General features: G+C 44.8%; 100 protein-coding genes (1 of these 100 cut by a window edge). 42 read left to right on the top strand and 58 right to left on the bottom strand.

Going from position 1 to position 115,343, the window contains the following annotated elements; genetic code table 11:
- Window positions 1–305, bottom strand: partial view of a GNAT family N-acetyltransferase gene (locus SHAL_RS04760; RefSeq protein WP_012276059.1) — the 5' portion only. It extends 232 nt beyond the left edge of the window; the window shows 305 of its 537 coding nt (coding positions 1–305); the start codon lies at window positions 303–305; the stop codon falls past the left edge of the window.
- 249 nt (window positions 306–554) lie between these two features.
- Here SHAL_RS04760 and SHAL_RS04755 point away from each other — a divergent pair, with 249 nt between their 5' ends.
- From SHAL_RS04755 to SHAL_RS04740, 4 genes are read left to right on the top strand one after another with little or no spacing between them, the layout of a single operon-like run.
- Window positions 555–1,430, top strand: a complete 876-nt coding sequence (locus SHAL_RS04755; protein WP_012276058.1) for a MipA/OmpV family protein — start codon at window positions 555–557, stop codon at window positions 1,428–1,430.
- A gap of 56 nt (window positions 1,431–1,486) precedes the next feature.
- Window positions 1,487–1,852, top strand: a complete 366-nt coding sequence (locus tag SHAL_RS04750) for a DUF3019 domain-containing protein (RefSeq protein WP_012276057.1) — start codon at window positions 1,487–1,489, stop codon at window positions 1,850–1,852.
- Window positions 1,852–2,565 carry a response regulator gene (locus SHAL_RS04745; protein WP_012276056.1) on the top strand — a complete coding sequence of 238 codons (714 nt, stop codon included), beginning with the start codon at window positions 1,852–1,854 and terminating at the stop codon, window positions 2,563–2,565. The genes SHAL_RS04750 and SHAL_RS04745 overlap by 1 nt, the downstream gene beginning before the upstream one ends.
- A gap of 18 nt (window positions 2,566–2,583) precedes the next feature.
- The gene (locus SHAL_RS04740; protein WP_012276055.1) at window positions 2,584–3,852 is read left to right on the top strand and encodes an ATP-binding protein; all 1,269 of its coding nucleotides are present in this window, start codon (window positions 2,584–2,586) and stop codon (window positions 3,850–3,852) included.
- Here the strand turns inward: SHAL_RS04740 and SHAL_RS04735 are convergent.
- Window positions 3,839–4,150, bottom strand: a complete 312-nt coding sequence (locus tag SHAL_RS04735; RefSeq protein WP_012276054.1) for a DUF1289 domain-containing protein — start codon at window positions 4,148–4,150, stop codon at window positions 3,839–3,841. The genes SHAL_RS04740 and SHAL_RS04735 overlap by 14 nt on opposite strands.
- Window positions 4,151–4,267: 117 nt before the next feature.
- Between SHAL_RS04735 and SHAL_RS04730 the strand changes: the two genes are divergently transcribed.
- Window positions 4,268–4,825, top strand: a complete 558-nt coding sequence (locus SHAL_RS04730) for a DUF4136 domain-containing protein (protein ID WP_012276053.1) — start codon at window positions 4,268–4,270, stop codon at window positions 4,823–4,825.
- An 83-nt stretch (window positions 4,826–4,908) separates the two neighbouring features.
- On the opposite strand, the gene SHAL_RS04725 is transcribed toward SHAL_RS04730, so the two are convergent.
- The 3 genes from SHAL_RS04725 to SHAL_RS04715 all read right to left on the bottom strand — a co-directional run bounded on the left by SHAL_RS04725 (window position 4,909) and on the right by SHAL_RS04715 (window position 8,043).
- Window positions 4,909–6,378, bottom strand: coding sequence for an AAA family ATPase (locus tag SHAL_RS04725; RefSeq protein ID WP_012276052.1), 1,470 nt, complete (start codon window positions 6,376–6,378; stop codon window positions 4,909–4,911).
- Window positions 6,379–6,518: 140 nt separating this feature from the next.
- Window positions 6,519–7,655: an HlyD family secretion protein gene (locus tag SHAL_RS04720; protein ID WP_012276051.1), complete on the bottom strand. Its 1,137-nt coding sequence runs from the start codon at window positions 7,653–7,655 to the stop codon at window positions 6,519–6,521.
- Window position 7,656: 1 nt separating this feature from the next.
- Window positions 7,657–8,043 (bottom strand): DUF3302 domain-containing protein, encoded by a 387-nt coding sequence (locus SHAL_RS04715; RefSeq protein ID WP_012276050.1) that lies wholly within the window; start codon window positions 8,041–8,043, stop codon window positions 7,657–7,659.
- A 304-nt stretch (window positions 8,044–8,347) separates the two neighbouring features.
- Between SHAL_RS04715 and purT the strand changes: the two genes are divergently transcribed.
- Window positions 8,348–9,523: a formate-dependent phosphoribosylglycinamide formyltransferase gene (purT, locus tag SHAL_RS04710; RefSeq protein ID WP_012276049.1), complete on the top strand. Its 1,176-nt coding sequence runs from the start codon at window positions 8,348–8,350 to the stop codon at window positions 9,521–9,523.
- Between the two features lie 121 nt (window positions 9,524–9,644).
- Here purT and SHAL_RS04705 read toward each other — a convergent pair whose 3' ends face one another.
- The 5 genes from SHAL_RS04705 to SHAL_RS04685 all read right to left on the bottom strand — a co-directional run bounded on the left by SHAL_RS04705 (window position 9,645) and on the right by SHAL_RS04685 (window position 13,771).
- A complete protein-coding gene (locus tag SHAL_RS04705) occupies window positions 9,645–10,598 on the bottom strand; it encodes a D-2-hydroxyacid dehydrogenase (RefSeq protein WP_012276048.1) in 954 nt (317 codons plus the stop codon).
- A 70-nt stretch (window positions 10,599–10,668) separates the two neighbouring features.
- Entirely contained in the window at window positions 10,669–11,280 is a 612-nt protein-coding gene (locus SHAL_RS04700) for an outer membrane beta-barrel protein (protein WP_012276047.1), read from the bottom strand.
- Between the two features lie 32 nt (window positions 11,281–11,312).
- Window positions 11,313–12,092: a co-chaperone DjlA gene (gene djlA, locus SHAL_RS04695; RefSeq protein ID WP_012276046.1), complete on the bottom strand. Its 780-nt coding sequence runs from the start codon at window positions 12,090–12,092 to the stop codon at window positions 11,313–11,315.
- Window positions 12,092–12,760, bottom strand: coding sequence for an N-acetylmuramate alpha-1-phosphate uridylyltransferase MurU (gene murU, locus SHAL_RS04690; protein ID WP_012276045.1), 669 nt, complete (start codon window positions 12,758–12,760; stop codon window positions 12,092–12,094). Before murU ends, djlA begins: the two co-directional genes overlap by 1 nt.
- Window positions 12,761–13,771: an aminoglycoside phosphotransferase family protein gene (locus tag SHAL_RS04685; RefSeq protein WP_012276044.1), complete on the bottom strand. Its 1,011-nt coding sequence runs from the start codon at window positions 13,769–13,771 to the stop codon at window positions 12,761–12,763.
- Window positions 13,772–13,926: 155 nt separating this feature from the next.
- Between SHAL_RS04685 and lptD the strand changes: the two genes are divergently transcribed.
- The 7 genes from lptD to SHAL_RS04650 all read left to right on the top strand — a co-directional run bounded on the left by lptD (window position 13,927) and on the right by SHAL_RS04650 (window position 23,021).
- Window positions 13,927–16,251: an LPS assembly protein LptD gene (gene lptD, locus SHAL_RS04680; protein ID WP_012276043.1), complete on the top strand. Its 2,325-nt coding sequence runs from the start codon at window positions 13,927–13,929 to the stop codon at window positions 16,249–16,251.
- Between the two features lie 127 nt (window positions 16,252–16,378).
- Window positions 16,379–17,683, top strand: coding sequence for a peptidylprolyl isomerase SurA (gene surA, locus SHAL_RS04675; RefSeq protein WP_012276042.1), 1,305 nt, complete (start codon window positions 16,379–16,381; stop codon window positions 17,681–17,683).
- A gap of 5 nt (window positions 17,684–17,688) precedes the next feature.
- Entirely contained in the window at window positions 17,689–18,672 is a 984-nt protein-coding gene (gene pdxA / locus SHAL_RS04670; protein WP_012276041.1) for a 4-hydroxythreonine-4-phosphate dehydrogenase PdxA, read from the top strand.
- A 16-nt stretch (window positions 18,673–18,688) separates the two neighbouring features.
- Window positions 18,689–19,492 (top strand): 16S rRNA (adenine(1518)-N(6)/adenine(1519)-N(6))-dimethyltransferase RsmA, encoded by an 804-nt coding sequence (gene rsmA, locus SHAL_RS04665; protein WP_012276040.1) that lies wholly within the window; start codon window positions 18,689–18,691, stop codon window positions 19,490–19,492.
- 159 nt (window positions 19,493–19,651) lie between these two features.
- Window positions 19,652–20,032, top strand: coding sequence for a Co2+/Mg2+ efflux facilitator ApaG/CorD (apaG, locus tag SHAL_RS04660; RefSeq protein WP_012276039.1), 381 nt, complete (start codon window positions 19,652–19,654; stop codon window positions 20,030–20,032).
- Window positions 20,033–20,065: 33 nt separating this feature from the next.
- Window positions 20,066–20,899 carry a symmetrical bis(5'-nucleosyl)-tetraphosphatase gene (locus tag SHAL_RS04655; protein ID WP_012276038.1) on the top strand — a complete coding sequence of 278 codons (834 nt, stop codon included), beginning with the start codon at window positions 20,066–20,068 and terminating at the stop codon, window positions 20,897–20,899.
- Window positions 20,900–20,999: 100 nt separating this feature from the next.
- Window positions 21,000–23,021, top strand: coding sequence for a methyl-accepting chemotaxis protein (locus SHAL_RS04650; protein WP_012276037.1), 2,022 nt, complete (start codon window positions 21,000–21,002; stop codon window positions 23,019–23,021).
- Window positions 23,022–23,190: 169 nt separating this feature from the next.
- Here the strand turns inward: SHAL_RS04650 and SHAL_RS04645 are convergent, their stop codons facing one another.
- From SHAL_RS04645 to rplU, 7 genes are all read right to left on the bottom strand, one after another.
- Window positions 23,191–23,586 (bottom strand): DUF3718 domain-containing protein, encoded by a 396-nt coding sequence (locus SHAL_RS04645; protein WP_012276036.1) that lies wholly within the window; start codon window positions 23,584–23,586, stop codon window positions 23,191–23,193.
- A 99-nt stretch (window positions 23,587–23,685) separates the two neighbouring features.
- Window positions 23,686–24,168: a type 3 dihydrofolate reductase gene (gene folA / locus SHAL_RS04640; protein WP_012276035.1), complete on the bottom strand. Its 483-nt coding sequence runs from the start codon at window positions 24,166–24,168 to the stop codon at window positions 23,686–23,688.
- Between the two features lie 104 nt (window positions 24,169–24,272).
- On the bottom strand, window positions 24,273–24,746 hold the full coding sequence (locus SHAL_RS04635; protein ID WP_012276034.1) for a threonine/serine exporter family protein: 474 nt from the start codon (window positions 24,744–24,746) through the stop codon (window positions 24,273–24,275).
- Window positions 24,746–25,504 (bottom strand): threonine/serine exporter family protein, encoded by a 759-nt coding sequence (locus SHAL_RS04630; protein WP_012276033.1) that lies wholly within the window; start codon window positions 25,502–25,504, stop codon window positions 24,746–24,748. Before SHAL_RS04630 ends, SHAL_RS04635 begins: the two co-directional genes overlap by 1 nt.
- A gap of 29 nt (window positions 25,505–25,533) precedes the next feature.
- Entirely contained in the window at window positions 25,534–26,697 is a 1,164-nt protein-coding gene (cgtA, locus tag SHAL_RS04625) for an Obg family GTPase CgtA (RefSeq protein WP_012276032.1), read from the bottom strand.
- Window positions 26,698–26,834: 137 nt separating this feature from the next.
- Window positions 26,835–27,089: a 50S ribosomal protein L27 gene (gene rpmA / locus SHAL_RS04620; RefSeq protein WP_012154114.1), complete on the bottom strand. Its 255-nt coding sequence runs from the start codon at window positions 27,087–27,089 to the stop codon at window positions 26,835–26,837.
- A 15-nt stretch (window positions 27,090–27,104) separates the two neighbouring features.
- Window positions 27,105–27,416: a 50S ribosomal protein L21 gene (gene rplU / locus SHAL_RS04615; protein WP_012154113.1), complete on the bottom strand. Its 312-nt coding sequence runs from the start codon at window positions 27,414–27,416 to the stop codon at window positions 27,105–27,107.
- A 283-nt stretch (window positions 27,417–27,699) separates the two neighbouring features.
- Between rplU and ispB the strand changes: the two genes are divergently transcribed.
- The gene (gene ispB, locus SHAL_RS04610; RefSeq protein WP_012276031.1) at window positions 27,700–28,671 is read left to right on the top strand and encodes an octaprenyl diphosphate synthase; all 972 of its coding nucleotides are present in this window, start codon (window positions 27,700–27,702) and stop codon (window positions 28,669–28,671) included.
- Between the two features lie 109 nt (window positions 28,672–28,780).
- Here ispB and mdh read toward each other — a convergent pair whose 3' ends face one another.
- A complete protein-coding gene (gene mdh / locus SHAL_RS04605; RefSeq protein WP_012276030.1) occupies window positions 28,781–29,716 on the bottom strand; it encodes a malate dehydrogenase in 936 nt (311 codons plus the stop codon).
- A 352-nt stretch (window positions 29,717–30,068) separates the two neighbouring features.
- Here mdh and argR point away from each other — a divergent pair, with 352 nt between their 5' ends.
- The gene (gene argR, locus SHAL_RS04600) at window positions 30,069–30,539 is read left to right on the top strand and encodes a transcriptional regulator ArgR (protein WP_012276029.1); all 471 of its coding nucleotides are present in this window, start codon (window positions 30,069–30,071) and stop codon (window positions 30,537–30,539) included.
- Between the two features lie 261 nt (window positions 30,540–30,800).
- On the top strand, window positions 30,801–31,274 hold the full coding sequence (locus tag SHAL_RS04595) for a cupin domain-containing protein (protein ID WP_223296241.1): 474 nt from the start codon (window positions 30,801–30,803) through the stop codon (window positions 31,272–31,274).
- Window positions 31,275–31,342: 68 nt separating this feature from the next.
- On the opposite strand, the gene SHAL_RS04590 is transcribed toward SHAL_RS04595, so the two are convergent.
- From SHAL_RS04590 to SHAL_RS04570, 5 genes are all read right to left on the bottom strand, one after another.
- Window positions 31,343–32,275 carry a Dyp-type peroxidase gene (locus SHAL_RS04590; protein ID WP_012276027.1) on the bottom strand — a complete coding sequence of 311 codons (933 nt, stop codon included), beginning with the start codon at window positions 32,273–32,275 and terminating at the stop codon, window positions 31,343–31,345.
- Between the two features lie 214 nt (window positions 32,276–32,489).
- On the bottom strand, window positions 32,490–33,518 hold the full coding sequence (locus SHAL_RS04585; protein WP_012276026.1) for an ABC transporter ATP-binding protein: 1,029 nt from the start codon (window positions 33,516–33,518) through the stop codon (window positions 32,490–32,492).
- 1 nt (window position 33,519) lies between these two features.
- The gene (locus SHAL_RS04580; protein ID WP_012276025.1) at window positions 33,520–35,151 is read right to left on the bottom strand and encodes an ABC transporter permease; all 1,632 of its coding nucleotides are present in this window, start codon (window positions 35,149–35,151) and stop codon (window positions 33,520–33,522) included.
- A 167-nt stretch (window positions 35,152–35,318) separates the two neighbouring features.
- Entirely contained in the window at window positions 35,319–36,326 is a 1,008-nt protein-coding gene (locus tag SHAL_RS04575) for a Fe(3+) ABC transporter substrate-binding protein (RefSeq protein WP_012276024.1), read from the bottom strand.
- A gap of 208 nt (window positions 36,327–36,534) precedes the next feature.
- A complete protein-coding gene (locus tag SHAL_RS04570; RefSeq protein WP_012276023.1) occupies window positions 36,535–37,284 on the bottom strand; it encodes a ferredoxin--NADP reductase in 750 nt (249 codons plus the stop codon).
- A 545-nt stretch (window positions 37,285–37,829) separates the two neighbouring features.
- Between SHAL_RS04570 and SHAL_RS22505 the strand changes: the two genes are divergently transcribed.
- Window positions 37,830–38,027 (top strand): hypothetical protein, encoded by a 198-nt coding sequence (locus SHAL_RS22505; RefSeq protein WP_083758307.1) that lies wholly within the window; start codon window positions 37,830–37,832, stop codon window positions 38,025–38,027.
- Here SHAL_RS22505 and SHAL_RS04565 read toward each other — a convergent pair.
- Window positions 38,024–38,287, bottom strand: coding sequence for a hypothetical protein (locus tag SHAL_RS04565; protein WP_041416257.1), 264 nt, complete (start codon window positions 38,285–38,287; stop codon window positions 38,024–38,026). The two genes, SHAL_RS22505 and SHAL_RS04565, sit on opposite strands and share 4 nt — an antisense overlap.
- A gap of 105 nt (window positions 38,288–38,392) precedes the next feature.
- Window positions 38,393–40,174 carry an ABCB family ABC transporter ATP-binding protein/permease gene (locus SHAL_RS04560; protein WP_012276021.1) on the bottom strand — a complete coding sequence of 594 codons (1,782 nt, stop codon included), beginning with the start codon at window positions 40,172–40,174 and terminating at the stop codon, window positions 38,393–38,395.
- 341 nt (window positions 40,175–40,515) lie between these two features.
- On the opposite strand from SHAL_RS04560, the gene SHAL_RS23200 reads away from it, so the two are divergent.
- On the top strand, window positions 40,516–40,692 hold the full coding sequence (locus SHAL_RS23200) for a hypothetical protein (protein WP_086020032.1): 177 nt from the start codon (window positions 40,516–40,518) through the stop codon (window positions 40,690–40,692).
- A 64-nt stretch (window positions 40,693–40,756) separates the two neighbouring features.
- Here the strand turns inward: SHAL_RS23200 and aroG are convergent, their stop codons facing one another.
- The 5 genes from aroG to SHAL_RS04535 all read right to left on the bottom strand — a co-directional run bounded on the left by aroG (window position 40,757) and on the right by SHAL_RS04535 (window position 45,746).
- The gene (gene aroG, locus SHAL_RS04555; RefSeq protein WP_012276019.1) at window positions 40,757–41,812 is read right to left on the bottom strand and encodes a 3-deoxy-7-phosphoheptulonate synthase AroG; all 1,056 of its coding nucleotides are present in this window, start codon (window positions 41,810–41,812) and stop codon (window positions 40,757–40,759) included.
- A 479-nt stretch (window positions 41,813–42,291) separates the two neighbouring features.
- Window positions 42,292–43,458: a tetratricopeptide repeat protein gene (locus SHAL_RS04550; protein ID WP_041416256.1), complete on the bottom strand. Its 1,167-nt coding sequence runs from the start codon at window positions 43,456–43,458 to the stop codon at window positions 42,292–42,294.
- Between the two features lie 119 nt (window positions 43,459–43,577).
- On the bottom strand, window positions 43,578–43,916 hold the full coding sequence (locus SHAL_RS04545) for a hypothetical protein (RefSeq protein ID WP_041415848.1): 339 nt from the start codon (window positions 43,914–43,916) through the stop codon (window positions 43,578–43,580).
- Window positions 43,917–44,144: 228 nt separating this feature from the next.
- Entirely contained in the window at window positions 44,145–45,395 is a 1,251-nt protein-coding gene (locus SHAL_RS04540) for an ammonium transporter AmtB (RefSeq protein WP_012276016.1), read from the bottom strand.
- 12 nt (window positions 45,396–45,407) lie between these two features.
- On the bottom strand, window positions 45,408–45,746 hold the full coding sequence (locus SHAL_RS04535; RefSeq protein ID WP_012276015.1) for a P-II family nitrogen regulator: 339 nt from the start codon (window positions 45,744–45,746) through the stop codon (window positions 45,408–45,410).
- Window positions 45,747–46,009: 263 nt separating this feature from the next.
- Here SHAL_RS04535 and SHAL_RS04530 point away from each other — a divergent pair, with 263 nt between their 5' ends.
- The gene (locus SHAL_RS04530) at window positions 46,010–46,552 is read left to right on the top strand and encodes an isochorismatase family protein (protein WP_012276014.1); all 543 of its coding nucleotides are present in this window, start codon (window positions 46,010–46,012) and stop codon (window positions 46,550–46,552) included.
- A gap of 90 nt (window positions 46,553–46,642) precedes the next feature.
- Here SHAL_RS04530 and nrfA read toward each other — a convergent pair whose 3' ends face one another.
- A complete protein-coding gene (gene nrfA, locus SHAL_RS04525; RefSeq protein ID WP_012276013.1) occupies window positions 46,643–48,046 on the bottom strand; it encodes an ammonia-forming nitrite reductase cytochrome c552 subunit in 1,404 nt (467 codons plus the stop codon).
- A 241-nt stretch (window positions 48,047–48,287) separates the two neighbouring features.
- On the opposite strand from nrfA, the gene narQ reads away from it, so the two are divergent.
- The gene (gene narQ, locus SHAL_RS04520; protein WP_012276012.1) at window positions 48,288–50,000 is read left to right on the top strand and encodes a nitrate/nitrite two-component system sensor histidine kinase NarQ; all 1,713 of its coding nucleotides are present in this window, start codon (window positions 48,288–48,290) and stop codon (window positions 49,998–50,000) included.
- Between the two features lie 92 nt (window positions 50,001–50,092).
- Window positions 50,093–50,728 (top strand): response regulator, encoded by a 636-nt coding sequence (locus SHAL_RS04515; protein WP_012276011.1) that lies wholly within the window; start codon window positions 50,093–50,095, stop codon window positions 50,726–50,728.
- Between the two features lie 91 nt (window positions 50,729–50,819).
- On the opposite strand, the gene SHAL_RS04510 is transcribed toward SHAL_RS04515, so the two are convergent.
- Window positions 50,820–51,191 carry a YacL family protein gene (locus tag SHAL_RS04510; RefSeq protein ID WP_012276010.1) on the bottom strand — a complete coding sequence of 124 codons (372 nt, stop codon included), beginning with the start codon at window positions 51,189–51,191 and terminating at the stop codon, window positions 50,820–50,822.
- A gap of 178 nt (window positions 51,192–51,369) precedes the next feature.
- Here SHAL_RS04510 and SHAL_RS04505 point away from each other — a divergent pair, with 178 nt between their 5' ends.
- The gene (locus SHAL_RS04505; RefSeq protein ID WP_012276009.1) at window positions 51,370–52,695 is read left to right on the top strand and encodes a phosphatase PAP2 family protein; all 1,326 of its coding nucleotides are present in this window, start codon (window positions 51,370–51,372) and stop codon (window positions 52,693–52,695) included.
- 69 nt (window positions 52,696–52,764) lie between these two features.
- Here SHAL_RS04505 and fkpA read toward each other — a convergent pair whose 3' ends face one another.
- The gene (gene fkpA, locus SHAL_RS04500; protein ID WP_012276008.1) at window positions 52,765–53,535 is read right to left on the bottom strand and encodes an FKBP-type peptidyl-prolyl cis-trans isomerase; all 771 of its coding nucleotides are present in this window, start codon (window positions 53,533–53,535) and stop codon (window positions 52,765–52,767) included.
- A 457-nt stretch (window positions 53,536–53,992) separates the two neighbouring features.
- On the opposite strand from fkpA, the gene SHAL_RS04495 reads away from it, so the two are divergent.
- The 5 genes from SHAL_RS04495 (at window position 53,993) to SHAL_RS04475 (ending at window position 59,910) form a co-directional block, all read left to right on the top strand.
- On the top strand, window positions 53,993–54,235 hold the full coding sequence (locus SHAL_RS04495) for a SlyX family protein (protein ID WP_012276007.1): 243 nt from the start codon (window positions 53,993–53,995) through the stop codon (window positions 54,233–54,235).
- Between the two features lie 294 nt (window positions 54,236–54,529).
- Window positions 54,530–55,897 (top strand): COG3014 family protein, encoded by a 1,368-nt coding sequence (locus SHAL_RS04490; RefSeq protein WP_012276006.1) that lies wholly within the window; start codon window positions 54,530–54,532, stop codon window positions 55,895–55,897.
- 23 nt (window positions 55,898–55,920) lie between these two features.
- Window positions 55,921–56,514, top strand: a complete 594-nt coding sequence (gene lpoB, locus SHAL_RS04485) for a penicillin-binding protein activator LpoB (protein ID WP_190273622.1) — start codon at window positions 55,921–55,923, stop codon at window positions 56,512–56,514.
- A 269-nt stretch (window positions 56,515–56,783) separates the two neighbouring features.
- Window positions 56,784–59,453 carry an aminopeptidase N gene (gene pepN / locus SHAL_RS04480; RefSeq protein WP_012276004.1) on the top strand — a complete coding sequence of 890 codons (2,670 nt, stop codon included), beginning with the start codon at window positions 56,784–56,786 and terminating at the stop codon, window positions 59,451–59,453.
- 244 nt (window positions 59,454–59,697) lie between these two features.
- Window positions 59,698–59,910 carry a hypothetical protein gene (locus SHAL_RS04475; protein ID WP_012276003.1) on the top strand — a complete coding sequence of 71 codons (213 nt, stop codon included), beginning with the start codon at window positions 59,698–59,700 and terminating at the stop codon, window positions 59,908–59,910.
- Window positions 59,911–60,266: 356 nt separating this feature from the next.
- On the opposite strand, the gene SHAL_RS04470 is transcribed toward SHAL_RS04475, so the two are convergent.
- Window positions 60,267–60,827 carry a phosphoribosyltransferase gene (locus SHAL_RS04470; protein ID WP_012276002.1) on the bottom strand — a complete coding sequence of 187 codons (561 nt, stop codon included), beginning with the start codon at window positions 60,825–60,827 and terminating at the stop codon, window positions 60,267–60,269.
- A 446-nt stretch (window positions 60,828–61,273) separates the two neighbouring features.
- A complete protein-coding gene (locus SHAL_RS04465) occupies window positions 61,274–63,040 on the bottom strand; it encodes an alkaline phosphatase D family protein (protein ID WP_012276001.1) in 1,767 nt (588 codons plus the stop codon).
- Window positions 63,041–63,247: 207 nt separating this feature from the next.
- On the opposite strand from SHAL_RS04465, the gene SHAL_RS04460 reads away from it, so the two are divergent.
- Window positions 63,248–63,748, top strand: a complete 501-nt coding sequence (locus tag SHAL_RS04460; RefSeq protein ID WP_012276000.1) for a toxin-antitoxin system YwqK family antitoxin — start codon at window positions 63,248–63,250, stop codon at window positions 63,746–63,748.
- A gap of 292 nt (window positions 63,749–64,040) precedes the next feature.
- Here the strand turns inward: SHAL_RS04460 and SHAL_RS04455 are convergent, their stop codons facing one another.
- On the bottom strand, window positions 64,041–65,150 hold the full coding sequence (locus tag SHAL_RS04455; RefSeq protein WP_150102058.1) for an endonuclease/exonuclease/phosphatase family protein: 1,110 nt from the start codon (window positions 65,148–65,150) through the stop codon (window positions 64,041–64,043).
- 67 nt (window positions 65,151–65,217) lie between these two features.
- Window positions 65,218–66,162, bottom strand: coding sequence for a DUF808 domain-containing protein (locus tag SHAL_RS04450; protein ID WP_012275998.1), 945 nt, complete (start codon window positions 66,160–66,162; stop codon window positions 65,218–65,220).
- Between the two features lie 283 nt (window positions 66,163–66,445).
- Between SHAL_RS04450 and rpiA the strand changes: the two genes are divergently transcribed.
- Complete coding sequence (rpiA, locus tag SHAL_RS04445) at window positions 66,446–67,105, top strand: ribose-5-phosphate isomerase RpiA (RefSeq protein ID WP_041415846.1); 660 nt, start codon at window positions 66,446–66,448, stop codon at window positions 67,103–67,105.
- 282 nt (window positions 67,106–67,387) lie between these two features.
- Here the strand turns inward: rpiA and SHAL_RS04440 are convergent, their stop codons facing one another.
- Entirely contained in the window at window positions 67,388–68,002 is a 615-nt protein-coding gene (locus SHAL_RS04440) for a LysE family translocator (protein ID WP_012275996.1), read from the bottom strand.
- A 127-nt stretch (window positions 68,003–68,129) separates the two neighbouring features.
- On the opposite strand from SHAL_RS04440, the gene SHAL_RS04435 reads away from it, so the two are divergent.
- Both SHAL_RS04435 and SHAL_RS04430 read left to right on the top strand, forming a co-directional pair.
- Entirely contained in the window at window positions 68,130–69,167 is a 1,038-nt protein-coding gene (locus SHAL_RS04435; RefSeq protein ID WP_012275995.1) for a GlxA family transcriptional regulator, read from the top strand.
- A gap of 410 nt (window positions 69,168–69,577) precedes the next feature.
- A complete protein-coding gene (locus SHAL_RS04430) occupies window positions 69,578–70,888 on the top strand; it encodes an NAD(P)/FAD-dependent oxidoreductase (protein WP_012275994.1) in 1,311 nt (436 codons plus the stop codon).
- 704 nt (window positions 70,889–71,592) lie between these two features.
- On the opposite strand, the gene SHAL_RS04425 is transcribed toward SHAL_RS04430, so the two are convergent.
- The 3 genes from SHAL_RS04425 to SHAL_RS04415 all read right to left on the bottom strand — a co-directional run bounded on the left by SHAL_RS04425 (window position 71,593) and on the right by SHAL_RS04415 (window position 76,235).
- Complete coding sequence (locus SHAL_RS04425) at window positions 71,593–72,090, bottom strand: outer membrane beta-barrel protein (protein ID WP_012275993.1); 498 nt, start codon at window positions 72,088–72,090, stop codon at window positions 71,593–71,595.
- A gap of 698 nt (window positions 72,091–72,788) precedes the next feature.
- Entirely contained in the window at window positions 72,789–74,048 is a 1,260-nt protein-coding gene (locus SHAL_RS04420) for an SLC5/6 family protein (RefSeq protein WP_086020046.1), read from the bottom strand.
- 873 nt (window positions 74,049–74,921) lie between these two features.
- Window positions 74,922–76,235, bottom strand: coding sequence for an L-cysteine desulfidase family protein (locus SHAL_RS04415; protein WP_012275991.1), 1,314 nt, complete (start codon window positions 76,233–76,235; stop codon window positions 74,922–74,924).
- A 227-nt stretch (window positions 76,236–76,462) separates the two neighbouring features.
- On the opposite strand from SHAL_RS04415, the gene SHAL_RS04410 reads away from it, so the two are divergent.
- The gene (locus tag SHAL_RS04410; protein WP_012275990.1) at window positions 76,463–76,942 is read left to right on the top strand and encodes an Lrp/AsnC family transcriptional regulator; all 480 of its coding nucleotides are present in this window, start codon (window positions 76,463–76,465) and stop codon (window positions 76,940–76,942) included.
- A gap of 199 nt (window positions 76,943–77,141) precedes the next feature.
- On the opposite strand, the gene recJ is transcribed toward SHAL_RS04410, so the two are convergent.
- From recJ to brnQ, 4 genes are all read right to left on the bottom strand, one after another.
- Complete coding sequence (gene recJ, locus SHAL_RS04405) at window positions 77,142–78,866, bottom strand: single-stranded-DNA-specific exonuclease RecJ (RefSeq protein WP_012275989.1); 1,725 nt, start codon at window positions 78,864–78,866, stop codon at window positions 77,142–77,144.
- Window positions 78,867–79,000: 134 nt separating this feature from the next.
- Window positions 79,001–79,729 (bottom strand): bifunctional protein-disulfide isomerase/oxidoreductase DsbC, encoded by a 729-nt coding sequence (gene dsbC / locus SHAL_RS04400; protein WP_012275988.1) that lies wholly within the window; start codon window positions 79,727–79,729, stop codon window positions 79,001–79,003.
- 296 nt (window positions 79,730–80,025) lie between these two features.
- Window positions 80,026–80,928, bottom strand: a complete 903-nt coding sequence (gene xerD, locus SHAL_RS04395; RefSeq protein ID WP_012275987.1) for a site-specific tyrosine recombinase XerD — start codon at window positions 80,926–80,928, stop codon at window positions 80,026–80,028.
- Window positions 80,929–81,405: 477 nt separating this feature from the next.
- Window positions 81,406–82,749 (bottom strand): branched-chain amino acid transport system II carrier protein, encoded by a 1,344-nt coding sequence (brnQ, locus tag SHAL_RS04390; RefSeq protein WP_012275986.1) that lies wholly within the window; start codon window positions 82,747–82,749, stop codon window positions 81,406–81,408.
- Window positions 82,750–83,270: 521 nt separating this feature from the next.
- Between brnQ and SHAL_RS04385 the strand changes: the two genes are divergently transcribed.
- Window positions 83,271–84,011 (top strand): tRNA1(Val) (adenine(37)-N6)-methyltransferase, encoded by a 741-nt coding sequence (locus tag SHAL_RS04385; RefSeq protein ID WP_012275985.1) that lies wholly within the window; start codon window positions 83,271–83,273, stop codon window positions 84,009–84,011.
- 78 nt (window positions 84,012–84,089) lie between these two features.
- Window positions 84,090–85,316, top strand: coding sequence for an ATP-dependent RNA helicase SrmB (gene srmB / locus SHAL_RS04380; RefSeq protein WP_041415845.1), 1,227 nt, complete (start codon window positions 84,090–84,092; stop codon window positions 85,314–85,316).
- Window positions 85,317–85,381: 65 nt separating this feature from the next.
- On the opposite strand, the gene SHAL_RS04375 is transcribed toward srmB, so the two are convergent.
- On the bottom strand, window positions 85,382–85,972 hold the full coding sequence (locus SHAL_RS04375) for a hypothetical protein (protein ID WP_012275983.1): 591 nt from the start codon (window positions 85,970–85,972) through the stop codon (window positions 85,382–85,384).
- A 298-nt stretch (window positions 85,973–86,270) separates the two neighbouring features.
- Here SHAL_RS04375 and SHAL_RS04370 point away from each other — a divergent pair, with 298 nt between their 5' ends.
- From SHAL_RS04370 to SHAL_RS04355, 4 genes are all read left to right on the top strand, one after another.
- Window positions 86,271–87,500: an efflux RND transporter periplasmic adaptor subunit gene (locus SHAL_RS04370; protein ID WP_012275982.1), complete on the top strand. Its 1,230-nt coding sequence runs from the start codon at window positions 86,271–86,273 to the stop codon at window positions 87,498–87,500.
- On the top strand, window positions 87,500–90,652 hold the full coding sequence (locus SHAL_RS04365) for an efflux RND transporter permease subunit (RefSeq protein WP_012275981.1): 3,153 nt from the start codon (window positions 87,500–87,502) through the stop codon (window positions 90,650–90,652). Before SHAL_RS04370 ends, SHAL_RS04365 begins: the two co-directional genes overlap by 1 nt.
- Before the next feature lie 193 nt (window positions 90,653–90,845).
- A complete protein-coding gene (locus tag SHAL_RS04360) occupies window positions 90,846–91,454 on the top strand; it encodes a TatD family nuclease-associated radical SAM protein (RefSeq protein WP_012275980.1) in 609 nt (202 codons plus the stop codon).
- Window positions 91,455–91,749: 295 nt separating this feature from the next.
- Window positions 91,750–93,969: a PAS domain-containing protein gene (locus SHAL_RS04355; RefSeq protein ID WP_012275979.1), complete on the top strand. Its 2,220-nt coding sequence runs from the start codon at window positions 91,750–91,752 to the stop codon at window positions 93,967–93,969.
- A 32-nt stretch (window positions 93,970–94,001) separates the two neighbouring features.
- Here SHAL_RS04355 and SHAL_RS04350 read toward each other — a convergent pair whose 3' ends face one another.
- From SHAL_RS04350 to tkt, 8 genes are all read right to left on the bottom strand, one after another.
- On the bottom strand, window positions 94,002–95,435 hold the full coding sequence (locus SHAL_RS04350; protein WP_041415844.1) for a hypothetical protein: 1,434 nt from the start codon (window positions 95,433–95,435) through the stop codon (window positions 94,002–94,004).
- Between the two features lie 116 nt (window positions 95,436–95,551).
- Window positions 95,552–96,082, bottom strand: coding sequence for a hypothetical protein (locus SHAL_RS04345; RefSeq protein WP_012275977.1), 531 nt, complete (start codon window positions 96,080–96,082; stop codon window positions 95,552–95,554).
- 4 nt (window positions 96,083–96,086) lie between these two features.
- The gene (locus SHAL_RS04340) at window positions 96,087–96,824 is read right to left on the bottom strand and encodes a winged helix-turn-helix domain-containing protein (protein WP_012275976.1); all 738 of its coding nucleotides are present in this window, start codon (window positions 96,822–96,824) and stop codon (window positions 96,087–96,089) included.
- Between the two features lie 331 nt (window positions 96,825–97,155).
- On the bottom strand, window positions 97,156–97,896 hold the full coding sequence (locus SHAL_RS04335) for a DUF481 domain-containing protein (protein ID WP_012275975.1): 741 nt from the start codon (window positions 97,894–97,896) through the stop codon (window positions 97,156–97,158).
- A 210-nt stretch (window positions 97,897–98,106) separates the two neighbouring features.
- Window positions 98,107–99,171, bottom strand: coding sequence for a class II fructose-bisphosphate aldolase (fba, locus tag SHAL_RS04330; RefSeq protein WP_012275974.1), 1,065 nt, complete (start codon window positions 99,169–99,171; stop codon window positions 98,107–98,109).
- A gap of 357 nt (window positions 99,172–99,528) precedes the next feature.
- Window positions 99,529–100,704 (bottom strand): phosphoglycerate kinase, encoded by a 1,176-nt coding sequence (locus SHAL_RS04325; RefSeq protein WP_012275973.1) that lies wholly within the window; start codon window positions 100,702–100,704, stop codon window positions 99,529–99,531.
- Between the two features lie 490 nt (window positions 100,705–101,194).
- The gene (epd, locus tag SHAL_RS04320; protein WP_012275972.1) at window positions 101,195–102,214 is read right to left on the bottom strand and encodes an erythrose-4-phosphate dehydrogenase; all 1,020 of its coding nucleotides are present in this window, start codon (window positions 102,212–102,214) and stop codon (window positions 101,195–101,197) included.
- 97 nt (window positions 102,215–102,311) lie between these two features.
- Window positions 102,312–104,303: a transketolase gene (tkt, locus tag SHAL_RS04315; protein WP_012275971.1), complete on the bottom strand. Its 1,992-nt coding sequence runs from the start codon at window positions 104,301–104,303 to the stop codon at window positions 102,312–102,314.
- A 515-nt stretch (window positions 104,304–104,818) separates the two neighbouring features.
- On the opposite strand from tkt, the gene metK reads away from it, so the two are divergent.
- Complete coding sequence (gene metK / locus SHAL_RS04310) at window positions 104,819–105,973, top strand: methionine adenosyltransferase (protein ID WP_012275970.1); 1,155 nt, start codon at window positions 104,819–104,821, stop codon at window positions 105,971–105,973.
- Between the two features lie 108 nt (window positions 105,974–106,081).
- Here the strand turns inward: metK and SHAL_RS04305 are convergent, their stop codons facing one another.
- Window positions 106,082–107,812: a thiamine pyrophosphate-binding protein gene (locus SHAL_RS04305; RefSeq protein WP_012275969.1), complete on the bottom strand. Its 1,731-nt coding sequence runs from the start codon at window positions 107,810–107,812 to the stop codon at window positions 106,082–106,084.
- A 44-nt stretch (window positions 107,813–107,856) separates the two neighbouring features.
- Window positions 107,857–109,485 carry an FAD-dependent oxidoreductase gene (locus tag SHAL_RS04300; protein ID WP_041416251.1) on the bottom strand — a complete coding sequence of 543 codons (1,629 nt, stop codon included), beginning with the start codon at window positions 109,483–109,485 and terminating at the stop codon, window positions 107,857–107,859.
- Window positions 109,486–109,575: 90 nt separating this feature from the next.
- Between SHAL_RS04300 and SHAL_RS04295 the strand changes: the two genes are divergently transcribed.
- Together SHAL_RS04295 and SHAL_RS04290 are read left to right on the top strand one after the other, a co-directional pair.
- Window positions 109,576–110,529, top strand: a complete 954-nt coding sequence (locus SHAL_RS04295) for a response regulator transcription factor (protein WP_012275967.1) — start codon at window positions 109,576–109,578, stop codon at window positions 110,527–110,529.
- A 93-nt stretch (window positions 110,530–110,622) separates the two neighbouring features.
- Window positions 110,623–111,096, top strand: a complete 474-nt coding sequence (locus SHAL_RS04290; protein ID WP_012275966.1) for a GNAT family N-acetyltransferase — start codon at window positions 110,623–110,625, stop codon at window positions 111,094–111,096.
- Window positions 111,097–111,221: 125 nt separating this feature from the next.
- Here SHAL_RS04290 and SHAL_RS04285 read toward each other — a convergent pair whose 3' ends face one another.
- The gene (locus SHAL_RS04285) at window positions 111,222–112,049 is read right to left on the bottom strand and encodes a hypothetical protein (RefSeq protein ID WP_012275965.1); all 828 of its coding nucleotides are present in this window, start codon (window positions 112,047–112,049) and stop codon (window positions 111,222–111,224) included.
- Window positions 112,050–112,354: 305 nt separating this feature from the next.
- A complete protein-coding gene (locus tag SHAL_RS04280) occupies window positions 112,355–113,182 on the bottom strand; it encodes a hypothetical protein (RefSeq protein ID WP_012275964.1) in 828 nt (275 codons plus the stop codon).
- A gap of 713 nt (window positions 113,183–113,895) precedes the next feature.
- On the opposite strand from SHAL_RS04280, the gene SHAL_RS04275 reads away from it, so the two are divergent.
- Window positions 113,896–115,182: an ImmA/IrrE family metallo-endopeptidase gene (locus SHAL_RS04275; RefSeq protein WP_012275963.1), complete on the top strand. Its 1,287-nt coding sequence runs from the start codon at window positions 113,896–113,898 to the stop codon at window positions 115,180–115,182.
- Window positions 115,183–115,343 lie beyond the last annotated feature (161 nt).

Raw genomic sequence — 115,343 nt, 5'->3', positions numbered from 1 at the left:
TCTACAGCCATACCGATATTAGCTACGTGTTTACGCCGAGGATTATTAAACACCTCCATCCCTATTTGACCAACGATGTCTCCGTCTCTCACTGCAATAAGGCTATAGCAGTTATCTGGCAGATCCAGCAGACGTTTTTGCCATGAATGTAACGATGGAAAGGGGTGCTGTAGAGTACCTGCATAACAACTTTGTTGGCTGTAGAGCCGGCAAATACCATCAATATCGGCATCATGACTGTGACGAATATCAATATCTACCAAAATAGTTTTCCCCTTATCTAACGGGATCCGGTCTGCGATCACCACAAACTCCTTTTTTCTATCTCACTGATGAACAACTAACTTTCGACAAAATTACTTATATGTCAACAGTTAAGCATGAAGCACCGTTTAACACTACTGTTCAATCGATATTAATACCCCTGTCTAGCTGATTACTTTTCAACCTGTATCAGTTTGCAACAAGTATCTTATCCTCCATGCCGCACCTCGGAATAAATGATACCCTATAGCTTCATTTGTTAATTTTGTAATCAAGAGTCAATGTTTTAGATGCCATACTTATTAGCACTTCTGCTTACAGTCAGCTTATATTCGGGTGCCGCTTTCGCTGCCCCCCCAACAGCTTGTGATAACAATACAGACTGTATTGAAGTCGGTCGTTGGGATCTTGGCCTTGCCCTTGGCTATGGCAATAAGTCAAACCCGTTAAAAGGTTACAAAGATATCCCCCTGTATATCGTGCCAACCATAGCTTACTATGGCGACAGCTGGTTCTTCGATAATGGTAATATCGGTTACACCTTGGCCGAAGGGGAAAACTACACAGTCAACCTAATCACTACCTTTAGCAGTGACAGTGCCTTCTTCTATCGTTGGGATCCGTCGAATATCTTCCTATTCAGTGGTAGCAGCAATCAGCGTGCTGTTTCACCTGCGATCTCGACCTTTAGTGACAGAGCGACTCCAGAACCCGTTATCGGCGAACTGGAAAATCGAAACTTTACATATCTTGGCGGAGCCGAGGCTTTTATTTACACCCGATTTGGTATAGTGCATGCCAGCGTCGCTCATGATATTTTAGACGTTCATGGTGGCCTTGAGTCTAAATTGAAATGGTTCTACAACATTCCTTTAGACAGATGGAATTTTGAATTTGCTGCCGTATTAGACTGGAAGAGTGAAGAGGTCGTCGATTACTACTACGGTGTAAGGCCGAGTGAGAGCCTCTACTGGAATCAAAAATATCAAGCGGAGTCTGCATTGAATAAGAGCATAGAGTTTACGGGTCAGTATTTACTCACTGAAAACTGGAATTTACTCTTAGTTGCTCGTTACACTGACATCGCCGACGAAATTGTCGACAGTCCTCTTGTTGATAAAGATTACACTACGACCTATTTTGTAGGCGCAGCGTATAGGTTTTAATTCGAGTGTTTTCAAAATTCAAACTAATATTGTCCTGTTTGCTTTTGGGCTCGCTCATGAGCGCAACAGCTGCGGCAATTGATAGCACTGAAGAACCGGCGCCAGATCTTAAGCTTTCTCCTGAGCTCTGCATCACATCAGAGAATGCACAGTCCTGCGACATTGAAGTCACCTTAGAATGGCCAATGTTAACCAAACAAACAATCTGCATCATTTCTGATTACAAAAACCTAAAGAAATGGTGTTCTCCTTCACCAGACATTCACTCTTTGACCATCAATATTAGCTCTGATCGAGATATTCAGTTTGTAATGATAGACAAAGATACACACGAGACACTAGCAGGTGTAAAATTGAAAGTTACACCAGCCTCTTCGCCTCAAGTTAGGCGACGATATCGAAACCCATGGAGTTTATTCTAATGACCAACTCTCAATCTACGCATAGAGTATTATTAGTCGAAGATGATATTCGTTTAGCCAATTTGATTGTCGATTTCTTAAAGTCGCATGGCATGCATGTCGAAGTAGAGCGTAGAGGCGACACGGTACTGACCCGCCTAATTAACTATAAACCTGATATTATTTTGCTCGATATCATGCTTCCAGGCATGGATGGCTTAACCCTATGCGAGAAGCTGCCCGATTACTTTGCAGGTCCGATCTTGCTAATGAGCGCCTTAGGCTCAAATGAAGATCAAATTAAAGGACTTGAGCTTGGTGCTGACGATTATGTGGTTAAGCCTGTAGACCCATCTCTGCTGGTTGCACGTATTAATAATTTACTGCGTCGCCAAGCTAAACCTGCGCAAGTTGAATCTCACTGCCTAAGCTTTGGTAAACTAAGCATCGATCCCCATACTCAAGCGATCCGCTTAGGTGAAACCGAAGTGGACCTGACCAGTCATGAATTTGAGCTACTTTGGTTATTAGCATCACAAGCAGGCCAAGTAATGAGTCGCCAATATATCTATCAATACCTGCTCAATATTGATTTTGATGGTAAAGATAGAAAGATCGATGTGCGTATATCACGCCTAAGAAAGAAGTTGGGCGATAATATTGAAACCCCCTTTAGGATTAAGACTGTCTGGGGTCAAGGTTATCTGTTTGCCCCTGAAGCATGGAATAATTAATTCTGCTAACCGGTTAAGATGAAACGTCTTTTTATTAGCCTTTATCTTCTGCTCAGCCTCGGTTTTCTCGGTATAGGCTGGACACTCGATAATTTATGGCAAAACAACGTAGACGAAAAAGGTGCACTCGATGCACCTTTAGTCGCTCTGGCGCAAGTATTAGCAACTCTGCCACCAGCAGAGCGGCAAACGATGCTAGACGCTATCGAAGCCAACCCTGATTTTCCCCTGACTTTACTCGACTCTGACCAAGTGGCATTTTCTAGCGAGCAACTTTTAGGCCCAGATAAAGTGATTGCGACCCCTTATGACATCAATCACGAGTTTCATTTTGTGGCTGTGGGTGAACAAGTCTTAATGGCCGGACCTATCGCAATCGACCCTGTAGCCAGCTTGCGAAATATCTACAATATTTTCTTCTATCTATTATTGGCTTTTATCGCACTCATTTGGGTCTGGCCACTGTCGAAAGATCTAAAAACCTTGCGCAAGGCCACCAAAGAGTTTGGCCAAGCCAACTGGAACACACGGATCCAGTTAACCAAGCGCTCTCAAGTATTACCACTAGCAAATACCTTTAACGATATGGCCGCTCATATTAGTGCGCTTATCGAAAACCAGAAACATCTCTCTAACGCGGTTTCTCATGAGATCCGCACGCCATTAGCTCGCCTTAAATTTGCCTTAGCCTTGCTGCCTCAATACTGCCTACCAGAGTCCGATGTCGCTAAACGTCAACGCTTCTTAGATGAGATGCAGCTTGATATCAAAGAGATGGAAAATCTTCTGCAAGAGCTGCTTACCTATGCCAGTCTTGAGACCCAGCGAGAGTCGCTCAACTTTGAACGTTGCGATTTAAACGGCCTAGTGGCGCAGACAATCCGGCGATTACAGAGCCACCATCCGACGCCAATCATTCTCGATGTCCCTGAAGAGACGATATATTTGATTGCAGAACCATCATTAGTTGAGCGTGCACTGCAAAACCTCGTCACTAACGCGCAGCGATTTTCAACTGACGATATTATCGTTAAGATCTCTCAAGACAGTGATGGTGTGCGTCTATCCGTTACCGATGATGGCGAGGGGATTTTAGAGGAAGATCAGAGTAAGATCTTTGAGCCTTTCTACCGTAGCGCAAGTAGTAAAAACGGCAATAAAGGACACGGTTTAGGCTTAGCAATAATCAAGCGGATTATGGACAGGCATCACGGTGAAGTGAGCCTACAAAGCCGTCCAGGCTTTACCCAATTTACCTTATACTGGCCTGCGGCTAATCAAGTCTAAAATTGTCGATATCATCGCCAGGCTCAATTGCTGGCGCATTGTCAAAATCAAGACTGGCGTTCACTTTTGCTCTTTCGTCAAGTATTTGGGCTTTTTGGGCCCTTAACAGTGCAAGCTGGCGCCTCCGTTTACGCTGCTTACATAAACGAATCACATCATATTTTTGCGCATCGGAAAACTCGAGCCAATTAAAGCGCTCGTTTCGATTACGCAAACACCCTTTGCAATAGCCTCTAGCGTCGCTCTGACACACTCCGATACAGGGGCTGGGGATTTCAAAAAACTCTAACTGCTCCATCCCTTAACCATATACTATCTTGACAATGAATGGCTAAAATAAATACAGTCATTAAAGCCCCCTGTTTTAGCGATAAGAAAACTATCAACCCCTTGCCAACTCATAAGAGGTCACTCAATGATGCAACGACAAAAACCAAGTTACCTATGTTCTCTGTTAATTATCCCGTTCTTTTTGCTCGTAGCATGTAGCTCTACACCAAAGAATGATTACGACCTTGATTATAACTTTGCTAATTTAAAGAGCTTTTCGCAGCTGCCGCCACCAGATAATAGCGATCCACTGAGCGCTAACAGAATTAAACAAGCCATAAGCAATTCGCTTACGAGTCAGGGTTTTATTCCTGAGACTCAAGCAGCAGATTTTTATGTGGGTTATGGTTTTAGAATTGATGACAAACCCAAAGACTCAGGCTTTTCAATCGGCTTAGGTACAGGCACATGGGGCAGTTCTGGTGGCGCGAGTATCGGCACCAGTGTAGATGTGCCAGTCGGCAGCAATACTGCCAAAATTCAAACCATACAGATTGATATTATCGACCCAAAAACTAACCAACTGATCTGGCGCGGTACAGACAAGTTTACCTTCGATGAGGGCGGAGAAGCCAAAGCACAAGAAACCAATGCCACCGTTGCTAAAATCCTAGCCCAGTTTCCCCCTAAAACAGAGAAATAATTTCCCCTATAATGAACCGAACACCACTCGTTCGGTTCAACACTAAATACTTGTAGAGAACACCGTCATTCGAGCTTTGCGAGCTATTGATGAGCATTAACCGTCCGCCCCTCAGCCCATTGCCTTATCGCTTGCAGTTTTTCACGCATCACCACTGACAGTGGACGCGTCTTCATCAGCTCTTCAAGCAAAGCACTCTGATCCACCTCACGTTCCGATGCCTTAGCCGTATAAATGGCAGAGATCACCGCCTGCTCAATCTCGGCGCCAGAGAAGCCCTGGCTCACCTTAGCAAGCTGGGCTAAATCAAACTGCATAGGATCCAGCTGACGCCGCTGGAGATGAATAAGAAAGATAGCCTGACGAATCTCGGTATCAGGTAGATCGACAAAGAAAATTTCATCCATACGCCCCTTGCGCATCAGCTCTGGTGGTAACGCACTGATGTCATTGGCCGTAGCCACCAAAAATACGTCGGACTTACGCTCCGCCATCCAAGTTAAAATGGTACCTAAGATGCGCTTTGAGGTGCCATCGTCACTTCTGCCGCTGCTTAGCCCCTTTTCGATTTCATCTATCCAAAGCACGCAAGGCGACATCAGGTCAGCAAGCTCCAACGCCTTACGCAGGTTCTTCTCCGTCTCGCCGATGTATTTATTATAGAGCGCAGACATATCCATCTTTAGCAACGGTCTTTGCCACATCCCAGCGACGGCCTTAGCTGCTAAACTCTTACCACTGCCCTGCACACCTAAAAGCAAGATCCCTTTAGGTTTATCCTCAAGCATCAGTGTCTGTGATGAAGGCGTTCTATGACTCAGCCACTGCTTGAGATTATGTAAACCCGCCACTTGAGAGAAATCACTGCTGTCATACTCAAAGTGCAGCACGCCTTGCATATCGAGTAGGTCAAACTTGCCACGGTTAATACTATCCACATCTGAATGAGTAACAGCGCCATCATCGACTATCGCCTTATGGGCAAGACGCCTAGCATCATCAAAAGTGACTCCTCGCAGGTTTTCAGCAAGCTTTGCCACCGCACTATCATCGACATTGAGCATTACGCCTTGGCTGCGCACCTTATCGATCTGCTCATAGACCAGATTCATCAGCTGAGCCGTATCGGGTAGAGACAATCTAAAGTGAGCACAGTAGCGTTTGATCTCTGGCGGGATAGTAAACTCATGGCTAACAAGCACGACTGTATGTTTCAGCGCTTCATATTCTAGGGCGATCTCCTTGAGCAAACGCACATTTTTCGGCGCGTCCTCAACGAAGGGGTGGAAGTCGCACAATACATAGATCCCTTGCTGTTTTGTCGACTTGATCTGCCCAAGAATATCACCAGGTTCACAGTTAAACTTCTGTCGTCCCATGCCGCCATCGACACGCATTAAGCCCTGAGTAATGCTCCAGCTAAATAGCGGTTGATAGAGGATGTTGGAGACTTTTCTAAGTAACTCTATCACTCGATATTCCTCATAGGTCTCTATGATGACAATCGGAGTGTTCGAGCGCAGCACTGCAGTGAGATCTTGAATATCTTGCATGTTAGTCCCTGAGCAGAGCTCGATTAGTAAAAGGGTACGAATTTTCCCAAAAAGAAAGGGACGCCTAGGTCCCTTTATATCAATTGTCGCTCAATTTGTGTCTGCATAAGCCACAATTTAGCGCCACAATTCCAAACAGATTAATGGAATAGGTAGTTAAGCCAGCCCTGCATTCTTAAGAGGACTTTACGCATGATAGAGACATGGGCAAAGTGCTCGGTATAGATAGCGGCGTGCCCCGAAACACCAGCAGGGAACTCTGTTTTAACCTCATGATCTTCAAGCTTGATTAATACCAACGCACGGCCGCGATTCATCACTCGTTGCGATGATATCAATGAACCCGATGACTGAATTTCACCTTCCGCCATTGCAGGCAGAACTTTAGCTACTTTGCCTTTAAAGACCTGACCCGGCGCAGCATCGAGGATGATCTCCGCTTCATCACCCTCTTTTAATCTAAGCAATGAATTTTGCCAAAATGCACCGACGAACATACGCTCTTCATCAGGAATAAAGCTCAACAAAGGTCTTAACGGCATAGGCACGGCCACAATACCCGGACGTAGCGCCATCTGCGTTACCATACCATCAGCCGGAGCCTTGACCACAGTTTGATCCAGATCGAACTGCGCTTTTTCAAGCTCACCTTGAATACCTGCAACCTTAGTGTTGACTCCGTCAACATTAGACTCATAGGCTAAACGCATTCTTAACTCTTCTGCATTTGCTGCAGTCAGCTGGGCTTCTGATGCAAAGTAAAACTGGCGTTTATTGTCTAGTTCTAGCTCTGTAAATGGTGAGTTAACTCCGCCGCGTTTACGGCCTTTCTCATAACGTTCAAATGCCGACTTGGTTCTATCCCTATCGGCCGTAGCTCGCGTCACTGCAGCCTTTGTAGTTTCCCACGCGGCTTCAAGTTGCGGCACTTCAAGCTCTGCCGCAACTAACGCCGCACGCTTTTGTTTCACTATCGCTTGGAAAGGGGTTGGGTCGATTCTAAACAGCACATCGCCTTTCTTAATTGGCGTATTCGGCTCGACCTCCACCGACACCACAACGCCTCTAACGGCAGGGTTAATCGGCGTTGTCACAAAATACTCTTTCGCAAACGGCGTGTAGGGATGGTTGTAGTTCATCAATAAGATCAAGGCGCCGACGATAAAGATTCCGCCCAATATTGCGGTCGGTACGGTCCACTTAGTCAGTGGGATCTTAAAGATTTTAAAGATAGCGATACAGATAGCGGTATAGGTCAGTACGAGTAGTAAGTCCATGTTACACCTCCGCCTTGTCTGTTTGAGAAGAGGCTTTCTGAGAGTGACCAGTTTGAGATGCTTCCATCTCCGCTAACCTTTGCTCCAGTTTTCTGAGACTTTCAGTCAATCCTTTTACCTCGCTTTCCAGTACTTGCTCTTTCTCTACGACCTCTTGGAAACCCCAGCCACGATCCTCACGATAAAGGGTTGCCCAGATCCACAAAAATGGCCAGATAGCATGCAAGGTAAATAAGCTCACCCAGCCAGCAATGTGTAAGGCATCTTGCTGGGGATGATTACGTTTCTTGGCGATTTCATAGGGGATATCATGAATCGCGATCACTCCATAGAAGAGAAAAATCGCAACGAAAAATATAATTCCTAATGCAAAATAATCTAAAAACACGGCGCACTCCTTTTTAAACTCTCATTTACGGCACTCGCCCGCGCAAACACTCTAGCAGCATATTGGCAACATTGACCGCACAAATCCATTTTTTTTCACTAAAAACGGCATATTAGCGATTATCGATTTAGTGCTAGTAGTGATCTCGTGCACACATGCCGTTGAATCTAACCTTGATAGATAAGCCGCACGTTACACTACGGCAGAATAATAAAGATGGTGCTATTTGCGCTTTAAAAAATGTTGAGAACCTAAGTTCTACGACAAATAAAAATTCCCTACAATCTTCAAAAAGGCAGTAAAAATGATAGGTACAGCTTTATGTGCAAACGCCAAGCGCGCCATGTTGCTTGGCTGTGGCGAACTGGGTAAAGAGGTGGCAATTGAGCTTCAACGCTACGGCATTGAAGTGATAGGTGTAGATCGCTACCCAAATGCACCTGCGATGCAAATCGCCCACCGCTCACATGTGATCAATATGCTTGATGCCGAGGCGTTAAAGGCGCTCATCGAGCTTGAAAAGCCCGATTTAGTCATCCCTGAGCTCGAAGCAATAGCCACTCAAACGCTAGTTGAGATGGAAGCTAAAGGCGTCAATATCGTGCCAACCGCTAAAGCCACTCAGTTGACCATGGACCGAGAAGGCATACGCCGCTTAGCAGCCGAGACCCTAGCGATTCCAACCTCGCCCTACTTTTTCTGCGATACACTGCAGGAGTTCAACCATGCTGTAGCCACTATCGGCCTGCCTTGTGTCGTAAAGCCTGTGATGAGCTCTTCGGGTAAAGGCCAGAGTGTCATTCGCACTCAAGAGCAGATCCTTGCTGCATGGCAATATGCCCAAGAAGGTGGCCGCGCGGGAAAAGGACGCGTCATTGTTGAAGGCTTTATTGCCTTTGACTATGAGATCACCCTGCTGACTATCAGTGCGGTAAATGGTATTCACTTCTGTGACGCCATAGGTCATCGTCAAGAAGATGGTGATTACCGTGAATCTTGGCAGCCACAAGTGATGTCTGATGTCGTACTAGCCAAGTCCCAAGCTATCGGCAAGAAGGTCGTTGAAGCGCTGGGCGGTTATGGCTTATTCGGTGTCGAGCTATTTATCAAAGGCGATGAAGTCTATTTCTCAGAGGTCTCCCCTCGCCCACACGACACTGGCATGGTGACTCTCATTAGCCAAGATCTTTCCGAGTTTGCTCTGCATGTACGCGCAATCTTAGGACTGCCGATTAGTAATATCGCCCAGCACGGACCTAGTGCATCGGCCGTTATTTTAGCTGAAGGAAAATCAAGCAATATTCAATTCTCTGGCGTAGCCCAAGCCTTAGTCGAGCCCAACACTCAAGTTAGATTATTCGCTAAACCGGAAATAGATGGAAGAAGGCGCTTAGGCGTAGTGCTTGCAAGAGACATTAATATCGATAAGGCTGTCGAGAAAGCCCTAAACGCAGCCAGCAAGATTAATGTCGTCCTATAAATAAACTTGCCAATAAAAAGCCTCAGACTTTTGCTAAACAGATTTAGCGTTAAGTTTGAGGCTTATTTGTTATAAGACCCTATCTTGAATCGAATAAATGTCGAATAAGTTACTTAGGAGTTCAATTAACTCGGTTTTTCACTTGGCCTTGGCTAAAGCGCGTTAAATTGTCGATCGCGATATCCAATAAGTTTTGCCGCGCTTCTATCGTCGCCCACGCATTATGGGGCGAAATGCTTATATTCTTGGCGCTAAGCAGCGGATTATCAGCACTTGGTGGCTCTGTTGACAATACATCAACGCCAGCAAACGCTAACAGCCCTTGCTCCAATGCCGCCGCCAATGCAGCTTCATCGATGAGTCCGCCTCGGGCTGTATTAATTAATATTGCACTAGGTTTCATCATGCTAAGAACTTGCGGGTTAACCAGATTTTCTGTCGCTGCGGTGAGTGGGCAGTGCAAGGAAACGATATCAGCCTGTTTAAATAACGTAGCTTGTTCAACCCAATGACAGTTTTCAGGTAGTTTAACTTGCGGGTTTCGCGTATTGACGATGACCTTCATACCAAAAGCCAACGCGATCTGAGCTACTGCTTTACCGATATCACCAAAGCCAACTAATCCAAGCGTCTTACCTTTAAGTGATTGCAGTGGCATAAGAGTAAAACAGAAATCTTTAGACTCACTCCACTGCCCACGCTTTACCGCATCTGAGTGCAAAGCCACCTGCTGCGTGGCATGGAGGATATGCGCAAATACCATCTGTGCAACCGCATCGGGCCCATATCCCGGCACATTAGTAACCACAATGCCAAGCGCTTTGGCCGCGATTAGATCGACGACATTGGTGCCAGTTGCGAGGATACCGATATATTTAAGCTTAGGTAGCTGCTTTAGTGTCGTTTCATCGAGCTGGGTCTTATTGGTAAAAATAATTTCAGCATCCAAACTTCGTGCGACCACCTCACTAGGTGCACTGCGATCATAGCAAGTGAACTCGCCAAACAGTGCTAAAGCTTGCCAGCTAAGATCGCCAGGATTCAGCGTATATCCATCCAGTACCACTACTTTCATCTAAAACAGCCCTTGTTATAAATTAACGACACTAAATGGCTTTTATAAAAGTCCTTCTATAAACGACAAATTAGAACTTAAAGCTGGCGCCAATATTGGCTTGCCCCTGCCACATGATGTCCGACTGGATATTCCACAGACAGCCGTCATTACCACAAAACAAGGCGTTATCAGCATTGATAAAGGTCGCATAACCTTTGACTTCAGCAAACAGTGAAAATGCCTCAGTCGCTTGGTATTCAACACCGCCACCCAGCGCCACAGAAAAACGGGTTTCATTTGAATAAGAACCGCCAGGTCGCATATTAGTTAAGCCTAGACTGGTAGTGACATAGGGCTTAACACTTTGCATAGGGAAATAAAGACTGCCACCCACATGGAAATAATCCACATCCATAGAGGTAATCACATTAGGACTGAAGTTATCGCCGGTTTTTAAATCTGTCGATTGGTGGCTATAAAGCAGGTAGACATTACCGGGATCTTTCGTGGTAAAGCCCAGCATGACACCATAGTTTTGCGACTCGGCTATTTTGACCTTCCCCGCTTCGTCCGATTCGGTGCTGGCAATATCAAACTCGCTAGCACCGAAACTGTAGCCCCCGAAAGGTGCGACATAAACTTCAGCCGTAGCAGGTAATGCACAAAACGAACCCAGTAATATAGCTAAACTTCTTTTCATTATATGTCCCTATACTTTTGTTATTTATATAACTAACGCATGCCTCGATCACCTTTAACTCTATCATAAGCCGCTTGAATATCTTGTGCTTTTGTTTTGGCAAGCTCCATCATCTCGGCCGGCAATCCCTTAGCAACTAACTTATCGGGATGATGCTCATTCATCAACTTTCTGTAAGCCCTTTTGATATCTTGATCAGACATGGACTCTGCCACACCGAGTAAGTCATAAGCATCTTTTATTGAGGTCTGATTACCCGCCCCACCACTGCGGTGGAAGTTAAATTCTGCCTGCCAACGTGCCAATAAGTCATCGAGTTGCTTTTGGCTAAAACCTAGCTCCTTTGCAACAACAGATAAGATGGAAAGTTCTTCTTTATCAAGCTGCGCGTCTGCAAGCGCCGTCTGAATTTGGATCTCCAAAAACATCTGCAGTACTTCTTTACGCCCCATCGAAATAAGTCTAAAGGTTTTAAGACAAGCATTAAGATCAAAGTCAGCCTCTTTGCCTTCACGAAATGCCGCCTGTGCATCGGCCCTCATTTGACCGCTTAAGTTAAGCTGATCCATTAACGAGCTCGCCATGCGAATGTCGTTTTGAGTCACGTGACCCGATGCTTTAGCGACATGCCCCATCACTGCAAACGTGGTATTAAAAAATAGAGCCTGACGTTTACCACCGCCACCGAGACCTGCTTTTTGACTTTGTCTTCGGTCATACATATGCCCTAACCAAAGGCCAAAAATAGCGCCGCCTAAACGACCAGCCATATACCCAATAATGAAGCCAAAAACTTTACCCCAAATACGCATTATCTAACCTTTTTTATTTCACGTTTTTCAATTTGTGCGAGTCGCTCAATCGTGCCTACATCACACCAATACTGATTAAAATGGCCACCACTGACCTGTCTACTTCCCATGGCTTCGCGCAGCAAAGGTGCCAGTGCGAACGCGCCTTCTGGCGTATCTTGAAATAGAGCAGGATGATAAATCCCCATGCCCGAGAAGGTCAATCTAGACTCCCCAACATCACTCACATCGCCCCCCTGCAGTGTAAAATCTCCCTTAAGGTGATGCTGTGGGTTATCCACTAACCAGAGGTGAGCCAGTTTCCCCGGCTCCAGTGTATTAATCGTTGGCAATTCGTCGATAAATATATCGCCATTGATCACTAAAAATGGGGCATTGCCTAACAAATTCAGCGCCTGCCTAATGCCGCCGCCAGTCTCTAAGGCCGATGTTTCCTCGCTGTATTGGATACTGACCTGCCATTGACTGCCATCACCGAGTCGCTCAACCAACTTATGACCAAGCCAAGCATGATTAATGACTATTTCAGAGAAGCCTGCAGCTGCTAGCTTTTCTATGTGATAGACAATCAAGGGTTTACCTGCCACCTCAATTAGAGGCTTAGGAACAGTATCTGTTAATGGCCGTAAGCGTTCTCCACGTCCAGCCGCTAAAATCATCGCTTTCATTTACCGCCCTTTACTCTTAGCCTTAACCGCAGGAATGATCACCTCACCTATCCAACCACCCAGTACCTGAAGCTCGTTATAACGTCCGGCAATATCCCGAATATACTCGAGGGTAAGTGGAATATCAGCCATATAGGCAGGCTTGCCATCACGATAGTTAAGCCTTGCAAAAATACCTGCGGCCTTAAGGTGTCTTTGGATCCCCATCAAATCAAACCAACGTCGATACTGCTCAAACTTAACCTCAGCATCAATTAGACCACCGCTAACACACTGGTCATAATGCCGTTGCATTAGCGATTCAATATCGCTATCCGGCCAACGAATGTAGCAATCTCTCAATAGTGAAACCGCATCATAGGTCACAGGCCCGATCACGGCATCTTGGAAATCGATGACTTTTAACTCGCCACCTTGCAGCATTAAATTACGACTGTGGTAATCACGGTGCATGCCGACTTGTGGCTGAGCCAACGCATTATCGACTAATATCTTAAAGGCGTCATCAGTGTTCGCTTTAACCTCATCAACATCTAGCCCCAGATGATGCAGTGCTAACCACTCAGTAAAAATCGCCAGTTCTCGCACAACAAAAGCGGCATCGTATTGAGCTAGAGCAGCAGATTCTGTCCGAGTCACTCTTGCAATGTCATTAAGTAGCACTAATGCTTGAGAATAGTATTGCTGCAAAGTGCCTTTAGCCAGTACAGATAACAGCTGCACATCGCCAAGATCGCTTAATAGCATAAAGCCTTGCGCTTTATCGCTGGCGATCACTTCGGGTACGGCAATCCCCTGCTTCGAATAACTGTCAGCTAATTGAATAAAGGGGGTGATCTCGATAAGGTTAGGTGGTGAATCGACTACAATATAAGAGATGTTATCGATGATAACTCTGAAGTATCGTCTAAAACTTGCATCGCCGGATATCAGCTTTGGGGAAACTTTTACCTTAAAATACTGGTTTAGCCATGCATTTAACTGAAGAAATCTAGGATCTGACAAGGGCACCTCATGGCTCTTAAGAAGAAATTGCTTTATTATAACGACAAAATGGAATCAGCTAAGCAATTGAAAAAAATTATTTGGCTGAGTTGCCCAGAAAAGGGTCAACTTTTCTCCTCTTTCACCGTCCAGACTAAGAAATCATAATTAATTGACCTAAGATGCAGATCCGTTATTTTCTGGCCTTGAGCCTGCTTCCCCAATTAGTCTTAGCAGACGAACCCGAAACTGTGACGCCACTTGCGTCGCAGTGCGTAGTTGAACCTCCGGTAAAGCCGTATGTACCGCTTTACGATATCAATAATCCAGCCGACTTAGCGCGGATCTATATTAGCTCTGATAGTTCTTCAGCCCAGATGGGTAAAGAAGCAACTTTCAATGGTGATGTAAACTTCAGTCAGGGCGGCCGTAATATCGCTGCCGATGAAGCGATTTTGAATCAGCAAACTGAAGAACTTCATGCCAATGGTAATTTAGTTTTTCAAGACTCTATGTTTACTGTCACCGCCGACTCGTTAGTCGCGAAGATGCGCAGTAACAGTGCCGTATTGAGTGGCGCGCAATATTGGCTTACCGGGCAACAAATTCACGGCGATGCCGAAAAGCTTGAGATCACTACAGATAACAACCTATTGCTGTCTGGTACTAACTTCACGACTTGCCCAGGTAAAGATCCAGCCTGGCTGCTAGAAGCCGATCGCATCAAGATTGATAGCTCTGAAGAGTGGGGCGAGATCTGGGACGCTAAGATTAAGATTGCAGGTATCCCTGTGATGTATGTCCCCTACATGACCATCCCGGTATCTGATAAGCGTAAATCAGGCTTTTTATTCCCAACATTTAGCACCAGTACTACCAACGGTGTTGAAGTGGCGACGCCTTATTACTGGAATATCGCACCAGAATACGACTTAACTTTTACGCCAAATTACATGTCTGCTCGTGGACTATTTACCAAGACAGAGTTTAGGTATTTAGCTGGCGAGAAACAGCATGGTCAGTTAAATTTCGAATATCTAGCCAACGATAATAAGCTAGATAATAGCCCTGATAGATACCTGTATCACTGGGATCATAGCGGCGCGATTAATGAAAACTGGCGCGTACTGGCTAATTATACCGAAGTATCGGATAACAACTATTTTAACGACTTAAACTCTGACGTTCAGCGCGCCACCGATAACCAATTAAACCGCATTGGTGAGATTGCTTATTTTGAACAAAACTGGGATTTCAGTGCGCGAGTTCAAGATATTAAAGTGCTGGGTGAAGAGGAAAAACCTTATCAGGTGATGCCGCAAGTTACCTTTAACTACCGTGCACCAAGCTATTGGCATGGCTTAGACTTTAAGCTTTATAGTGAAGCGACTAATTTCGAGCATCAAGATAGAGAATATTCAGCTGCGACTCGTGTGCACCTTGAGCCAAGCATCTCTTACCCAATTCATGGTCCAGCGGGCTCACTAACCAGTGAAGTCAAGCTACTGCAAACTAACTATTGGCAGGATGACAGGTCAGATCTCTCTGATTCAGAACTTCGCGACCGAGTTAACCGAACACTGCCAGAAGTTCGTATTCATGGTCAGGTGAACTTTGAGCGCTTTACGGATTACTTCGATACTAACTATCGCCAAACATTAGAGCCGCAGTTCCAATACCTTTATGTTGGCTACCAAGATCAATCTGATATCGGGATTTACGATACCGCACCGTTGCAAGAGGATTACAACGGTCTATTTAGAGATCGTCGCTTTTCAGGTTTAGATCGCATCGCCGATGCCAACCAGTTTACGCTCGGCTTAACCACTAAGCTGTTTAACGAACAAAACCGCGAAGTCTTTAAATTCAGTCTCGGACAAATTATTTACCTAGAAGACAGCCGTGTAGGTATTAACGACATCCCGGGTAGTAACGATACCTTCACTCAAGAGGGAACGTCCAACTCAGCCATTGCAGCCGAGCTGAGCACCCAACTCTACGCCGACTGGTTTTTAAGTGGCTCTATTCAGTACGACGCTAAAGAGAGTGAAAATAAGAAGAGCGAAGTCACCGTTGACTACCGCCCTGGTACCAACAAGCTGTTGCAAGCAAGCTACCGCTACGTACCCGATCTACTGAACACTAACACCAATGAGTCTGTCGATATTAAGCAGCTGGGTTTCCGTGGAGCCTGGCCGATTAACGACAGTCTCTATTTAGTGGGTAACTGGTATTACGATCTCAATGAAAGCAGAGCTGTAGAAACCTATACCGGTTTTCAATATGAATCATGTTGCTGGGCAGTGCGTTTGAGTTATCATTACCGCATCAAGACCAATTATATTGACGAAGATAATCCGGTACAGGATACTCGAGAGCTATTTGAAAGTGGGATCTACCTGAACTTTATCATCAAAGGACTCGGTGGTTCTGGCCCATTAGGGGTATCAGATATGTTAGATGACGGCCTATTTAACTATCGAAAACCGCTTTATTTGAAGAATTAGCAAATAAATAACGTAAATAAATGCTGAACCTAGCTGACGACATGCAGTCAAAGCAGAACTAAAGAATCATTAACCCGGTGAGTATTTGCCGTAAATGACACTCAATAAATGCCAAGGATTTTAGTGGATGAAACGCTGTAACCAATTGATTTTTGCTCTTATAACATTGGCAATGAGCCAGACAATTCACGCTGCGCCAGAACCTCTCGACCGTGTCACAGTGCAAATAAATGAAGGGATCATTTTAGAAAGTGAAGTGACGGGTATGGTAAAGACCATCAGGGCAAATGCTGCCAATGCGGGTCAAAAATTACCATCTGATACAGCACTGCGCACTCAGGTTATTGAGCGTTTAATCCTAACCCGTCTTCAGTTACAGATGGCTGATAGAATTGGCCTGCACATTGGTGACTTACAGTTAGATCAAACGATTGAAAATATAGCAAAAGAACAGAAAATGACGGTTGCGCAAATGAAGGCGCAAATCGAAAGTGAAGGGACCACATTTGCTCAATACCGTGAGCAACTGCGTGAAGAGATCACCTTAGGCGAAATTCAACGTATTCAGGTCCAACGCCGTATTCAGGTCTCTCCGCAGGAGATCAATAGCCTTGTAAAACTCATCAACGAGCAAGGTCTTAAAGAAGTTGAGTTCCAAATTGGCCATATCCTTATTGATGTGCCGAGCGACGCTAACAGTCAGCAGCTAGAAGCAGCGAGTAAACGCGCCGCAGTCGTCATGAAACGACTAAAAGATGGTGATGACTTTAGAAGTATCGCTATTGCCGCCTCTTCAGGCCCTAAAGCATTAGAAGGTGGTATTTGGGACTACATGAACATCAACGAGATGCCAACTTTATTTGCTGAAGTGGTCACTGATGCAAAGACGGGTGATATCATAGGCCCAATTAAGAGCGCATCAGGCTTTCATATCATCAAGGTTATGGATGCTCGCGGTCTAGAAACCAAAGAAGTGAAAGAAGTTAAGTCTCGCCATATTCTACTTAAGCCATCTCCAATTCTTTCGGAAGAACGCGCTAAGAGCATGATGGATAGATTCCTAACTCAAGTTAAATCGGGTGAGGCCAAGTTTGAAGACTTAGCACGCCAGTACTCTGAAGATCCAGGTTCAGCTGCAAAAGGCGGTGAATTGGGGTGGGCCGATCCAAACATCTATGTTCCAGCATTCGCCCAAGAGTTAAACAGTCTTGAAATTGGTGGCTACAGTGAACCGTTCCGTTCAACTCACGGCTGGCATATTGTTCAACTAGAAGAAAGACGCACAACAGACGCAACCGATAAATTTAATACGAATCGCGCTCACCAGCTGATCTATCGTCGTAAATTTAATGAAGAGTTACAAAACTGGCTAGATGAGATGCGCGCTGAAGCATTTATCGATATTTTTGAGCCAGAAACGAACCGAGGTTAATACTATTGTCAACTAAACGAATTGCCATCACGCCGGGTGAACCGGCGGGGATAGGCCCCGATTTAGTGATACAACTAGCTCAGCAGGCTTGGCCTGCTGAGCTAGTCGTTTGTGCTGATCCTGAATTGCTCAAGTCTCGAGCCAAGAAGCTTGGGCTATCGATTACGCTACGCCCATACCAACCTAACCAGCCGCCTAAGGCGCAAGAGGCAGGTACACTAACTATCGTGCCTTTTACCCTTGAGGCCGACGTGCATTGTGGGAAATTGAACGAAGCCAATAGTGCCTACGTTGTTGAAACCCTAAGATTTGCGGGTGAAAAGAACATGGTTGGTGAGTTTGATGCTGTAGTGACGGGCCCCGTCCATAAAGGCATCATTAATCAGGCGGGTATTCCGTTTAGTGGACATACTGAGTTCTTTGCAAACCAAGCAAATTGTCAGGATGTGGTGATGATGCTGGCAGCCCCTGGTTTACAGGTTGCACTTGTGACAACCCATATTCCATTAGCTTATGTGTCTAAAGCCATTACTCGCGATAGACTGCATCAGATAGTTAAAATTTTACATAACGACTTAGTCGAAAAGTTTGCTATTGAGGCACCGCGGATCTATGTCTGTGGTTTAAATCCTCATGCAGGCGAAGACGGCCATTTAGGCAGAGAAGAGATCGATACGATCATCCCTGCACTCAATGAATTAAGAGAACTCGACATGGATATCGTTGGCCCATTGCCAGCCGATACCCTGTTTCAACCTAAATACCTAGAAGATGCTGACGTTGTACTCGCCATGTACCACGATCAGGGGCTTCCAGTACTAAAATCTAGAGGATTTGGCAGTTCGGTCAATATCACTCTAGGATTACCCTATATAAGAACGTCGGTCGACCACGGTACGGCCCTAGAGCTTGCAGGCACGGGTACTGCTGATATTGGCAGTTTTGTTTGCGCATTAAATAAAGCCATTGATTTGGCTGCAAAGAATTAGTGATAAAAGTTACCTCATGAGCAATAAAGTACATTTAGGCCACACGGCCAGAAAACGTTTTGGACAAAACTTCTTAACTGACGAGAATGTGATTAATCGCATTGTCGGTGCTATTTCACCTGATAACGATCATGTAATGGTTGAAATTGGTCCCGGTCTAGCGGCACTAACAGAACCTGTTGCGAGTGGTATCGACAAGCTTATTGTTGTCGAACTCGATAAAGACTTGGTTGAGCGCCTACAAACGCACCCAGTGCTAAAAGACAAACTTGAGATCCACCAAGGTGATGCGCTTAAGTTTGACTTCAATCAACTCGTGCGTGAAGACAAGCAGATGAAGGTGTTTGGTAACCTACCATATAACATCTCTACGCCGCTTATGTTCCATCTGTTTGAGTTTGCTCAGCATATTGAGAACATGCACTTTATGCTGCAAAAAGAGGTCGTCTTGCGACTATCTGCAAGCCCTGGCACTAAGGCTTATGGCCGCCTGACCGTAATGGCTCAATACCATTGTCAAGTCATGCCAGTACTTGAAGTGCCACCTGGATGCTTTACACCACCGCCAAAAGTTGACTCAGCGGTTGTGCGTCTAGTGCCATACAAAAATAAGCCTTGGCCTTGTAAAGATGTCGACCTACTAAGAAACTTAACCACGACCGCATTTAACATGCGTCGTAAGACGCTTAGAAATAACCTTAAGCAGTTATTGTCTGATGAAGACTTTGCCGAGTTGGGTATTGACGCAACACTGAGACCAGAGCAGATCCGTGTCGACCAATACGTTGCTATGGCTAACCATGTTTTCGATAAGAAGTAACCTTATTCACTGAATAAGCAACTAATAAAGGGCATTAACTGCCCTTTTTTTATGCCCTTTTCAAAGATTAATTGGTATTAATTCGAACCCAGTCCCTTTAAGATGAGAGCGTACGCTTGATGTCAAATATCAGATAAACTTCATCTTTTAGAGGCCTATATGAGTCAATTAACATCGTCTGTTAGAGTCGACGTAAAAACAGAGTATATTGAAACCCAATCCTCTCCAGATGAAGATAAATATCTATTTAGTTACACGATTACCATCCATAATCTCGGTTCTGATGATGTGACACTAAAACGTCGCCATTGGTGTATTACCGACTCAAATGGGCGAAAAAGTGAAGTTCACGGCACGGGCGTAGTAGGCGAAACCCCGACAATCAAACCCAATAGCTCATATAAATATACCAGTGGCACTGTATTAGAAACCCCACTCGGGGTGATGGAAGGCAGCTATACCATGGTCGACAGCAATGGCGATGAGTTTAAAGCCCCAATATCCGCCTTTCGTTTATCAATTCCTGGTTTACTTCATTAATAACGAAATATAAATAACAACACATAGGTAAAAATGGCGAACTATTTTGTAGGTGATATCCAAGGCTGCTTTGATGAATTAACTCTGCTTCTCGATAAAGTCGCTTTTAATCCATCGAAGGACTGTTTATGGGCCGTTGGCGATCTCGTAGCTCGTGGCGCAGGCTCTCTTGAGACACTCCGTTTTTTCAAATCTTTGTCTGGTTCGGCCAAAGTCGTACTAGGTAATCATGATCTTCACTTGCTGGCCATTCACGGAAAATTGAAGCGGGCCAATCCAAAAGATCATTTAACCGCCCTTCTCGCCGCGGATGATATAAATAATATTATCGACTGGCTAAGGCTGCAGCCTCTCTATCAAGATTGGCCTGAAAAAAGGCTTATCATGACTCACGCTGGAGTGCCGCCTAACTGGGACTTAACCACCCTACGTAATGAGGCTGATCTTGTTAGCCAAGCGCTCAAGTCAGAAAACTACTTACAAGATCTGATCAGCGAGATGTATACCAACTCGGTAGATGAGTTTCATACAGGCCTGACAGCGCTTGAAAAACAGATCTATTGCATTAATGCACTGACCCGCATGCGTTACTTAAAAGCCGATGGACGCTTAGATTTCGACTGTAAGTCCCCACTGCACGATCGTGATAATGACGCACTGGTTCCTTGGTTTATCCAAGCCTCCAAATTACCTGACGACTATACCGTAGTATTTGGCCATTGGGCCGCAATTATGGGACAAACTCACCTAGCTAACCGACAAGCCCTAGATACAGGTTGTTGCTGGGGAGAACACTTGACACTTTGGCATCTTGAGTCGAACCAAAAAATCATTCAAAGCAAATTAAAAGACGTTAACAGAAGTTAAAAAAGAGTTAAACTATCGCTAAATTTGGCCGATAAAGTATTCGTTCTGCGTGTGAAGCGGATGCTGTGACTTGGATAAAAATAATAAAAATGGAGCTCCTATGAAGTTAAATGTAGCCACTAGAGTGATAGGTGGGTTTACGGTAATCACTTTACTGCTAATCGTACTCGGCGCCGCGTCTTGGTTCACCAACAATCAGCTAAAAAGCAGTACTCAAGTTCTACAAGAATTAAGCCTTCCAGCCCTAGAATCTAGTAATTTGCTTTCGCAAACACTATCGACGCAAGAAAAACAAATTTTAGTAGCCTATCACAGTAAGAGTGAGGCCGAGATCCCAGCAATTAATTCACAATTTTCTGCAGCCAATCAGACTTTTGAGAGTGAGCTAAAAAAGCTTGCAGCTTTAGTCAGCAACAACTCAGATTTAAATGCCATCATTCAAAACCTTGATAATCAATACGCAAAATTCAATACAGTTAGTCAAGAGCTGATCACGACTCACGAAACAGCATTAGTGACCACAAAGGAAATTAGCAGTAAATATGATGGCATCGAAATAACCGTCGATGACAATGCCTCTCTGTTACTTGATTTAATCGATCTGGAAATGAGCGAAGATGTCGTTGAACAAGAAATAGCGGCTACAGCAAGTAATTTAGAACTTAGTTTTAGCAGTATCGTCAGCACTAGCTTTGACTTGATAGCCAGCACCGACAAGTCAAAGTTCGATACTATTTCAAAAGAGCTAGACTATATCGTTAGTGATACCAAGAGCAAAGTCGATTACGTCACTAACCACTGGGAAGGTGTCGTGGATACGGAGCTCATTAACGAGCTTAATGCTGAAGCGAGCAAAGTGTTTAGCATGGTTAAAGGCAATAACTCACTCATCGTACTCAAACAAAAAGAACTCGATCTAAATCAAGCAGCAGTCGGTTTACTTACCGATGTTGAACGAGCAGCAACTAACGTCAATCAACAGATGAAAACGTTAACAACTAATATCGAATCCATCTCTCGTGAGATCAGTAGCGATGCCATAGCCAACATCGACAGCGCGAGTATGCGTACAGTGCTTTTGATGATGGTAGCAATTATCGTCGCAGTCGTTGTGAGTATCGCTGTCGTACGCCCCCTGACTCGCTCACTCGAGAAAGTAAACCATGCACTAAACGTGTTGGCATCGGGTGACTTAACCCACAAGCTCGATGACTCAGGCCATGACGAATTCGCTAAATTGTCAGCCAACTGCAACAAACTTGTCGATAGCCTAAGAAACTTGATCCAAGGGATCTTAGATCGCTCTGATCAGCTTGCAGCCGCAGCCGAGGAAACCTCCGCGATTACGGCGCAGACCACTGTCGGAATTCAAGAACAAAAGAGCCAAGTTGATCAAGTGGCAACGGCGACAACTCAGCTAAGCTCTAGCGCTCAACAGGTTACCGCCAGTGCCGATGAAGCCCTAAGCCAAATAAAAGCTGCAGATGATGAAAGCCAGCATATGCGTTTAATCGCTGACGAAAATAAGCGCACTATTCTTGCCCTAGCCGATGAAGTGTCTAAAGCCAGCATAGTCATCAACAAGGTGCATGCCGATAGCGCCTCCATTGGCTCTATTCTTGATGTAATTCGCGGCATTGCAGAACAGACAAACCTACTCGCACTTAACGCTGCAATCGAAGCTGCACGAGCAGGCGAACAAGGCCGAGGTTTTGCCGTTGTTGCCGATGAAGTTCGCAGCCTTGCATCGAGAACTCAAGACTCCACCCAAGAGATCCAACAGATGATTGAAGTCCTTCAACAAGGGACACAAGAAGCCGTCGCTGTAATGGACCTAGGACGCACACAGGCAAGCTCCTGCGTTGAAAAAACAGAACAAGCTAACAATGCTCTAGAAAGTATTAGCGACGCTGTACACCGCGCTCATGACTCAGGAACTCATATTGCTCATGCCGCTCAGGAGCAGAACCTAGTGAGTCAGCAGGTATCAGAGAAGCTAGAACATATTGCCGCCATTTCAGAGGAGACCTCAACAGGTGCCGAGCAAACTGCCCAGTCTAGCCATCAGGTGGCACAGTTAGCCGAAGAGTTACAGGCTTCGGTAAAAGAGTTCAAAGTCTAGAGTGATCACAGTGAGGCTCTGACGCTGTTAACTATGAGTTCAATATAAATAGAGGCTTAGCGCCTCTTTTTATTGCCTATAGGCTTGTTCTTGTCATCTCTTTTTCTATAAAAATAGGGTAAAAAAATACTGGGACAGGCCCAGTAATTTTAGATACGCTTTCAAGCGCCTAGCTGCCAGCAATGCGATCTTTAATCGCTACTGTGATTTCACTGCCACCATGACCGTTGCTTTCAGCCCACGCGACAATGCTCTGCCCATCGGCTTCCACTTCGTTTAAATCTGATGCAGGAAGACGTTTAGCCACAAAGGTACCTACTTTATTCGAACCGCTTTTTAACGCCGTTCTCAATAAGCTGTCGCCGCCACAAGACACGCCGCTGTATATATTACGAAGCTTTACACGGCTCTCTTTAAGCTTTTTACGTAAACGGTTTTTATCATCAGCCTGAACATAATTGCATATGTTTGCCGCCAATTGATCTTGGTTAGCTGTAGCGGTAGATGAAACAGAAATTGAAGATGCCACGATTAGCGTAGCGATGCTCAAAGACAACAAGCGCATCAGACACTCCTTATTTTTTAGTTTTTATTTATTAGAAAAGTAGCGCTATCTAGTAGCGCTCTTTTTTTGTTATACAGGGTACTAAACAACCCTTTGAATTTAACATTTTTTAACCAACTTGATAAAGCTATATTCAAGTTGTTTGTCATCTTCAGCTACATTTCTAGAAACTTCTTGCCAGCTACCATCATCCCACTCAGGGAAGTAGGTATCACCATCTACCGTTAATGCGATTTCAGTAAGGTACAAAATATCCGCTTGAGGTAGCAACATCTCATATAGCTGGCCTCCGCCCATCACCACTAGTTCCTCACACTCCCCGGCGGCAATCTTAGCCTCCGCAAAACTGCTGACGATTGTCACACCATCGATAGATAGATCGGTCTGACGACTAATGACGATATTATGACGTCCCGGTAATGGGCGTCCTATCGACTCATACGTCTTTCGTCCCATCACTACAGGTTTACCTAAGGTCATAGCTTTAAAATGGCGTAAGTCTTCAGGAAGGTGCCAAGGCATTTGGTTATCTTTACCGATGACGCGGTTATTTGCCATCGCAGCAATCATAGCTATTTTCATGATACTTCCCTTTTTTTTTATGTCGGCTACAGTGGATATATAGATTTCATCAAACCTTTAATCAACAAACCCTTGATTAACAGTTCTAAATGAATGAACTCTCGTTACTTAATGACTGAGCGAGAGCGGAAATAAAGTAGGCTCGGCATCGCAAGTCCGACCGAGAGTGCACCTAAGATAAATACCGTTTTAAGGCCATTACTGACGACTTGATAAATAAGCTCTGGGCTCATTTCAGCCTGCGCCGTTAATTGCACCAGACCGATAACAGTATTAAATGCGTAGGTACCAGGGATCATAGGAATAATTGCCGCTACCGCATACATTAATGGTGGCGCTAAATGTTTTTTAGCAAACGCTATCGTCACGATACCGACCAAAGCCGCGGCTAAGAAAGTCGCCCATTCGATTGGCAAGCCAAAACTTAACCATAGAGTACGGCTACCATGGCCCATCGCTGCTGCAATTGCACAATAGGGTAAAAATCGACGCGGCACATTAAATACCATTGCAAAACCAATTGCTGGAATTGCCGAAAAAATTGCGTCGTTAAGCATGGTTAAGATAAGCGACACCATTAGAACAGTCCACCGATCTGCATTGCGATAGTAATGCCAATAACCGAAGCAACGGTAAGCAGAGTGGCATGACCCCAGCGAGAAATCCCCACATTGAGATGGCCTTTGACCATATCCGATATTGAATTAATCATTGGGAAACCCGGCACTAACATCAATACACTTGCAGCCATAGGTAGCTTAGGGGTATCTGTCAGATCGAATTGATATCCTGTTTGTGCAATTAACGTAGTCACGAAGGCGGTAACACTAAAATTGAGCAGCAAATTAAAATGGTGTTTAGCAATTGATAGCCTGACAAACATACCGACTGCTGAAGCTAAAAAAGTAATTAAACAAGCCGCTAAGTCTCCACCGAACAAATGACAAAAACTTGCACATGATAACCCTATCATAGGCACGACATATCTAGCAGGGTAGGTTTTTGGCTCAATTCGACCGACACGCTTGCGTACTTCCGATAGGCCATAAATACCTTTCTCGGTGAGTAAACAGATACGCTGGAGTTCGCAAACCACGGTCATATTGATACCATGTTCGCGAATACGTCTCGTGGTCGTAATACAGCGACCAACAGATAAACTGGTGAGTACTAGGGAGTTAGAAGAGATGGAGATCTCGACACTTTCTAAACCTAAGGCGTGGCCTAGGCGCTGAGTGATCTCTTCAACAAGTTCAGATTCAGCGCCATAAGCTAAAAGAAGTTGAGCAACCCTAACGACTTGACGAGTAATGTCATTTTGCGTTGTAGCGTACACCTATTCTCAACTTCCTTTTATGCGAATACTTATCTTTGGTAGATAATCTCTACATCATAATCATCTTCATCAAAATCGTCATCGAAATCATCGTCAAAATCTTCATTGACTGATTCATTAGCGCTCTGATGATAGTTATCCCACTTAAACTCGACTTCAGCATCGGCATCCACTTCTTCTTCAGGTGGAAGTGAAGCAATAAAGTCTAATAGTTTAACGGCTAACTCAGCTGTACCTTCGCGGTTATAAGCAGAAATCGTGTAGACATCGCCATCCCACTCTAGCTCTTTAACGATATGGTCGATTCGCTCTTGCAGCTCTTCTTCCAACATCAAATCAGCTTTGTTGATCACTAACCAGCGAGGCTTGCCAGCAAGCTTCGGAGAGTGCTTCTCAAGCTCACCAACGATTGCACGAGCAGATTCAACTGGATCGCTACCATCAATAGGCTCAACATCTAGAATATGCAGCAATACACGACAGCGCTCTAAGTGCTTCAAGAATTGAACACCAAGACCTGCGCCATCAGCCGCACCTTCGATAAGACCTGGAATATCGGCGATCACAAAGCTTTGGCCTGGTCTAGGGTTAACAACGCCTAAGTTAGGAACCAAAGTTGTAAACGGATAGTCAGCCACTTTAGGCTTAGCCTTAGATACTGAACGAATAAAAGTCGACTTACCTGCGTTAGGCATACCTAACAAGCCCACGTCCGCTAACAATAGCAGCTCTAGCTTAAGGCTACGTACTTCACCGTCGGTGCCTAAAGTCTTCTGTCTTGGCGCACGGTTAGTACTACTCTTGAAACGAGTATTACCTAGACCATGGAAACCACCTTTAGCCACAAGCAGTTTTTGCCCGTGAGTGGTTAAGTCACCAAGTGACTCTTCAGTATCGTTATCGATAGCGCGAGTACCTACAGGCACTTTAAGGATCAAATCTTCACCGCCGTGACCAGTACAGTCACGTCCACGACCATTCTTACCACGCTCGGCAATATGGAAGCGTTCAAACTGAAAAGTGATCAGTGTGTTGAGGTTTTCATCGGCTTGTAGATATACACTACCGCCGTCGCCACCATCACCACCGTCAGGCCCACCATCAGGAACATATTTTTCACGTCTAAAGCTAACGCAACCACTGCCACCATTTCCGGCTTCTACACGGATAATAGCTTCATCGACAAACTTCATACCAACTCCTGGCACCACAGAATGAAAGAATTATACTCTTAACGATTCTAGTCGCCAAAACACAATTTACTTAATTTTGAAAAAACAAAGCCCCACCAATGGCGGGGCTTAATATTAATTATTAGCTAAGCTAAAAATTAATCTTCGATGCTGATGAACTTACGGTTCTGAGGACCTTTAACTTCAAACTTCACTTTACCATCGGTAAGTGCGAATAAAGTGTGGTCACGACCGATACCAACATTAACACCAGCGTGGAATTTAGTACCACGTTGACGAACGATGATGTTACCAGCTAGAACTGATTCACCGCCGAAGCGCTTTACACCAAGACGTTTACTTTCTGAATCGCGGCCGTTACGAGTAGAACCGCCAGCTTTTTTATGTGCCATGAGTTATTCTCCTAATTAAGCGTTGATAGCTGTAATTTTAACTTCGGTGAACCATTGACGATGGCCCATCTTCTTATCGTGGTGCTTACGACGACGGAACTTAACAATAGTTACCTTGTCTGCACGGCCGTGGCTGATAACTTCAGCAACAACCTTGCCACCTTCAACTAAAGGTGCACCTACGTGTACAGTCTCACCATCAGCAACCAAAAGAACTTGGTCGAATTCGATAGTTTCGCCTGTAGCGACTTCTAATTTCTCTAAACGAACTGTATGGCCGGCTTCAACGCGATGTTGCTTGCCGCCACTTTGAAAAACAGCGTACATAGCTATTTTACTCCGATATTTCTAACACGCCGCTCAAAACATATTTGTTTGATGCAGGGGTGCTATAAAAGCTTTAATGACAATGGTCGCGGAGTTTACGCTAAGAACAGGCTGCTGACAAGCCTTAATTAACTTAGAATAAAAAAAGACCCAAATAACTCTCACATTCATCTACAACTACTGTCTTGTACCGCAAATTTAGGTAGAATCCATTCATTATAACATTTAAGCCTTAAATGAGCTGCAATGTTACTCCGCAGCCAACAAGAACTAGAGCCTACTTATGGATTTAAACGCCATTCGTCAATTGACCGATAGCGATATGCAAGCTGTCAATCAATTGATCTATAAACAACTAGAGTCAGATGTTGCCCTAATTAATCAACTTGGGTTCTACATTATTAACGGTGGCGGTAAACGCTTGCGACCTCTGCTATCTATTCTAGCAGCACGCGCCATTGACTATAAAGGTGATTCTCACCTTAAATTAGCAGCAATTATCGAATTCATTCACACCGCATCACTTTTACATGATGATGTGGTTGATGAGTCTATGTTGCGCCGCGGCAGAAAAACCGCTAATGCCCTGTTCGGCAATAGTGCAAGTGTATTGGTCGGTGACTTCCTATATACCCGCTCATTCCAGATGATGACTGAGCTCAAGTGTCTAGATGTATTAGAAATTCTTGCAGATGCAACCAACGTACTTGCTGAAGGTGAAGTTTTACAATTAATGAATTGTAATGACCCAGACACCACAGAAGACAGCTATATGCGCGTGATCTACTGTAAGACTGCCAAGCTATTCGAGGCAGCGACTCGTCTTGCAGGCTTGTTAGCTGACAGCCCTATTGAAGTGCAAACCGCACTGGCTGAATACGGTAAGTATTTAGGTACCGCATTCCAGTTAACTGATGACCTTCTCGATTACACTGCCGATACAGAAGAGCTAGGTAAGAACATCGGTGACGACTTAGCTGAAGGTAAGCCAACGCTGCCGCTAATTTTTGCGATGGCAAACGGTAACGACACTGAAAAGGCGCTTATCCGTGAGGCTATCGAGAAAGGTGACGGTACTGAGCATATCGAAGTTATCCTCGCCGCACTTAATAACTGTGGTGCACTCAAGTACACCGAGCAGCGCGCTATCGAAGAGTCAGAAAAGGCCATTGCAGCACTGGCTATCATTCCTGAGTCTGATTATAAGACCGCATTAATCTCTTTAGCAAAACTAGCCACTCAACGTAGTAACTAATCAGCTATTGCCACCTGTAAGCTAAGAGCAGTGACGAGATAAATGTTGAAAATAAAAAAGGAGCCTAAGGCTCCTTTTTTATTTTGACCCACAAAGGCCCTTGCATCGATTACTTAACGAATTCGATACCTAGCTGAATATCAGCCTTTAGAGTGTCTAGCATAGCGTCACGAGCATTAGCTTCAAATGCACTTACCTCGCCATAAGCAAGTACCTGTTCAATGCCGTTCTTGCCGAGTACAACAGGTTGTGCGAAGAACTCAGTATGCTCACTGCCACCATCAACATAGGCACACTCAACAACATTTGCTTCACCCTGAAGACCACGAACAAGTGATAGACCAAAGCGACATGCAGCTTGACCCATAGATAATGTTGCACTACCACCACCGGCTTTAGCCTCAACCACCTCAGTCCCCGCATTCTGGATACGAGTCGTCAGTGCTGCAATTTCTGCATCAGTAAAGCTTACGCCTTCAACCTGTGAAAGTAGAGGTAGAATCGTCACACCACTATGACCGCCGATGACAGGAACTTTAACGTCAGCAACATTTAGGTCTTTTGCTTCAGCAACGAAGGTTTCTGAACGGATAACATCGAGTGTCGTCACACCAAACAGGCGATTTTTATCATAAACACCCGCCTTTTTAAGCACTTCAGCTGCAATCGCAACCGTTGTGTTTACCGGGTTGGTAATAATACCTATTAATGCCTTAGGGCAAGTCGCAGCGCACTTTTCAACCAAGTTACGCACGATACCTGCGTTGATGTTAAACAGATCGGAACGATCCATCCCAGGCTTACGTGCAACACCGGCAGAGATAAGCACAACATCAGCACCTTCTAGTGCTGCCGTAGGGTCTTCACCAGCGAAACCTTTAACTTCAACCGCCGTTGGGATGTGGCTTAAGTCAACCGCAACACCAGGTATAACTGGAGCGATATCATAAAGCGACAATTTTGAACCCGCAGGTAATTGAGTTTTTAACAGTAGGGCGAGCGCCTGGCCAATACCACCAGCAGCACCAAGTACAGCAACTTTCATAATCATCTCCATCAATTCTTGGATTTTTGTGATTCAGATCCATCTTTCCAATGTGGCAACAGTACTGGATTCACAAAAAAAATTCAATTATCCCTTAGTCGTGCTCAATATAATCTAGAACGCTAATATAAAGAAGCAGATAAACAAATCGAGAGAGCATCATGGTTACAGAGTCGTTTTCAAGGTAAATCAGCATAACGTTAATTAGAGCATTCATTCCAACTTAAGTTAATCCATCAAGTTAAATTAAGATTATCAATGAATTTTTATTCACAAAAACGAATACTAATTGACAAAAATGGCGAAAATAATCATGATAGTGCAGATTTTTTTGAATAAAGAATAATAATATATGCAAGCAACTAAAAGCCCAGATGATTTAGTTAAGACGTTCAAATCTATTTTAAAAGAGGAGCGATTTGGCTCTCAAAGTGAAATAGTTACCGCCCTTCAAGCTGAAGGCTTTAGCAATATTAACCAATCTAAAGTTTCTCGTATGCTAAGTAAGTTTGGCGCGGTAAGAACCCGTAATGCCAAGCAAGAGATGGTTTATTGTCTTCCTGCGGAGCTCGGTGTTCCTACAGCAGGAAGTCCACTTAAAAATCTAGTGCTGGATGTTGACCATAACCAAGCTATGATTGTCGTCAGAACCAGCCCGGGTGCGGCGCAATTAATCGCTCGCCTGCTCGACTCAATCGGTAAGCCTGAAGGTATTTTAGGAACGATTGCTGGTGATGATACGATTTTCATCTGTCCGTCTAGTATTCATAATATTGAAGACACATTAGAGACAGTTAAGTCACTATTTAATTACGCAGACTAAGCAGTGCCTCTTAAAGTGACTAGCTTATTAAATGCTGTACCCTCAGGGCTACAGCATTTTTTATCTCTATTAATACCAATTGGTATAATAACCGCATAGGCGACATCACTTGCCCTTTCCGTCTATGCACTTAATCTCAATCACTTACCTTAACGCTCGTTGTATAAAACACTCTGTTTTATACAATATATTGAATAGCGTCTTCTCTCTTGACCAATAATCGTTATAATCCCAAATGACAGTATTGTTAGTCGAGGGTAAATGATGAATAAAAGTAAAATAATAAATATCAATGATATATGCTGGGAATCTTGGCAGCATGAAGATCAATATGCCAGCGAGCAAAAGCATATTGGTGACACTGCCGGTGGACAAAAAATCGGCGTCACCATGGAACGCTTAGCACCAGGTAAGTCCTCTGCTGTTGCCCATTACCATACCAAAGAAGAAGAACATATCTACGCGATGCATGGCGAAGCGACGTTATACATCGATGGTGAGCCTCATCCCTTTAGTCAGGGAGAATATATCTGTTTCAACGCTGACACGGGGATTTCTCATAATCTTGTCAATCATAGTGAGCAAGAGTTTGTTTTTCTTGTCGTCGGAAACCGAGACATACATGATGTCGTTGTGTACCCAGAAAATAACAAGGTACTGGTAAAATCAGTCAACGAAGTTTATGCCAGACGTCCCACTAACTACTGGGATAAAGATGAAGTTGATAATGAATAATTCGCTTTCATACACCCAATAAAAAAACGCACCATACAGTGCGTTTTTTATTGGCTAAAAAGTCTTAATTAGTTAGACGAAATCATAAAATCTAACGATGGCGCAAAGAATGAAGAGCCAGTTAATGCCTGAGTGAAATGCATCAAGTGATCATGGTTACCCTCGCCATCACCATGCACCATACTCTCAAGCATCTTTTCGAAATTAACCGAGTTGCGGCAAGTAGAGATAAACATCAAACCTTGCTCTTTAGCGGAGCCGTAAGGCATGCTTTGTCGTAAGATCTCCATCGAGTTACCTTCGCTATCTTTCAAGTTCACACGCTTGATGTGACTCGTTAGCGGTTTGTCAGCCGATGCATACTCAATATTGTCAGCTTTAGTACGACCAACAATATCTTCTTGCTTCTTAACGGGTAGGCGGTTCCACTTGCTTAAGTTATGTGCATACTTTTGCACATGAATATAACTACCACCTTTAAATCGGCTATCTTCCTCGCCAATAAGTGCAACGTCCTGCCTGCTGCGTCCTTTCGGGTTTTCAGTGCCATCAACAAAACCCGTGAGATCTCGTGAGTCTAAGAACCTAAAGCCACGCTCTTCATCAACAAGTTCAACTAAGCCTTCAAACATCTGACAAACTTCATTGGCGACTAAATGTAAAATATCAAAACGGTCACAACGGACATGCACAAATAGATCATATTCGATAGCGGGTGCATCTCGAGTATCTCTATTCATTGCAGGGAAAGGTTTTAGCTGTTCCGGTCTAGCAATCGGGTATAGTGTGTCCCAATAATTAGCACCAATAGCAACAAAACCATTAAATGCACTATCAGAATATTGATCAGCTAATTCATAAACATATTGAGCGACATTAGCCACACAAGGGCGCATATCAGACTCAACACTATCATTAGCATTAAACATTAAATAGACACTGTGCAAGTTTCCTTCTGCACATACTCCAAGCTGTTCACGAGGCATAACCTGACTATCCATTATTATAAGTAACCCTTATCTTAATTAATTTTCGGCAACATTATGTACAACTTTAGTTATTAATAAAATTAACTAACGCACAATAACTAAAATCAATTTTAAATTCTTACTCTTAGCTGCTATTTAAGCAGGATGAAAAGTGGTCTAACACTTCCCCCTAACGCCTGTTAAGCGTTAGCTGACGTGCCAAACGGCTCATGGAGCCTATATCCAACTAGAACAACACTAAGCTATGACTCTGACACGCGATCGCCACACGCTGTCCTACAATTAAATCCAGCTGAGGACTATGAATATCTAAGATGTTTTCAGCGACTTTAACTTGATATTGACAGATATTGCCGAGAAAACGTCGTTCAATCACTTCGCCAACTCCGTTAGCATCTGCTTGCAATAATAGGTGTTGAGGCCTTAGCAACACCTCCGCTTGGGTGCTGATGGGTTGCGAAAGTAAACTTTCGCTTTCAATTTTGCCAATTGCAGTTGCAATACTATGGTCACTAATGACTTCAGCCTTAAGGTAATTCCCTGTCCCAAGAAAATCTGCGACGTACTTATCTGATGGTGCTAAATATAAGCCTTCAGCATCACCACATTGTACGATTTCACCGTGATTAAATAGTGCCAGCTTATCAGCAAATACAAATGCCTCATCTTTACTGTGTGTTACGAATACCGCGCTGACATGATGTTTTTTCAGGATCTGACGGATCTCGAGCATCATTTCACGACGCACTTTGGCATCAATATTCGAAAATGGCTCATCGAGTAATAGCACTTCGGGCTCATAGGCGAGCGCTCTTGCAATTGAGACCCTTTGTTGCTGCCCACCCGATAATTCATGGGGGTAACGCTGTGCCAACCCCTCAAGCTTAACTAAAGTTAGCATCTCTTCTAGGCGTGCTTGCCTTGCTGCTTTATCACGGGTTTGTAGACCGAAAAGGATATTCTCGGCCACGGTTAGATGAGGAAACAGAGCATAGTCTTGAAAGATCATTCCAACACCGCGCTGCTCACTAGGGGTAAAGCTGTCATCAGATGCAACAACCTTGTTATTAATGATGATCTTGCCGCTGCTTATCGCCTGCAGTCCCGCAATCGCCCGTAACAACGTGGTTTTACCACAACCACTAGGGCCGAGTAATGCCACGATTTCTCCTTTCTCAACGGTTAAATCTAAGCCCTTTAAAACGACTTGCCCTTGGTAGTCGCTAACGACCCGCTGTACTTGTAGTGTGGCCATATTAATTATCGTGCTCCAAGGAACGGTTAAGGTAAATAAGCGGAATTAGACCGACCAATACAATCACGATCGCGGCCAGCGCTCCGTGTTCTAACTGCTCGTCGGATACAAACTGAAATACATACGTCGCTAAGTTTTCAAAGCCTATTGGCCTTAACAGCAGCGCTGCTGGTAACTCCTTCATACACTCAATAAATACCAGCAATAGCCCTGCAAAAACCCCTTTTCTCAGCAAAGGTATATGCACCCGTCGTAACAGCCCAACAGGCTTAAGGCCCATAGTGATCCCCGCCATATCCAATGACGGTGAGATCCGTTTATAACTGTTCTCTATGCTGCCGATAGCAATCGCAGCAAAGCGAATACAAAAAGCACACACGATAATGAAGCTGCTACCGGTTAAAATAAGCCCGGGGCCCTCAAAACCAAAATATTCAACCAGATCATTTATCGCAAAATCTAAGTGAGTAAAAGGGACCAAGATACCAATAGCTAATACGGTACCGGGTAGAGCATAGCCCGTAGATGCTAATCGAGAAGGAAGAACATCTGCTCGTCTAGGACTAATACGACGAATAAACATCAGCAAAATACCAATGGCAACACAGATAAGGCTCACTAACACAGAAATCCATAAACTATTGAAGCTATATTCAAAGAACTCTTGATTCCAGCTTTGTGCAAAATACCCATAAGCGTATTTCACGAGTATGATGAAGGGCAGTAAGAAAGCGAGTGTGAGCAGTGCACTGCAATAGCCTGTCGCAGCCAATGCCTTAATACCCGATAAGGAATAAACATCGAGCTCACCCGGCGCAGACGGCTTCTGAAACAGTTTTTGTTTTCGCCTCGCGAAACGCTCAAAACCCACCATGGCAAAAATCACTAATAACATGATGGTTGAAAGCTTAGCTGCTGCAGTCAAACTGCCATATTCAAACCAGGTATCGTAAACAGCCGTAGTCAATGTTGGCACCGCAAAATAACTGACTGTGGCAAAGTCCGCCGCCGTCTCCATGGCCACTAACGCCGCGCCAACGGCTAATGCTGGACGCGCCATAGGTAAGCTTAATCGCCAGAAACTCTTCCAGGGACCACAACCCATCACCCTTGTGGCTTGGCTAAGGCTAGTAGATTGCTCCATAAAAGCGGTACGGGCTAATAGGTAGATATAGGGGAACAGCACCAAGGCCAACATGATTGAAGCGCCACCTAATGAACGGACTTCAGGGAAGTAATAATCTTGAGGTGTCTGCCAACCGAAAAAGCTGCGTAAGCTACGCTGCACAGGACCTGCATAATCAAATAGGTCGGTATACACGTAGGCCACTACGTAGGCGGGCATTGCTAGAGGTAACAATAGCGCCCATTGGAAAACGCTTCGGCCAGGAAACTGACACTTAGCCACCAGCCAAGCTGCAGGAATAGCAATAATAAGCGAGCCTATCACCACCCAAAATATCAGCCATAGGCTGTTGCTGATATAGGTGGGTAAAACGGTATCAAAAAGGTGGGGAAATACGGCTTCATCTGGCATCAGCGACTGACTTATAAGCGCGATAAGCGGCATAATAATCAGTAGTGCCAAGGTGTACCCTGCTACAGACCAGCCTTTAGCTAAGCCTAAAACCATAAGATTAACTACCTAAAAAATAATACATCCGTGTACTTTGATAAAAACAAGAAAACCTATCTAAGATAGGTTAACTGAAACAGTGGTTGACCGAGCTAACGGATTAACTTCAAGGCTATTGCTTAATTCTAGCTTGAACAGGTTAGCTCAACCTTAAGAGCCACGAACTACAGATCAAACTTAACTTCATCGAGTAGCTTGATAGCAGCGCCATGATATTCAGCCAATTTGTAAATCGGTAGATCGTCGGCTTTAAATGTTCCCCAGGAAGCGACTAACTTTGAAGGGGATACGTCTGCTTTTACAGGATATTCGAAATTAACTTCAGCATATACTTGCTGCGCTTTATCACCGGATAGGTACTCCATCAACTCTATCGCTGCGGCTTGATTCTTAGAGTGCTTAGCCAACGCCATACCCGATACATTGATATGTGATCCGCGGTTATCTTGGTTAGGAAAATTAATCTCAATCGCATCTGCCCACGCCTTTTGCTTAGGATCTTGCAACATCTTTCCCAAGTAATAACTGTTACCGATAGCGAGGTCACATAGGCCTTCACTCACTGCTTTAACTTGAGCTCTATCGTTACCCTGCGGCTTTCTGGCTAGGTTCGCCTTCCATCCCTCTAGCCAAGTTTTAGTCTCTTGCTCACCATGATGGGCAATCATTGAGGCCACTAATGAAACATTGTATGGATGCTTGCCACTACGAGTACAGATCTTGCCCTTATACTTAGGGTCGGCTAAATCTTCATAGTTAATATCAAGCTTACCGAGTCTGTCTTTAGAAGAGTAAACATTACGTACGCGCATAGTAAGTGCGTACCACTCATCGTCTGGCGAGCGATATTTCTCTGGGATATTTTGTTTAAGAATGTCACTACTGGCAGGCACAACCAGATCCTTTTCAACCAACTCCATCAAACGGTAAAAATCTGAGGTCAAAACGATATCAGCCTTAGATAGGCGCCCTTCACGCATCATACGTTCAGCAATGCCTTTTTTAGAGAAGACAACATCGACTTTAATACCAGTCTCTTTAGTAAAGTTTTCTAAGATAGGTTCTATCAAAAAGGCTTGTCGATAAGAATATACCGTTAGACTATCAGCAGCATTGGCGATAGATGCAAAACAAGTCAGTCCTATCACAGCTAGACTCTTTACCATTTTCATTACTCTTCTCCCTAGACAAGTATCGAAATTATCAGCGAAAAACGACTGATAATAATTCTCAATTGCAACGAGAGTAATCAAAACTCACACAAACAGCAAGTATTCGTCATATTTTTAACTCAAAAATGACAACTTGATCTACATGAGCAAACACTAAACTTACACTACCTTAGCTAGACGTAATGTCTTATTAACCGAAGATGTTAGATCACCAATATCTCTCAACGGTCACCTGCCCGGGTGCTCGGCGCAGATTCTTTGTTAATCCCCTTGCGCTAAGTACTTGTTGTGATGCGATGATCATCTCAGGATTACCACAGATCATCACTTGCGAATCCTTTGGGCTAAGCCTTAATCCAGCTTTCGCTTCTAGATCTCCAGAGATGATGCCGTCGGGGATACGACTCATTAAAGCGCCGTGATACTGTTCACGAGTTACCGATAATACCAGTCTAAATTGCTCAGGGTATCTCGCTTCAAAAGCCTTCAGCTGCTCAAGATACGCCAAGTCTTCAACTTTACGCACCCCATAGACTAATACTAACCTTTCATAGGTTTTCCAAGGCTCGCAGGTATTCATCATCGAGATAAAAGGCCCCACTGCCGTACCTGTGGCTAAAAACCACAGATGCCTTCCCCTGTGCTCATCTTTAGGCAGTTCATCGAGTGTCATAAACCCCGAGGCTTTGGTGGCAACATCAATAACATCGCCAATATTTAGCGCTTGTAGGTTAGGTGATAGTAGCCCCTCCTCAACAGCCACCGCCAACACCTCAATATAATCACACCCTGGCGGATTAACGAGTGAGTATGCCCGGCCGATCCTCTTATCATTCACGACCTGACTTAACTTAATAAACTGTCCCGCTTTAAAGTCTCCAATGTCGACCTTAATTTTTAGAGAGAACAGCTTGTCGTTCCAATCTCGCCGCTCGATGACCTGCCCTTCAATCCACATAAGACACTCCCCCGTTTCGTTTAATTCAGCATAAACTTTTATTCCGGCTTCACAAAGATTAATCTAAACGCTGTTGATATTTCATACAAGTAAATACTCGACAGCCTTTTACTTACTCAAGGTAAAGTAAGCCTAATAAAAACCCACTTTAGCCAAGCTACTCTAGATTAATGAGTCAGCCGACTAAACGATAAAAAACGATGAGATGTAGATAAAACAAAGGCGAAACGAAGACGAAATAAAGACCAAGTAAAAACAAAATGAAAATCAAACAAAGACAAAATGAAAAGTAAAGAGAATCTAGCAAATTAGACTTGGACTATTTGTATTTAGATGATTTAATGCCGACCTCACAAAAGCACCTTAAAAAGCAAAGTGCATCACATAAACAAAGTTTTATGCGAAACGTTTTTGCAAGAGTCTTGTGACAAAAAGCCAAGCGCTAAAAGTACACGCATAACAAACAACCACGATCAAGTACTGCTTTAACTCAATATAAGATTAGCTAAAGCCATTGAGACCCTAAGACTTACTGGAGACACACTATGAACAACTTAAATATACAGCCAAACACCAAAGTGTTTTCATCAGGCTGTAATAGTTGTGAACGTATGACTGTAATTGAAGGGGAATATATCTGCTTTAGAGAGGGAAGGATCACAGGTTTAACCCCGATAACAGACCACTCCCCAAAACCTAAGCTCGTTTGTGACGGTTGGAAAATTGGTAAACTGAACTTTTAGGCGCTCAACATGCCAGCATAATCTCGAGCCGAAAATTTTGGCTCATACAATAGACCTGGCAACGCCTCAGTAGGCGAAGTTTTAGCTAAACCGAGACCTCGAGTCGTCACGCGCATACCGGCACACAATTCAAAATATACGACTTCAAGTTCATCATTTTCCAGCCCGCGTTTTTTTAGCGTTGCCATAATCGCTAGCCAGTCTGTATTAACTTTGCTTTCTTGCCCTTCAATGTGGACCTGTATAGGTATATTTTTCATTGTAACCTTCTGCATTAGCTTCCCGTTAAATTATGGGCAATTATAGACATATAAAACTGAACCTATGCTGAATCCGACACAGACTTTTCTTAATCAATCTCTAATTTATCGACCAGACTCCTGCTGTACTCGCCACAAGTTGGCATAGAGACCGCAAGCGGCGAGTAAATCATTATGGCTTCCCGTTTCAACAACTTTTCCTTTACTCAGTACTATGATTCGATCGGCATCAACAACCGTAGAAAGCCGATGGGCAATGACTAAACTCGTGTGACCTTTCGCCACCTCTTTTAATGCTGTAAGAATGGCCTGTTCAGAATGACTATCTAACGATGAGGTCGCCTCATCAAATACCAAAATGGGTGACTTTTTCAATATCGCTCTGGCGATAGCCACACGCTGCTTCTCACCACCCGATAACTTTAAGCCGCGCTCACCGACTCGAGTTTGCCCACCATCAGGTAAGCTTTCAATAAATTGACTCAGATGTGCCATCTGAATTGCGCTATTGACATCCTCCATGCTAGCAGTTGGTCGACCATAACGAATATTTTCAATCAAGGTATCGTTAAATAACACCGTATCTTGGGGAACGATGGCAATGGCTTGCCTCAAGCTATCTTGAGTCACGGTGCGAATGTCGTGACCATCGATACAAATACGTCCATCAACCACATCGTAAAAACGAAATAGCAATTTAACTAAGGTCGATTTACCCGCGCCGCTATCGCCTACGATTGCCACTTTTTGCCCAGCTTCAATAGTAAAACTCACATCATCCAAAATGGCCCTAGAGTCATAACGGAATCCCACATGTTCGAATGACACTCGCCCCTGTGTTAGTGCTTGAGTTTTGGCATTGGCAGAGTCATTAATCATAGGAACCTTGTCCAGTAAAGCAAACATACGCTCGATATTGGCAAAAGCACCACGGATCTCTCGATACACAAAGCCTAAGAAATTAAGTGGAATAAATAACTGCATCATAAAGGCGTTGATCAGTACAAAGTCACCTATCGTCATCTTACCCTGCACAACATCATTCGCCGCCATACCTAACATCAGCGTCATCGCCACCGAGATAATACAAGCTTGACCCGCATTTAGCGCAAACAGGGATAAGCGATTCTTACGTTTAGCCTGCTCCCATAGAGCCAATGCTGCATCATATTGCTTAGCTTCATATTGCTCATTATTAAAATACTTCACCGTTTCATAATTAAGCAAACTATCAACCGCTCGCGTGTTAGATAGCGAGTCGGCTTTGGCCGCATCACGTACATAGCCGGTACGCCACTCGGTGGCGATAATAGAGTATGTCCCGTAAACAATAACCGAAAGCAGCGTTACGCCAGCAAAGGCATAGCCGTAGTTATAAAATAGGATCCCCACGACCAGTACGATTTCTAAAATCGTCGGCACGATATTGAACACCATAAAGCGCATCAAAAAGCTCATACCACTGGTACCGCGCTCAATATCTCGCGATAATCCTCCTGTTCTGCGCTCTAAATGAAATGCCATATCCAAACGATGTAGGTGCTCAAATACCGCCATGCCTAAACGGCGAATGGCTCGCTCAGTAACACGCCCAAAGAGGGTATCTCTCACCTCTGAAATGATGGTATTTAATAGACGTATTCCGCCATAAGCGATCACTAAAGAGATGGGGACAGCGATGAGTTTTTCGGCAGATGAACCAGAGAGGCCATCGACAAGAGCCTTAAGGACAAACGGCAATCCAACGCTGGCAACTTTCGCAATGACTAAACACAATAATGCTAAACCGACTCTCTGCTTAAACTCAATTAAATAGGGCCATAACATGCGCAGTACATGCCAATTTATGTTGCCTATCGGTTCATCAAAATATAGTGAAGGGCGCATTTTTTATTCCAAAAAATTTTAAAATTCACAAAGAAGGCATTTCTGATTTAATGACAACAAGTTAACGATTTCAGATGCTAAAAAACCTTGCCCATGTAATTAAAAAGTTAACAGACACTCGCTAAAGGCTATGTTATCGTGCGACTTTAGACTGAGCAGGTACCGATAACGCTTTCTAATTGGGTTAGTTTGCACATTTTTCGAAAAATTTGTACGAGGTAGCGCAAATTCTGTTAACCCAAAGAAAAGATTTTGATACCCTCAGCACTATAAAATTAAGAGTGAGCAGGTTAAAAGAGCTAAATACAGCTCTTTCAAGTTAACGACAAAAGGATGCAAACATGCTTGATTCATCCAAGCCCAAATATCCCCCTTTACCACTCATCCAAACATGGATATGGATGATGACCCAATCAGGGAACCCAGAAATACAAGAAAAGGGACAAAGTAATTTAATTGCTTCTTTTGGCAGCTTAGCTAAAGCCAATGAGTATTTACTTGAACAAGATAGAAAATAATTTTATCTCACTAAGTAAGTGATCAAAAAAGGAGGCTAATGCCTCCTTTTTTTGTTTTTATCAATTAAGCGACTCTACGCTTAACAACACTATCATTAAGTGTTGCCAGCAGCTTTTCAGTATCTTGCCAACCGATGCAAGCGTCCGTCACACTCTGGCCGTAGCAAAGTGAGTGTCCTTCGATGTGATCCTGGCGCCCTTCAATCAAGTTGCTTTCTACCATTACGCCAAAGATGGAGCTATCACCGTTCGCCATTTGTGCTGCAACATCATCGCAAACCAGCATCTGACGTTTGAACTGTTTACTACTATTTGCGTGGCTAAAGTCAATCATGATGTTTTTCGCAAGACCAGCCTTATCCAATTGTTGATTAATTTCGGCCACATGTTCGGCACTATAGTTAGGCTCTTTACCGCCACGTAAAATAATATGACAGTCAGGATTTCCCTTAGTCTCGACAATCGCCGAATGGCCAAACTTAGTCACAGATAAGAAGTGATGTGGTGCACTGGCTGCACCGATAGCGTCAATAGCCACCTTGATGGTACCATCTGTACCATTTTTGAAACCAACTGCGCTTGATAGACCCGATGCCAATTCACGATGTACTTGAGACTCAGTCGTACGGGCACCAATTGCCCCCCAACACATGAGATCGGCCACATACTGCGGCGTGATCATATCTAAAAACTCACCAGCCGTAGGCAGGCCAATGTTGTTTAAGTCTAACAGCAGCTTTCGCGCAGTACGCAAACCATCATTTAGCTTGAAGCTATTATCCATGTCTGGATCGTTGATCAGACCTTTCCAGCCAACAGTGGTGCGCGGCTTTTCAAAGTAGACTCGCATCACGATCTCTAGCTGTTCTTTGTAGCGCTCTCTGAGTTCAACTAAACGTTTACCGTACTCGATCGCTGCCGCGGGATCATGAATAGAACACGGGCCGATCACCACCAATAGTCGGTCATCTTTCTTCGCTAAAATATTATGTATGCTTTCACGGGCATTAAATACGGTCGCTGATGCGTTCTCTGTTGCCGGAAATCGTTCCAAAATTGCAATTGGAGGTAACAGCTCTTTAATCTTATTAATTCGAACATCATCATTTTGGTAATACATGGTAATACTTAGCTCCGTCTAGCCTATGAATACAGATCTCTCAATTGCGATACTGCATTCAATTTATCCAGTATGAACTTGGATTGCAATCAAGTTATGATTATTTCATATAAATATTTTTAACCATTTGTTTAAAAAGAAAATAGCATTTAAAAAAATATATAAAATGCTGGAGCAAACCAACAAATAGGCGGACTAAACTGTTAATTACTCTCCAAAGGTTACAGTTTAAAAGCTAAAGCCTGCTGTATGCACAAAACAATAAAGAGATAATAGCTATTAAATAACTCGGTACTGTTTAGCACTGCAGCTAATTAAGATCTGAGCAAACTCATCTAAAGTATCAATCAAATGGATTAAACCATTTAATTAAACCAATCAATTGAACTAAGGGCTTAAAACTTGAGGTATACGGGATCATGCAGAAAGTGAACGCACAGACTATTAGCTGACATAGGTTCTGTTAACAACAGAGTTTCTTAGTGACTGCTCATCGCATGCAGTTTCGATTGATATCGACGTTTATGCTGGCCATCTGTCGTTAAGCTGAGTGCCTTCTTTAAGCTCTGCTGTGCACGCATTTCATCGCCCGTCACCCAATACGTTCGCGATAGACCAAAATAAAACTCATGGCGGTAATCGGCTTTGGCTATCGCTCGCTTATACCAAAGTAGGGCGTCCTGATAGTCTTTATCAAAGTAAGCTTGCTGCGCCATACCATAGTAATAATAGGGGTTACGTATACGCGCTAGCTCCAACACTTTATGCACATCGGCCCATTCATCGAGTCTATCTTGCGCAGACAACATGATGGCGTAATTATTTAGCGCATTCATATCTTCAGGATTTACCCTCAAGGTGTATTGATAAAGTGCCTCAGCTTGCGAGCTGAGTCCTTTATAGCGATAGAGCACCGCCAGAGTATTCAAGGCAGGTAAAAAATGGCTCTGTTCGGCAAGTGCCAACTTCAGTAATCCATAGGCACGATCATAATCTCCATCAACTAATGCCTCCGCGGCAATATTGTTATAAAACATAGAGATAACAGTAGACTTGTTGACCCGTTGCTTTTTATATCCCTGCATAGCACGCTCAGGTAAAAAATCGATTTGTATAGAGCGGGTAGAGATGTTGAAGACATTGCCATTATCTTGAGGTAACAGCTTCAAGTTAATGTGACCATTAACCAGATAGAAGCCTCCTTGCCTGTCCCACACTGGCGGGATCCCTATCTCTTGAAACTCAACCTTAACCCCTATCTCTTCGGCGAGCGCAGCGGTTAATACCACTAACGACAAACAGTTACCCTCTCTGTCATTAAAAGTATCACTAGCAAGGCGAGTCACATTATCGGCGTAACGAAAACCGCCATCGGCTGCATTAATGTAGTTTGCTAACCATTCATGCATCATCACATTATTTTGCTGCAAAAAGCTCTTCGAGCGCATCAGTTCCCGCTTAAGGCTAACCACGGCCTCATCAGGTAAATCAAACAGCTCATCGGCACTTGGGAGTCCATTAGCCGGACTAAAATGCTGGTCATGAAAATAAGCATGTAGATCTTGGGCAGGTTCAGGCGCCTGACTCGCACAGCCGCAAAAGAGGCTGGTCAGCATAATCACTAGCAACAAAATAGTTCGATTCATTACACACTCAACACAAGGGCTCAGTGCATTAAGCATATGCCATGAATGACAAGCTATAGGGTAAATGCGTTACAAAACGTAAATCTAACGATTGACGCTTTTGCAGCGTATCCTAAGTGCTAGTTAAGTGGGACCTTAGGAGCCTTCTTTACTGGAGGGTCTATTTGAATAAAAAGCTCTTTATTATGAAAACCATAAGGTCGGTAAAATAAGCCATGGCAGGAAAAATATCGATAGGGCACAGCGAAAGGCACACAACCAAAAGGTAAGCTTTGTAATATTTGAATTTGTTGCTGATAACGTAAGGCTTCACGCCACTCATGCAGCCTTTGCACTTCATCTCTTACCGCAAATGCATCGAACGGCTCACTGGATTTTCGTACCACAACTTGACCCGCGCTCGCACTTACAGCCAGTGTTATAAGCAATATAGAGCTCAGTATTTTCAATACTTTCATAAAGGGTCCATTAACGGGGCACGACATGACTTACTTTAGCCTAAATTTATTGAGCATTAAACACACAAGTCACAAAGGGATACATGGAGTTAATACTCCATAAGGTTATTTAGGACTGAAAATAGGAAATCACCTTCTGAGGCTGCTGATTTAGGCCAAAAGAAGGGCCTATACCGAACGGTATAAGCCCTGAATTTATATCATGCCTTGAAACTGGCTATTGAATGCCTAGCTCCCTCCCTTAACCGATACAAATTCAGGATAAGCATCAATGCCACAATCAGAAGCATCCATTCCATTATACTCTTCCTCCTCTGTAACACGGATCCCCATGGTCACTTTCAACGTAAACCAAACCACTGTCGACGCCAAAAATACCCAGCCAAAAATTACTGCAGCGCCATATAGTTGAGTCATAAGTGATGCATCGGCATTTGATACTGGCACGAGTACAAGTCCAAGTAGCCCCGCCACACCGTGAACCGAGATAGCACCAACAGGATCATCGATTTTCACTCTATCAAAGGCAACAATCGAGAACACCACTAAGCCACCCGCGACAATACCGATAACGCCAGCCATCGTAAGTGATGGAGATAACGGATCGGCAGTAATTGCCACCAAACCTGCCAATGCACCATTTAAGATCATGGTCAAGTCAGCCTTCCCCCAAATCAGTCGACATACAATGAGCGCAGCAATAGCACCAAATGCGGCCGCCGAGTTGGTGTTAACAAATATTTTAGCCACGGCGCTGGCATTTTCCGCATCAGAAACCAAAAGTTGTGAGCCACCATTAAAGCCAAACCAACCCATCCATAAAATAAACATACCTAACGTTGCCATGGGTAAGTTTGAACCAGGAATAGGGTTCACTTGACCATTGGCACCATATTTACCTTTGCGAGCGCCTAAAAGCAGCACACCTGAAAGCGCCGCCGCAGCGCCAGCCATATGCACAATTCCGCTACCGGCAAAGTCGACGAAACCCGCTGTCGATAAGAAGCCGCCGCCCCAGGTCCAGTAACCTTCAACCGGATAGATAACGGCCGTCATAAATACCGAAAACGTTAAAAAGGCCCATAGCTTCATACGCTCAGCAACCGCACCCGATACAATCGACATAGCCGTAGCCACAAATACCACTTGGAAGAAAAAATCAGACTCTAGAGCATGGTCGGCCCCGTCAGCCTGGGAGCCAATAAGCGAGCCAAATGATGGTAGCCATCCTCCCTCGCTGTTATCAACATACATGATGTTATAGCCGACAATCAGATACATCACGCAAGCTATCGAATACAAACAGACGTTTTTAGTCAAAATTTCAGTGGTATTCTTCGAGCGTACTAAGCCCGCTTCTAACATGGCAAAACCTGCTGCCATCCACATCACCAATGCGCCCGAAATCAAAAAGTAAAACGTATCTAGGGCGAAGCGTAACTCTGATACCGTTAGTCCTAACTTAGTTAAATCATCCATTAGCTTGTCCCCTTAAAGTGCTTCGTTATCATGTTCGCTGGTTCGAATACGGATTGCCTGCTCAAGTTCCGTTACAAAAATCTTGCCATCACCAATTTTTCCGGTACGAGCCGCGCCGATAATCGCCTCAAGCAACATCTCTAACCTGTCAGCTTTTATGGCAATTTCTAGTTTCACTTTTGGCAAGAAATCCACTTGGTACTCCGCGCCGCGATACAGTTCGGTATGCCCCTTTTGACGACCAAATCCTTTCACCTCAGTGACGGTCATCCCCTCTATGCCGACACTCGCTATCGCCTCTCGCACATCATCTAATTTAAATGGCTTAATAATCGCGCTGACCAATTTCATGGTTATCTCCCCAATTGCATATCCAGTTTGCTTAAACATAATCCAAGCATTAGGCCAACTTTACTAAACCTTTAAATTCAACAAGATAAATTAGCAACGCTTTTCAGTAACGCATAAAAATGCACCATTCGAGTGCGCATATTCAACCAGCGCACACATATAAAGCACTCATATTGGAATTAGACCCATTTCTAATTGGAGAAGCCAAACAGATCTGATTTACTAGCAGGTTCACTCCCCTTGCAAATATAGAAAGGCCTAAGATGCTAAAAGCAGAAGAATGTGTATTGGTTATAGTGGATGTTCAGGGTCAGCTAGCGCGAGTTATGCATCATAGTGAGCAGCTACATCACAAACTAGAAGTGCTCATTAAAGGAATACAACTATTTGATATTCCGATTTTGTGGCTCGAACAGATCCCCGAGAAACTGGGCCCCACCAGTGAAAACTTAGCCATGGAGCTAACAAAAACGACTGAAGCTATCACCAAGCACCACTTTAGTGGTTGGCAAGCAGACGCATTCAGAGAAAGGCTCAGCGCGATGCAGCAAAAGCAGATTATCTTAGCGGGTATTGAAACTCATGTGTGTGTTTATCAGACTTGTAGAGATCTATTGGCTAACGGCTACCAAACTCATCTGGTAGCTGATGCTATGTCGTCAAGAGAACAGAGCAATAAAGTCAGCGGATTAGAGATGATGCTAAGCCATGGCGCAATGCAAACCAATGTTGAATCTCTACTGTTTGAGTTACAACATCAAGCTAAAGGCGATCGCTTTAAAGCCTTGCTTAACCTAATAAAGTAAAAGCAAAAAAAAGCCCTCCTAGGAGGGCTTCAATTCTAAACACTATCTTCTAACGAGAGTAATTCTAAACACTATGCAGTGTGAATAGACTTACTTGTAAGTTGCTTCGCGCTTTTCAGCTTCAGCATCCCACTTAGGTAGAACAGTCTTCTTGAATTCAGCTTTATCAGCGTTCATCTTCTTCATATCCATACCTAGAGCAGCTTGAGCCTTAGCTTTAGTAGAGATATCTGGAAGAGCGATAGGCTGCTTAACACCTTTCTTAGCAAGTAGTTGAGCTAGCTTAACGCGAGCATCAGCCGCTTTATTCAGTGCAGTACCCAATACACGTAATGCTTCATCTGGAGCGTGAGATGCAACACCGTGAGAAGCGATTGCATAGTCCCAACGCCATTGACCATGACGGATATCCATTAGGATTGGTGCCATTTCAGCTTCAGTTGCGCCAGCTTCCCAAGCAGCGCCTGCTTCGAAGTGAGCTTTAACTAACTGGTCTTCAGCTTGAAGTTGGATCTGCTTAACCTTAGCTTTACGCTCGTTATCTAGGTTAACCATGAACTCTTTGCTTTGCTCATGACAAGTACCACAAGTTTCTTCGAAACGATCAAATGGGTTACCCACTTTGTGATCGGTAAACTTGCGGCCTTCAGCATTCTTAACTTTAGGCATGTGACAGTCAGTACAACTTACGTTGTTCTTACCGTGCATACCTAGCTGCCAAGTTTCATAACCTGGGTGCTGTGCTTTTAGCATTGGCGTCTTAGAAACGGCGTGAGTCCAATCTGCAAAGTCGATACCGTCATAATATGCTTCCATATCTTCAACAGTCGTACCCTTGTCCCATGGGAACTTAACAAAGCCTTTCTGATCAGCAGTCTTTTCGAAGTAGTACTCTACGTGGCACTGACCACAAACCATTGATTGCTTGTCTTTACGAGAAGCTTCGTCGAATGGAGTGCCAATGCTTTCCATTGCGCGCTCAGCGAATGGACGAGAGATACGTAGTTTAGACTTACCTTTTTCGTGACAGTCAGAACAACCGATAGTGTTTACGATCTCATCACCACCTTTTGCCCACTTACCTTTGAAGTAACCGTCTTCACCTTGCTCTTCAATCATGCGAGGTACGTCTGGGCTCTTACAAGACCAACATGCCATTGGCATTGGACCGTCAGTATCAGACTTAGGTGCACCAGTACGTAGCGTGTTACGTACGTCAGTAACGGCATACATATGACCACGAGCCTTGTTATAATCCTTAGCAAAGCCGTAACCCGCCCAAAGAATAACTAGATTTGGATCTTGCTCAAGTGCATCGGTGATTTCAACACTGTCAGAAGTCTCGTGCCAGCTGTTATACTGCTTTGAAAACTTATCTTTGTAAACTTCGTTACGTGGTTCTGTTTTATCGCTTGCGATTGCGCTACCAGCCATTAAACTTGCAGCGACGATTGCACTCAGTGCAAAAGACTTTTTAGTTAATGTTTTCACCATCTCATCTCCATGTTACTTTTATATTTTTGTATAGTCCCACCTATTTCAAGGCTGAATTTATCACTTCTACGCAACAAAGACATACCTCCAACGAGGTATCCATACTAAAGCTTGCGGTAGATCAAATTGTGAATGTGTTGTTGCTCACACTTTTGCGTGTTTGTTAATGTAATCAAGTATCGACTAATGTTAAACCGCTATAAATTAATAACATATAAACTCCAATCATGAGATTTTTTAAATGAAAAAAGGCAGACTCACTTCGGCTATTTGGGGCTTTATGCTCACACTCATTTTATTGTCGAGTGGCTTGGCAATTTTTGCCATCATCAATCTCTCTTATAGCCTTGGGGACGCCAGAGCGATTAACGCCTCAGGCTCACTGCGCATGCAAAGTTACCGACTGATGTTTTACGCCAACTCAGGTAGTGAAGAGGCCAAAGATAAAATCAAAGAGTTTGAAAATACACTTAACTCTCAAGCGCTTAAGCAATCGCTCAGCTGGTTTACGCCAGAAGATTTAAAAGATAAATACTTAAGTGTTATCGATAAATGGCAAGTCATGCGTTACTACATAGAGTCTGAGAACTCCAGGCTATATGCGGCAGCGTTAAAAGATTTTGTCGATACCATCGACCTTTTTGTACTCGAAACTGAGCAGTACGCCGCCTTAAAATTACGGTTTCTAGCTGTGAGCCAGATAACTGGTTTAGCCTTAATGTTGTTAATTGCCTTCTTTACCGTAAGGCTCGCAAAACGCAAAGTTGTTAAACCGCTGCAACAATTGATGCAGGCTGCCGATACAATTTCACAAGGAAACTTTAATGTAGAAATGCCTAAAACAGAGTACCTAGAATTAAGTGCTTTAAGCACAGCGCTAGATTCGACGGTAAAAAAGCTAGCAGGGGTTTATCAAGGCCTGGAAGAACAGGTTCAAGAAAAGACCATCGCATTAACTCGTGCTAATAATGAGCTGACATTACTGTACGATAACTTATTAATGCTACATTCAAGTAAACTTGACTCAACCACTTTAACTCAAGCACTCAATCAACTTCAGGCCCACGAGAGTCAAGTACGTTTACGGCTCGTCATGGTTCAAGACAGTGAAGTCGTCGATATTATAACTACAGATAATGACGGTGAATGGCCGCACCATAGTGAGAATACCAAGCAGTTCCCACTCGAGTTTGAACAGACTAACCTTGGTTATTTAGAGGTACTCTCCAGCGAGCCCTTCTCCTTTCCGCTGTTTAATAACTTTGCCATCATGCTTGCTCGCTCTATGATGATCTACAGCGCTGGCGAGCAGCGACAACAACTCGCCTTGATGGAGGAGCGTGGTGTCATTGCCAGAGAACTGCACGACTCCCTAGGTCAATTATTATCTTTCTTAAAGATCCAAGTAAATCTACTCTCGAAAGAGCTAGATAAGACCTCAAAAAGCCCTCGGGCCGCAGAGCAGCTACAAGAGATAAATGAAGGGGTTAATACCGCCTATGTACAGCTTAGAGAGCTATTATCGACTTTCCGCCTAACGATTAAAGATCCTAATTTAGGTCATGCAATCGAAGCCATGGTAGACCAATTGCGCGGCCAGTCTAATGCTAGTATTACACTAGATTATAAATTACCTTTACAACTATTAGGCGCGCATCAACATATTCATATTTTACAGCTCACTCGCGAAGCGACCTTAAACGCAATAAAACATGCTAGCGCCAAGCATATCCACATCAGTTGCCAGAAGGTATCGAGTGAAAAAGTGGTTATCAGCATCAGTGATGATGGTGTCGGCATCGAGGAGTTAAAAGAAAGAGACCAACATTTTGGTTTAGGAATTATGCATGAGCGCGCCAGTCGCCTTTCGGGTGTGGTAGAATTTAGCCAAAATAAAAAAGGTGGGGCAACAGTGACCCTAACCTTCCCTCCCCAGCAGGAGCCAGCAGAATAGGAAATACACCTATCGAGCTCGTTTTCTCAAAGGGAACAATGATTTTTTAGCATATTTACTTAGACGTATATACCTCAGCAGGAGGCCTTAAAATGGGAAAGCCCTATTCGGTTCTAGTAATTGATGATCACCCACTATTACGACGTGGGATCTGTCAGCTTGTCACTTCTGACTCAGACTTTACCCTGTTTGGTGAAGCGGGCAGTGGTCTAGATGCGCTATCAGCAGTTAGCGATAACGAGCCTGATATTATATTGCTCGACCTTAATATGAAGGGAATGACGGGTTTAGACACACTGAATGCCTTAAGGCAAGAAGGCGTCACCTCTCGTATCGTGATTTTAACGGTATCCGATGCCAAGCAGGACGTGATTCGTTTAGTTCGTGCAGGTGCTGACGGTTATTTATTAAAAGACACCGAGCCTGATTTACTACTTGATATGCTCAAAAATGCCATGCTCGGCCATCGTGTTATTAGTAATACTGTTCAAGAATATTTGTCGGAACTAAATAGTTCAGTCAATGAGCAAGAGTGGATCGAGAACCTTACCCCTAGAGAGCTCGAAATTCTCCAGCATTTGGCCGAAGGTCAAAGCAACCGTATCGTTGCAGAACAGCTTCATATTAGCGAGGGAACAGTAAAGGTGCATGTGAAAAACTTACTGCGTAAAGCCAACGCCAAGTCTCGTACAGAGATGGCAGTACGCTACCTAAATCAGCAATCCTAAGCCAGTAAGATAGACGATTAGATCAAAAAAGCAGCCAAAGGCTGCTTTTTTCGTTCTTAATTTGCTCGAAAATAAATCTGAAGATCGGCAATCATTTTTCGTCGACGAAACGGCGCCAACTCACCAGCACTTCATAAAAATCTTCTAATCCACAAAAGGCTTCCGACTCGCCATCATAAAATGACATAGACTCATCAAGTTCTTGATCTTCGTTATCTTCGATATCGTTGGCAAAAACTCTTGCCTGCTCAGTATCAAGCTCAAGCGACAAGGCTTTACCCAGCAAACGCCATTCATTGCCTAGACCGCTTTGTAATCGCTCTATTTGCTGGCAGATCTCAACATACAGATCGGCATTATCGGCAAGCTCTTCTGATAACCAAAAACCTATTGCCTCATGGTCCATACTAAAACGAGCAAATACTGTATCGGTAATGGTGTTGCGTAAAAATTCGTATTCCATAATTTAGCTCAAAATAAAAATCACTCTCAGAGACTATTTTAACGCAATAACCACCAGCACGCCCATTCATTAAAGTTAAAATACCCCACCAAACCAAACTCACAAAAACGCAACCAATTTAAAACAGTCGAAACAAAAATTGATACAATCAACAAAATTTATTACAAGGACGACCGCAATGCCCACAACAAAACCAGTAGTCTGTTTAAGCATTACCACTGCGCTAGCCTTATCCACACTTAGCCCACCTTTATATGCTCAGAGTGAAATCTTTGACGGACAGTCAGGCACCATTTCAGACATAGGTGATGTGGTACAGATTGCTCTGCCCGCTGGTGCGCTTATCGGTAGCCTCTGGATCGGTGATACAGAAGGCGCTTGGCAATTAACCAAAGGCGTTGCGGCAACGGCCGCCATCACCCATACCATGAAATTTGGTTATGAACGGCTTCGCCCTGATGGTAGCGAGAGTAATTCCTTCCCATCGGGCCATACCTCCGCGGCATTCTCAGGTGCAGCCTACATTCATCATAGATACGGTAATACATGGGGCATACCAGCCTACGCAGCAGCCACTTTTGTTGGCGCAAGCCGAGTCTGGGCTAACCGCCATTATGTGGACGATGTTTTGGCGGGCGGATCGATTGCGGTATTAAGTAGTTTATATTTTACTGATCCTTACAATAATTCAGATCTGGTTGTAGTACCCAGCTTTGGTGAAAACCATATTGGGTTAGCAATGAGCTATACCCCAGGTCTCAATGGCCCTAAAGACAAGAGGCCAAACCAAAATACCGAAATTTGGGGTGAAAAAAAACAGACCTTGCTGCACAGCTATTCGCTGTTAGTGGGTGGCTTCGATACCGAGAAGAACCAGATCAACGAAGTAGGCCAAGACAGCTTCGATCTTTATGACTTCAGCCGCGAATCGGAACCTAACACCTATGCCGCAGCGCAACTGCGCTGGGGACTCGATGAATCTCAATATCTTTCATTTGGTTTTGCCCCGATGGAAGCTCGAGACACCACGATATTGAAACAAGATATCAATTTTGGTGGAAAGAGTTACCACGCAGGTTCAGAAGTCGTTTCTGCCTATCGAAATTGGATGTTGAGTGCGGATTACGTCTACAAGCTACTCGCAGATAGCGACTGGATTCTCGATGTCGGTGGCGGAGTCAGTATTGTTGGGCAATCGATTCGCCTAGATAACATCAATGGTGAGAATTTAAGTGAATATGACGATCTGTTTTTTACGCCAGCTGCGAGTATAGAGGCGGGTTATCACTTTACCGAGAGTCTCTCGACCACCATAGGGTATCGCATCTCAGGTTTATCCGATTTCGATCAAGAAAGTCTGTGGCTAAGTATTAACTATCAGTTGAATGATCGTTGGGCTACCTCCCTGTTTGCCGGACAGATCAATCAAACTACTGATACCGATGACTACTACAACGATGCACAGTTCGATTATGGCGGATTTGCCGTGACTTACGCATTTTAATACTTAAATCAAGCCAATAAAAAAGGACGCATATTGCGTCCTTTTTCAGTTCAATCGTTGACGAGCAAATTAGTGTGCGTGTGCAGCATCTGCTTCAGCAGCTGGAGCCGCCTTTTCGATATCTAGCAATTCAACTTCAAATACCAATGTTGAATTTGCAGGGATAGTACCTGTATCACGGTCGCCATAAGCAAGGTCTGCTGGAATAACAAACTTGTACTTAGAACCCACAGACATCAACTGAACGCCTTCTGTCCAACCTGGAATAACACGGTTCAGTGGGAAGGTTGCAGGCTCGCCACGTGCTACTGAGCTATCAAACTCAGTGCCATCAGTTAATGTACCTACATAGTGTACTTTAACGGTGTCTTCAGCCACAGGCTTGTCACCCGTACCTTCAGTGATCACTTCGTATTGTAGACCAGAGTCTGTGGTCACAACGCCTTCTTTAGCCTTGTTAGCATCTAAGAAAGCCTGGCTTTCAGCTAGGCTCTTCTCTGCCAACATAGCAGCCTGTGCCTGACGCTTTTCATTTAGCTTCTCGTCAAGACTTTGCAAAATCGTTTGCATCTCTTCTTGAGTCAGTTTTAGCTCACTGTTTAAGCCTTCGCTAAAACCAGTAACGATTAGGCTTCTATCCACATTTAAACCAAGCTCTTCTTGCTCTTTGATGTGGCCAGCCATGTAGGTACCAATTGATGCGCCAACGCTGTAGGCTTCTTTTTGCGCTTCAGTTTTTAATTCAACAGGGGCATCGACAGCAACGGCTTGCTCTTGATTACACGCTGTTAGGCCAACGACGGCCAAAGCCACTAGTGAATATTTATAAATCGATTTCATTAAAGCTTCCTCAGCATTTTCGCGTGGTTACACTAACCTAATACTTATATTTAGGCGAACCACTCTATACTAGTTAAATAGGTTATTCCAATCAGATTAACGAAAAGCTTATTGATTGAAATTAACCGCACTTTTTCGATGCATATTATACCAATTGGTATTAATCAATTATGCATTGTGCGATAGCGATAGTTGCGGTTTTGGCCTATTAACTTAGCAATGATTATCTTATTCGTCATCTAGCAGACAGCAGAAATCGGTGCAAGTTCATTCATATCTGCAACTTAATGCACTTTTAACAGCTTCCATTCAGCTTTCAGACTCATAACTACGCGCTCAAAATCTGCTTCTTTTTAAAAGCGAGTTTCCATAAACCTAGGCAGGCGTTGTATACTCATAGCCACAAATAGGATCACAAACAGATCCTTATGTTCCCATTAAGTGGTGCACTCAAGCTATGAGGTCGCCCTATCCATCAGAGGTTAATTTGGATAATTTAGAAAATCGTGTCGAAGAGCTAGAAATGAAGATCGCGTTTCAAGATGGCACTATTGAAGAGCTAGATCAGCAAGTTATCAAACTGAACCAAGCACTTGCCTTACAACAAGAACAACTTAAGCTCTTAATCAGTAAATTTCAGGCGGTTGAACCGAGTAACATGGCTAGTCAAGCAGATGAGACTCCGCCGCCTCACTATTAACCGCCCCACCTTAAGATAAGCCGCGTAATCGAGCATAAACCGTACAAGAAAATGAGTACTAATTGCGCATAGATTTAAGGCATTCATCTTATGTTCAGCTTGAAAGCACTATAAAAGCCTTGATATAACTATGAAACATAGTAAGTTTTATAGTTATATCGATGAGTGATCCGTTACCATTTATAATCAATTTAGAATAATAAAGATAAGCCAAACTGCTTTAAACAATTCAGCCTAACTCTGTTAGCAATCAAGGAAGGCGATGCCACTAACGCAAATTAAAGAGATCCGGGAATGAGACGTTTACTACTGCTGGCTACAATAATGCTCAGCCTTAGTGGCTGCGCGTTTAACAGTATTTTTATTAATTACCCCTCTCAAATGGCCCCAGTTAAAGCTCAGCTCAATTCGCCCACGCCACAAAACGCAGCCAAGATAGTCGAGGAAAAGATCAATGGCGCTGATGGGCTACTCTACGCCCAAGAAGCGGGAAGAAGTGCGCAAATAGCCGGTAACTTCGATGCCAGCAAAAAATACTATCAGCAAGCAGTTTCAGCCTATTTAGCGTTCGATGATAAAGCCAAACTCAGCCTCAGCGATGCAGGAGCGACAGCAAGCAGCCTATTTATCAACGATAATGTCATTCCCTATCGAGGCCCCGGTTACGAGCGTATCATGCTGCACCAGTATCAGGCGCTAAACTACCTGTTTGCAGGCGACCCGCAAGGCGCACTAGTGGAAGTACGTCGCAGTAATGAGCTGCAAAGCCAAGAGCAAGAGCGCTACCACAAGTCTAACAAGTCAGTGCAAGCCATGGCCAACGGCACCATAGACGCCGAAATGAATAAACTCAGCAAGGCTGCGGGCACAACCACCAGCTCCTTCTTAAATGCCTATAGCTATTACACCACAGGCATGTTGCACGAGATCTTAGGCGAGCCCAATGATGCCTTTATCGACTATCGAAAAGCAGCGCAGATCACCCCAAATAACCCTTACCTGCAAAAAGACTTAGTCAGACTCGCCAAGCAACTCTCTATGCCACAGTATGACGAATTTAAGAAACGCTGGGGCGATGCGGTTATGCCAAATAAAGGTGATGGCCAAGTCATCATCATGTTAGAGCGCGGCTTCGTTCTAGAGAAACAAAGCTTTACCGTTCCCTTTACGATTCACGGCAATTGGCAGACGGCCTCGTTAGCCACCTATTATCCCAATAGACAGCCAGTGAGACAGGGACAGGTGCAAGGGTTAGGCACTGTGCTAAAAACGGCGCCTATTGCCAATATCGATGCCTTAGCCATCACAGCCCTAAAGGAGGAACTACCAGCCGCCCTTGTGAGACAGGCTGCTCGGATCTATGCCAAGTCTGAAATGGCTCAGAGCGTCGAGAGTCAAACTAAGAAACGCAATAATGATATCGATTACGCCTCTATCGCCATGCAGATATTTAACGTGGTTTCTGAGCAGGCAGATAGACGCAGCTGGTTAACCCTACCTGAGCAAGCCCAAATTGCACGTTCATACGTGAAAGCTGGTAGCTACTCACTAATGCTGGACAACGATCCAGCCGATCCCATTGAAGTTAAGAGTGGACGTACAACCTTAGTCTGGATAATTGACACTGGTAATTACACCCGTTTTTATTCAATAATCATTTAGCAATCACTTGTATGGAACTTACTATGAAACATCTAAAAGTCATTTTTATTCTTACAGCGGTAATAGGTTTATCAGCCTGCCAATCTAAAGTTGAATACGGTGATGCCACTGAGGTAGAAACCGTTAACGAAAACTTTGGCTCAACCGATCTACAGGCTATTGCAGCCAAGATGGTCGACAGTATGCTGACCTTTCCACCCGTTGTAGCAATGACGGCGAACGATCGCCCAATCATCTTCGTCGATAAAATTAAGAACAAGACTTCTGAACATATCGATACAGAGTCGGTAACCGATTCAATCAGCAACAAGCTACTACGCTCGGGTAAATTCCGCTTTATCGATATGACTAAGGTCGATTCTGTGCGTAAGCAGCTCGATTATCAAAACAACTCAGGCATGGTTGACCCATCGACAGCTATTAACTTCGGTCGTCAAATCGGTGCGCAGTACATGCTATACGGCAACCTTTCTAGCATCGTTAAGCAAGATGGCAGCACTAAAGATGTTTACTACAAGATGACCATGCGTCTAATGGATCTGGAAACAGGCTTAATCGAATGGTCTGATGAAAAAGAGATCCGCAAAGTTAAGTCTAAGTCTTTCTTAGGCCTATAATTCTCTAGAGAATGACCCATCAGTAATTAAGCCAGCAGTACGCTGGCTTTTTTATTGGCTCATTTGCTCACCGGCATTGCTACAAAAATGACGTGTTTTAATGCTTCTTCGGCAACTCGAAATAAGGTAACTTATGCCGCTTGTGCTATGGTTCCTTGGACTGATGGTTGTTGCCATAATTCCAATCAGTGGCACGCCGAAATCAGGCTAGAGTTTAAATAGAATAATAAGGGCTAAAGCCCGCTGGGTTTAATATTAAGGAAGTTGTTTTGAAGTTGCTGCACACAGGTTTTGCCGCCGCACTATGTTGTTCTTTGATCGCCACCAATGTCAGTAGTAAAGAGTTAACAGCCCAGCGCGATGCCACTCCTTATATTAGTCAACAAGTGGCCGCCGCGCGCGCCGAGCGAATTTCAGAAGTGGAATATGATCTCGACTTTACCCTGACAGAGCAGCAATTTAGCGCCATCAGCAAAGTCAGTTTTGAGCTCAGCGATACCAAGCAGCCGCTGAGTTTAGATCTCAATCAAGCTGTGATAACAAGCTTTGCCATCAATGGTAAGCAAGTCTACCCCAACTACAACAATAGCTATATCAAGCTTAACCCACGTTTACTCAACAGCGGTAGCAACACTATCGAAATGGCGTTCACTCGCCAGTACAATAGTGATGGCGAGGGCCTACACCGCTTTGTCGACCCTATCGATGGCAAGGTCTACCTCTATTCTCACTTTGAGCCTGCAGCCGCACAGCAGATGTTTGCGGTATTTGATCAACCCGATCTTAAAGCGACTTATAACTTATCAGTAACCGCTCCAAAAGCCTGGACGGTGATCAGCGCTATGAGAGAAACCTCGGTTAGCGAGCAAGGTGAGCAACGTCGCTGGCTGTTTCCGACATCACCTAAACTCAGCCCCTATAATTTTTCGATGCACGCAGGCCCTTATCAGGAGTGGACAGATAACTCAGGTCAATATCCACTGCGCTTATTTGCTCGCCAATCCGTCGCCAAACAGGTTGATGAGAAAGATTGGTTTAACTATACCCAGCAAGGGTTAACCTTCTTCGATGATTACTTTGATATCCCCTATCCATTCAAAAAGTACGATCAAATCTTGGTTCCCGATTTTCTCTATGGTGCAATGGAGAACGCGGCCGCTATCACCTTCAGTGAGAGTCATTTCCTGTCAAATAGCGAGATGACCGCCACCGAGAAGCAGCGTCTCGCCAGTGTGATAATGCATGAGATGGCCCACCAATGGTTTGGCAACCTGGTCACCATGAAATGGTGGAATGGCCTATGGTTAAATGAAAGCTTCGCCTCATTTATGGGGACTCAGGCCACCAGCCAAATAGACGAGTTTAGCCATGCTTGGCGCAGCTTCTACGCCAAGAACAAACAGGACGCTTATCATCAAGACAGCTTAGCCAGTACCCACCCTATTGAGGTTCCTGTCGCCACCAGTCAAAATGCCTTCGATAATATCGATGCCATCACCTACTCCAAGGGTGCATCAACACTAAAACAACTTAACCACCTTCTGGGGGAGAAAGTCTTCCAAAAGGGAGTGCAGCACTACTTAGCTCAATACAGCTACCAGAACGCCGAACTAAAAGACTTTATCGCCAGCCTAGAGCAGGTTTCGAAACGAGACTTAAGCCAATGGAGCCAAGACTGGCTTTACAAAGCTGGCGTCAACACAATACAAGCAGAGTTTACTTGCAGTAATGACCGGATCAGTAGCTTTAGTCTCAAGCAAACTGCGCCAAGGGGCTTGCCCACCTTGAGAGAGCAAAAGGTACAACTCGGCCTATTCACTCAAGGTCGAAATCGCTTATACCACAACATCAGCGTCCCCGTGACCTACAGCGGTGCCATCACCGAAGTGAAGCAAGTTATCGGCCTACACTGTCCGGCTTTGGTCTACCCTAACTATCAAGATTGGGGTTTTGTTAAAGTCAGCCTAGACCCAACATCATTTAAAGCGGCCCAAGCTAACTTATCCTCAGTAAAGGATCCATTTCTTCGCTCAATGCTGTGGCAGAGCCTGTGGGACAGCGTTGAAAATGGCAGCCTATCGTTAAATGATTACATGGGCACAGTGCTGATTAACTTACCCGGCGAGCGCGACCTCACCATCTTAGAACAGGTGTTAACGAGTTTATCTAATGCGCGGATCTATCTAGATAAGATGGCACCTATCAATCAAGGCTATGCCAAAAAAGCGATAAGAGCCATTGAGCAGATGAGTCTGAGAAAGGTGATGGTCAACAAAGGCAACCGCGACATTCAGCGCCGCTGGTTTGATACCTATATTGAATTTAGTCGCAGCAAAAATGCCTTAAATCATATTGATTCACTATTAAAGCAAACCGCGAGTATTAAAGGCATAGAGATAGACCAAGACCTTCGTTGGAAAATGGTTATTCACCTCAATCGCTATGGGCATCGTAATGCACGCTATTGGTTGGATATAGAGCGCTCTGTCGATAACTCTGATAGCGGTCAAAAGTCGGCAATCGCCGCTGAAGTCATCCGTCCGGCTCCAGCTAACAAGCAACGATGGTTAAGCCGAACGCAACAGGCAACCAACCTGCCTTTTGCTAAGGTGCGTACTGTGATGGAAAACCTGTACCCCAGTGAGCAGAAACGGCTAAGCGCCGCTACGGCGGAGCAACGACTCGCCACACTCGCCGAGCTAGAGAGGAGTAAAGACCCTGTCTTTATGCACAGCTACAATAAGTCGCTAATTCCAACGGACTGCAGCTATGCCAATGCCAATCGATTACAACAGCTCATAGGGTCAGTTGAGTCAGTTGAGTCAGTTGAGTCAGGCCAGACACAAAGGGCACTATCAGATACAAGCCTGCGTACGCTCAAAGAAGCTGCACAATATGAGCAGAAGTGTTTATTGATTAAATCTAAGATGAAGCATTAAGGCGAAATGAAGGTTCTAGGTCCTAGGAAAAGCAAGGATCAAAGCATCGTAATGTCCACTTCTTTGCTTCCCGATTTTCCTATCTTTTCCGTAAGCGCAGCGTTCCGTAAGTGACGCTGTCACGTTCCCTAGGCCGCAGGGCGTTCGCTGTTACCGTCTTTGCTCTCCCTAGAACCTGCTTTAAAACCTAACCCCTGTTTTGCCGCTATAATTGAGTAGCACTTTACTCATCAAGGAGCGACATATGGGGCCCTTTACGGTTGCCGCGCTGGCTATCATAGGCGTTTTTGCTTTCGCGGCTTTTAAGGAATACAACAAGCACAAAGGTCGGGTCGAACTCGACGAATTAGTGAGTGTTAAGACCGAGCTAGAAAGGCTCAGAGAGCGCGTTGGCACACTGGAAAAGATAGTGACAGATAAATCTTACCAGTTAAAAGATGAGATAGATAAGCTTTAGGTTTAGGAAAAGCTAAGATGGAAATGCTGGTACAAGCTGAGACAGAAAAAAGCCGATAAATGCCAAGACGGGTAGAGCCGGAAATGCTACGGCAAGACGTTTTTGTAAGTCGGCATTTATGCCGTCATCTTTGATGGGCTAAAGCCCAACCTACATTAAAAAACACAATTCCCTCTTTTTATTTTATAGCAGGACGAAGTCCGCTCTAGCCGCGAAGCGTCCTCGCAATGAGTCGCGAGAGCTCTAGATTCTTAAAAACAGGGTTAAATCCGGTTCTAGGCTCTAAACACAAAAGCCACCTGTCGGTGGCTTTTTAATGCTTGCTCAAGCTCCAGTGAACTTACACTGTAACAAGCTTAAACAAATAGGTGTTTAATGTTTTTCAGGTCACCCTTGCCTTCGGCAAGCTCTTCAGGCGACAGACCTGAAACTTCGTGCGGGAACACTAACCACTCATCCGATTCATGGATAAAATAGTCAGGCTTTAATGGCACCGCTGTATTTTGTGGCTTGTAGTATGGGCAAGCAATACGCACATCTTTTGGCATATTCAAGCGCATCAAATCGCTTAAGTTTTCCATCAATGCATGGATACTGCGACCCGAGTCAAACACGTCATCAACAATCAATAGGCCATCATCGGCATTGGCGTTTTCTACAATGTAATGTAGGCCGTGTACCTTGATCTGCTTGCTTTGCTTGTTAATGCCATAGTAAGACGAAGTACGTACCGCAATATGGTCAGTTTCAACCTTCTTGAAATCGAAAAACTCTTGCACCGCGATACCAATTGGAGCACCACCACGCCAAATACCCACGATGAACTGTGGACGGAAGCCACTCTCATAAACTTGCGCCGCTAATCGAAAAGAATCTTCTAGCAACTCTTGTGCGGTAATAAAGCATTTCTCTGACATCTGACCGTCCCCATCTTGTTATTAATATCTAAATTAGGTCTTATACCTATCACAACATCAATTGCTCTACTTGTAGCAACACTCTGACGAGGAGCATTAAAAATTAGATAATAAAAAATAATAAGTTAGCTCAAAGGGTATCTTTGCCTAACTCACTCTTATCCAATAAGAATAGATCAAAAACAGTTTAGCTGATTAGTATAAAAAGGCGGATGATGACATCTATTCCAAGATCAGCAATAGGGCCTGTTAATCGTCAAAACGTATTAACCGCTTAAAGTCTAAGCACCCACCAGATTTTGGAGGCGAATTCTATACTAAAACTGCCGTTATTACTGCAAAAAATCGAAAAACTTATGCCGCTACCACTAAAAAAATAAGGGCCGTCCTACGGCAGCCCTTATTTAAAACCAGTGAACCAGAGTCACACCCTTGGCGACTAAGACTTAACTAACCACTTCAAGCGTATGGTTACCCACTTTAGTCACCATAGAGAAATTACGTTCAGTATCTTCATTAAAGTCACGAGTATAGATGGTGTCGACATAGCGCCAGTCGCTGCGCACCTCTTGATGGGTAAAGGTCAATATCATCAAGCCGCGGTTCATCAAGTTGGCGTAGGCAAGATTATCGACCAGTTCGATAATTGCCGCCTCTGTTGCAGGAATATCTTTAGCATCGATACCGAGATAATACTCAAGACCGGGAGATGATACCGAGCTGGTTGCAAACTCGACTCCAACGGCGTCACCCGCCGCATCTTTGAGCTCATTCGCCCAAGCGTTATGGGTATCTCCAGCAATCACGACTAGGTTCTTCGCCTGTGATTTGACCGTCGCCAAAATCACTTCCCGCTCGTAGGCATAACCATCCCATGCATCCAAGTTATAAGGGATAGATGGCAGCTGCAGCAGAGCCATCGTTTCAGGCGTCAATTTATGGCCATAGAAAGACAGGTACTTAAGCTCATCTTCGGTTAACGTCGGGTCACCGGCTGCTTTGCGAGCAGCAAATTGGGCTAACGCTGCCAGCTGACCAAACTCAGGGATCGACAACTGTTGGGTGGCGATAGCCGCTGGCAACATCATCTGCCCCATCAATACCTGCTGACCCAGCACCTGCCAAGTTGTAGTGGAGGTTAGCAAGGCCGTTTGCAGCCAAGCTTGCTGTGTTTGGCCGAGCATGGTTCTGTTAGTGTCGGTCACATCCGCCATAAAGCGAGCGCCATCTAAGCCGCCAGTCGCCGCGTCCATATACTCGGCGTAATCCAGAGGCTTATCTCGGCCAAGTAGTCGGGTATCGAGCATATGCAGGTCGACCAAGTCACCAAACTGGAATGAGCGATAGATCTCTTCATGATTCCCCTCACGCCATGGACGAATCGGTAGCCACTCAAAATAAGCCTGCAGCGCCGCCTCTTTACGGGCATCGAAGTCGCCTTCATCATCGTTATGATTCTCCGCCCCATCACGCCAACTATCATTGGCCACTTCGTGATCATCCCATACCGTGATAAACGGCGTTTTACCATGGAGTTTCTGCAAACTAAGATCGCTGCGATACTGACCATAACGGGTGCGATAATCTGACAGGCTTATCAGTTCGCCTTCGGGCAGGACCTCACGCCCAAGCTCTGCGGCACGCTCACTGGCATAACCGCCACGAGCATACTCATAGATATAGTCACCTAAGTGGATCACCGCATCGAGATCGTCCATTCTGGAGGCCATCTCATACACATTAAAATATCCTGCAGGGAAATTCGCACAGGAGACCACGGCGAATTTTGCACTATCAATAGCGCCTTGCGGCAAGGTCTTGGTCATCGCTGCATGAGAAGTTTTACCGCCTGTTTTAAAGCGGTAGAAATACTGCATCCCAGCTTCAAGACCAACGGCATCGACCTTAACCGTATAGTCTCGCTCGCTGCTGGTCATGGTTTCACCATTACTCACTAACTGGGTGAATGCGGCATCGGTAGATACCTCCCACGACACCTTGATATCACCATCGCGCTTAGGTGTAACACGAGTCCAAAGGATCACCGCGTCATGACTAGGATCGCCACTTGCTAAGCCATGTAAGAATTCAGCATAAATGCCATTGTCGTCATCGTCACTGCTACAGCCCATCAGGCCATATGATACGACGGCCGCGCCTACGCCTTTTGCCGACATCGTCAAAAAGTCTCTTCGAGTGAAAGGTCGTTTCATTGTTATTATTCCTTTAATATTAGCGTTCTAGTTTTACTTATGTGGTACGAGGTCTAATCAGCCTGAATACTAAAGCACCACCATGACACGAAAAAGATAAATATGTAAATAGATTGTTAAATCTCAATTAATTTAATCGGCAGGTTATTATTGTCAGCAAAACATCAAGAAATTTAGTGGTATTCCGCCTAAAAGGAGCAAAGGATAATGTGTAGGGCTATTTCAGTATTGGCAGTATTGATTACGTTACTTAGCGGCTGTAGCAGCACAGAGCAAGGCGTGATCTTTGACGAGTTAGAGCAAAGAGCTGGTGTTATCTACTATCAAGACGCTCTCTATACTGGGATATTTATACATAAAGACAAACTGCAAAGAGTTAGGGCTAAAGGTTACCTTATCGACGGCCAACTCCAAGGAGAAGTTGTCAGCTATGATGGCTATGCCAGAGTAACAAGAACCGAACACTTTAAAGATGGCAAACCGCATGGGATCCTAACCAAGTTTTATGAAGATGGCACAGTAGAAGAACAAGGCCAATTTGAGGCGGGCGAAGCTGTCGGAAAATGGCTGCTTTATTATGAAAGTGGCGCCCTAGCTCGTGAGTCTTTTCACAAAAATGACCGACCAGAAGGACAGTGGACGTATTTTAATGAAGATGGAACGATTAAAGAAACACGAGTCTATAAAAACGGTCAATGGATAGAATAATACCAATCAGTATAAAGATTTGGTCGCTCAGCGAGAATTTAGCGGTTCTGATGCAAGGCAACGAGTGAAGAGCATAGTTGCTCTACGGTTTAGCTCGTTAACACAGCAGCTGAGCCGCTAAAACTCGCCATTCTGGAGCGTTTTTGGCTGCCTACTTCAGCGTTGAACAGCTTTACAAGGGAATAGCCATTCTTACAGCTATTCGCCTTGAATTAGTTTGCCAAAAACCGCTCTGAGTAGATCAACTTCTTATACTGATTGGTATAACATCTCTACAAAGCCAGCTTTAACGTTAGCGCCTAATGCGTAAGGTGCAAATAACCGGAGCGTGGTCGCTACTGTGGCTATCGCGCTCAAAGCTTGGGTTCACTAAGTGCCTGTCTTCGGTGTGATAATCACACACCTCGGCAATACTCTTGTGATAGCTGGGGTCGAAATCTGCCGACAACAGAATGTAATCCAGCACATTACCGCTGGCGCCGTAGTAATGAGTCGGCGTTCTTGATGCCCGCACTTTAGCCTGCATTAACTCTTCCTCTACAGCGACGTCATCAAGGTTTTTATCTGCAGTCTCCACGCCAAATAGATCCAGCAGTCCTTGCTGAAACAGCTTATAAGCATCGGTTAGCGGAAAATTCGCTAACTCGCCAAGCCCCTCTTTTTCAAAACGCAGTTCACGCGTTGTCAGTGCCGATAACACCGAGCTACTTAGCTCATCGTTAAAGTCACCCATTAACACCATAGGTTGATTAGTCTCAATGCGCCTTTGTAGCATGGCATGAAACAGTAACGCCGCTTCACTGCCGCGCTGAATACTCGACGCCCACTGACCTAGACTGTTACGCCCTAATAGCTCACCAAAATTAACCAAAGGTGCGGCGGACGATCTATTTGCTGTTTGAGTAAACTTAGGCTGCGGCAATTCATCCAGATGCGGGCGTTTAGATTTAAAGTGCACCACGTAGATATCGCAAAGGCCTATTTGCGGCAACTGCACCGTGGCGCGAAGTGGTTTACGGCTATAGGCAAAGTTTTGATTTAAACCAAGCCCAGCTGCATATTGGCTATCCACCTCTATCGACACCACCTCTTCAAAAGCAAATTTTGAAGCGAGACCCACAACGGGGTCGCGGCAGATATAGTCATCAATAATCGTCGGCGAATCGACCACCGCAAAATGCTTATAACCCGCCTCACTCATCTGCTGCGCTAGCGCATCGGCCGAGAACACCTCTTGGAAGCCAATCACATCAGGCTGATGCCGCGCCAAAAAGTCTGCTAGCCAGCGCTGCTTTTTATGCCACTGCTCTTTGCTGTAGATATTCTCAAAATCGTAATAAGCCAAAGGCGGCTCAATATAATTAAACAGGTTAAAGCTGGCGAGTTTGAGCCTGTTACTCATATTGCTTGGCCTACTCTCTGTCATTGAATGCTGTACCTATAAATTGTTCTTTTAGTTGTGTTATCTGCTATTTAGCCGCTTTAGCGTCGCCCTTAAGCTTCATAAACAGTTGCATCAGCAATACCGCCAAGGCACCAGCTATGACACCAAAGATGGCGTTTAAAATACTCGGCGTGATAAAGGCAACCACTGGGCCGACAAACTCAAAGGCCGCGATCCACTGCGCCGCATGGCTGATCTGCTCACCAACCCAATGCCAGCCGTGAGTTAAGATCCCGCCACCCACCATAAACATGGCAATCGTGCCCACGACCGATAAGGTCTTCATCAGATAAGGCGCTGAGTTAAGTAACATTAAGCCAAAACGACGCTTAAAATTGGCCCACAGCCCTTCACCAGGACGCTGACTCAAATAAAGCCCCGCATCATCGATTTTAACAATGACAGCCACTAAGCCGTAGACGCCAATAGTCATCACGATAGCGATTACACTTAGGGTAAAAAACTGAGTGCTTAGGCTCTTATCGGCAACGATACCTAAGGTGATGGCGATGATCTCTGCCGACAACACAAAGTCGGTGCGTATCGCGCCCTTTACCTTGTTGGCCTCATACTCTTTAAGATCGGTTATCTCCTCCTGCGTAGCCTGAGTCTCATCTATCTGATGATGCTTGTTAGCCGAGTAGCTATGATAGATTTTCTCGAAGCCTTCATAGCAGAGATAGAGGCCACCAAACATCAGAAGAGGTATTACCGCCCAGGGAATGAAGGCGCTGATCAACATAGCCGCCGGCACTAAGATACACTTATTCTTAAACGAGCCTACAGCCACAGCCCATACAACGGGTAGCTCTCTATCGGCACTGACGCCCGACACCTGCTGAGCGTTGAGGGCTAAGTCGTCACCCAGCACTCCCGCCGTTTTTCGGGCGGCGACTTTACTCATTGCGGCGACGTCATCTAAAATCGTCGCGATATCATCTAACAAGGTTAATAAGCTGGCCCCTGCCATATCGACTCCTTTATCACTGAGCGGCGCGTGTCCACGCCGATATTTAATCTAACTACCCATCTAAATAATACTTACACTATAGCGGCTATTGTGAATAAGCTAATGACAATAAACGGTTAGCCACAGCAGGAAATGCACCATCATTCGACTCAAGGTAAACATGATACGCCTCACGTGTCACTTTTAAAGCAAAATTCAGCCGCGCTCACCACGTTAAACGAGTATACTGACGGCAATATTTTTAACCTTGTCTTTAACATTATCTTTAATAAAGGATTTCATGATGACTCAAGATGAAATGAAAAAAGCTGCCGGATGGGCTGCTCTTCAGTACGTAGAAGAAAACAGCATTGTTGGCGTAGGTACAGGCTCAACGGTAAATCACTTTATTGATGCACTTGCTACAATGAAGTTCGATATCGAAGGTGCGGTATCGAGCTCTGAAGCATCAACAGAAAAAATGAAGGCCCTAGGTATTCCTGTTTTTGACCTAAACAGCGTCGACGAGCTATCTGTCTATGTTGATGGCGCCGATGAGATCAACGGCCATATGGACATGATCAAAGGCGGCGGTGCAGCACTGACTCGCGAAAAGATCGTTGCAGCCGTTGCCGAAAAGTTTATCTGTATCGTTGATAACACTAAGCAGGTTGATATTTTAGGCGATTTCCCACTGCCTATCGAAGTGATCCCAATGGCACGTTCGTACGTGGCTCGCCAGATTGTTAAGCTTGGCGGCGACCCTGTTTACCGTGAAGGTTGTGTAACCGATAACGGCAACATCATCTTAGATGTGTACAACATGAAGATCATGAATCCGAAAGCGTTAGAAGAGCAGATCAACGGTATCGTGGGTGTGGTAACTAACGGCCTGTTCGCCATGCGCGGCGCAGACGTGTTGTTAGTTGGTACTCCTGACGGCGTTAAAACAATTACTTATTAATTGTTTTTTGAGCCTTACTGTTCGGTGGGAAGCTTTCCACCATCGCTAAAGCCACTCGTTTGAGTGGCTTTATTGTTTTTTGCATCAAATTTTATTTAGGCGTTACCGAGGCACACTCTGCCAAGAGATAAATAGGCGCTAACTCCACCTGTCTATTCGGCTAACTCGACTAACTCGACTAACTCGACTAACTCGACCAAATCCTAATTCAGCTTAAGGCCCCTCACCAAGCTCTTCTCGCCAAGATCTTCTCGCCAAAATTCCCCTCACAAAATCCCCCTCTTAATTATTGTATAGAGGTAGGCTAGCTCCAATCAGAGTAAAGAGTCCGCCACAACACTGGTTGAAACGCTTGCCGCTACGGGCTAACCATGGACGAAGCTTAGTCGCGACCCTTGCTATCAGGTATTCGACAACAAATTCTATCACCGCGAACGTGGCGGCCATCACGATAAACTGCGCAAGCAGTGGCTGTTCGGGCTCGATAAATTGAGGCAAGAAGGCACCGAAAAACAATAGCACCTTAGGGTTAGTTATTGCTGCCAATGCTCCTTGTCTAAATAGCGCCAGATCACTCACTGATTGAGCCTTAGTCACGGGTTGCAACTCTATTGCCGGAGAGCGCCAAATACGTATCCCCAACCAAATAAGGTATATCCCACCTATCCATTTAAAGACTAAAAGTAGATCCGCTGAGGCCAGCAGCAATGCGCCTATGCCAAACATGGTGAGCGCGATCAATACAACAAAACCTAGCACGCCTCCAGTAATGGTAAATAGCGTCTTTCTATGTCCATACATTACCCCATGAGTTAATGCCATAAGTCCATTAGGGCCGGGAGCGAGCGACAAACCAATAATTGCCACGAGATAAATCAACCAAGTGTCTAGTGCCATACTTTTACCTTTAATTGAGCGATAGTATCTATATAAAAAACGGATTATAGGGGAAGGTAAGAATCGCCACTTGATACAATCAAGACAAAATAAGGTAATATTTAGACATTATTTTGTGAGAAATCATATGTCGAATTTAAATAGTAAGAATGCGGTGTCCAACAGCCCAATTAACGCCCCCGATGTACGCTTTCTTCTACTGCCCTTACCAGAATTTAGTATGCTGCCTTTCGGCGGTTTCCTCGATAAATTGCGTTTTTCTGCCGATGAGGAAGACTACAGTCAGCAGCAATATTGCGCTTGGCAGATTGTCGGGTTAGAACCTTGTCACCTCTTATCCAGTAGTGGGGTCTCAGTTGAGATCAAAACCACTATTGAGGACATTGAGTTAGCCGATTATGACTACTTGGTGGTATTTGGCGGCCGCAGCGCTCGAAGCTGCCAGCAGTTACCCAAACAATATCAAGATCTATTGCGCTTAGCGGCGGCTAAGGGAGTGACACTGGTCAGCATTGATAATGCCTGTTTTCTTTTTGCCGCAGCGGGCCTGCTTAATAACCACAGCGTAGCGGTTCACTGGCGTCACGTACAAGAGTTTCGAACCGCTTTTCCTCGCATCGATATTGGCACCGAACAGCTCTTTTGCATCGATGGAAAACGGATCAGCTGTGCCGGTGGCAGTGCTGCCATCGATCTGGCCGTAGAGCTATTAGCACGTCACTGCGGCCGCATAAAAGCTCTGAAGGGACTGGCGGATATGCTTGTGGATGAGGCAAGAGAACAGCGCCACCAACTCAAGTCTCTGGATGCCAATATTCAAATAAATAATACGGCTAGACGCCATGTTGGCCGCGCCATTAGTCTGATGCGCCAGTTGTTAGCAAGCTCTGAAACGGTCGATGAACTTGCAAATAGGTTGGCAATAAGTCGACGTCAGCTCGATAGGCAGTTTAAAGATTGTTATGGGCAGACAGCGCGTGAGTACTGGGCCGAAATGCGACTACAACATGTGTATTGGCGAGTGGTTAATTCTGATCATAGTTTGCAGTACTTGGCAGATGAAGTTGGCATTCAAGATGTGAGCTATCTGTGCAAGGTGTTTCGAAAGCGGTTCGGCAATAGCCCGAATTCATTACGCAAACCTATTGCCTTAGCAATAGATTAGCAGACACGTTAAAGATCGTGAGCGTCCAGCCACAGCAATCCCCGTTTTTTCAAAGCTAATACGCAATCAGATTTCACTCATCACCAACTTTACACTTGCCAATTATCGAGTCAGGTGGTTTTATCACCTCCCTCTGGAACAGTGCCATTCTCTTCCACCCACAAATAGGCGAGCTAGGGATCTTAATGATACCCGCAGATTCGATAATAAAACCTTAGCCAAGCGCAAGCAGCAAGCCCCGATGAGTGTGCCTGTGGATAGTCAGCTCCTTTAAAGGCTGCGTTAGTGACTAGCCCATCATTAAAAAAATTCATCTAGCTTAGGTTTATCAACAACACTTGATTTAGAACAATTCCTGTTCGTCAGTCCCCTGTAGTTTATCCACTAAAATCAGGGCATCAGGAAAGAAGATGACAGTCAAACAGATGAAGAACACTTCCAAGGATGTTGCAGTAATAGGTGGCGGCATTATAGGGGTCTGCAGTGCCTACTACCTCCATAAGGCAGGTAAGTCTGTGGTGGTTATCGACAAGGATGAGATAGGTAAAGCCTGCTCCTTTGGTAACGCGGGTTACATTACCCCGAGCCACTTCATTCCGCTGGCGGCTCCGGGCATGATCCAAAAAGGCATTAAGTGGATGTTAAACCCACAAAGCCCCTTCTACGTGCGCCCAAGTCTCAATGTCGATTTCTTAAAATGGCTACTGTCTTTCGCCAAGAAGTGTACGCCGCAACATACCCTTGCAAGCCAGCAAGCGATTTTAGATATCAATCTTAAATCCCTTGAGCTGTATCAGGCATTACACCAAGAGGCAGAGTTTGACTTTGAGTTCCACCAAAATGGCCTGCTGATGCTCTGTAAAACCCAGCAAGGTTTAAACGATGAAGCGGCAACGGTGATGGCAGCCAACAAACTCGGTTTGAAAGCGAAAATGTTAACTGCCCAAGCGCTGAAAGAGTTAGAGCCCAATATCAAACTCGATGTGATGGGCGCAGGCTTCTATCCAGAAGACGCGCATATTGCCCCTTATGAGTTTATCGTGGCGATGAAAAACTACTTAGCCGCTCAAGGGGTAGAGTTCAGGGAGCACTGCGAGATCACCGGCTTTACTACCGATACTAGCAAGAGCGAAATTTGCGCAGCAACAACAGCAATCGGCGAAATTAACGCAGATGAATTTATCCTCGCCAACGGCGCATGGTCGCCAAAACTCGCCAAACAGCTGGGCTTTAGTCTACCGGTACAACCCGGCAAAGGGATCTGTATCAGCTTCGATAGCGCTCCCGTTAAAGACGGCGCCAAGCTTGAGTGCCGCACCCCGTTTATCTTAAGTGAAGCCAAGGTTGCGGTCAGTCCGCTAGATAACGGCATTCGATTTGGCGGCACCATGGAGTTAGGGGTGTTATCGAGCCAAGAATCTTCAGGGATCAGCCACAACAGGATCAAGGGACTCACTAAATCCGCAGCACGTTATCTACCGGATTTGGATACCACTCAAGTTGACCCCAAAGAGTTTTGGTCAGGCTTTCGCCCTTGTAGCCCAGATGGTCTGCCGATAATAGGCAGAGCGCCTCAGTTAGCAAATCTCACCTTAGCAACCGGACACGCCATGATGGGTCTCAGTCTTGGCCCGATAACGGGCAAGCTGGTTAGCGAGATCATTGCCAAAGAGGAAACCTCTCTAGATCTCACCCCTTTTTCACCGCAGAGGTTTGGATAAAATGGGAGCTTTCTCTAAAAGACTAGTGAGAATGATCTAAACGAAAAATGGACACAAGCGGCTCACCACGGCGAATATGGCGAAGCCATGTGCTAATAAGCGAGAGCTAGGGATAGCGAACAGGCCCTTAAACACGGATGTTATTGGAACAAAGAGGTCACGAAGAAAGGCAACAGCTCGTAATCAGCTCACATGCCACTACTTCTGTGGGACGCTATAAAGCCCTCCTTGGCCGCTCTGCGGTTTCATCCTTGAAACCGAAGCCCACAGCCGCATCGACATCTGACTATTCATCTCTGCGAACGAGCCCACTCAGATGTTGGTGATCACTGTTAATTCTCACTATTGCTGAAACGGTTTGGGACTGAACCTCGTTAGTACAAAAGGTATGAAGGTAAGTCGTGGGATTAGGAAATGTATGGTAATCAAATAAAGTTTTCACTGACCCTGCCCCCAATTATTTGACCGTTGTTTGATCATGAGGATAGCGAGTTTGATTACTTCTGATTCACCAAAGCAGCTGTCTGTATTAATCCAAAGCCACAAGACCCGTAAGGGTGTGGCGGTGCAGCTAAAGCTGATGCGCAACAGCTGCCAAGCAAAAATCGATGCACTAATGGCGCACTTGGTTATTAGTTGCAGGAGGTAACTCCTGCTTAGACATATAGCTCCCGATCCAAGCTGAAGCTATATGCATAAATTAGTTAGAATTTATAAGCAAAGTTAATACGTGTAACATTCGCACTTATTTCAGATAGTTCGTCTAATTTCAGATTTCCAAACTCTGCAGAGATAACATAATTTTTAGCAATCTGCACTTCAGCACCGGCACCAACAAATATATAGTTGTCATCACCAGAATAATTATATATTGTGGCCTTTCCTTCGCCATAAGCCACTGTTAAATATGGATGGAACCCAAGATAATCATCTCCAAATTTGACACCTATTTTTGTATCAATTTGGATTTCCTCTAATTCTTCTATTTGTAAAACGTCTATATCTTCACCAAGACCGTAAGTCAAACCTACAGTTCCCCAGAAAGTTTCACCTTCAAAGACAACTCCTCCTTTCAGTTCTACAAAATTAACCCCATCAATATCAGCAACACCAGCACCAAGGTAAGGAGAGGTATCAACTGCCATGGCAGAAGTAGAAGCTGTTAATAATACAATCAAAGCTAGGGTAGATAATTTGTTCATTACTTAAATCCTTTTATAGTTGAATTTGTTATGCACAATCTAATATAGCAGGCGTCGGCAGAGCCGCCATCAACCTAGGCCTCATGTTTTCATTCGATGGGATGGAGAGTGTGACTAGTTCTTCCTTACTCTGCTATGTCCCCCTGAGCTTTCTATCTAGGTTATAGTGTAGTGGCACACTGAATTTGGCCAACTAAACAGAAGCTTTTGCATAAAATAATATATAGCAACTCCAGTATCACTCGATGCAGTCAAGCTCACGCCATAACTAACTTTGGGGCATTTTCAATTTATAAATCGAACCACCATAGCTAAATGAAGGCACCAATTGCTCTGTGTAGATACGGCTGTGAGCTTCGGTTTCAGGGATGAAACCGCAGAGCGTATAGGGATATATTTACAGCGTCTCACGGCAGTATCTGCACATGGGGGCGTTCTTTCACATCCATGTGATCACGACATTCGGACATCCTGTCCAGCACCCGCTGCAGGCGATTAGGTACACCTTTACTCAAAGGTAAACACTCTTGGGAGAAAAACTGAGTTAAGGCACTTATAGTAAACACTGGTTCCCCATCGGAGTTGCCGAGTTAATTAACCGTGAACTCACTCAGTAATGGGTCATCATTGGCTTATAAAAAAACCGATGCTGTTATGCATCGGTTTTTTATGGCCTGCTATTTAAAGCTAAATAACAATTACATAAATGCCAGTAATGGTGAGATACACAACAAAACACCCGTCACAATAATCAGGTTAGTTGCCCAACCCTTGTATTTGTTTAAATGTGGCACCTTGTACACCAAGTAAGCTGGGATTAAACAACCCACCATACCGAAGATAGGGCTACAGATAGAGGTGAATGATAGGATTGGTGCATTTAAGGCGATGGCAGACCAAGCCAGTAAAATAATGAATACTGTGATTAATTTATTGACTAGCTCTTTATTAATCTCTGATTCTTTACGGCTACGCAGCAATATGTTCATTGCAATACCACGGCAGGCTTCTTGGAAGGCTAAGAACACACCAAAGAATGACGTAACCACCGCAAAGATGTTAATCACAATACCGGTAACCGTCGCCCATGAGCCTGGGAAGTACTGCGCAATAATTGCCAGAGCTGATATGTTCTGGTTCATCGCCTCAGTCGCTTGCTCTTGACTGATGGCAAAGGTGAAGGATATCGCAAAGAAGAATACCACCACGAATAGGATGGAAAAGGCAATTTTCATTGCTCGCTCAGCCTTGAAGCGCGCAACCTCAATCGACTTTTCGTGTGAGCGATACGAGATAACCATTGGGCTTAACGATTGGATAAACAGAATCGAGGTTAAGGTAAATGGCAGCGTAATAATGGCATTTTTCAGCATTGGGCCAAAATCACCCATACTTGGAATATTCGCCATATCCCAACGCGCCATCAGTAGCACACCCATTACCGCCACTAGCGTCAACACTGTCACAGCCATAAAACCTGACAGTTTAAATAGCAGCTTTTCACCTTTTGAGCCGATAAAGGCCAATATGCAGATTAAGCCTAAACCATAAAATACATTGTCGTTAAGGTATCCCTCTGTGACGCCAAATGAATGCAGGTATGACGCACTGTCATTGGTCACGGCTAACGAATAAACCAGCACCCAAATGACCAACATCAAGAAATAAAGCACACCTAATGCAATACCCCAGTTTTTGCCGAGATAGTTTTCAATAACACCTGGGTAATCGGTACACTTTTTTGACTCCGCTAAGGTGTTAATGAATAACTTTTGAAATAGGTACATTGCTGGGTAACCAATAATGGATGACAACAAAAATACCCATAGTCCCATCACGCCAACCTGAACAGGTAAAAATACAATACCTGCACCGATAGCCATACCAATACTCATCACTATCCAACCCAGGTCGACACTATCAAACTTGGTGGCTTGCTGCCATTCAGCTTTCGTCATATTGGCACGTTCGTGCAAGGGTTGCGCTTGGCTATCACCACTTGGTGCGCCTTGAACTACTTCACTCATATATCAATCCCATTAAATTTGGCAAGTGCCACTGACATGATAAAAATTATAATTATGTTTATGAGAAAACAGGGGTTTTACCGCGTTTACTTAGCCTGAGCATACTCAAGGATGGAGAGAAATTTTTTATTAAAATTCATAGCTATTGGCGTAGATTTAGCAAAACATACTCTCAACTCAGTGATTTTTTCACATCGTTTTTCCGTACTGATCCAGATCAAGAGTTAATCACTTTTGACGGCTCAATAGTTTGATGCCCTTCACCTTATTAGTCATTACCCACCTGCTAACCAGCATTCAGAAACATGACGCATTTCACGATTTTGCTTTTTAGTCATGAGAGGCGTGGCGCACATTTAACGAATTAAAGTGATAGGCACAACTAAACAAAATCAATGCGTGAGCAATATCACAAGCCTATACTTCACCACAATTAGCTTAAAAATCAACCTGATAAGAGAGTTTTTGGCAAACTCACTCGAGACAGCTAGCTCATTTAAGCAAGATGGATGATTTAAGGCTGATGGAATGCTGATTTTGTGAAGCCATTAAACCGGAGGTATGACATGGATGATCAAAGAAAGAGCATTGCTAGAGCGACTAGCCATGAGTAAGAAGCTGTGAGTTTGAAGCCGTGAGTCTGAAACAAGGAGCAATAATTGAACCAGCCTCTCGAGCCTTGATGCATCGAGTCGAGAAACTAAAAAGCCAAGTCGACTCTTAATTGAGTACCGACTTGGCTTAAAATTCTAACTTAAGCTTTTTGATAAGCGCTATTAATCTACTTTATCAAAAAAACCGTGCTTACTTGTGAAGCATAATCTCTAAGATCTGCACATCGGTTTGTGTCATTGCGCCATTAGCCAATGTAGCAAGGTTACAGATAGTTTGATCGACATCATCGGCAACAATACCTTCAGTCCCCGTCACCCGAATGCCATCAATGGCCATCAAGGCAGATTTTACCGCAGATCCTGCTGATGAAGACACTTTCATTGCACAGGAGGCTTTTGCACCATCACAGATAATGCCACTGACGTCGCCAATCATGCTGCAAATGGCAGCACTTATCTGCTCAAGCTCGCCATCAAGCAGATAGGTTATGCCAGCCGCCGCCCCCATCGATGCCGTTGTCGCTCCGCATAAGGCTGAGAGTTTGTTCTGATAGCTCTTAATATAGATAGCCGTTAAGTGCGACAGCATTAACGCACGGATCGTTTGTGTTTCGCTGGATTTGAGAAACTCAGCACAGGCAACGACAGGCATGGTTGCCGCAATACCTTGATTTCCAGAGCCTGAATTACTCATCGCAGGCATCATCGCGCCATCCATTCGTGCATCAGAAGCCCCTGCAGTACGGGCCAATACTTCTGTCAGTAACCCACCAGACAATAAGCCTTTAGCTTGGTTTTTTACCAATGTCGCACCAATTTTCAAACCATAATTACCACTGAGTCCTTCAATGGATAAGGCATCATTTAGGGTTTTGGCCTGCATAATGAAACGAATGTCATCCAATGGTGCTTGCATGGCAAAATCATAAATATCTTGCAGTTTTGCCTCAGTAAATGGGTTGGCTTTGCAGCTGTTATCATTAGTCGTCTTGGCCTGTGACTCAAGTAAACATTGCTCGCCATTTTTTTCAATCGCAATAACTTTGGTGTGGCTATCGGCAATGGTGACGCTCGCCGTTTGCTGCTGATAATAAACGGTGACTTTGGCGTACAGGATGTTAGCCACATCGGCGACCCCAACAGTCACTAGCTCGTTCGCCAGCATCAATTTAGCGGCCTGAACATCGCTATCCTTGATGCTTTTTAACACTTCAAGACCGGCATGGCGATCGCCTGCGATGGCACCAATGGCTGCTGCAATCGGCAAGCCAACCATTCCAGTGCCAGGAATACCCACGCCCATGCCGTTTTTCATTAAGTTGGCAGAAACAGCAACGTCTATTTTAACGTCCAGCTTAACGTTACTGGCTTGGTTTTTTATGCCTAACTCATCAATGGCAATGGCGGCAGCTAATGCAACAGAAATAGGTTCAGTACAGCCAAGGGCTGGAACGACATCGCGTTTAACTGCTTCAAGGAATAAAGGCCATAAGTGTTGTTTCATTGTTCTACTCGCTTCTAGTCATCGACACTATTTGGAATAAAGTCATTGCAATCTTTGTTTCATTGTAATGGATTACTTGAAGAATTATTTTTCCATTTTTTCTACCAACAAGACAGAAAAGAGAATAATTTTCTATTACAATGCGATCACGAGTTATACAGATGCTTAAGTAAGCACAAATGTAATCAATAAATAATCAGTTGATAATCTCAGTAAGGAAGGACCTTGTGGTTGAAAAAGTAAAACTAGATAGAGTCGACCGACAGCTGCTCACCATGCTGCAGCACGATGTCACCTTATCGCTTAACGAGTTAGCCAAAGCCGTTAATTTAACGACCACGCCCTGCTGGAAACGCTTAAAGCGTTTAGAAGAAGAAGGGGTGATCAACAAGCGAGTCGCCCTACTCAACCCCAGTAAAATAGGCGTTGATTTCACCGCATTTGTGCAGGTTAAGACCTGTGATCACTCCCATGCTTGGTATGAGAAATTTATTGAAGCTGTCTACGCCATGCCGGAAGTGATGGAGTTTTACCGCATGGCTGGGGAGTATGATTATATGATGCGGGTACAAGTCGAAGATATGGCTGCATTTGATCACTTCTATAAACGTTTGGTCAATCAAGTGGCAGGCTTAACCAATGTTACCTCTACTTTTGCGATGGAATCATTGAAATTCAGCACGGTTTTGCCACTAAAGCCTGCATAGTTAACATTGCTAACTTTCTGCCCATAGCCGAGAAAAGGGGCTGAACTGAGCCTCTTATTAGTCAAGAGTGGGCTGGGGGATGACAGCTTATTCTGCTCGTCAGACCAAGTAAAAGCTCCGCTTTCATAAGTCGATGGTTTAGGGCTGAAAACAAAAAGGGATGCAACCAGTGCACCCCTCTACAATCCCTACTAAATTCCTACTTGGGCTCTATCTGCTCAACCATCAGCTGCAAACTCTGATTGCCCCTAAACTCATTCACATCGAGTTTATACACCACCTGTGCGTACTGAATGGTGGCATCGGGCCATGTCTTCAAGTCCACATTAAAGGCGATGGCATCGAGCATTACTCGGCCGCATTCGGTTTCTAAAATCAATTTCAAATGTTTCTCGCCAACAATGCGCTGCTGAATAACCCTAAAATAGCCATCAAACAGCGGCTCCGGGAATGACTGGCCCCACGGGCCAGCAGATCTTAGCTCACTAGCAAGCTCAAGTTTAAACTGCTCAGGCACCAGCTCGCCGTCTGAGACCAGCTCGCCAGTTAACAACTCAGGCGCTAATACTTCCCGTACGGCCTTGTCGTAGGCATCGGCAAACAGGGCAAACTGACCCGCTTGAATCGATAAGCCTGCGGCCATAGCGTGACCACCGAACTTTAGGATAAGCCCCGGGTGGCGGGTATTAATCAGCTCGAGCAGGTCACGCATATGCAAGCCCTTAATCGAGCGCGCCGAGCCTTTTATCTCGCCGTCACCCGCTTCGGCAAAGGCGATTACTGGGCGGTGATACTTGTCTTTAATGCGAGAGGCCAAGATACCTATCACGCCTTGGTGCCAATCGGCTTGATAAATGGCAATGCCCCATGGCAACTCCGCTTCGTTAAGCTCGATACTCTCAAGGCTCTTAAGCGCCTCTTGCTGCATATCGGCTTCTAAATCACGGCGCTCGGCATTGAGGCCATCGAGTTCAGATGCCATGCGACGAGCCAGCATGATATCGTCACACAGCAAGGTTTCGACGCCTAACGCCATCTCATCGAGACGGCCTGCGGCGTTAAGTCTTGGGCCAACGGCGAAGCCAAAGTCTGATGCGACAATACGTGAAGGAGTACGTTTAGCCACTTCCAGTAAAGCGGTGATCCCCACACGGCAACGTCCCGCTTTAACTCGCTGTAGACCCGCTTCCACTAAGATACGGTTATTGGTGTCGAGCGATACCACATCGGCAACGGTACCAAGGGCTACAATATCCAGTAGCTGTGCAAGATTGGGCTCACTAATGCCCTGCTCTAGATACCAGTTACGGCTTCTAAGCTCGGCTCTCAGCGCCGACATCAAGTAAAAAGCCACGCCAACACCAGCGATAGACTTACTGGCAAAGCCACAGCCATCTTGGTTTGGGTTCACGATAGCATCGGCATCAGGCAGGGTGTGACCCGGAAGATGGTGATCGGTGATAACCACTGTCATTCCACAAGCTTTTGCGGCGGCAACTCCTTCTATGGAGGAAATGCCATTATCGACTGTGATCAGTAGCTCGGCCTGCTTACTCGCAGCGACAGCGACAATCTCAGGGCTTAAGCCGTAGCCATAGTCAAAACGGTTTGGGATCAGGTAATCCACCTTCTGCGCGCCCATCATTCTAAGCGCGAGTATGCACACGCTAGTTGAGGTTGCGCCATCGGCATCGAAGTCACCCATGATCAGAATCGCTTTTTGCGCCGCTATGCCGTCGGCAATGATTTTGGCGGCTTGTTCTAGCCCGGCCATGGTATCGGGCCTAAGTAATTTAGCTAAGCTTAACTCGCAGTCAGACGCACTCAAGCCGCGGCTGGCATAGATCTGTTTTAAGATTGGCGAAAACGTATCGGGAAGGTGACTATCATCCACTCTGAGGCGGCGAACTATCTTATGGATCACGTTGGATTAAACCCTCAAAAAAATAAACCCTGTCAGCATAGCAAAGACTGCTGGCAAAGGGGCACAAAAAAGGTGAGCCTAGGCTCACCTTTTTGCTTCTCAGACTCAATTCCGGGCTGAATTCAAAGACTGAATTACTGTACCGACTCTAAAGTACGTAGCAGTGCCTTAGGAGGCTGGTAACCAGGAATGAGGGTACCGTCTTCAAGAATAATCGCTGGCGTACCGTTAATACCAAATGCTTGGCCTAACTCATACTGCTCTTTGATTTTTGCATCACATGAAGCTTGTTTAACCGCTTTGCCATTTTTAGCTGCGCCCATGGCTTTTAATGGGTCGGCGGCGCACCATACTGACTCCATCTCATCGGCATTGGCAGATGGAACCCCTGCACGTGGGAACGCTAGGTAACGCACGGTAATCCCTAGGTCGTTGTACTCTTGCATCTCGTTATGTAACTTACGGCAATATCCGCAGCTGACATCGGTAAAAATGGTCACGACATGCTTTTCGTTTTTGGCTTTGTAAACCAACATGCTGTCTTCAAGTGGCTTCATCATATCCACACGAGGGCCTGACATTGCGGCTTCGGTTAGGTTCTTCATGCCCTTATCAAGATCATAAAGATTACCGTGAAACAGTTTTGAACCATCTTTAGTAATGTAAAGCACACCACGATCAGTAAAGGCTTCATAAAGCTCTGAAATAGGTGACGGCTTAATAGAGATCACTTCAACGCTTAGCGCGTCACTTAGTTTTTGCTTTAACGCTTCAGTATCGTCGCCTGTACTGCTTGACGCTGCGAAAGCTGCTGGTGCAATCATCATTGCAGCAATCAGAGAAAATGTTCGAGTGAACTTCATTAGTTTTCCTACTCTTTGTAAGGGGCAGACTTATGGATATAATTAATTAGACCTTATCTGGAGCTGAAAAGTTACAGACTCACGCTATTTAAAGCAAATTATTTGCTGTAACTAAATCATACAGACGTGAAACTCATCAAATAATTCAACAAAGTACAAAATTATTGAAAGTTATTGCGCCCCCCAATTTCAGCTCAATAAGCCCAAAAGCACTTCAAATGCTAGCGTGAAAGCCTATCTCTTCTAATCAACACTTTTTCCTTCCAACTTAAACGCAATTGAACCCTGCTTAAAAATCAGCCTCGGGGATGATGTTCACTGTGCAGTGTTGCCAGCCTTGCAGTCGCAACATGGGTATAGATTTGCGTCGTCGACAGGTCGCTATGGCCGAGCAACAGCTGCACCACGCGCAGATCCGCTCCATGGTTAAGCAGATGAGTAGCAAATGCGTGCCTTAGGGTGTGCGGTGACAGTTCGGTGCTAATGCCAGCCCTTAAGGCATAAAGCTTAATACGATGCCAAAAGGTTTGTCGCGTCATCTGCTGCCCCCGCTTTGAGGGGAACAATACATCACTCTGCTTGCCCTTAAGCAGCTCGGTTCTGGCAAACTTAAGGTAGGACTCTATCTCGGTGATGGCCAGCTCGCCAAGCGGCACTAAACGCTCCTTACCGCCTTTACCCGTAATGCGCACCAGCCCTTGGCGCAAGCTTAGTTGCTCCATGGTCAAGCCCACCAGCTCAGAGACACGAAGCCCTGTGGCGTATAACAGCTCTAGCATGGCTTTATCACGGCACTCGATAGGATCGTCTTCAATAGGCTCCGCCAACAAACGGTCGATATCCTCTTCACTCAATGAGTCCGGGAGTTTACGGGAAAGTTTAGGTGACTCGATCAATGCCATGGGATCGGTATCGATCTGCTTTTTGACGATAAGATAACCATAGAAGCGTCTAAGGCTGCTCATCATGCGCGCACTACTGGTCTTAGCGCTGCCCTTATCGAAGCGTTCAGCAAGATAGTCTCGCACTTCAAGCTGAGAGCAAGTGACTAGCTCCCCCCCCAACTTTTGCAGGTAACGGTCGAGGTGACGCAGGTCGGTGCGATAGGCACTTAAGGTGTTATCGCTAAGCCCCTTGGTTGACCAAAGATCGTCTAAGAACAGATCAATTAAGCTATCGGGCGTGTACTTATCGGTCACTTCTCATTCCTATATAAAATCTGACTCGGCATAAATGCCGACCTACTTTAGAAGAAGATCCTAGGTTTTAGGACGTTCGCAAGCTCACTTCTAGGACGGCCTCCGGCCTGCTAGAAAAACAAACTACGCTACCTATAACCTTGCTTACTCTCTTCAATTTTTGCTAACTCGCCTTTTTGTCCGGCTTTTAACTGTCTCAGCCTTTCCTAGGACCTAGAACCTGCTTTCAAACCTGAGACGGCATAAATGCCGCCCTATAAAAGCGTCTTGCCGTAGCATTTCCGGCTCTCCCCGTCTCAGCCTTTCCTAGAACCTGCTTTTCCTAGGACCTAGAACCTAGAACCTGCCTTTCCTAGAACCTGCCTTTAAACAAAAAAGGCGATGCTTTATAAGCATCGCCTCAATATTATGTCATCGAGCAATTTTGCGCTATATACGCCACTCGACAATCTGCTTTAGCTATTCACATAAGCGATTTTAGTTAATCGCTAGCTGCTCGGCAGGCTTTTTAATAAACATGCACGCCACGATGGCGATAGCAGTCGGCAGTAACCATGCCATGCCTTCATTATGAAGTGGCATAAAGTTAAATACGCTTACATCAACCTTAGCGGCTCTAAAGCCATCGATGATACCGAAGAATAACGCAACGCTTAGTACGATACGGTGCGCCGCTTTCGGGTTAGCAAAACGCTCAGTCAAGAATGTCACCGCAACCAATGCAATCGCAACAGGGTAAACAGTCATCAGAACAGGTACGCTAATGTCGATTAACTGCGCCAAACCTACGTTAGCAACAGTTGCACAAACAATGCTTACCCCCACCACAAAACGACGGTAAGAGATCTTTGGCAGTAGCTCGTTAAAGTACTCACCACAGGCACTGATAAGGCCAACTGCAGTGGTTAAACAGGCAAGTGTCACCACAGATGACAATAACACCATGCCGCTTGCGCCAAATTTAGCGGTAACATAGTTAGTTAAGATCACGCCGCCATTCTCAGCCCCAGTAGCGAGGTCGCCCGCCGTTGCACCTAAATAGAATAGTGATATATAAACAAATGCCAAGCCTGCAGCCGCAATCAAAGCCGCTTTAATTAAATAGTTAGTCTGTGCTTTTGGCTCTGTGATGCCTTTCTTACGTAAGATATCGATGATCAACATACCGAAGATCAAAGAGGCCAAGGTATCCATAGTGTTATAGCCTTCCAAGATCCCCTTAGTTAGCGGGTTTGCTTGGTAATCACCAACCGCTGCGCCAATGTCGCTACCAGGAATAACAATAACTGAAATAGCTAGACCCACTAAAAGTAAAATAAGGATTGGGGTTAATACTTTACCTACGCTATCAAGTAACTTGCCAGGGAACAGAGCAAGCACCATAGAGAGACCGAAGAAAACTAAGGTATAAATAAGCTGAGTGAGGTTAAAAGCTAAACCCGCAATCATAAAGGTTGCACTAGTGTCTGTTAGAAACGGCTTAAAGCCCACTTCGTAGGCAACGAGTCCAGTTCTTGGTGCGGCGAACGCAGGGCCTATAATAATGAAAATTGAGACGGCTAATGCAGTTGCAGCGATGGGAGGCAGCAATTGCATTATTTTACCGTTCGCTTTAGCGACAGCGATAAGAGTTAGGAGAGGAAGACCAACCGCAGTAATAAGGAAGCCAAACATGGCTAGCGTGATATTCTCGCCCGCCAAAAAGCCAGCTAACGGTGGGAAAATTAAGTTACCCGCGCCTAAGAAGAACGCGAAGGTCATGAAACCTAACCCTAACGTATCTGCGATACTCATTTGATTGTTTTGCACTTTATGCCCCATCTAGATTTTATTTTAGTTAACTATTTAATGCCATCATGCCGCTAAGGCATCACATTTAGGATGACAATAAAAAGGTGTAATGATTAGTTTACACGACTCCATGGTAAATAAGGCCTATTCTTGGCGAGTTTTTGAACAGCAGCGAAAAGAGTAACGCTTCAATTGCTTTAAAACTGGTTTACCTTCTCTGAAATTGAGCTTTTACCCAACAAAGAGGGGCATACTATTAACAGAGTCCCCCCTAATAAACAAGCTAACATACGCCACAAAACCCAATCTCGATACAAGCTGCAACCGCGCGGCAACAATTGATTCCCATAACTTACATTCATCCTATGAGAACCCACAACCAGACACATCCGCTTTAATAGCCAGCAAGCACTTTAAAGCTAGTAACCACTCACATGCAAAACAGCTAAAGCTCCTGCAAAGCATTAACAATTAAACCTAGATTAGTAGATTACGCTACACGTTTGATTAGCGTACAATTAGCCGAATAGTCCAAACTAACTCTTGTTGCAATGCCTTTTACCTTCAAATTATTTCATGTCGATGATAGCCGTTGCGGCATGCCCGTCAGCACCGATGGTGTACTTTTGGGCGCATGGGCGCCATTAGTTCAAGCAAAAACCATACTCGATATCGGCGCAGGCAGTGGCCTGTTAAGCCTGATGGCTGCACAACGTAGTCAAGCTAAGATCACCGCGATTGAGCTCGACAACGATGCCGCCCTAGACTGCCAACAAAACTTCGATGCCAGCCATTGGTCCGAACGTCTTGAGATTATCTGCTGCGATATCCAAGCCTATTGCCAGCGCGAGCAAGCGCGTCAGTTTGATCATATCATCTGCAACCCTCCCTATTTTGCTAACGGCCCCCAGTCGAGCAAGTTCTCAAGAGCTACGGCGCGCCATACTGACAGTTTAAGTTTCGACGCTTTGCTACAGGCGATTAAGCAACTATTGGCACCCGAGGGACAGGCCAGCCTAATTTTACCGACGGAGTCTGTCAGCCTGCTTGAGGCAATTTTGTCGACGTATAATTTGAGACTTTGTCATAAACTGCTAGCTGCAAGCGTTGAAGGTAAAGCACCGAATCGTCAAATACTGGTGCTTGGCCATGATTTAAAAGCAAAAAAAATTCACAATTTCGGCACTGAGTTACAGGCGGTTGCTCAACAACAGCTTTATATCCGAGAGAAAACCGGTCACTACAGTCTGGCCTTTACCCTGCTGAGTCAGGATTTTTATTTAAAGCTTTAAGGATCTGGCGATCTAATCGTTTAAAGTCGCTTCTATAAGCATTATAATATCCGGCTATTATTTATTGAGATGCCACGCATGCAATTTGAAGATCTCCAGCTTGACCCTCGTTTGTTAGAGTCACTGAAAGCAATGGGTCATAACAAGCCCACTACGATACAACAACAAACAATCCCAGTTGCTATGGAGCAAAGAGATATCTTAGCTCGCGCGCCAACGGGTACAGGCAAGACTGCAAGCTTCCTTCTGCCTGCGTTGCAACACCTTCTCGACTTTCCACGTCGATATGGCGGCCGCGCGCGCGTGTTGATCCTGACACCTACTCGCGAACTTGCTAGCCAAATTCATCGTTATGCCAGCCACCTTGCTACAGGCCTAGGTTTAGACACGGTTATCATCACAGGTGGTGTCCCTTACGGTCCTCAAGAAGAAGCACTACAGAAGAACGTTGATATCTTAGTCGCCACTCCTGGTCGTTTAATGGAGTACCTAGACAAGGGGCACTTCAACGCTGAAGAGGTCGAAGTTCTGATCATCGATGAAGCTGACCGCATGCTGGATATGGGCTTCTCGGCAGTCGTTGAAACCATTGCTATCGAATCCGTTGGCCGTAAGCAAACCATGCTGTTTTCTGCCACGCTTGAAGGCAGCGATGTTGGTCGTTTCTCGCATGAGCTACTCACCAACCCAGTTAAGCTTGAAGCGGAAGCACCACGTAGCGAAAAAGCCAAAATTCATCAGTGGATCCACCTAGCCGATGATAAAGCGCATAAATTTGCACTGTTGTGCGCACTGTTAAAACAAGAAGAGGTGCAGCGCACCATTGTCTTCGTTAAGACACGTGAAGCAGTAGCGAGTCTTGAAGGCTTGCTACAAAAAGAAGGGATCACTTGTGCCTTTATGCGCGGTGATATGGAGCAAAAAGCGCGTTTCCAAGCACTAGGTCGTTTCACCAAAGGTGAAGTGAATATCTTGCTAGCAACAGACGTTGCCGCACGCGGTATCGATATTGACGATATTACCCATGTTATCAACTTCGATATGCCACGCTCTGCAGATACTTACGTTCACCGTATCGGTCGTACTGGCCGCGCTGGCGCTAAAGGTACTGCTATTTCGCTAGTTGAAGCCCATGATATTCGTGTTGTTGGTAAGATTGAGCGCTATATTGAGCAGCCACTGAAGCGACGTTTCGTTAAAGATTTGCGTCCGAAGAATAAAGAAGCTAAACCACCAGGAAAGAAGAAGCCGGGTCCAGAAGGCAAAAACTTCAGCAAGAAGAACAAGAAGAAAAAGAAGAAATAAATACAAGCCTTCTTTTTCGACATTAACATTAAAAGGCCACGTTTACGTGGCCTTTTTTATCGCCATTACGCAGGTATATGCACACCCAAACTACGCAACAGATGATAATAGGCCGTTACGGTTACCGCCCCCATACCGACAACCAAAAGGACGCGGTATTTAAAGCCATGCTGATGATGCTTTACTCGGTCTTTATGTGTCACTACATCCATCATTTCGTCTCCAAAATAGATCGACAAAAGAGTACCAAGTGCACTAATAGCCAGAATGCTCCAATAAGGAATAGGTTGAGTCAAAATATGTTGTAATAGTCGGGTAAGAAACGTCAATTGATAAGTACTTTCAGAAAAGCTGAGAAAGTAAATATTGACCCCAACGGCAATAAACCACAACACGACTTGGGTTATGGCCATCCTGACATTAAACAGTAAGCGCACAGGAAATGCGATTAAAAAGCCACCATCGGCAACAGGTGTGCATAGTACAAAAAAACTCCAACTCAATATCGCCAACGCAAAGCCAGTAGACGCATTATATTTCCAGCTCATATAACCAAAATAGACAACAATGATCGCCAGTAAAACAATAAACTTTATCAGTGTTTCTTTGTGCGTTTGGTGGCTCGGGTGAAAATTGGCCTTAATTGCGTTAAACATAATTAATCACCGTTAATATCCATTAGTCATTGCCCTAGTCGAATCATTGAAGTGGGCCTACTCGCGTTAGATCTTCATATTACGCTTAGACGGTATGATTTCAACCGAGACTAGTCACAACTTTAGTCAGAGAGCTGCCATGATGCCAAGTATTTAAGTTTGGTAATGGCTCCCTTGGTAAATCTCACACTCCACCTACAAATTTAAACATATTAGTTACAAATAAAGTTTTCACCTTGCCCTTGAGTCTGGTAATTTATGCAATCAGAAGAAGTCTTTGCATGGAAAAGCAGAACAGATGATAAATAAAATAAAAACCATCCTTCGGAGAATGACGCCTCTCTTTATTCTTTTAGGCTTCATTATTGCGGCTCAACTCCTGATCAGTACCAAGGAAGCACCAGAACAGAAAGCGGATGAGGTTCCAGTTCCGATTGTCGATGTCACACAAGTTCAGGTGCAAACCGTGTCGTTAAACCTGCCTTCATACGGTATTGTTAGCCCTAAATATAAGACTCAGTTAGTCACCGAAGTCCAGGGTCGCATGTTGTCTATCTCAAATAACTTTGTTGCTGGCGGCGTGGTAAAAAAAGGTGATGAGTTGGCCGTTATTGAGCCTTCTGATTACGAAGCGGACTTAATGCAGGCTCAAGCCTCTCTGGCAAAAGCCAAGGCAGCCCTAGAAGAGGAGCGCGCGAAAGGTGAAGTTGCCAAGAATGACTGGAAGGGTTATGACGGCGGCATTCCCCCAGAGCTTGGACTACGTCTCCCGCAGTTAAAACAAGAACAAGCCAATGTAAAGTTTCAACAAGCTGCGCTTGCCCGTGCACAACGCAACTTAGAGCGCACCGTTATTCGCGCACCTTTCGATGGCATTATCAAGGCCCGTAACGTCGATCTTGGTCAGTATGTCACCCTTGGCACGAACTTAGGCGAGCTATACGACACTCGTATCGCCGAAGTGAGACTCCCCCTATCAAATAGCGACTTGGCTTATCTTGAGTCGGTCGAGAACCCCGACACGGATGTGATATTAAGTGCCGACTTGGCTGGTAAAACCATCACATGGCAAGGACAGATAGTTCGCAGCGAAGGGGTCATCGATGCCGAAAACCGCATGGTTTATTTGGTAGCGGAGGTGAAAGATCCCTACCTTCGAGGTAATCGGAACGAAGGCCAGCTGCCGCTAAAATACGGCACCTTTGTGACCGCCATCATCAAGGGACGCACTGTCGAGGGTATCGTAAAACTCCCACGTCATTTGGTTCGCGATAATCGAGTCACCATAGTTAACAGCGATAACAGCATCGAGCTCAGACAGGTCAATGTGGTCAAAAGCGATCTCGATAATGTCTACATTAAAGACAGCCTTGTCGATGGTGAACGTATATCGCTCACCAACCTCACCAATATTGAAGATGGTCAAGTGGTAAAAGTCTTAGGCGAAGACGCCAATTCATCCCAAGATTCTGACACTGATAATAGCGACACTAGCGAAGAGCAACTTGCCAGTGCAGGAGTTCAATAATGACCACTGAAAACGACACCCAGAAAGGGATTATCGCCTGGTTTGCCCGCAACAGTGTGGCAGCCAATCTATTGATGTGGATTTTGATCATAGGCGGCTTATTCAGCACCTTGATTATCAACAAAGAAGTTTTTCCATCATTTGAGCTTAACTATCTACAGATCTCAGTTGCCTACCCAGGCGCCGCCCCTCAAGAAATTGAGGAGGGGATCAATATTAAAATCGAAGAAGCCATTCAAGATATCATTGGCATTAAAAAGGTTACCTCTGTCGCCAGTGAAGGCGTCGGCTCGGTAACCATTGAAGTCGAAGACAGTTACGATCCGCAAGATATCTTGGATGAAGCCAAGCTGCGCATCGATGCCATCTCCACCTTTCCGGTGAATATTGAAAAGCCTAATATTTTTCGTATCAAACCTGAAAACAATGTTATTTGGATCTCGGTCTACGGCGAGCAGTCTCTGCAAGAGATGAAAGAGCTAGCGAAAACCATTCGTGATGAAGTGGCCGCCCTCCCAGCGGTGACCCGTGCACAAGTGACTGGGGTGCGTGAGTACGAAATCGGAATAGAGCTGTCTGAAGATAAACTCAGAGAGTATGGCCTCACCTTTTCTCAGGTGGCGCAGGCGGTACAAAACTCCTCTATCGATCTACCGGGCGGCTCAATTCGCGCTAAAGATGGCGACATCTTGCTGCGCACCAAGGGGCAAGCCTATACCGGCGAAGATTTCTCCAAAATTGTGGTGAGTTCTCGCCCCGACGGTAGCCGAGTCATGCTGCCACAGGTTGCCACCATTAATGACAGTTTTGAAGAGCGCTTAGAGTACACCCGTTTTAACGGCCAGCCTGCTGCCATTATCGAAGTATTAAGTGTTGATGATCAAAACGCGTTGGATATCTCGGCTCAGGTTAAAGACTACATAGAACAAAAGCGTGATGCATTACCTGCAGGGGCAAAGCTCGATACCTGGGGCGACTTAACCCATTACCTTAAGGGGCGCTTGAACATGATGTTGTCGAACATGTTCTACGGTGCACTGTTGGTATTTATTATTCTGGCGCTGTTCTTAGAGATTAAGCTCGCCTTCTGGGTAATGATGGGATTACCAGTGTGTTTCTTAGGTGCCATGTTGTTTATGCCACTCGAGCCGTTCTCACTTTCAATCAATATGTTAACCCTATTTGCATTCATACTGGTGCTAGGGATAGTGGTGGACGACGCCATTGTCATTGGTGAGAGTGCCTATAGTGAAATAGAAAAGCATGGTCACTCCTTAGAAAATGTGGTCAAGGGCGCCAAGAAAGTGGCCATGCCCGCCACCTTCGGTGTATTAACTACGATTGCCGCCTTTATGCCGATGCTGATGGTCTCAGGCCCTCAAGGGATTATCTGGAAGTCCATCGGCATGATAGTGATCTTATGTCTGCTGTTCTCCTTGGTGGAATCAAAACTAATCTTGCCCGCTCACCTTGCCCATATGAAACCGCGCAAGCCCAGAGCAGAACTTGGGCGGCTGGGCCGCCTTAAAGCGGGTTTAAATGATAAGGTGCAATACTTTATTTATAACCAATACCGTCCATTCTTGGAGCGCTGTATTGTACAGCGTTACAACACGGTGGCCGTTTTTGTCGGTGTACTCATGCTCTCCATCGCACTGGTTCTCAGTGGTCAGGTGCGCTGGGTCTTCTTCCCGGATATTCCATCTGACTTTATCCAAGTCCGTCTCGATATGGATGAGGGTAGCTCAGAAGAGAATACCCTTAAAGTTGTGCAGGAGGTGGAAGAGGCTCTGTACGCCATGAACACTCAGATGGAAGAGGAGCTAGGCTACCCGGTGGTCAAGCACAGCTTTATCAATATGAGCTCTCGAACCTCAGCCTTCCTGTTTGCCGAACTAACAAAGGGCGAAGATCGCGATATCGATGGCGAAGCGATTGCTAGCGCTTGGCGTAAAAAAATACCCGAGCTATTGGCGGTTAAAAAGCTGAATATTAATGCCAGCACCAATGACGCCGGGGGCGATATCTCCTTTAGGTTAACATCGAGCAATCTTGAGCAGCTATCCAAAGCCTCTGAAGAGCTGAAACAGAAACTTCGTAGCTACGAGGGCGTCTACGACATTTCCGATAACTTCTCCTCCGGTAGCCAAGAAATTAAGCTCAAGATCCGCCCTGAAGCCGAAGCCTTAGGATTAACCTTGTCCGATCTGGCTCGCCAAGTCCGCTATGGCTTCTATGGTTATGAAGCCCAGCGTATTTTACGTAATAAAGAGGAAGTTAAGGTGATGGTGCGCTACCCGCTAGAACAGCGTCGCACCATAGGTCATCTTGAGAACATGCTCATTCGCACTCCAAGTGGCGCCGCAGTGCCGTTTTCGACCGTGGCCGAGCTACAACTTGGGGACTCCTACTCATCGATCACCCGTGTCGATGGCCGCCGAGCGATTACCATTATTGCTAACGCAGACACCAATAAGGTTGAGCCATCGAAAGTGGTTGCTGAGATCCAAGAGGAGTTCTTACCCGATCTACAGGCGAAATACCCAAATATCTCTACCGCACTCGATGGCGGCAGTGCCGACGAACAAAGCGCGTTAGTCAGTCTATTGCAAGGTTTCTTCTTCGCGCTGTTTACCATCTACGCTCTGATGGCTATTCCACTGAAATCTTATAGTCAGCCGTTGATTATCATGTCGGTGATCCCATTCGGTATGATTGGCGCGCTATTTGGCCACTTTGTCTTAGGCCTAAATATGAGTATCTTGAGTCTGTGTGGCATTGTGGCTTTGGCTGGGGTGGTGGTAAACGACTCGTTAATCTTGGTCGACTTTGTTAACCGCGCTCGCGCCGAAGGGCACAGCATCATTAAGGCTGCAGTCGATTCGGGGTGTTATCGCTTCAGAGCGATTATCCTCACCTCACTCACCACCTTTGTTGGCTTAGTACCAATTCTATTAGAGAGGAGCCTACAGGCGCAGATTGTGATCCCGATGGCCGCATCACTCGCCTTCGGTATTTTATTCTCTACCGTGGTGACATTAATCTTGGTGCCAATTCTGTACATCATCTTAGATGATATCAGACGTGGCTTTAGCCGGTTCTTCCACTGGTGGTGGCAGCCAAAACCAGACCATGAGCACGCTCAGACCTAGCGTAAGAATACCGAGTGAGGCTCGACTATTGCGAGTCGAAAAGGCAAGTAGAAAAAGGGAGGCATTTAGCCTCCCTTTTTAATGCATCTTAGATGACAGCAATGCCAATCAGTATCAGAATCCGATCCAGCAAACAGATTTTAATCAACTTAGCCGTTATGCTTGTCGGTCTTATTTTCAACAAGACGCCCTCATGACCGACAATCAACCTACCCTCGTTTACGATATACGCGATAGCCGCTACCTCAATATCACTGGTCGCTGCACCTTGAGATGTCAATTCTGCCCCAAGCATAATGGCAGCAAACAGGTTCATCAATATCAGCTTGATCTCAATCGTCAGCCAAAAGCCGACGAATTGATTGCGCAATTGGGTGAAGTGTCAAAGTTCGATGAATATGTATTCTGCGGATATGGTGAACCCACGCTTAATCTAACAAGCTTGCTTGATGTCGCTAAAGAGATTAAGCAGCAAGGTGGCAAGGTACGCGTGAACACCGATGGGCTCGGCAACCTATTCCATAAACGCAATATTCTGCCTGAGCTGGCCGCCTGTGTTGATAGCTTATCTATTTCGCTCAATGCCGATACCGAAGCGCTTTACCTACAACATTGCCGTCCGAAACTAGCTGGTGCTTACCCCGCCTTACTGGAATTTATTAAACTTGCACCGCAATTTATTGATGACGTCCAAGTCTCGGCGATCAATGGTCTAGAGGGCGTCGATATCGATGCATGCCGTGCACTTGTCGAAGCTAGAGGCGCTAGCTTTAAACAAAGAGAGCTCGATATCGTTGGTTAATCTCTGCAAGCTTAAATAACGAGATTATTCAGCTCGCCCTCCAATATCATATTGATGACGTCCAAGTCTCGGCAATCAATGGTCTAGAGGGCGTCGATATCGATGCATCCCGCACGCTAGTTGAGAGCAGAGGCGCTAGCTTTAAACAGCGTGAGTTAGATATTGTCGGTTAAATGTATGGTTGACGAAACTCAAAATACAAGATTAATTCGATGATATGCTATTAACAAACGCTATCTCAGATGTTAATTCGTGTTAAGATGCTGAGCATAATAACTGTAATAAAAATCGATACATGCTAACCCGTAAACTTCCCCTATTAGTCAGTGCTCAAGGGATCCATTGGTCTCAACAGCGCATCTTAGCCGCCGCTAGCCAGATCTGTATGCTGCTAGTTTCGGTGATCATTCTGACTAACATCATTATCACTTTAGGTGAAAGACGTTTGCAGGAAGATTGGGCAACCCAGCGCTACAGTGAGCTTCAGGCGGTTGGTGCGCTTATTTCAGATAAAGTGTCATTCCAACAGTTTAGAACTCAGATGGTTGCAAAATCTGAACGGCTAAAACACTACCTTAGCCTTCCCACCTCAGAAAACCAGCAAAAGCTACTTAGTAACTGGGACATTCTAGTCGATAATGTCCCTGAGCTTTTAGGGATCGCGCTGTTCGATCCACAAGGGCAGCACAAATTTGCAACCAGTAATGATTTTGGTGAAGACAACCTACCATCGGCTTTACTCGGTGGAACCAGAAATATGGGAGGGAATGAAATATATACCTCGCCATTGGAATTTACGCCAATTGATGGCCAGCTTGAGCCCTACCTATACCAGTTTGCATGGCTCGAGAACCCAGATCAGAGCATTCGTGGCTACCTTGTCACCTATAGCTCTATGTCTAAAATGCTTAAAGCGATTAAACCCGCCTATTCGAGCAAGCAAGCCCCCTTGATGATGCTCGATACCCAAGGTTTGCTCTATGCTGGTGCACAACAAAAACCTAGCATTAGTCGCTTACCGGAAACCATGGGCGGTAGCCTAAAGCTGTCTTACCCCGCACTTTGGCGCAAAATGGCAATGAGCAATTTTGGTCAGTTCCATGGTGATATCGCGACTTTCGTTTATTTGAAAGTTGAGCTAACAACCCAATATGAAACCCGCAGAGAGTACTTTTTACTGTCCTACATTAAGAACGAGGACATTGCAGCCAAGTTCTCTCAATGGCGAAATATTCTTATGATAGGGGCCACCCTACTCACGCTACTTGCCTGCTTAGTGATCTTTCTGGCTCATCTTTATCGATTAGTGCAGCGCTCTCGAGAGTTCAGTATTGATCTGACTAATCGCCTTTTTAATAGCGATTTAGGCTGTATCATCGCCAACGATAGCGGCCGGGTACTCACTGCTAACACTTCAGCATCAAAATTACTTTCACTGCCTATCGATGAACTCTCAGATCGCAGCTTACAGCGTATTTTGAATTTAGATGATGACCAATACCTTGATTTTATTGATACTGTTGACAAAACAGAGCATTGGGAATGCGAGCTATACACAGATACATCGCCTCATCTTTGGCTGCAGATCCTTGTGCGTATAGAAGTCAGTAAAAATAAAAAGCAGCGCTATATGCTGGTCACTTTCCAAGATATCAGTGAGCTCAAGCATAGCCAAGAGCAGGCAATGTTGAGTCACAAGCTCAACGAAGGCCCTGTAGCGAGTGTTCTTACCGACGCCAAAGGCAACGTGGTTAAGTCTAATGAAGCATTTAACACCTTACTACAGATTGAAGACAGCCAAGCACTCAATATTAGTGGCCTATTAAGCGAAGACTTTAGTAACCAATGGCCGCAAATAGCCCAAAAGCTGCAGATTGAAGGGGGCTGGAAAGGTCAGGTATTTGCAATTGATAACCATGGTCAAAACAGTTGTTTGCAGGCCACATTAAAAGGTCTTCTAGATAGCTCAGGTGAACTCGAGTTTATTCTTTTTAGTTTTGAGCAAGCAGTCGTTAAGCAGACCAACAGAGAGGACGGCAGCTTAGTACCGCATCGAAGCACTATTTTCAACCATAAAAGTGACTTAGAGCGTTACTTCAGTAATTTGAGCCAGCACTGTAAAGACTTTACTAGCCTGCTGATGATCGATATTAGTGCCGAGGATATGTTGAGTCATATGAGTGATATTGGCCAACTAGAATCGCGTCAAAAAGAAGTTGAGTTCCACCTACTACGCGACCTGCCTCATCGCTACCAGATGTCCCATTGGCAGCTGGGTAAGTTGATTGTCGTATTGCCCGATACCGATTCAGATCAGGCGCATTACTTTGCCATTGAGACCTTAAATCGCCTTAATGATAACAGCTTAGGAGAAGGGATTTGTATCGGTATAGCCTCTTATCAAGCAGGGCAAAGCCTAGAGCAACTGATAGCTAATGCAGAAGTTGCACTTAAACGCGCTAAACAGACTGGTGACCAGAATATCTGCCAAGCATATACCAGACTGCTCGTTTAAAACGGCTAGTTGTCCAGACTGTTTATCAGCCCTCACTCTACCAGAGGGCTTTTACCCTTAAGCTCCTCCTTAAAAGGGGCCTCTTCCATGGTTGCCACTCCTGACGGTAAATCGCTTTCGGTGATCTCAATAATTGCCGAACGATTCATGGTGATCTTATAGCGCGCATACTGTGGTGCTTGCTTACCTTCGCGCAATGCCAAAATCAGGTTCACTTGATATCGACGTTCAACGGACTCATTACTGATCTTGCCGTCTTGCTCTTTATAAATCTTAGCCTTACCACGTTCTAAGTTACGTGCAAAAGGAACAAAGCTAAAGTTAACCTGCTCTTGAATTGTTGAGTATCCCGCTAAGAAATCCTTCTGCGAAACCTTAGTATGGATCCCATAATGAAAGATCTCGGCATCAATTTTATTCTGGCTGTGTCGCTTAGTTAGGATCTGAGATACGGCATCTGGAAGGTCTTTTTTGCGCATAAACTCTAGCCAAACTAACTGTCGAGCGACGGTATTTTTACTGGTTGTATCGCTTAACGTTCGGCTCCAACGCGGCCGCCCTTTTTGGATCTGCCGCCATAGGGCATTACGAATATCATCTTTAAAGATTTCACGAAAACCGTAAATCACCGCAAGCGTCAGCACCAGCGCAATCGTTAAGCCACTAAAAAAACCCTGCGCCTTAATAATCAGTGCTGAGACAACCAACATCACCATTGCGGTTGCAATGCCCGTAGTCATCTTCTTAAGCCCTACGCCTAAGGTCTTCAAATCCTCTTTAAGTACCACCCCCTGCTGAATAAGACGCCTTAATAACAGCATCTTATTGGCAATACGGTTGGGATCTTTAATGGTTTGAGATGAGTTATAACTTCGCTCTTGACGATAAAGCGCCTCAGCCCGACAAAGCGCCACGACTCTATCGTTAATTTCATTAAAGTCACTGGTTCTAGGCGCATGAGCTAGCAGCTTAAGCAAGCGCTGCTCACATAACCAAGAAAGATAATTATCGGCATTTTCGAAGTATGATTTCCACTTTTCATCACTGGGCTCATTACGCCTAAAACGCTTGAGTAGATGAATAACTTGTTCGCTCAACTCATCGAGCGATGAGTAAAACCGCTCAAAATCTTCAATCTGAGCGAGCTCTTTGCTATCGGTCTCAATCGCCACGGAAAACTGGTAGGCAAACAAGTTCAAGTAGAGCCTAAACTCCTCTACGGTGCGCTTTTTTTGACTCACAAAGCGACTTTGTACTAAAGGCAGGTGCAGCCCCGATGAGTAGTATGAGCGGCGTCCTGTAATTGAAGAGTGATAATACTCTTCTTCGTTCAGACTTTGTGGGTTAATGCCCATCTCTTTAGGAAGAAAAAAATACAGATCCAGTCGACGGCTATCGCCCACCTCCATCTGATGGAGAAACTTAATTGAAAGTGATTCTTCCTGTTTGACTCTGACTTTAGACACATACACCTTTTTAAAAGTATTTAGAGAACCACAACGATGTGGATAAGGTTAACTAACTCTTTCTAGTCTAACCTATATTTTAGGACTTGCGGATAAGCTATAAGCTTTATGGCTACCTAACTGAACTTGGTTTTATTAATTTTACAAGCCCACAGACCGTTACCAGGCTGCACTTGCACTGTCACGACGTTGCTAGCTTTATTCATCTCCAGTACCTTAATTAAGAACTTATCACTCTTACCATCGCCTAACACGAGTTCAGAAAATCTAATCGCATCTTGCAACGACGACTCACTCTCAGCTTGTAATACCCCTCTTAGGTGTTGCTCACTAGCCAAACTGACTTCATAGCTCAGAATCGAGTCCTTAACTTTTTTAACTGTCCCTACGGCCATAAGTTTATGGATTAACTTTTCTCCTTTGAAAAAGTTCAAAGCCACCTCAACACCATTTCCGGTATTTTTCAGCACCAGTTGTTGATTGTTTTTAAAGCCCTCTCCTACACGGTAAGTATCAGAGTAACAGGTTAGCGTCGAGTTCATATCAGGATCAACCGTATGCTCAAGAAACAAGCATAAACCACATATAAAAGTTAGCGTTGCTAACATTGGCGTCGTCTTAAAGCCTAAAAAAGTATTCTCCTTCATAAATTTATTCACAAATCCCAGCCTCTTTTAGCCAGGCTAAATCAATAAAATGCCAATCTTTAGCCACATTAGTTACTTTTAAATTTCTACATGCTTTGCCATCATCGGCAATATTGTTCATAACAAACTGCAACTGGTTTCCATCACTTGAAGGAGCGAGATAGATGCGCTGCCACTTTACCACTTCACACTGTCCCAGCAATAAGCCAAACTCTTTAACTCGGCTCTGATAGTCTTCTCTATCTTTATCAGAATTATAAATAGGAACTAATATCGATTCGCTAGCTTTAATCTGGATCTTATCCGGCACAGATAAACGGATATCAGAGGTGGTTGCAAGATTCACGACCAAAAAAACAAGTAAAAAGATCCCAAGAATAAGGCACATTAGGTAGTTCTTAAGTGAAGCCGAATGCAGTGCACGATTCAGCATTGGCTTTTTTTGGGAACTGATATGCAACAGATAGCCTTGCTTAGCAATCGCCTCTATCCATGAAGCGTGCTCAGCACCGAGAAAGCGCTTAATATTTTGTACCGCTCTGGAGATATCGTGATGAGTCACTACCGTCGGCAAAAATTTATCGCGGATTGATTCGATAGATACAACCTGCCCTCTGCACGCCTGCAACTGTTCGAGTACAGAAAATTCAATGTTAGATAATTTAAACGCTGAAGCTTTTTCGGAGTCAATATGAATCAACTCTTTTAGCTCTACGTCAAATCGGTATGGACCTATATACACGTTAATAACTCGGACTTAATCACTGCCAAATAGTTTACTGGCATTCACGCTGGGAGTCCGTGACAAAATCCCTTGAAACTGGCAATGGATTTAGCTTTCGTGAGGTCTAGCACACTAATTTTATTATGATTTACAAAAACATTGTTACACCTTGATACCAAGGTGGCGAGCGAGTTAATACATTAACTTTATTTTATGTGCAACCGCTCAAAACAACACCGGTAAAAAAACAAAAAGGCATCTAAGCGACACCTTTTCTTTACAACATTTTACAAATGGATAGGTGACTGAACAATTTCAAACTATCCATACTGTATTTTTGTCAATATATTTAGAAAGCGTATAACAGAGTCATGTTTGTCTCTGTATCTGTACTCTCTTTATCATCTAACGGTTTATTATTATAACGAACAATAACCGCAAACTTCATTGCTAGAGCACCGATGATATTGGCAGTAATCGCCGACTCAGAACGCCCCTCTAAACTATCGCCATAGTCAGCAACGAAGAGTTGAGTGAACTTTGAGCTTTCGCTGAACTCATAGGTAAAGTTAACCGCACCGTGGGCAACGACGCTATCTTCGTTGTCAAAACCAAGCAGGGCCGATTGCTCGTCATCTAGCTTCTTATAAATATAACCAGGACCCACTTCGGCACTTAGAAACATATCCCCGCTGTCGATGAACTTATGACCGTAACCTGAAGAAACAACAGCTTTATAATCATAACCAGTGAAAGGATCGACTTCATAGTTGCCGGTGATATAGATATAGTTCTTTTCATCGAACTGATAGTCACCCTGAATGCCACCGTAATAACGTTTAGCGGTAACTTCGCCTGTATCTTCTTTATATAAGGCTTCAAGCAGATATTGGTTTTCCCAATTCCCCAGCTCTTGTAGCATGTTTAAACGGCCTTTCACCGACGAGGTTTCTGTGTTACCCGTGGTTAATGTAGCACCAAGTTCAGCTTCGCCAGCAAAAGTCTTATCACCTTCGACAAAGTCAGCACCGGCTTGCGCAGCAAAAGGAGCAGCCATTACCACTGCCATAACTGTAAGTATTCTTTTCATATTATTCGTACTCCATTCACCCAATTCCCTAAAAATCGGCGCAATATTAACATTTCAGTTAAATAATTGAAAATACCAGATACAAGTAACTTATATTTATAGGGATATCCAGCATTTGTGCGCAATGGATTAAAGAGTTTCAGGCAAAAAAATACCTGCACGTTGGCAGGTATTTTTTATCGTTCTTACTCGATCAATGTCGGCTCATACTTACTTGATCTGTGGGTCAAGCTCGCCTGACTGGTAAGCTTTATACATAGCTTGTAGTGACTTAGGCTTGATCTTAGACGCCATGCCGGCACAACCGAAGGCTTCGTAACGTGTAGTACAGATATCAGCCATCGCTTCCATTGACGCCTTCAAGAATTTACGCGGGTCAAATTCAGATGGGTTTTCAGCAAGGAACTTACGCACTGCGCCTGTCGATGCTAGGCGTAGATCGGTATCGATGTTCACTTTGCGTACACCGTGCTTGATACCTTCAACGATCTCTTCTAATGGCACACCGTAAGTTTCTGGAATCGCACCACCATACTGGTTGATGATCTCAAGCCACTCTTGTGGCACAGAAGACGAACCATGCATAACTAGGTGAGTGTTAGGAATACGCGCGTGGATCTCTTTGATACGATCGATTCGTAGCACGTCACCGGTAGGCTTACGGCTGAACTTGTAAGCACCGTGGCTAGTACCGATAGCAATAGCTAGTGCATCAACGTGAGTATCAGCAACGAAACGAGCCGCTTCTTCTGGAGTCGTCAGTAGTTGATCGTGGCTCAAAATACCTTCTGCGCCAACACCATCTTCTTCACCAGCCATACCCGTCTCGAGACTACCTAGACAGCCAATTTCACCTTCTACAGACACACCACATGCGTGAGCAAAGGCTACAGTACGGCGAGTCACGTCTACGTTGTATTCGTATGATGCAGGCGTCTTACCATCAGCCATCAAAGAGCCGTCCATCATTACTGAAGACATGCCTAACTGAATAGAACGCTGACAGATATCTGGATCGGTGCCGTGATCTTGGTGAATACAGACAGGGATATCTGGATACTGCTCAAGTGCAGCGGCCATTAGGTACTTAAGGAACTGCGGACGCGCATACTTACGTGCACCAGCAGATGCCTGAACGATTACAGGGCTGTCAGTTGCTTCAGCTGCCTGCATAATAGCGCGCATCTGCTCAAGGTTATTCACGTTAAACGCAGGAACGCCATATCCATGCTCTGCTGCGTGATCTAACATTTGACGTAGGGAAATTAAGGCCATTTTTTACTCCAATAATAGGGTGAGTCGCCTCACCAAGGTCACTATCGTTTGGATGGATTTTTATGCTCTAACGTTTCCAGTTCTAAGCTGGCTAACCCTAAAGCGGTTACTTTTGATTATTTTTCTTATTGTTATAAACAGCTGTTGTAAACAGTTTCTATATAAGACGCTTATAAACAGTTTTCTAAATCTGTTTTCACAGCTGCGATAACGCTTTCTATCGTAAGCGTTATCGCTAAATTATTGGCGGCTAGTGTAACCGTAGCATAGTACGATTTAAAGGCCGCCAACATACAGTTTGGTAATTTTTTGGTAACTGTTCATCGATTCGTATCAATTAACAGCAGATCCCATCGATTACTGTCCACGACTCTCGAGCATTGCTACAGCAGGAAGCTCTTTGCCCTCTAAAAACTCAAGGAAAGCGCCGCCACCTGTTGAGATATAAGACACTTTATCGGCGATACCATACTTATCAACCGCAGCTAATGTGTCACCACCACCCGCGATAGAGAAGGCGTTTGACTCGGCAATCGCCTGAGCAATACGCTTAGTGCCTTCACCAAACTGATCAAATTCAAATACACCAACTGGGCCGTTCCATACAACCGTACCGGCATTTTTGATGATCTCAGCAAGGGCTTCAGCGCTATCAGGACCGATATCAAAAATCATATCAGTGTCAGATACTGTGCTAACATCTTTTAGCGTCGCAGTCGCTGTAGGGCTGAACTCGCTTGCGACTACCACATCAGTTGGTACTGGAATATCACCACCACGGCTTTGCGCGTTAGCAACAAGGCGCTTAGCTTCTTCAATCAGGTCAGCTTCATAAAGTGACTTACCGACTTGGTGACCAGCAGCAGCAACGAAAGTGTTAGCAATACCACCACCAACAACAAGTTGGTCAACTTTAGTTGAAAGGCTTTCAAGTACCGTTAGCTTAGTTGATACTTTTGAACCACCGACAATTGCCACCATTGGGCGCGCTGGGTTATCAAGTGCTTTACCAAGTGCAGCAAGCTCACCTGCTAACAATGGGCCAGCACATGCGATTGGCGCGTGTAGACCCACGCCGTGAGTTGACGCTTGAGCGCGGTGCGCAGTACCGAATGCATCCATCACGTATACGTCACACAGTGCAGCCATCTTCTTAGCAAGTGCTTCGTCGTTCTTCTTTTCGCCCACGTTAAAGCGCACGTTTTCAAACACAACCACTTCGCCAACGGCAACTTCAACGCCGTCTAGGTATTCCGTTGCTAAGCTCACAGGGCAATCAAGTGCTTTTGTTAGGTAATCAACCACTGGCTGCATTGAAAATTCAGCATTGAACTCGCCTTCTGTTGGGCGACCTAGGTGAGACATCACCATAACCGCTGCGCCTTTTTCAAGTGCCAGCTTGATGGTAGGCAGTGATGCGCGTAAACGCGCGTCGCTGGTAACCACGCCATCTTTAACTGGTACGTTTAGATCTTCACGAATAAGCACGCGCTTACCTTGAAGCTCAAGATCTTGCATATTAAGAATCGCCATTTTCATGCTTCCTTACTATCTAAGTTAAAATTAAAGTTAAAGTTAAAGTTAAAATTTAAGTCGAGCTAAAAATTCAATCAATCGGGCTAACAGACAGCAGGGACACAACACCATGCTCTATTATGTCGGTTAGGCTTTAGCCCATCACCAGCTGCGCTATACATTACGTAGGTTGGGCTTTAGCCCATCATCAACTGCGCTATACATTACGTAGGTTGGGCTTTAGCCCATCACCAACTGCGCTATTAATAACGACAGCAACGCTCTCAAAGACGGCATCACTAACAATATCAATGACGATATCAACGACGGCATAAATGCCGACCTACATATTCGATCGTCAGCCTCACCCGGATATACATTATGTAGGTTGGGCTTTAGCCCATCACCAACTGCGCTATTAATAACGACAGCAACGCTATCAATAACAGCATCACTAACAATATTAATGAAGCTATCAACGACGGCATAAATGCCGACCTACAAAAAACTAGGAGCTTCTTTTCGCCTTTATCATCTCTAAGCTAGTGTCTAACATACGGTTAGCAAAGCCCCACTCGTTATCGCACCATAAAAGGAGTTTCACCAAGTGACCATCGCTGACTCGGGTTTGGGTGCCATCGACAATGCTTGAGCGCGGGTCGTGGTTAAAGTCGCACGATACTAACGGCTCATTGGTAAAGCCGACAACACCTGAGAACGAGCCCTCGGTTGCCTGTTTAAGTACCCGGTTCACCAACTCGATATCGACGCGCTTATTTAGCGTCACGGAAAGATCGATTGCAGTAACATTGATGGTTGGCACCCGAACTGAGATTGCCTCAAATTTGTTTTTCATATGCGGCAGAATGCGCTCAATACCACGGGCAAGCTTAGTATCAACAGGAATTATAGACTGCCCTGCGGCGCGAGTACGACGAAGGTCGTCATGATATGCGTCAATCACCTGCTGATCGTTCATCGCAGAGTGGATCGTGGTGATGGCACCACTTTTAACTTCGAAGTGTCTATCGAGCACATCGATCACCGGCACGATACAGTTGGTGGTGCACGAGGCATTCGACACAACGGTATGTTCGGCTCTTAATAAATCTTGGTTCACACCATAGACGATGGTGGCATCGACATCATTTGATGATGGATGACTAATAAGTACCTGCTTAGCCCCAGCTTTAAGGTGTGCTTCGCACTCTTGCCTATCGTTAATTACGCCTGTAGCTTCATAAACGATATCGATATCCAGCTCTTTCCAAGGCAGGTTGGCAGGGTTAGGTTCATGCAGCAGTTTAATGGCATCATCACCAATAATCATATGCTGATTATCTAGCTTAACTTGAGTGTGGAAGCGGCCGTGGGTGGTATCGTACTGAGTCAAATGAAGCATCGCTTCTGGTTTTGCCAACTCGTTAATCGCGACAATCTGGATGCGATCGCGTTTTGCAGACTCATACAGTGCACGAAGAATTGATCGACCAATACGGCCGTAGCCATTAATAGCGACTCTAATCATGTAAGCTTTCTATTCCTTTCACAGCCCATTTATTGATACGACAACGGCCTACCTCATTAGGTAAGCCGTTGTATCATAGCCTTAACACAGCTGTTGATTATAGACCGTTAACGGTTGCTACAACGTTTTCAACTGTAAAGCCAAAGTACTTCAGCAGGTCGCCGCCAGGAGCAGACTCACCGAAGGTTGTCATACCGACAACCGCGCCGCCAAAGCCAACATACTTGTGCCAGAAATCGACGTGAGCCGCTTCGATTGCAACACGCTTAGTCACGCAGCTTGGCAGTACAGACTCTTTATAAGCCGCATCTTGCTTGTCGAACTCGTTAGTTGACGGCATAGATACTACGCGAACCTTCTGACCTTGCTCAGTCAATGCTGCAGCAGAATCAAGGGCTAGCTGAACTTCAGAGCCAGTAGCGATAAGGATTAGGTCTGGCGTGCCAGCACAATCACTTAATACATAACCACCTTTAACCACGTTAGCTAACTGCTCTGCAGTACGTGCTTGTGCAGGTAGGTTTTGACGGCTAAAGATCAATGATGTTGGCGCATTGCGACGTTCAATCGCATTCTTCCAAGAAACGGCAGTTTCAGCCGCATCACATGGACGCCATACCGTCATGTTTGGTGTCATACGAAGGTTTGCAAGTTGCTCAACTGGCTGGTGAGTCGGACCATCTTCACCTTGACCGATAGAGTCATGGGTATAAACGAAGATGTTCTGAATGCCCATCAGTGCAGACATACGTACTGCGTTACGAGCGTATTCCATAAACATCATGAAAGTTGCGCCGTAGTTGATGAAACCACCGTGCAGTGATGCACCGTTCATGATACCGCTCATGCCGAATTCACGTACACCGTAATAGATGTAGTTACCAGCAGGATCGTCTTGAATACCTTTAGAACCAGACCAAAGCGTTAGGTTAGAACCGGCTAGATCTGCAGAGCCACCTAGCATTTCTGGTAGGATAGCACCAAATGCACCAATCGCATTTTGTGATGCTTTACGGCTAGCAATACCTTCTGCTTTATCTTGGCACTCTTGAACGAAAGCTTGTGCTTTCTCTTCAAACTCAGCAGGTAGTTCGCCAGTGATAACACGGCGCTTGTATTCAGCAGCTAGTTCTGGGAATGCTACTTCATAAGCTGCGAACTTATCGTTCCAGCTTGACTCACGCGCTGCGCCAGTTTCTTTAGCATCCCAACCCGCGTAAACATTTTCAGGGATTTCAAATGCAGCGTGGTTCCAGCCAAGGAATTCACGTGCAGCAGCAATCTCAGCATCACCTAGTGGTGCACCGTGACAGTCGTGGCTACCAGACTTGTTTGGCGAACCAAAACCGATCGTGGTTTTACAGCAGATCATTGTAGGCTTATCTGTAACAGACTTAGCTGCTTCGATTGCCGCACGAATAGCGTCGCTGTCGTGACCATCTACGTTAGCGATAACATGCCAGCCGTAAGATTCAAAACGCTTAGGCGTATCGTCAGTGAACCAACCTTCAACGTGACCGTCGATAGAGATACCGTTGTCATCCCAGAACGCAACTAGCTTACCCAGACCTAGGGTACCCGCTAGAGAACAGGCTTCGTGAGAGATACCTTCCATCAAACAGCCATCGCCTAGGAAGCAGTATGTGAAGTGATCAACAATATCGTGACCTGGCTTGTTAAACTGTGCAGCCAATGTCTTTTCAGCAATCGCCATACCAACAGCGTTACTGATACCAGCACCTAACGGACCTGTTGTCGTTTCAACACCTGGTGTGTAACCGTATTCTGGGTGACCAGGTGTTTTAGAGTGAAGCTGGCGGAAGTTTTTTAACTCTTCGATAGGTAATGCGTAACCTGTTAGGTGCAGCAAAGAGTAGATAAGCATAGAGCCGTGGCCGTTAGAAAGGATAAAGCGGTCACGATCAACCCAGTCAGGGTTGTTTGGGTTGTGCTTTAGGAAATCGTTCCAGAGCACTTCAGCAATATCAGCCATCCCCATAGGTGCACCTGGGTGACCTGAATTGGCTTTTTGAACAGCATCCATGGTCAATGCGCGGATTGCGTTTGCGAGTTCTTTACGAGATGACATGCTCTCTCCTGCTTCGTTTTGAGGTATTGAGGCTTAGATAAAGAAAAGGGCCACAAGTTTGTATTTGCTTTTCCCTTCCCTACAGCAAATTTTGGAGCCATATTTTCGCCTACTAGGCAGTAGGACGCAAATTTAATTCACCTTGAATGAAAAATATTAGCGCTTTTAACGCAGTTGAATAAAGGTTAAGCAACTTAAGCTCATCAAATAGTTGCTTTTATCGCCTAAAGTCTATTTTTTTATCTCGTAGCGGCAATTACCTAGCGTTTAAATGGTAAATTTTGATCATTCCCTAGTGAAAACAGCATTATTTAAAACCTGATAATAACCTTATTTTACAAATAGCTAATCTAAACCATAACACTCATTACCCATGCATCTACTCAATAAATAGCGCGCGTGACTGCACAAAATTTAGTGAAAGGGGTGTCATCGGCTCAGATTTACACTAGAATAGCCGTCTAGATGTAGATACTTCTACACATTCAAATTGTTCAACGACGAGATTTTCCATCATGGCAAAGCACTTGTTCACCTCTGAGTCGGTCTCAGAAGGTCATCCAGATAAAATCGCCGATCAGATTTCTGATGCGGTATTAGACGCAATTTTGGAGCAAGATCCAAAAGCTCGAGTAGCATGCGAAACCTATGTTAAAACTGGCATGGTTATGGTTGGCGGCGAAGTTACCACTTCTGCTTGGGTTGATATCGAAGAGATCACCCGTAAGACTGTACGTGACATCGGCTACACTCACTCAGATATGGGTTTTGATGCTGACTCTTGTGCGATACTAAATGTTATCGGTAAGCAGTCTCCAGACATCAACCAAGGTGTTGATCGTGCTGACCCTAAAGAGCAAGGCGCTGGTGACCAAGGTCTAATGTTTGGTTATGCCAACAATGAAACCGACTCGCTAATGCCTGCGCCTATCACTTATTCGCACATGCTAGTTAAGCGTCAGTCTGAAGTTCGTAAAGACAAGACACTTCCTTGGTTACGTCCAGATGCGAAGAGTCAGGTGACTTTTGCTTATAACCCAGATGGCAGCATTGCGGGTATCGACGCAGTGGTACTTTCAACTCAGCATTGTGACAGCGTAAGCCAGTCAGATCTGATTGAAGGTGTAATGGAAACCATCATCAAGCCAGTATTACCGGCTAAGTGGTTATCTAAAGACACTAAATACTTCATCAACCCAACTGGCCGTTTTGTTATCGGTGGCCCAGTAGGCGATTGTGGTCTAACGGGTCGTAAGATTATCGTTGACACATACGGCGGTATGGCACGTCACGGTGGTGGTGCTTTCTCTGGTAAAGACCCATCAAAAGTTGACCGTAGTGCAGCATACGCAGCACGTTACGTTGCTAAGAACATCGTTGCAGCCGGTCTAGCTGACCGTTGTGAGATCCAAGTGTCTTACGCAATTGGTGTGGCAGAGCCAACGTCAATCAGCATCGAAACATTTGGCACGGCTAAAGTTGGCGAAGAGCTATTGATTGACCTAGTACGTCGTCACTTCGACCTACGTCCATACGGTCTAACAGAGATGTTAAACCTAGCTCGCCCAATCTACCAAGCGACTGCAGCATACGGTCACTTCGGTCGTGAAGAGTTCCCATGGGAAGCGACAGACAAAGTTGAAGTGCTACGCGCTGACGCTGGTATTTAATCTTCATTGATTAACTCAGCGCTGTTTATTCAGCGCTAATAAAAAAACCGCCCAAGGGCGGTTTTTTTGTGTCTGGAACACTTATGACGATTTACCATGGATGGGGCTTTAAATTCTTCGCCAAAGTGCCCTGCTGATCATCCTGACTTTGGTCGGCAAATTCATTCGCTTTAGATTGGTTGAGATGATCCCTTTGGTAAAGCGGGTCTTCTTGCTGTAATCGATATTGACATCCAGCACCACAGGTATTCCTTGCTCGCTTAAGAGTACGGCCTTGGATATCTGTTCAGCCACCTCGTCATTGTTCTGTAGCCGAATGTAGCGACAACCAGTCGCCTCGACTAACGCCTTAAATTTAAACTCGGGAAGGACAGTACAGGTTGCGGCATTGTAAGGCACTTTTTGCGCCTGCGAGATCTGAGCAAGCTCACCATCGTTAAAGATGGTAAAGATAGCGCCAATACCAAGAGAGGAGGCACTAAACAGCTCGGATTGAGTCATCATAAATGCTCCGTCACCGATGATGCCAACCACCTGTTTCTCAGGGTTGGCAAGCTTAGCACCGATAACCGCCGGGATCGCATAGCCCATGCAGTTAAAATCTGTAGGGCTAAAAAAGTGTTTCGCCCGATAACAGGGCATCAGCTCCGCGGTTAAAAAGGTATGATTTCCGTCATCGGCGATCACTAAGGCATCGTCATCGAGTGACCGCCTAAGATGTTGAAAGAAAACGGCAGGATTAACTCTGTCACCACTGTCGTGAGCTAGCCACTCATCAATATAACTCTGCTTATCGCGCTTGATGGCCTGTTTAATGGCTTTGGCATCTTTATCTCTGATCTTTGTTTGTTGGAGCATCTGCAATAGCGCGGCTAAAACAGCGCCAGCATCTCCCTCTATGGCGACTTTAGCAGGGTAATTGGCATTAAACACGTTCGGGTTAATATCGATGTGGATTAGGTTTTCCGGCACGATCACCCCAAAGCTTCCTGTTGCTATCTCAGCAAAACGGGTGCCGATGGCAAGCAGACAATCACACTCTTTAAAGGCATTGGTCGCAGCGGGCACTGCCGCGGGGCCAAATCCCATTCCGGTATGAAGCGGATGCTTTGCTGAGAAGGCACTGAGCCCCTGCAGTGTTGTCGCAACAGGAGAGTGAAGTAAATCGGCGATCTGTTCGGTGCAATCACTCGCCTCGACGCCGCCCCAGCCCACAAATATGGCGGGGCTTTTAGCATTCGCTAATAACGCTACCGCTTGTGCTAATTGAGCATCGATTGCATGAGCCAATGACTTTATCGGCGCTTTATACATAGGTAAGTCTGAGATCTCGCCCCTGTCGAGCTGAAGATTCACCGGGATCTCGACAAAAACAGGGCCGGGTTCGCCATCATTGGCAAGATCGTACGCCTCAAAAAGTGTAGCGACCACATCTTGATGTCGAGTGACTTTGAAGGTTTTTTTGGTGATCGCTTCGAGCATTTTGTGCTGATCCATATCATGAAGTTGATAGGAAAATTTCGAATCGGTTCTCACGCCGCCACTTATGACTAGCATAGCAATGCCATCTAACGACGCTTCTGCAATGCCGCTGGCCGCGTGGGTGGCTCCAGCGGCAGGAACAATAAGTAAGGTTCCCATGCTATCACTACTTCTGGTGACGGCATCGGCCATAAAGGCACCATGCCCCTCATGGGTCACCAATATGGGTTCGATGCTATCCGACTGAGCCAACTCATCATAAATTTCAGTGTTATGCACACCGGGAATGCCGAAGGTATGCTTAATATTCAGTTGCTCTAGGGCGTAACGTGTCAGCCAAGCTGCAGTCCTTTTCAATGTGCTCTCCTTAGATTTCTTTTTTTATTTTTCGTTATTTATGGCTAGCTATGACTGCCAACAATAGCAGTCGCCGCATTGCGGGCAGTTAAGATACAAGCGGATAAAAATGTCCCCTCCAAAGAGCGAGCACCGTTGGCGCCGCCACCACCAAAACCCGCCGCCTCACCAACACAATATAAGCCGCCAATAGGTTTACCCTGCACATCCAATACTTGGCTAGATAAGTTAGTTTGCAGTCCGCCTAGGCTCTTTCGACTGATCAGCTTGAGTCTGATGGCAATCAGCTTATCTCTCTTTGCCATTCCAGACGATAATATTGGTCCGGGCTTACGGGTTCGTAACCTATCGGGTTTCCATTGTCTGGTATGATTAATACGTCTTAGCTGCTCATCATTATGCAACCTTACATCGGCCGCTCGCCGATCGTACAGCGCGATCTCTTGCGCTAAATCGGCACCATTAATATAGTTTTTCTTAGCCAGAGCGTTCATCTTATCCGTCAGTTCGTCGAGTGTATCGGCGCAGAGTACATCTGCAGATTGCTGTACTAACTCTTCCACTAACCTATGATTACCGAAAAATATCTCTTTCAAAAAGCTGAATATTTTTTTATCTCTAATAGAGGGGTTATGCTCTGAGCCTGACACCGCCAGCTCTTTTGCGGCTACGTCCCAATTCAGTACCTGCCAGGTCCAAGGCTTACTCAGCCCCGCAAGCTGCTGACACAGATAGTTGGTGTCAAACCCGGTAACCAGAGGTTGTGGACCGATCCGCTTTCCAAGGTGATCGAGCCAAAGGGCCGATTTACAGGGGATCAAGCTTAAACCATGCCCCTCAAACTCTGCCTGAGGGTGGGCGATTCCAGCCGCATAGTTCCACATCTTATCGATGTGAGTCACCTTGCCGCCTTGGGCCTCTATCTCGTCATGAAGCTGGCCATCTGAAATAGGATTAGCGCCATTAAATGGTGCCTCGGCCACCTGCTCACAGGGGAGCTTCCAATTCTGCTTTACCCTTTCGCTGCTGCCATTGATGCCACCACAGGCAATGACAACATGAGCAGCATTGATCAAAAACACAGCCTGACTCTGTTCATTTTTAACTTCGACGCCGATGACGGTTCCCCTATCGGTAGTAGGGCGCACAACCTTGTGACGATGAAGAATATTAAGCTTTCCCGTTCTGACATAGGGGGTCAACTTAGCCATTACGGTCTCGACTAGCGTCTTACCCGTTCCCCACAGCACATGGTAGCGAGGCACTGAATTACCTGGAACGAACAGCCCTCGCTCCACCCAGTTGACTGCAGGCAGAAACTTGAGACCTAAGCGAGTTAGCCACTGATAGACCTTTTCATTATTATGTTCGGCATACTCTTTTGCCCAAGCCTTAGGCCAGAGATCCTCTTTGGCAAAATCGGCAAAACTATGCCAATCCCGAAGCAGAAGAGCCGAGTCATCGGGGATCTTCATCCGCCTCTGCTGCCGAGTTCCGCACAAGGCCATCCCCCCAAAAGCCCAGCGGGCGAGGCCACCGATCCTCTCTGCCGTATCACGGTCGACAAGATAGACCGTCTGCCCATGCTTGAGTAATTCAAGCGCGGTGACTAGACCAGCAACGCCAGCTCCGGCGATGACGGTATCGCATTGATGATTCTCAGCTTGTCTCATTCCATTACCAGCTGTTAGCATATGAATGATATTTATACTGTTATGAATAACACCTTCTGGCCATAGTAAAAATTACCTAATGGGTTAAATATGCAAAGAGTTCCTCCCGACAACTTTATCAGTCGACTCTATCGGGAGTCGCCACGAGTATCGCTCGAGGAATTCCCCGTGTGGACATTAAACTTTCTGCGGCAGGTACTCCATTTTGATGGCGCTATCTGGGGAACGGGACATATCTCTACCAAAGCATTCCACACTCAGACTGCCATCAATATCTCAACTGATATTTTTGACCAGTTGCAAGCGAACCTAGCCATCAACCCCATCTTTGAAACGCTCTTTTCAACGCAAGGAGGCGCCGTAGACATGCGAGATGTATTCCCGGATGAGCAGTTCTATGACTCCACCCTTTATCACAACTGTTTTAAGCCATTTGGAATTGAGCGAATATTAAGTTCTCTGCATATTGATGAGCGAAGTGGCATTTTTACCCTGCTCACTCTGTATCGTTACAACCGAGAAGAGGGCTTCAGCGCAGAGGAAAAAAGTATTCAGAATCGATTACTCTATCACCTGCTCAGCGCAGCTTCTCATCGACAACTGCTAGCCCTTTGTGAGCAGGATGAAAACCCAAGTGTTCACTGCAGCGCCATCTGCGATTGTGAAGGTATCTACCATTGTGTCGACTCGAGTTTTCTGGACACCTTAGAGGCTCATCTGCAAACACCGGCAGTTCAGAAATTTCCATTTCCCATCGCGGCGCAAGCTCATCAATTTACCGAAGGTGAGCTTCAGTTTGACCAGACTCGAATGGGCGATCTCTATCGGATCTCCCTACGAGTAAAGAATCAGCTCGACGAGCTCACGGCAAGAGAGAGGCAGATCGTTGCAGAGATTTGCAAAGGGGGAACCTTCAAACAGATAGCCCGTAAGTTAGCGCTATCCCCATCGACGGTATCAAACCACCTCTATCGCATCTACGCAAAGCTTGGGATCAATACCCGCAGTGAGTTAGTCAGCATTGCTAATAATTGCAAATACTAAGTTAAACGATACACTGCCAGCTTTCCCATCATCTCTGCACTGCTAGAATGTAAAACAGATATTCAGTGCTATGACTCAAGACAGGACAAAACAGTGCAATTAACTTGGTTAGCCCCAAATGAGCGTATCGAGGTAAAGAAGTTCTATCGCCAACATATGCCCTACGCACGCTTGTTGCACAAAGAGTCTATCTGCGTTTTGACGCAAACCGGCTCGACTTCGGCTAATGGTATTGAAATCACTTCCTCTGCAATCAGTTGCTCTGAGATAGTAGCCAGTGCCCGTATTCGGCCCATCGGCCAGTTAGCGATTTTAACCGGCATGTTAGTCCATCCCGATTATCGCGGCCAAGGTGTTGGGCATCGGTTGATGCGAGAACTTTCACCCGTAATTAGTGACGGTAGCACTTACATCTTTGCGCTAGCGCATTTGGAAGAGTTTTATTCACAACATGGGGTCTCTGTCATTGCAGATGCGCCCAATGATATTGCGCAGTTGTTTTTGAAGTATCAGAGTTCCGATAAGGAACTTGTTTTAATGGGGTTAGCTGGTGCTATTGAACGATAGCTTTCGTTTTATTTATTTTAAAAATACTTCAGCAGCTTAGCTAACACAGGTTAACGAACTACAACTAATAACACCCATGAATGCCCAGTTCATAAGTGTTATTAAGGAAGGCTAAGAGTACCTAATTACCTGTATTCATACCAACAGGAAGTCACTGTGCGTGTTACTCGAGATGGGCTACCGTCTGGATTCACAATCGTTGAAGTCACGCTTGTTTTCTCACACGTTTTTACTCTTATTCCCCCATATAGAAAATGCTCTCCCCAAGCACGATTATTAGAAAATGCCTCATATTCACTCTGATTGAAATAAATTGTTAGTTGATTAAGCTCATTACGTAGCCCTTCTTCAACGGTATCAACGATTTTCCAGTAGTCATTACTTAGCTCTAATTTTAAATGCAGTACTAATCCATTCTCACCTTTCAACTCGATGTAAACGATTGGAGACCCTGCTTGGGTAATCAAATTATCCACAAAATTTTTCGCCAGAGAGCTAAGAAGCTCTCTTCGACTTGTGCTAAGTGAATTAGTAGTCGTAAATAACGCCGTTTTTCCAGCTTGATAAACAAAGTGATTTGCCGCGACTAAGTCGAGGAAAGGCTTCTCTCTTAGGTAATCGTTATAAAATATAAGTCTCTCACCTGCATGACGGTTTAAACCATCCATAGAGTCGCAGTCAACATCATCCTCACAGACAATCGTAATTGTGGTATCTATTGGTTTCGCCAAGGTGGGTTGATTGACAATTTCTCCCCGATACTGGCTCACTTTAAAGCTCACTTCTATTTCACTCGATATTTTAACTGGTGTGCCATCGGCAAGCGTATCGTCAATATGATAACTAACAGTTCCTTTGTCATAGCTGATACAAGGCTCATCAAAACAGGGAGGGTATGCATTCACAACCCCGCTAAAAAATAGGAAAAGAAGAGTAAATATCAGTTTAAGCATAATTCCATTTATCCTTAACGTTAAATTAGTAAGCACTAAACCTAGCACACAACTTTTTTAATTAGCCTGAATAATATTCAAGTCGGCTACATCTTCTTCGTAGACTTTTAGCTATATATAGCTGTTGCTGTTGAGCTATCAGAGTTCTGATAATGAATTGGTATTAATGGGGTTATCAGCAGTTATTGAACGATAGCTTTCGTTTTATTTTTTAAGCATATTTAACTCAGGTGAATGAACTACAACGAATAATACCCATGAACACACAGTTCACGAGTATTATTGAGGAAGGCAAAGAGTATCTGTTACCGGTATTCATACCAACAGGACGTAACCGTACGAGTCACTCGAGTCGGGATACCGTCAGAGTCCACAACCGTTGAAGTGACAGTTGTTTCTCTGCAGCGTTTCATTCTTATCAGTCCTGATAGAAAATGTTCTCTCCATGGGCGGTTCGCATAAAATGCTTCATATTCACTCTGATTAAACTGAATTGTAAGTTGATTAAGCTCATTTCGTAGCCCTTCTTCAGCCGTATCAGCAATTTTCCAGTAGTCATTACTTAGCTCTAATTTTAAATGCAGTACTAATCCGTTCTCACCTTTCAACTGGATGTAAACGATTGGAGACCCTGCTTGGGTAATCAAATTATCCACAAAATTTTTCGCCAGAGAGCTTAGAAGCTCTCTTCGACTTGTGCTAAGTGAATTAGTAGTCGTAAATAACGCCGTTTTTCCAGCTTGATAAACAAAGTGATTCGCCGCGACTAAGTCGAGGAAAGGCTTCTCTCTTAGGTAATCGTTATAAAATATAAGCCTCTCACCTGCGTGACGGTTTAAACCATCCATAGAGTCGCAGTCAACATCATCCTCACAGACAATCGTAATTGTGGTATCTATTGGTTTCGCCAAGGTGGGTTGATTGACAATTTCTCCCCGATACTGGCTCACTTTAAAGCTCACTTCTATTTCACTCGAGATTTTAACTGGTGTGCCATCGGCAAGCGTATCGTCAATTTGATAACTAACAGTTTCTTTGTCATAGCTGATACAAGGCTCATCAAAACAGGGAGGGTATGCATTCGCCCCACCGCTAACAAATAGGAAAAGAACAGCAAATATTAGTTTAAGCATAATTCCATTTATCCTTAACATTAAATTAGTAAGCACTAAACCTAGCACACGACTTTTTTAATTAGCCTGAATAATATTCAAGTCAGCTACATCTTCTTCGTAGACTTTTAGCTATAACATCGGCGCCCCTATGATATTAAACAGTTGTTTTAGAAGTATCAGGGTTCTGATAAGAATCTTGTTGAAACCACAGTCTAGTGGGGGTGAGGCCTTACGGCCTAGATGAAGTCTCAAGTTAGACTGCGTCTAACAACTAAAGTCGTGGCCCTGCCACATATCAAGCTTCGCTTGATAAAGGTCGTGAGCTTCCAGCTCACACTCGGGCAAAAGGGGGGCAACAGCTTCCCCCTCTTGCATCACCCGAGCCGCCCTTACGAAGTTGTTGATCCTCTGTCATTTTCGAAAATCGCTATCGCCTCATATTCGCCGTCCATGGCTCACCTAAGGCTATCTCGGCTTCCATGCCTCGCTCACGCGATTTTCTTCAATGACCTCGGCAACTCCGATGGGGAATAGGTGTTTTCTGTAAGTTTAGTAATTCACTTTCATGCAAAAAAGTTTCCGCTCAAAGAGAATTAGACATTATTGCCGCCACCATATTTAACACATTGTTATTATTCGAGTTGTAATCAATAATACCGTACACTCTTTTACCTCTACCATACGTAAAAGGCACTTAGGCATATTAAACTTTAAGCTCAAATGGTACATAGATGAATACTGTCGATAAAGGCGATAAGCTAGAAAAAACTATCTTCGATATCTTCTCCGATGATATTAAAAATGATCGATTTTGGGCGCGTAAAGACTGCTGCAAAATATTCACTAAAAAAGGTTATTACTCTAAAGATCGAGAAAAAAATATTACCTTCGACGTGTCTATTGAAATCTACCAGCCTGGGCAGAAAGAATACTCCGTATTAGTGTTGATTGAATGCAAGAATTACAATCACCGAGTGCCTGTTGATGATGTAGAAGAGTTTTATGCCAAAGCCCAACAAATTTCAGGAGCAAATATTAAAGGCATCATAGCCTCAACTAACTCATACCAAGACGGAGCTTTCAAATTTGCTAGGTCTAAGGGTATAGGCTTGTTGCGGTACTTCAATCCAGATAAACGTGAATGGATATTAAATCGTTCACCATCCCTCATAAAGGGCAGAAGCGAAAGCGTTACAGAGCGATTAACAGTATCAGAAGGCTTGCTTGAACAAGAGTATAAAAGCAAAGGCTTCGATTTCTACTGCTACTCGAGCGGAGCTTATACAACTTCAACTCATCAATTAATATCTAACCTCATTTTGCAAAATGAACCTAGAGATCATCAGAATATTGATACTCGCATTAAGACCACTCCCCCAAAAAAACACTCACTCGTAAAATACCTTGAAGTTGATGTCATAGAGGATCTGTGCGCAGATGTACTAAAAGGTATTAAGTATTTTTCCGGACCAGTATCCGTAGAAGATCTACAACAGTATGCTTTCGAACAGCATACTGTGAAAGTTAAGTTGGGTGTAAGCTTAGAGCTTGGTGTCCTAGGATGTGTAAACTTTGAAGATGGTGTTATAAATATTGACAACAAGCAATGTGAAACTGAATCAAGGACTAGATTTACAGTCGCCCATGAACTAGGGCACCTATTCCTCAAACACTCTGAGTTTATGGTTGGTGAAAACTGTTTAGACTCCCACCTTGTCAGTGTGGATCGTACCGATATTATATTAAAGGATGTCATGCGGATGGAGTGGCAAGCTAACCAATTTGCAGCATGCCTTCTATTGCCAAGGCGAGCATTTATTAAAGCTTTTCTAGCAGAAACTGAAAAGCGAGGAATTGTAGATCGTGGGTTTGGTTTACTATTTGTTGACGGACAAAGTTGCAATGTATCAGCTATGAACTCTATTTCAGTGTCATTAATGAAACGATTTAACGTATCAAAAACTGTTGTCATTATTCGCATGAAGCAATTACGTATTTTGCGTGAATCTGCAGCATAAGTTTCAAATAAAAGAAGTCTGAGTAATCTCTACTAGCTTCTACGCTGAACAGCCATTTCTTGAAGAAGCCAAACGAATCTTCAGACTCACAGAAAACACCAGTTCCCCATCGGAGTTGCCGAAGTGCGTAGATGAAAATGCCGTAGAGCCATCATGGATGA

Origin of the sequence: Shewanella halifaxensis HAW-EB4, assembly GCF_000019185.1 — a bacterium.
Taxonomy (GTDB): Bacteria; Pseudomonadota; Gammaproteobacteria; order Enterobacterales; family Shewanellaceae; genus Shewanella; species Shewanella halifaxensis.
Note: the sequence above shows the minus strand (reverse complement) of the source record. Positions and strands in the feature narration are given on the sequence as shown.

Coding starts and splice junctions, on each gene's coding strand:
- SHAL_RS04755 (WP_012276058.1), top strand. CDS start 555: ATGCCATACTTATTAGCACTTCTGCTTACAGTCAGCTTATATTCGGGT.
- SHAL_RS04750 (WP_012276057.1), top strand. CDS start 1,487: ATGAGCGCAACAGCTGCGGCAATTGATAGCACTGAAGAACCGGCGCCA.
- SHAL_RS04745 (WP_012276056.1), top strand. CDS start 1,852: ATGACCAACTCTCAATCTACGCATAGAGTATTATTAGTCGAAGATGAT.
- SHAL_RS04740 (WP_012276055.1), top strand. CDS start 2,584: ATGAAACGTCTTTTTATTAGCCTTTATCTTCTGCTCAGCCTCGGTTTT.
- SHAL_RS04735 (WP_012276054.1), bottom strand. CDS start 4,150: ATGGAGCAGTTAGAGTTTTTTGAAATCCCCAGCCCCTGTATCGGAGTG.
- SHAL_RS04730 (WP_012276053.1), top strand. CDS start 4,268: ATGATGCAACGACAAAAACCAAGTTACCTATGTTCTCTGTTAATTATC.
- SHAL_RS04725 (WP_012276052.1), bottom strand. CDS start 6,378: ATGCAAGATATTCAAGATCTCACTGCAGTGCTGCGCTCGAACACTCCG.
- SHAL_RS04720 (WP_012276051.1), bottom strand. CDS start 7,655: ATGGACTTACTACTCGTACTGACCTATACCGCTATCTGTATCGCTATC.
- purT (WP_012276049.1), top strand. CDS start 8,348: ATGATAGGTACAGCTTTATGTGCAAACGCCAAGCGCGCCATGTTGCTT.
- SHAL_RS04705 (WP_012276048.1), bottom strand. CDS start 10,598: ATGAAAGTAGTGGTACTGGATGGATATACGCTGAATCCTGGCGATCTT.
- SHAL_RS04700 (WP_012276047.1), bottom strand. CDS start 11,280: ATGAAAAGAAGTTTAGCTATATTACTGGGTTCGTTTTGTGCATTACCT.
- djlA (WP_012276046.1), bottom strand. CDS start 12,092: ATGCGTATTTGGGGTAAAGTTTTTGGCTTCATTATTGGGTATATGGCT.
- murU (WP_012276045.1), bottom strand. CDS start 12,760: ATGAAAGCGATGATTTTAGCGGCTGGACGTGGAGAACGCTTACGGCCA.
- lptD (WP_012276043.1), top strand. CDS start 13,927: ATGCAGATCCGTTATTTTCTGGCCTTGAGCCTGCTTCCCCAATTAGTC.
- surA (WP_012276042.1), top strand. CDS start 16,379: ATGAAACGCTGTAACCAATTGATTTTTGCTCTTATAACATTGGCAATG.
- rsmA (WP_012276040.1), top strand. CDS start 18,689: ATGAGCAATAAAGTACATTTAGGCCACACGGCCAGAAAACGTTTTGGA.
- apaG (WP_012276039.1), top strand. CDS start 19,652: ATGAGTCAATTAACATCGTCTGTTAGAGTCGACGTAAAAACAGAGTAT.
- SHAL_RS04655 (WP_012276038.1), top strand. CDS start 20,066: ATGGCGAACTATTTTGTAGGTGATATCCAAGGCTGCTTTGATGAATTA.
- SHAL_RS04650 (WP_012276037.1), top strand. CDS start 21,000: ATGAAGTTAAATGTAGCCACTAGAGTGATAGGTGGGTTTACGGTAATC.
- SHAL_RS04645 (WP_012276036.1), bottom strand. CDS start 23,586: ATGCGCTTGTTGTCTTTGAGCATCGCTACGCTAATCGTGGCATCTTCA.
- folA (WP_012276035.1), bottom strand. CDS start 24,168: ATGAAAATAGCTATGATTGCTGCGATGGCAAATAACCGCGTCATCGGT.
- SHAL_RS04635 (WP_012276034.1), bottom strand. CDS start 24,746: ATGGTGTCGCTTATCTTAACCATGCTTAACGACGCAATTTTTTCGGCA.
- cgtA (WP_012276032.1), bottom strand. CDS start 26,697: ATGAAGTTTGTCGATGAAGCTATTATCCGTGTAGAAGCCGGAAATGGT.
- rpmA (WP_012154114.1), bottom strand. CDS start 27,089: ATGGCACATAAAAAAGCTGGCGGTTCTACTCGTAACGGCCGCGATTCA.
- rplU (WP_012154113.1), bottom strand. CDS start 27,416: ATGTACGCTGTTTTTCAAAGTGGCGGCAAGCAACATCGCGTTGAAGCC.
- ispB (WP_012276031.1), top strand. CDS start 27,700: ATGGATTTAAACGCCATTCGTCAATTGACCGATAGCGATATGCAAGCT.
- mdh (WP_012276030.1), bottom strand. CDS start 29,716: ATGAAAGTTGCTGTACTTGGTGCTGCTGGTGGTATTGGCCAGGCGCTC.
- argR (WP_012276029.1), top strand. CDS start 30,069: ATGCAAGCAACTAAAAGCCCAGATGATTTAGTTAAGACGTTCAAATCT.
- SHAL_RS04595 (WP_223296241.1), top strand. CDS start 30,801: ATGATGAATAAAAGTAAAATAATAAATATCAATGATATATGCTGGGAA.
- SHAL_RS04590 (WP_012276027.1), bottom strand. CDS start 32,275: ATGGATAGTCAGGTTATGCCTCGTGAACAGCTTGGAGTATGTGCAGAA.
- SHAL_RS04585 (WP_012276026.1), bottom strand. CDS start 33,518: ATGGCCACACTACAAGTACAGCGGGTCGTTAGCGACTACCAAGGGCAA.
- SHAL_RS04580 (WP_012276025.1), bottom strand. CDS start 35,151: ATGGTTTTAGGCTTAGCTAAAGGCTGGTCTGTAGCAGGGTACACCTTG.
- SHAL_RS04575 (WP_012276024.1), bottom strand. CDS start 36,326: ATGAAAATGGTAAAGAGTCTAGCTGTGATAGGACTGACTTGTTTTGCA.
- SHAL_RS04570 (WP_012276023.1), bottom strand. CDS start 37,284: ATGTGGATTGAAGGGCAGGTCATCGAGCGGCGAGATTGGAACGACAAG.
- SHAL_RS22505 (WP_083758307.1), top strand. CDS start 37,830: ATGAACAACTTAAATATACAGCCAAACACCAAAGTGTTTTCATCAGGC.
- SHAL_RS04565 (WP_041416257.1), bottom strand. CDS start 38,287: ATGAAAAATATACCTATACAGGTCCACATTGAAGGGCAAGAAAGCAAA.
- SHAL_RS04560 (WP_012276021.1), bottom strand. CDS start 40,174: ATGCGCCCTTCACTATATTTTGATGAACCGATAGGCAACATAAATTGG.
- SHAL_RS23200 (WP_086020032.1), top strand. CDS start 40,516: ATGCTTGATTCATCCAAGCCCAAATATCCCCCTTTACCACTCATCCAA.
- aroG (WP_012276019.1), bottom strand. CDS start 41,812: ATGTATTACCAAAATGATGATGTTCGAATTAATAAGATTAAAGAGCTG.
- SHAL_RS04550 (WP_041416256.1), bottom strand. CDS start 43,458: ATGAATCGAACTATTTTGTTGCTAGTGATTATGCTGACCAGCCTCTTT.
- SHAL_RS04545 (WP_041415848.1), bottom strand. CDS start 43,916: ATGAAAGTATTGAAAATACTGAGCTCTATATTGCTTATAACACTGGCT.
- SHAL_RS04540 (WP_012276016.1), bottom strand. CDS start 45,395: ATGGATGATTTAACTAAGTTAGGACTAACGGTATCAGAGTTACGCTTC.
- SHAL_RS04535 (WP_012276015.1), bottom strand. CDS start 45,746: ATGAAATTGGTCAGCGCGATTATTAAGCCATTTAAATTAGATGATGTG.
- SHAL_RS04530 (WP_012276014.1), top strand. CDS start 46,010: ATGCTAAAAGCAGAAGAATGTGTATTGGTTATAGTGGATGTTCAGGGT.
- nrfA (WP_012276013.1), bottom strand. CDS start 48,046: ATGGTGAAAACATTAACTAAAAAGTCTTTTGCACTGAGTGCAATCGTC.
- narQ (WP_012276012.1), top strand. CDS start 48,288: ATGAAAAAAGGCAGACTCACTTCGGCTATTTGGGGCTTTATGCTCACA.
- SHAL_RS04515 (WP_012276011.1), top strand. CDS start 50,093: ATGGGAAAGCCCTATTCGGTTCTAGTAATTGATGATCACCCACTATTA.
- SHAL_RS04510 (WP_012276010.1), bottom strand. CDS start 51,191: ATGGAATACGAATTTTTACGCAACACCATTACCGATACAGTATTTGCT.
- SHAL_RS04505 (WP_012276009.1), top strand. CDS start 51,370: ATGCCCACAACAAAACCAGTAGTCTGTTTAAGCATTACCACTGCGCTA.
- fkpA (WP_012276008.1), bottom strand. CDS start 53,535: ATGAAATCGATTTATAAATATTCACTAGTGGCTTTGGCCGTCGTTGGC.
- SHAL_RS04495 (WP_012276007.1), top strand. CDS start 53,993: ATGAGGTCGCCCTATCCATCAGAGGTTAATTTGGATAATTTAGAAAAT.
- SHAL_RS04490 (WP_012276006.1), top strand. CDS start 54,530: ATGAGACGTTTACTACTGCTGGCTACAATAATGCTCAGCCTTAGTGGC.
- lpoB (WP_190273622.1), top strand. CDS start 55,921: ATGAAACATCTAAAAGTCATTTTTATTCTTACAGCGGTAATAGGTTTA.
- SHAL_RS04475 (WP_012276003.1), top strand. CDS start 59,698: ATGGGGCCCTTTACGGTTGCCGCGCTGGCTATCATAGGCGTTTTTGCT.
- SHAL_RS04470 (WP_012276002.1), bottom strand. CDS start 60,827: ATGTCAGAGAAATGCTTTATTACCGCACAAGAGTTGCTAGAAGATTCT.
- SHAL_RS04465 (WP_012276001.1), bottom strand. CDS start 63,040: ATGAAACGACCTTTCACTCGAAGAGACTTTTTGACGATGTCGGCAAAA.
- SHAL_RS04460 (WP_012276000.1), top strand. CDS start 63,248: ATGTGTAGGGCTATTTCAGTATTGGCAGTATTGATTACGTTACTTAGC.
- SHAL_RS04455 (WP_150102058.1), bottom strand. CDS start 65,150: ATGAGTAACAGGCTCAAACTCGCCAGCTTTAACCTGTTTAATTATATT.
- SHAL_RS04450 (WP_012275998.1), bottom strand. CDS start 66,162: ATGGCAGGGGCCAGCTTATTAACCTTGTTAGATGATATCGCGACGATT.
- rpiA (WP_041415846.1), top strand. CDS start 66,446: ATGACTCAAGATGAAATGAAAAAAGCTGCCGGATGGGCTGCTCTTCAG.
- SHAL_RS04440 (WP_012275996.1), bottom strand. CDS start 68,002: ATGGCACTAGACACTTGGTTGATTTATCTCGTGGCAATTATTGGTTTG.
- SHAL_RS04435 (WP_012275995.1), top strand. CDS start 68,130: ATGTCGAATTTAAATAGTAAGAATGCGGTGTCCAACAGCCCAATTAAC.
- SHAL_RS04430 (WP_012275994.1), top strand. CDS start 69,578: ATGACAGTCAAACAGATGAAGAACACTTCCAAGGATGTTGCAGTAATA.
- SHAL_RS04425 (WP_012275993.1), bottom strand. CDS start 72,090: ATGAACAAATTATCTACCCTAGCTTTGATTGTATTATTAACAGCTTCT.
- SHAL_RS04420 (WP_086020046.1), bottom strand. CDS start 74,048: ATGACGAAAGCTGAATGGCAGCAAGCCACCAAGTTTGATAGTGTCGAC.
- SHAL_RS04415 (WP_012275991.1), bottom strand. CDS start 76,235: ATGAAACAACACTTATGGCCTTTATTCCTTGAAGCAGTTAAACGCGAT.
- dsbC (WP_012275988.1), bottom strand. CDS start 79,729: ATGAAGTTCACTCGAACATTTTCTCTGATTGCTGCAATGATGATTGCA.
- brnQ (WP_012275986.1), bottom strand. CDS start 82,749: ATGGGGCATAAAGTGCAAAACAATCAAATGAGTATCGCAGATACGTTA.
- SHAL_RS04385 (WP_012275985.1), top strand. CDS start 83,271: ATGCCTTTTACCTTCAAATTATTTCATGTCGATGATAGCCGTTGCGGC.
- srmB (WP_041415845.1), top strand. CDS start 84,090: ATGCAATTTGAAGATCTCCAGCTTGACCCTCGTTTGTTAGAGTCACTG.
- SHAL_RS04375 (WP_012275983.1), bottom strand. CDS start 85,972: ATGTTTAACGCAATTAAGGCCAATTTTCACCCGAGCCACCAAACGCAC.
- SHAL_RS04370 (WP_012275982.1), top strand. CDS start 86,271: ATGATAAATAAAATAAAAACCATCCTTCGGAGAATGACGCCTCTCTTT.
- SHAL_RS04365 (WP_012275981.1), top strand. CDS start 87,500: ATGACCACTGAAAACGACACCCAGAAAGGGATTATCGCCTGGTTTGCC.
- SHAL_RS04360 (WP_012275980.1), top strand. CDS start 90,846: ATGACCGACAATCAACCTACCCTCGTTTACGATATACGCGATAGCCGC.
- SHAL_RS04355 (WP_012275979.1), top strand. CDS start 91,750: ATGCTAACCCGTAAACTTCCCCTATTAGTCAGTGCTCAAGGGATCCAT.
- SHAL_RS04345 (WP_012275977.1), bottom strand. CDS start 96,082: ATGAAGGAGAATACTTTTTTAGGCTTTAAGACGACGCCAATGTTAGCA.
- SHAL_RS04335 (WP_012275975.1), bottom strand. CDS start 97,896: ATGAAAAGAATACTTACAGTTATGGCAGTGGTAATGGCTGCTCCTTTT.
- fba (WP_012275974.1), bottom strand. CDS start 99,171: ATGGCCTTAATTTCCCTACGTCAAATGTTAGATCACGCAGCAGAGCAT.
- SHAL_RS04325 (WP_012275973.1), bottom strand. CDS start 100,704: ATGGCGATTCTTAATATGCAAGATCTTGAGCTTCAAGGTAAGCGCGTG.
- epd (WP_012275972.1), bottom strand. CDS start 102,214: ATGATTAGAGTCGCTATTAATGGCTACGGCCGTATTGGTCGATCAATT.
- tkt (WP_012275971.1), bottom strand. CDS start 104,303: ATGTCATCTCGTAAAGAACTCGCAAACGCAATCCGCGCATTGACCATG.
- metK (WP_012275970.1), top strand. CDS start 104,819: ATGGCAAAGCACTTGTTCACCTCTGAGTCGGTCTCAGAAGGTCATCCA.
- SHAL_RS04300 (WP_041416251.1), bottom strand. CDS start 109,485: ATGAGACAAGCTGAGAATCATCAATGCGATACCGTCATCGCCGGAGCT.
- SHAL_RS04295 (WP_012275967.1), top strand. CDS start 109,576: ATGCAAAGAGTTCCTCCCGACAACTTTATCAGTCGACTCTATCGGGAG.
- SHAL_RS04285 (WP_012275965.1), bottom strand. CDS start 112,049: ATGCTTAAACTGATATTTACTCTTCTTTTCCTATTTTTTAGCGGGGTT.
- SHAL_RS04280 (WP_012275964.1), bottom strand. CDS start 113,182: ATGCTTAAACTAATATTTGCTGTTCTTTTCCTATTTGTTAGCGGTGGG.
- SHAL_RS04275 (WP_012275963.1), top strand. CDS start 113,896: ATGAATACTGTCGATAAAGGCGATAAGCTAGAAAAAACTATCTTCGAT.